At 71.4% G+C, this 113,153-nt stretch carries 106 protein-coding genes and 1 tRNA gene (1 of these 107 running past the window's edge); 70 read left to right on the top strand and 37 right to left on the bottom strand.

What is annotated here, in order from left to right; translation table 11 throughout:
• From EFK50_RS08685 to EFK50_RS08660, 6 genes are all read right to left on the bottom strand, one after another.
• Positions 1 to 3,955, bottom strand: a 3,955-nt coding sequence (locus EFK50_RS08685) for a beta strand repeat-containing protein (RefSeq protein WP_123227177.1), incomplete at its 3' end; no start/stop codon positions are given.
• Positions 3,956 to 4,243: 288 nt separating this feature from the next.
• Positions 4,244 to 4,606 carry a DsrE family protein gene (locus EFK50_RS08680; protein ID WP_221177327.1) on the bottom strand — a complete coding sequence of 121 codons (363 nt, stop codon included), beginning with the start codon at positions 4,604 to 4,606 and terminating at the stop codon, positions 4,244 to 4,246.
• The gene (locus tag EFK50_RS08675; protein ID WP_123227175.1) at positions 4,603 to 5,040 is read right to left on the bottom strand and encodes a nuclear transport factor 2 family protein; all 438 of its coding nucleotides are present in this window, start codon (positions 5,038 to 5,040) and stop codon (positions 4,603 to 4,605) included. The genes EFK50_RS08680 and EFK50_RS08675 overlap by 4 nt, the downstream gene beginning before the upstream one ends.
• A 66-nt stretch (positions 5,041 to 5,106) precedes the next feature.
• Positions 5,107 to 6,672 carry an HD domain-containing phosphohydrolase gene (locus tag EFK50_RS08670; protein ID WP_123227174.1) on the bottom strand — a complete coding sequence of 522 codons (1,566 nt, stop codon included), beginning with the start codon at positions 6,670 to 6,672 and terminating at the stop codon, positions 5,107 to 5,109.
• Positions 6,673 to 6,700: 28 nt separating this feature from the next.
• Positions 6,701 to 8,860: an RNA polymerase recycling motor ATPase HelR gene (gene helR, locus EFK50_RS08665; RefSeq protein WP_123227173.1), complete on the bottom strand. Its 2,160-nt coding sequence runs from the start codon at positions 8,858 to 8,860 to the stop codon at positions 6,701 to 6,703.
• Between the two features lie 84 nt (positions 8,861 to 8,944).
• Positions 8,945 to 10,177, bottom strand: coding sequence for a CynX/NimT family MFS transporter (locus EFK50_RS08660; protein WP_246004100.1), 1,233 nt, complete (start codon positions 10,175 to 10,177; stop codon positions 8,945 to 8,947).
• A 105-nt stretch (positions 10,178 to 10,282) separates the two neighbouring features.
• On the opposite strand from EFK50_RS08660, the gene EFK50_RS08655 reads away from it, so the two are divergent.
• From EFK50_RS08655 to EFK50_RS08645, 3 genes are all read left to right on the top strand, one after another.
• Complete coding sequence (locus EFK50_RS08655) at positions 10,283 to 11,446, top strand: winged helix DNA-binding domain-containing protein (RefSeq protein ID WP_123227171.1); 1,164 nt, start codon at positions 10,283 to 10,285, stop codon at positions 11,444 to 11,446.
• A 98-nt stretch (positions 11,447 to 11,544) separates the two neighbouring features.
• Positions 11,545 to 12,297, top strand: a complete 753-nt coding sequence (locus EFK50_RS08650) for a TIGR03936 family radical SAM-associated protein (RefSeq protein ID WP_123227170.1) — start codon at positions 11,545 to 11,547, stop codon at positions 12,295 to 12,297.
• A gap of 204 nt (positions 12,298 to 12,501) precedes the next feature.
• Positions 12,502 to 15,555: an Rne/Rng family ribonuclease gene (locus EFK50_RS08645; protein ID WP_123227169.1), complete on the top strand. Its 3,054-nt coding sequence runs from the start codon at positions 12,502 to 12,504 to the stop codon at positions 15,553 to 15,555.
• Here the strand turns inward: EFK50_RS08645 and EFK50_RS08640 are convergent, their stop codons facing one another.
• Positions 15,556 to 15,984: a MarR family winged helix-turn-helix transcriptional regulator gene (locus EFK50_RS08640; RefSeq protein WP_123227168.1), complete on the bottom strand. Its 429-nt coding sequence runs from the start codon at positions 15,982 to 15,984 to the stop codon at positions 15,556 to 15,558. It lies immediately after the preceding gene.
• Positions 15,981 to 17,711, bottom strand: a complete 1,731-nt coding sequence (locus EFK50_RS08635) for an MFS transporter (RefSeq protein WP_246004099.1) — start codon at positions 17,709 to 17,711, stop codon at positions 15,981 to 15,983. Before EFK50_RS08635 ends, EFK50_RS08640 begins: the two co-directional genes overlap by 4 nt.
• A 222-nt stretch (positions 17,712 to 17,933) precedes the next feature.
• Here EFK50_RS08635 and rplU point away from each other — a divergent pair, with 222 nt between their 5' ends.
• From rplU to EFK50_RS08560, 16 genes are all read left to right on the top strand, one after another.
• Positions 17,934 to 18,236, top strand: a complete 303-nt coding sequence (rplU, locus tag EFK50_RS08630) for a 50S ribosomal protein L21 (protein WP_123227167.1) — start codon at positions 17,934 to 17,936, stop codon at positions 18,234 to 18,236.
• A 47-nt stretch (positions 18,237 to 18,283) separates the two neighbouring features.
• Positions 18,284 to 18,538: a 50S ribosomal protein L27 gene (gene rpmA / locus EFK50_RS08625; protein ID WP_123227166.1), complete on the top strand. Its 255-nt coding sequence runs from the start codon at positions 18,284 to 18,286 to the stop codon at positions 18,536 to 18,538.
• Between the two features lie 91 nt (positions 18,539 to 18,629).
• The gene (gene obgE / locus EFK50_RS08620; protein ID WP_123227165.1) at positions 18,630 to 20,225 is read left to right on the top strand and encodes a GTPase ObgE; all 1,596 of its coding nucleotides are present in this window, start codon (positions 18,630 to 18,632) and stop codon (positions 20,223 to 20,225) included.
• On the top strand, positions 20,222 to 21,343 hold the full coding sequence (gene proB / locus EFK50_RS08615; protein WP_123227164.1) for a glutamate 5-kinase: 1,122 nt from the start codon (positions 20,222 to 20,224) through the stop codon (positions 21,341 to 21,343). The genes obgE and proB overlap by 4 nt, the downstream gene beginning before the upstream one ends.
• 123 nt (positions 21,344 to 21,466) lie before the next feature.
• Positions 21,467 to 21,820 carry a hypothetical protein gene (locus tag EFK50_RS08610; RefSeq protein WP_123227192.1) on the top strand — a complete coding sequence of 118 codons (354 nt, stop codon included), beginning with the start codon at positions 21,467 to 21,469 and terminating at the stop codon, positions 21,818 to 21,820.
• 44 nt (positions 21,821 to 21,864) lie between these two features.
• On the top strand, positions 21,865 to 23,109 hold the full coding sequence (locus EFK50_RS08605) for a glutamate-5-semialdehyde dehydrogenase (RefSeq protein WP_123227163.1): 1,245 nt from the start codon (positions 21,865 to 21,867) through the stop codon (positions 23,107 to 23,109).
• The gene (locus tag EFK50_RS08600; RefSeq protein WP_221177326.1) at positions 23,106 to 23,801 is read left to right on the top strand and encodes a CDP-alcohol phosphatidyltransferase family protein; all 696 of its coding nucleotides are present in this window, start codon (positions 23,106 to 23,108) and stop codon (positions 23,799 to 23,801) included. Before EFK50_RS08605 ends, EFK50_RS08600 begins: the two co-directional genes overlap by 4 nt.
• Positions 23,798 to 24,271 (top strand): YqaA family protein, encoded by a 474-nt coding sequence (locus EFK50_RS08595; protein WP_123227162.1) that lies wholly within the window; start codon positions 23,798 to 23,800, stop codon positions 24,269 to 24,271. Before EFK50_RS08600 ends, EFK50_RS08595 begins: the two co-directional genes overlap by 4 nt.
• Positions 24,272 to 24,347: 76 nt before the next feature.
• Positions 24,348 to 26,045 carry an FkbM family methyltransferase gene (locus EFK50_RS08590; protein WP_123227161.1) on the top strand — a complete coding sequence of 566 codons (1,698 nt, stop codon included), beginning with the start codon at positions 24,348 to 24,350 and terminating at the stop codon, positions 26,043 to 26,045.
• Positions 26,046 to 26,052: 7 nt separating this feature from the next.
• A complete protein-coding gene (locus tag EFK50_RS08585; RefSeq protein ID WP_123227160.1) occupies positions 26,053 to 27,252 on the top strand; it encodes a glycosyltransferase family 61 protein in 1,200 nt (399 codons plus the stop codon).
• 28 nt (positions 27,253 to 27,280) lie between these two features.
• Positions 27,281 to 27,442: a hypothetical protein gene (locus tag EFK50_RS22155; protein ID WP_183407735.1), complete on the top strand. Its 162-nt coding sequence runs from the start codon at positions 27,281 to 27,283 to the stop codon at positions 27,440 to 27,442.
• Entirely contained in the window at positions 27,439 to 28,062 is a 624-nt protein-coding gene (gene nadD, locus EFK50_RS08580) for a nicotinate-nucleotide adenylyltransferase (protein ID WP_281274009.1), read from the top strand. Before EFK50_RS22155 ends, nadD begins: the two co-directional genes overlap by 4 nt.
• A gap of 7 nt (positions 28,063 to 28,069) precedes the next feature.
• A complete protein-coding gene (gene rsfS, locus EFK50_RS08575) occupies positions 28,070 to 28,465 on the top strand; it encodes a ribosome silencing factor (protein WP_123227158.1) in 396 nt (131 codons plus the stop codon).
• Complete coding sequence (locus tag EFK50_RS08570; RefSeq protein WP_123227157.1) at positions 28,462 to 29,118, top strand: histidine phosphatase family protein; 657 nt, start codon at positions 28,462 to 28,464, stop codon at positions 29,116 to 29,118. The genes rsfS and EFK50_RS08570 overlap by 4 nt, the downstream gene beginning before the upstream one ends.
• Positions 29,119 to 29,161: 43 nt before the next feature.
• Positions 29,162 to 29,237, top strand: a tRNA-Ala gene (locus EFK50_RS08565).
• A gap of 118 nt (positions 29,238 to 29,355) precedes the next feature.
• Positions 29,356 to 31,308: a M23 family metallopeptidase gene (locus tag EFK50_RS08560; protein WP_123227156.1), complete on the top strand. Its 1,953-nt coding sequence runs from the start codon at positions 29,356 to 29,358 to the stop codon at positions 31,306 to 31,308.
• Between the two features lie 61 nt (positions 31,309 to 31,369).
• On the opposite strand, the gene EFK50_RS08555 is transcribed toward EFK50_RS08560, so the two are convergent.
• Genes EFK50_RS08555 through EFK50_RS08545 form a run of 3 tightly spaced genes read right to left on the bottom strand, consistent with a single transcriptional unit; the run spans position 31,370 to position 34,243 of the window.
• The gene (locus EFK50_RS08555) at positions 31,370 to 32,179 is read right to left on the bottom strand and encodes an ABC transporter ATP-binding protein (RefSeq protein WP_123227155.1); all 810 of its coding nucleotides are present in this window, start codon (positions 32,177 to 32,179) and stop codon (positions 31,370 to 31,372) included.
• 1 nt (position 32,180) lies between these two features.
• Positions 32,181 to 33,215 (bottom strand): FecCD family ABC transporter permease, encoded by a 1,035-nt coding sequence (locus tag EFK50_RS08550; RefSeq protein ID WP_123227154.1) that lies wholly within the window; start codon positions 33,213 to 33,215, stop codon positions 32,181 to 32,183.
• Positions 33,212 to 34,243, bottom strand: coding sequence for a FecCD family ABC transporter permease (locus EFK50_RS08545; protein WP_123227153.1), 1,032 nt, complete (start codon positions 34,241 to 34,243; stop codon positions 33,212 to 33,214). The genes EFK50_RS08550 and EFK50_RS08545 overlap by 4 nt, the downstream gene beginning before the upstream one ends.
• Positions 34,244 to 34,320: 77 nt before the next feature.
• Between EFK50_RS08545 and EFK50_RS08540 the strand changes: the two genes are divergently transcribed.
• Positions 34,321 to 35,343 (top strand): iron-siderophore ABC transporter substrate-binding protein, encoded by a 1,023-nt coding sequence (locus tag EFK50_RS08540; protein WP_123227152.1) that lies wholly within the window; start codon positions 34,321 to 34,323, stop codon positions 35,341 to 35,343.
• A 47-nt stretch (positions 35,344 to 35,390) separates the two neighbouring features.
• On the opposite strand, the gene EFK50_RS08535 is transcribed toward EFK50_RS08540, so the two are convergent.
• Positions 35,391 to 36,329: a DMT family transporter gene (locus EFK50_RS08535; protein WP_221177325.1), complete on the bottom strand. Its 939-nt coding sequence runs from the start codon at positions 36,327 to 36,329 to the stop codon at positions 35,391 to 35,393.
• On the opposite strand from EFK50_RS08535, the gene EFK50_RS08530 reads away from it, so the two are divergent.
• Positions 36,328 to 37,737 (top strand): aminotransferase-like domain-containing protein, encoded by a 1,410-nt coding sequence (locus tag EFK50_RS08530; protein ID WP_123227151.1) that lies wholly within the window; start codon positions 36,328 to 36,330, stop codon positions 37,735 to 37,737. The genes EFK50_RS08535 and EFK50_RS08530 overlap by 2 nt on opposite strands.
• Before the next feature lie 69 nt (positions 37,738 to 37,806).
• Here EFK50_RS08530 and EFK50_RS08525 read toward each other — a convergent pair whose 3' ends face one another.
• The gene (locus EFK50_RS08525; protein WP_123227150.1) at positions 37,807 to 38,835 is read right to left on the bottom strand and encodes an iron-siderophore ABC transporter substrate-binding protein; all 1,029 of its coding nucleotides are present in this window, start codon (positions 38,833 to 38,835) and stop codon (positions 37,807 to 37,809) included.
• 62 nt (positions 38,836 to 38,897) lie between these two features.
• On the opposite strand from EFK50_RS08525, the gene EFK50_RS08520 reads away from it, so the two are divergent.
• From EFK50_RS08520 to EFK50_RS08510, 3 genes are read left to right on the top strand one after another with little or no spacing between them, the layout of a single operon-like run.
• A complete protein-coding gene (locus tag EFK50_RS08520; protein ID WP_123227149.1) occupies positions 38,898 to 39,959 on the top strand; it encodes a FecCD family ABC transporter permease in 1,062 nt (353 codons plus the stop codon).
• On the top strand, positions 39,956 to 41,050 hold the full coding sequence (locus EFK50_RS08515) for a FecCD family ABC transporter permease (protein WP_123227148.1): 1,095 nt from the start codon (positions 39,956 to 39,958) through the stop codon (positions 41,048 to 41,050). The genes EFK50_RS08520 and EFK50_RS08515 overlap by 4 nt, the downstream gene beginning before the upstream one ends.
• A complete protein-coding gene (locus tag EFK50_RS08510; protein ID WP_123227147.1) occupies positions 41,047 to 41,880 on the top strand; it encodes an ABC transporter ATP-binding protein in 834 nt (277 codons plus the stop codon). Before EFK50_RS08515 ends, EFK50_RS08510 begins: the two co-directional genes overlap by 4 nt.
• Positions 41,881 to 41,883: 3 nt before the next feature.
• On the opposite strand, the gene EFK50_RS08505 is transcribed toward EFK50_RS08510, so the two are convergent.
• The 3 genes from EFK50_RS08505 to EFK50_RS08495 all read right to left on the bottom strand — a co-directional run bounded on the left by EFK50_RS08505 (position 41,884) and on the right by EFK50_RS08495 (position 44,920).
• Positions 41,884 to 42,087: a hypothetical protein gene (locus EFK50_RS08505; protein WP_123227146.1), complete on the bottom strand. Its 204-nt coding sequence runs from the start codon at positions 42,085 to 42,087 to the stop codon at positions 41,884 to 41,886.
• A 140-nt stretch (positions 42,088 to 42,227) separates the two neighbouring features.
• Entirely contained in the window at positions 42,228 to 44,027 is a 1,800-nt protein-coding gene (locus tag EFK50_RS08500; RefSeq protein ID WP_123227145.1) for an ABC transporter ATP-binding protein, read from the bottom strand.
• Positions 44,024 to 44,920 carry a siderophore-interacting protein gene (locus EFK50_RS08495; RefSeq protein ID WP_221177324.1) on the bottom strand — a complete coding sequence of 299 codons (897 nt, stop codon included), beginning with the start codon at positions 44,918 to 44,920 and terminating at the stop codon, positions 44,024 to 44,026. The genes EFK50_RS08500 and EFK50_RS08495 overlap by 4 nt, the downstream gene beginning before the upstream one ends.
• Before the next feature lie 139 nt (positions 44,921 to 45,059).
• Between EFK50_RS08495 and EFK50_RS08490 the strand changes: the two genes are divergently transcribed.
• The 5 genes from EFK50_RS08490 to EFK50_RS08470 all read left to right on the top strand — a co-directional run bounded on the left by EFK50_RS08490 (position 45,060) and on the right by EFK50_RS08470 (position 49,585).
• Complete coding sequence (locus EFK50_RS08490; protein ID WP_123227144.1) at positions 45,060 to 46,586, top strand: FAD-dependent monooxygenase family protein; 1,527 nt, start codon at positions 45,060 to 45,062, stop codon at positions 46,584 to 46,586.
• Positions 46,583 to 47,710, top strand: coding sequence for a hypothetical protein (locus tag EFK50_RS08485; RefSeq protein WP_123227143.1), 1,128 nt, complete (start codon positions 46,583 to 46,585; stop codon positions 47,708 to 47,710). Before EFK50_RS08490 ends, EFK50_RS08485 begins: the two co-directional genes overlap by 4 nt.
• Before the next feature lie 6 nt (positions 47,711 to 47,716).
• On the top strand, positions 47,717 to 48,307 hold the full coding sequence (locus EFK50_RS08480) for a TetR/AcrR family transcriptional regulator (protein ID WP_123227142.1): 591 nt from the start codon (positions 47,717 to 47,719) through the stop codon (positions 48,305 to 48,307).
• A gap of 61 nt (positions 48,308 to 48,368) precedes the next feature.
• A complete protein-coding gene (locus EFK50_RS08475; RefSeq protein WP_123227141.1) occupies positions 48,369 to 49,244 on the top strand; it encodes a TIGR03619 family F420-dependent LLM class oxidoreductase in 876 nt (291 codons plus the stop codon).
• The gene (locus tag EFK50_RS08470; RefSeq protein ID WP_123227140.1) at positions 49,241 to 49,585 is read left to right on the top strand and encodes a DUF2834 domain-containing protein; all 345 of its coding nucleotides are present in this window, start codon (positions 49,241 to 49,243) and stop codon (positions 49,583 to 49,585) included. Before EFK50_RS08475 ends, EFK50_RS08470 begins: the two co-directional genes overlap by 4 nt.
• On the opposite strand, the gene EFK50_RS08465 is transcribed toward EFK50_RS08470, so the two are convergent.
• Together EFK50_RS08465 and EFK50_RS08460 are read right to left on the bottom strand one after the other, a co-directional pair.
• Positions 49,582 to 50,148 (bottom strand): sugar O-acetyltransferase, encoded by a 567-nt coding sequence (locus EFK50_RS08465; protein WP_123227139.1) that lies wholly within the window; start codon positions 50,146 to 50,148, stop codon positions 49,582 to 49,584. The two genes, EFK50_RS08470 and EFK50_RS08465, sit on opposite strands and share 4 nt — an antisense overlap.
• Before the next feature lie 43 nt (positions 50,149 to 50,191).
• Positions 50,192 to 51,649: a flavin-containing monooxygenase gene (locus tag EFK50_RS08460; protein WP_123227138.1), complete on the bottom strand. Its 1,458-nt coding sequence runs from the start codon at positions 51,647 to 51,649 to the stop codon at positions 50,192 to 50,194.
• 291 nt (positions 51,650 to 51,940) lie between these two features.
• Here EFK50_RS08460 and EFK50_RS08455 point away from each other — a divergent pair, with 291 nt between their 5' ends.
• The 6 genes from EFK50_RS08455 to EFK50_RS08435 are packed head-to-tail and all read left to right on the top strand — an operon-like array spanning position 51,941 to position 58,925.
• Positions 51,941 to 52,864, top strand: coding sequence for a glycosyltransferase family 2 protein (locus EFK50_RS08455; RefSeq protein ID WP_123227137.1), 924 nt, complete (start codon positions 51,941 to 51,943; stop codon positions 52,862 to 52,864).
• Between the two features lie 4 nt (positions 52,865 to 52,868).
• Positions 52,869 to 53,939, top strand: coding sequence for a glycosyltransferase family 2 protein (locus tag EFK50_RS08450; RefSeq protein ID WP_246004098.1), 1,071 nt, complete (start codon positions 52,869 to 52,871; stop codon positions 53,937 to 53,939).
• Between the two features lie 13 nt (positions 53,940 to 53,952).
• Complete coding sequence (locus EFK50_RS08445) at positions 53,953 to 55,728, top strand: polysaccharide pyruvyl transferase family protein (RefSeq protein WP_123227136.1); 1,776 nt, start codon at positions 53,953 to 53,955, stop codon at positions 55,726 to 55,728.
• Between the two features lies 1 nt (position 55,729).
• A complete protein-coding gene (locus tag EFK50_RS22150; RefSeq protein ID WP_183407734.1) occupies positions 55,730 to 57,571 on the top strand; it encodes a hypothetical protein in 1,842 nt (613 codons plus the stop codon).
• Between the two features lie 4 nt (positions 57,572 to 57,575).
• Positions 57,576 to 58,535 carry an AraC family transcriptional regulator gene (locus tag EFK50_RS08440; protein WP_183407733.1) on the top strand — a complete coding sequence of 320 codons (960 nt, stop codon included), beginning with the start codon at positions 57,576 to 57,578 and terminating at the stop codon, positions 58,533 to 58,535.
• A 9-nt stretch (positions 58,536 to 58,544) separates the two neighbouring features.
• Positions 58,545 to 58,925 carry a DUF1304 domain-containing protein gene (locus tag EFK50_RS08435; RefSeq protein WP_123227134.1) on the top strand — a complete coding sequence of 127 codons (381 nt, stop codon included), beginning with the start codon at positions 58,545 to 58,547 and terminating at the stop codon, positions 58,923 to 58,925.
• A 143-nt stretch (positions 58,926 to 59,068) separates the two neighbouring features.
• On the opposite strand, the gene EFK50_RS08430 is transcribed toward EFK50_RS08435, so the two are convergent.
• The 4 genes from EFK50_RS08430 to EFK50_RS08415 all read right to left on the bottom strand — a co-directional run bounded on the left by EFK50_RS08430 (position 59,069) and on the right by EFK50_RS08415 (position 63,238).
• Complete coding sequence (locus EFK50_RS08430) at positions 59,069 to 59,842, bottom strand: SDR family NAD(P)-dependent oxidoreductase (RefSeq protein ID WP_123227187.1); 774 nt, start codon at positions 59,840 to 59,842, stop codon at positions 59,069 to 59,071.
• Positions 59,843 to 59,986: 144 nt separating this feature from the next.
• Positions 59,987 to 60,961 carry a UDP-glucose 4-epimerase GalE gene (gene galE, locus EFK50_RS08425; RefSeq protein ID WP_123227133.1) on the bottom strand — a complete coding sequence of 325 codons (975 nt, stop codon included), beginning with the start codon at positions 60,959 to 60,961 and terminating at the stop codon, positions 59,987 to 59,989.
• A 46-nt stretch (positions 60,962 to 61,007) separates the two neighbouring features.
• Positions 61,008 to 62,069: an alanine/ornithine racemase family PLP-dependent enzyme gene (locus EFK50_RS08420; RefSeq protein WP_123227132.1), complete on the bottom strand. Its 1,062-nt coding sequence runs from the start codon at positions 62,067 to 62,069 to the stop codon at positions 61,008 to 61,010.
• Entirely contained in the window at positions 62,066 to 63,238 is a 1,173-nt protein-coding gene (locus tag EFK50_RS08415; RefSeq protein WP_123227131.1) for an N-acetyltransferase DgcN family protein, read from the bottom strand. The genes EFK50_RS08420 and EFK50_RS08415 overlap by 4 nt, the downstream gene beginning before the upstream one ends.
• A gap of 183 nt (positions 63,239 to 63,421) precedes the next feature.
• Here EFK50_RS08415 and leuS point away from each other — a divergent pair, with 183 nt between their 5' ends.
• The 5 genes from leuS (at position 63,422) to holA (ending at position 71,133) form a co-directional block, all read left to right on the top strand.
• Positions 63,422 to 65,911: a leucine--tRNA ligase gene (gene leuS, locus EFK50_RS08410; protein WP_123227130.1), complete on the top strand. Its 2,490-nt coding sequence runs from the start codon at positions 63,422 to 63,424 to the stop codon at positions 65,909 to 65,911.
• Between the two features lie 64 nt (positions 65,912 to 65,975).
• Positions 65,976 to 66,857, top strand: coding sequence for a DegV family protein (locus EFK50_RS08405; protein ID WP_123227129.1), 882 nt, complete (start codon positions 65,976 to 65,978; stop codon positions 66,855 to 66,857).
• Between the two features lie 59 nt (positions 66,858 to 66,916).
• Positions 66,917 to 67,798 carry a ComEA family DNA-binding protein gene (locus EFK50_RS08400; protein ID WP_246004097.1) on the top strand — a complete coding sequence of 294 codons (882 nt, stop codon included), beginning with the start codon at positions 66,917 to 66,919 and terminating at the stop codon, positions 67,796 to 67,798.
• Positions 67,795 to 70,086, top strand: a complete 2,292-nt coding sequence (locus EFK50_RS08395) for a ComEC/Rec2 family competence protein (RefSeq protein ID WP_123227128.1) — start codon at positions 67,795 to 67,797, stop codon at positions 70,084 to 70,086. Before EFK50_RS08400 ends, EFK50_RS08395 begins: the two co-directional genes overlap by 4 nt.
• A gap of 42 nt (positions 70,087 to 70,128) precedes the next feature.
• Entirely contained in the window at positions 70,129 to 71,133 is a 1,005-nt protein-coding gene (holA, locus tag EFK50_RS08390) for a DNA polymerase III subunit delta (RefSeq protein WP_123227127.1), read from the top strand.
• Positions 71,134 to 71,196: 63 nt separating this feature from the next.
• On the opposite strand, the gene rpsT is transcribed toward holA, so the two are convergent.
• From rpsT to EFK50_RS08365, 5 genes are all read right to left on the bottom strand, one after another.
• Positions 71,197 to 71,457, bottom strand: coding sequence for a 30S ribosomal protein S20 (gene rpsT, locus EFK50_RS08385; protein WP_123227126.1), 261 nt, complete (start codon positions 71,455 to 71,457; stop codon positions 71,197 to 71,199).
• A 132-nt stretch (positions 71,458 to 71,589) separates the two neighbouring features.
• The gene (locus tag EFK50_RS08380; protein WP_221177323.1) at positions 71,590 to 72,225 is read right to left on the bottom strand and encodes an NAD-dependent epimerase/dehydratase family protein; all 636 of its coding nucleotides are present in this window, start codon (positions 72,223 to 72,225) and stop codon (positions 71,590 to 71,592) included.
• Entirely contained in the window at positions 72,225 to 73,187 is a 963-nt protein-coding gene (locus EFK50_RS08375) for a phosphotransferase (protein WP_123227124.1), read from the bottom strand. The genes EFK50_RS08380 and EFK50_RS08375 overlap by 1 nt, the downstream gene beginning before the upstream one ends.
• A 9-nt stretch (positions 73,188 to 73,196) precedes the next feature.
• A complete protein-coding gene (locus EFK50_RS08370) occupies positions 73,197 to 74,591 on the bottom strand; it encodes a WS/DGAT/MGAT family O-acyltransferase (RefSeq protein WP_123227123.1) in 1,395 nt (464 codons plus the stop codon).
• A gap of 64 nt (positions 74,592 to 74,655) precedes the next feature.
• On the bottom strand, positions 74,656 to 76,008 hold the full coding sequence (locus tag EFK50_RS08365) for a hypothetical protein (RefSeq protein ID WP_123227122.1): 1,353 nt from the start codon (positions 76,006 to 76,008) through the stop codon (positions 74,656 to 74,658).
• A 215-nt stretch (positions 76,009 to 76,223) separates the two neighbouring features.
• Here EFK50_RS08365 and lepA point away from each other — a divergent pair, with 215 nt between their 5' ends.
• Positions 76,224 to 78,092 (top strand): translation elongation factor 4, encoded by a 1,869-nt coding sequence (gene lepA / locus EFK50_RS08360; RefSeq protein ID WP_281274008.1) that lies wholly within the window; start codon positions 76,224 to 76,226, stop codon positions 78,090 to 78,092.
• A gap of 1 nt (position 78,093) precedes the next feature.
• On the opposite strand, the gene EFK50_RS08355 is transcribed toward lepA, so the two are convergent.
• Entirely contained in the window at positions 78,094 to 78,999 is a 906-nt protein-coding gene (locus tag EFK50_RS08355; protein WP_123227121.1) for an NAD(P)/FAD-dependent oxidoreductase, read from the bottom strand.
• Between the two features lie 60 nt (positions 79,000 to 79,059).
• Between EFK50_RS08355 and EFK50_RS08350 the strand changes: the two genes are divergently transcribed.
• The 3 genes from EFK50_RS08350 to EFK50_RS08340 all read left to right on the top strand — a co-directional run bounded on the left by EFK50_RS08350 (position 79,060) and on the right by EFK50_RS08340 (position 81,113).
• Complete coding sequence (locus EFK50_RS08350; RefSeq protein ID WP_123227120.1) at positions 79,060 to 79,458, top strand: MerR family transcriptional regulator; 399 nt, start codon at positions 79,060 to 79,062, stop codon at positions 79,456 to 79,458.
• Positions 79,455 to 80,282 (top strand): aminoglycoside phosphotransferase family protein, encoded by an 828-nt coding sequence (locus EFK50_RS08345; protein WP_246004096.1) that lies wholly within the window; start codon positions 79,455 to 79,457, stop codon positions 80,280 to 80,282. Before EFK50_RS08350 ends, EFK50_RS08345 begins: the two co-directional genes overlap by 4 nt.
• 72 nt (positions 80,283 to 80,354) lie before the next feature.
• Positions 80,355 to 81,113: a DUF4328 domain-containing protein gene (locus EFK50_RS08340; RefSeq protein WP_123227119.1), complete on the top strand. Its 759-nt coding sequence runs from the start codon at positions 80,355 to 80,357 to the stop codon at positions 81,111 to 81,113.
• Here the strand turns inward: EFK50_RS08340 and EFK50_RS08335 are convergent.
• The gene (locus EFK50_RS08335) at positions 81,085 to 82,329 is read right to left on the bottom strand and encodes an RNA polymerase sigma factor (protein WP_123227118.1); all 1,245 of its coding nucleotides are present in this window, start codon (positions 82,327 to 82,329) and stop codon (positions 81,085 to 81,087) included. The genes EFK50_RS08340 and EFK50_RS08335 overlap by 29 nt on opposite strands.
• A complete protein-coding gene (locus EFK50_RS08330) occupies positions 82,326 to 82,694 on the bottom strand; it encodes a YciI family protein (protein ID WP_123227117.1) in 369 nt (122 codons plus the stop codon). Before EFK50_RS08330 ends, EFK50_RS08335 begins: the two co-directional genes overlap by 4 nt.
• Positions 82,695 to 82,829: 135 nt before the next feature.
• On the opposite strand from EFK50_RS08330, the gene EFK50_RS08325 reads away from it, so the two are divergent.
• The 4 genes from EFK50_RS08325 (at position 82,830) to hemW (ending at position 87,628) form a co-directional block, all read left to right on the top strand.
• Entirely contained in the window at positions 82,830 to 83,489 is a 660-nt protein-coding gene (locus EFK50_RS08325; protein ID WP_123227116.1) for an MOSC domain-containing protein, read from the top strand.
• A gap of 93 nt (positions 83,490 to 83,582) precedes the next feature.
• On the top strand, positions 83,583 to 85,391 hold the full coding sequence (locus EFK50_RS08320) for an AMP-dependent synthetase/ligase (protein WP_246004095.1): 1,809 nt from the start codon (positions 83,583 to 83,585) through the stop codon (positions 85,389 to 85,391).
• Positions 85,392 to 85,505: 114 nt separating this feature from the next.
• Positions 85,506 to 86,348 carry an intradiol ring-cleavage dioxygenase gene (locus EFK50_RS08315; RefSeq protein WP_123227114.1) on the top strand — a complete coding sequence of 281 codons (843 nt, stop codon included), beginning with the start codon at positions 85,506 to 85,508 and terminating at the stop codon, positions 86,346 to 86,348.
• Positions 86,349 to 86,419: 71 nt separating this feature from the next.
• A complete protein-coding gene (gene hemW, locus EFK50_RS08310; protein ID WP_123227113.1) occupies positions 86,420 to 87,628 on the top strand; it encodes a radical SAM family heme chaperone HemW in 1,209 nt (402 codons plus the stop codon).
• Between the two features lies 1 nt (position 87,629).
• Here the strand turns inward: hemW and EFK50_RS08305 are convergent, their stop codons facing one another.
• Both EFK50_RS08305 and EFK50_RS08300 read right to left on the bottom strand, forming a co-directional pair.
• Positions 87,630 to 87,992, bottom strand: a complete 363-nt coding sequence (locus tag EFK50_RS08305) for a VOC family protein (protein WP_123227112.1) — start codon at positions 87,990 to 87,992, stop codon at positions 87,630 to 87,632.
• Between the two features lie 91 nt (positions 87,993 to 88,083).
• Positions 88,084 to 88,926, bottom strand: coding sequence for a DUF3097 domain-containing protein (locus EFK50_RS08300; protein WP_123227111.1), 843 nt, complete (start codon positions 88,924 to 88,926; stop codon positions 88,084 to 88,086).
• Positions 88,927 to 88,985: 59 nt separating this feature from the next.
• Between EFK50_RS08300 and EFK50_RS08295 the strand changes: the two genes are divergently transcribed.
• The 3 genes from EFK50_RS08295 to EFK50_RS08285 all read left to right on the top strand — a co-directional run bounded on the left by EFK50_RS08295 (position 88,986) and on the right by EFK50_RS08285 (position 91,430).
• Positions 88,986 to 90,113 (top strand): DUF3152 domain-containing protein, encoded by a 1,128-nt coding sequence (locus EFK50_RS08295; protein ID WP_123227110.1) that lies wholly within the window; start codon positions 88,986 to 88,988, stop codon positions 90,111 to 90,113.
• A 163-nt stretch (positions 90,114 to 90,276) separates the two neighbouring features.
• Positions 90,277 to 91,029: a PadR family transcriptional regulator gene (locus tag EFK50_RS08290; RefSeq protein WP_123227109.1), complete on the top strand. Its 753-nt coding sequence runs from the start codon at positions 90,277 to 90,279 to the stop codon at positions 91,027 to 91,029.
• A 2-nt stretch (positions 91,030 to 91,031) separates the two neighbouring features.
• Positions 91,032 to 91,430 (top strand): DUF1707 SHOCT-like domain-containing protein, encoded by a 399-nt coding sequence (locus EFK50_RS08285; protein WP_123227108.1) that lies wholly within the window; start codon positions 91,032 to 91,034, stop codon positions 91,428 to 91,430.
• Between the two features lie 25 nt (positions 91,431 to 91,455).
• Here the strand turns inward: EFK50_RS08285 and EFK50_RS08280 are convergent, their stop codons facing one another.
• A complete protein-coding gene (locus tag EFK50_RS08280; RefSeq protein ID WP_123227107.1) occupies positions 91,456 to 92,304 on the bottom strand; it encodes an MBL fold metallo-hydrolase in 849 nt (282 codons plus the stop codon).
• A 68-nt stretch (positions 92,305 to 92,372) separates the two neighbouring features.
• Between EFK50_RS08280 and hrcA the strand changes: the two genes are divergently transcribed.
• The 3 genes from hrcA to EFK50_RS08265 are packed head-to-tail and all read left to right on the top strand — an operon-like array spanning position 92,373 to position 95,294.
• Positions 92,373 to 93,392 carry a heat-inducible transcriptional repressor HrcA gene (gene hrcA, locus EFK50_RS08275; RefSeq protein WP_123227106.1) on the top strand — a complete coding sequence of 340 codons (1,020 nt, stop codon included), beginning with the start codon at positions 92,373 to 92,375 and terminating at the stop codon, positions 93,390 to 93,392.
• A gap of 10 nt (positions 93,393 to 93,402) precedes the next feature.
• Positions 93,403 to 94,563 carry a molecular chaperone DnaJ gene (gene dnaJ, locus EFK50_RS08270; RefSeq protein WP_123227105.1) on the top strand — a complete coding sequence of 387 codons (1,161 nt, stop codon included), beginning with the start codon at positions 93,403 to 93,405 and terminating at the stop codon, positions 94,561 to 94,563.
• Positions 94,560 to 95,294, top strand: coding sequence for a 16S rRNA (uracil(1498)-N(3))-methyltransferase (locus EFK50_RS08265; protein ID WP_123227104.1), 735 nt, complete (start codon positions 94,560 to 94,562; stop codon positions 95,292 to 95,294). Before dnaJ ends, EFK50_RS08265 begins: the two co-directional genes overlap by 4 nt.
• Positions 95,295 to 95,305: 11 nt before the next feature.
• On the opposite strand, the gene EFK50_RS08260 is transcribed toward EFK50_RS08265, so the two are convergent.
• The 3 genes from EFK50_RS08260 to EFK50_RS08250 are packed head-to-tail and all read right to left on the bottom strand — an operon-like array spanning position 95,306 to position 97,920.
• A complete protein-coding gene (locus EFK50_RS08260; protein WP_123227103.1) occupies positions 95,306 to 96,370 on the bottom strand; it encodes a winged helix DNA-binding domain-containing protein in 1,065 nt (354 codons plus the stop codon).
• Positions 96,371 to 96,385: 15 nt separating this feature from the next.
• Positions 96,386 to 97,393, bottom strand: coding sequence for a Gmad2 immunoglobulin-like domain-containing protein (locus tag EFK50_RS08255; RefSeq protein ID WP_123227102.1), 1,008 nt, complete (start codon positions 97,391 to 97,393; stop codon positions 96,386 to 96,388).
• Positions 97,390 to 97,920, bottom strand: coding sequence for a SigE family RNA polymerase sigma factor (locus EFK50_RS08250; protein WP_246004094.1), 531 nt, complete (start codon positions 97,918 to 97,920; stop codon positions 97,390 to 97,392). Before EFK50_RS08250 ends, EFK50_RS08255 begins: the two co-directional genes overlap by 4 nt.
• 89 nt (positions 97,921 to 98,009) lie before the next feature.
• Between EFK50_RS08250 and EFK50_RS08245 the strand changes: the two genes are divergently transcribed.
• From EFK50_RS08245 to era, 12 genes are all read left to right on the top strand, one after another.
• Positions 98,010 to 98,363, top strand: coding sequence for a histidine triad nucleotide-binding protein (locus EFK50_RS08245; RefSeq protein ID WP_123227101.1), 354 nt, complete (start codon positions 98,010 to 98,012; stop codon positions 98,361 to 98,363).
• Positions 98,360 to 98,599: a hypothetical protein gene (locus EFK50_RS22145; protein WP_183407732.1), complete on the top strand. Its 240-nt coding sequence runs from the start codon at positions 98,360 to 98,362 to the stop codon at positions 98,597 to 98,599. Before EFK50_RS08245 ends, EFK50_RS22145 begins: the two co-directional genes overlap by 4 nt.
• 51 nt (positions 98,600 to 98,650) lie before the next feature.
• The gene (locus tag EFK50_RS08240; RefSeq protein WP_123227100.1) at positions 98,651 to 99,511 is read left to right on the top strand and encodes a hypothetical protein; all 861 of its coding nucleotides are present in this window, start codon (positions 98,651 to 98,653) and stop codon (positions 99,509 to 99,511) included.
• Positions 99,512 to 99,591: 80 nt separating this feature from the next.
• Positions 99,592 to 100,623 carry a PhoH family protein gene (locus tag EFK50_RS08235; RefSeq protein WP_123227099.1) on the top strand — a complete coding sequence of 344 codons (1,032 nt, stop codon included), beginning with the start codon at positions 99,592 to 99,594 and terminating at the stop codon, positions 100,621 to 100,623.
• Positions 100,620 to 101,114, top strand: coding sequence for an rRNA maturation RNase YbeY (gene ybeY, locus EFK50_RS08230; protein WP_123227098.1), 495 nt, complete (start codon positions 100,620 to 100,622; stop codon positions 101,112 to 101,114). The genes EFK50_RS08235 and ybeY overlap by 4 nt, the downstream gene beginning before the upstream one ends.
• Before the next feature lie 7 nt (positions 101,115 to 101,121).
• Positions 101,122 to 102,432, top strand: coding sequence for a hemolysin family protein (locus EFK50_RS08225; protein ID WP_123227097.1), 1,311 nt, complete (start codon positions 101,122 to 101,124; stop codon positions 102,430 to 102,432).
• Positions 102,433 to 102,441: 9 nt separating this feature from the next.
• Complete coding sequence (locus tag EFK50_RS08220) at positions 102,442 to 102,786, top strand: cytidine deaminase (RefSeq protein WP_123227096.1); 345 nt, start codon at positions 102,442 to 102,444, stop codon at positions 102,784 to 102,786.
• A 91-nt stretch (positions 102,787 to 102,877) separates the two neighbouring features.
• Positions 102,878 to 104,212 carry an FAD-binding oxidoreductase gene (locus EFK50_RS08215; RefSeq protein ID WP_123227095.1) on the top strand — a complete coding sequence of 445 codons (1,335 nt, stop codon included), beginning with the start codon at positions 102,878 to 102,880 and terminating at the stop codon, positions 104,210 to 104,212.
• A 2-nt stretch (positions 104,213 to 104,214) separates the two neighbouring features.
• A complete protein-coding gene (locus EFK50_RS08210; RefSeq protein WP_123227094.1) occupies positions 104,215 to 105,510 on the top strand; it encodes an SAM-dependent methyltransferase in 1,296 nt (431 codons plus the stop codon).
• Between the two features lie 124 nt (positions 105,511 to 105,634).
• Positions 105,635 to 106,720, top strand: coding sequence for a glycoside hydrolase family 43 protein (locus EFK50_RS08205; RefSeq protein WP_123227093.1), 1,086 nt, complete (start codon positions 105,635 to 105,637; stop codon positions 106,718 to 106,720).
• A 19-nt stretch (positions 106,721 to 106,739) separates the two neighbouring features.
• Positions 106,740 to 107,507 carry a siderophore-interacting protein gene (locus EFK50_RS08200; protein ID WP_123227092.1) on the top strand — a complete coding sequence of 256 codons (768 nt, stop codon included), beginning with the start codon at positions 106,740 to 106,742 and terminating at the stop codon, positions 107,505 to 107,507.
• Positions 107,507 to 108,430 (top strand): GTPase Era, encoded by a 924-nt coding sequence (gene era / locus EFK50_RS08195; protein WP_123227091.1) that lies wholly within the window; start codon positions 107,507 to 107,509, stop codon positions 108,428 to 108,430. The genes EFK50_RS08200 and era overlap by 1 nt, the downstream gene beginning before the upstream one ends.
• Here era and EFK50_RS08190 read toward each other — a convergent pair.
• A complete protein-coding gene (locus EFK50_RS08190) occupies positions 108,427 to 108,795 on the bottom strand; it encodes an MmcQ/YjbR family DNA-binding protein (protein WP_123227090.1) in 369 nt (122 codons plus the stop codon). The genes era and EFK50_RS08190 overlap by 4 nt on opposite strands.
• Before the next feature lie 46 nt (positions 108,796 to 108,841).
• Between EFK50_RS08190 and EFK50_RS08185 the strand changes: the two genes are divergently transcribed.
• The 4 genes from EFK50_RS08185 to EFK50_RS08170 form a co-directional block, all read left to right on the top strand.
• Positions 108,842 to 109,405, top strand: a complete 564-nt coding sequence (locus EFK50_RS08185) for a DNA-3-methyladenine glycosylase (RefSeq protein ID WP_123227182.1) — start codon at positions 108,842 to 108,844, stop codon at positions 109,403 to 109,405.
• A 19-nt stretch (positions 109,406 to 109,424) separates the two neighbouring features.
• A complete protein-coding gene (locus tag EFK50_RS08180) occupies positions 109,425 to 110,978 on the top strand; it encodes a succinic semialdehyde dehydrogenase (RefSeq protein ID WP_123227089.1) in 1,554 nt (517 codons plus the stop codon).
• A 73-nt stretch (positions 110,979 to 111,051) separates the two neighbouring features.
• On the top strand, positions 111,052 to 112,314 hold the full coding sequence (gene tyrS / locus EFK50_RS08175) for a tyrosine--tRNA ligase (RefSeq protein ID WP_123227088.1): 1,263 nt from the start codon (positions 111,052 to 111,054) through the stop codon (positions 112,312 to 112,314).
• 3 nt (positions 112,315 to 112,317) lie between these two features.
• Positions 112,318 to 113,153, top strand: the 5' portion of a protein-coding gene (locus EFK50_RS08170) for an alpha-hydroxy acid oxidase (protein ID WP_123227087.1). 193 nt of this gene lie beyond the right edge of the window; 836 of the gene's 1,029 nt are visible here — the first part of the coding sequence; its start codon is at positions 112,318 to 112,320; its stop codon lies beyond the right edge, outside the window.

Below are 113,153 nucleotides of genomic sequence, written 5' to 3'. Positions count from 1 at the left end.
CGCCGGTGAAGGTGCCGATGGTGGTGCCGGCGTAGGTGATGTTGGCGGCGGAGACGCCGATCTGGCCGGCGCCGGTGCCTTGGTTGCGGATCTCGAGGCGGTCCTCGGCTTGGCCGCCGGCGGAGTAGTCGATGGTGAGGGTGCCGGTGGAGAAGTTGGCCGAGTCGACGTCGGTGACGGTGCCGGTCGCGGTGATCGGGGTGGCCGGGTCGCCCTCGGCGTAGGCCAGGGCGGCGGCTTCGAGGGCCGCGATCACCGGAGCATCGTTGGCGGCAGTGAGGGAGACGTTCCGGGTGGCGGGTGCGCTGGTACCGCCGTCACCGTCGGTGAGCACGAAGCGCGCGGTCCGGGTGGTGACCACCGGGTTGTCGGACGCGTTGCGGTAGGTGAGGTTCCGGACCAGCGCCTGGGTCGCCGCGGGAGTGGCGCTGGCGTTGAAGGTGATGACGAGAGCGGTGGTGCCGGTGCCGCCGGTGAAGGTGCCGATGGCGGTACCGGCGTAGCTGACGGTCGCTCCGGAGACGCCGATCTGGCCGGCACCGGTGCCCTGGTTGCGGATCTCGAGCCGGTCCTCGGCCTGGCCGCCGGCGGAGTAGTTCACGGTGAGGGTGCCGGTCGAGAAGTCGGCCGAGTCGACGTCGGCGACGGTGCCGGTCGCGGTGATCGGGGTCGCGGCGGCGTTCTCGGTGTAGGCCAGGGCGCCGCCTTCGAGCCCCGCGATCACCGGGGCGTCGTTGGAGCCGGTGATGGTCATGGTGACCGTGGCGGTGTCGGTGCCGCCGTGGCCGTCGGAGACGGTGTAGTCGAAGGTGTCGGTGGCGGTCTCGCCGGCGGCGAGGGACTCGAAGGCGCCGTTGGGGCTGTAGGTGACGTCGGTGCCGTTGTTGGTGACGATCCCGGTGGTGCCCGTGGTGTCGACCGCGGTCACGGAGAGCGTGTCGCCGTCGACATCGAGGTCGTCGGCGAGCACGTTGACGCTGACGCCGCCGCTGTTCTCGGCGACCGAGCCGGCATCGTCGCTCGCGACCGGCGGATCGTTGGCCCCCGTGATCGTGATGGTGACCGTGGCGGTGTCGGTGCCGCCGTGGCCGTCGGAGACGGTGTAGCCGAAGGTGTCGGTGGCGGTCTCGCCGACCGCGAGGGACTCGAAGGCGTGGTTCGGGTTGTAGCTGACGTTGGTGCCGTTGTTGGTGACGCTCCCCAGGGTGCCGGTGCTGTCCACCGCGGTCACGGCGAGCGGGTCTGTGTCCGCATCGGTGTCGTTGCCGAGCACGTTGACGGTGCTCGCGCCGGCGTCCTCGGACACGGTGGTGCTGTCGGCCACCGCGACCGGAGGGATGTTGGCACCGGCGACTCCGGTGATCGTCATCGTCACCGTGGCCGACGCGGTGCCGCCGTGGCCGTCGGAGACCGTGTAGCCGAAGGTGTCGGTGGCGGTGTCGCCGGCTCCCAGGCTGTCGAACGCGCCGTTCGGGTCGTAGGTCACGTTGGTGCTGTTGTTGGTGACGGTTCCGAGCGTCGTGGTCGTGTTCACCGCCGTCACGGCGAGCGCGTCGGTGTCGGCATCGGTGTCGTTGGCCAGCACCGTGACCACCTTGGTGGCGTTCTCCGCCACGGTGGCGGCGTCGTTGGCCGCGTTCGGGGCGTCGTTAACACGGGAGACGGTGATGGTCCGGGTGGCGGCTCCGCTGGTGCCTCCGTCCCCGTCGGTGAGCACGAACCGCGCCGTCCTGGTGACCGTGGACGGGTTCTCGGAGACGTTGCGGTAGGTCACGTTGCGGACCAGGGCCTGGGTGGCGGCGGGGGTGGCGCTGGCGTTGAGGGTGATCACCAGGGCGGTGGTGCCGGTGCCGCCGGTGAAGGTGCCGATCGTCGTACCGGCGTAGCTGACGTTGGCTCCGGAGACGCCGATCTGGCCCGCGCCGGTGCCCTGGTTGCGGACGGCGAGGCGGTCCTCGGCCTGGCCGCCGGCGGAGTAGCTGACGGTGAGGGTGCCGGTGGCGAAGTTGGCCGAGTCGACGTCGGCCACGGTGCCGGTCGCGGTGATCGGGGTGGCGGCGGCGTTCTCGGCATAGGCCAGGGCGCCGCCCTCGAGTGCCGCGATCGCCGGGGCGTCGTTGGTACCGGTGATCGTCATCGTGACGGTCGCGGTGTCGGTGCCGCCGTGGCCGTCGGAGACCGTGTAGTCGAAGGTGTCGGTGGCGGTCTGGCCGGCACCGAGGGACTCGAAGGCGCCGTCGGGGTCGTAGGTGACGTCGGTGCCGTTGTTGGTGACGTTGCCCTGGGTGCCGGTCGTGTCGACCGCACTGACGGTGAGGGTGTCGCCGTCGACATCGGTGTCGTTGCCGACGACCGCCACGACCTTGGTTGCGTTCTCCCCGACACCCGAGGCGTCGTCCGTCGCCTGCGGTGCGTCGTTGACGCCGGTGACGGTGACCGTGACGGTCGCGGTGTCGGTGCCGCCGTGTCCGTCGGAGACGGTGTAGTCGAAGGTATCGGCCGCGGTCTCGCCGACGGCGAGGGACTCGAAGGCGCCGTCGGGGTCGTAGCTGACGTCGGTGCCGTTGTTGGTGACGGTCCCGAGGGTGCCGGTCGCGTCGACCGCCGTCACGGCGAGCGTGTTGCCGTCCGCATCGGTGTCGTTGCCGAGCACGTTGACGACGCCCGCGCCGGCGTCCTCGGAAACAGTCTTGCTGTCGGCCACCGCGACCGGAGGCGTGTTGGCCCCGGCGACACCGATGATCGTGATCGCGACGGTGGCGCTGTCGGAGCCGCCGTTCCCGTCGGAGGCCGTGTAGCTGAACGTGTCGGTCGCGGTGTCTCCCGCGCCGAGGCTGTTGAACGCGCCGTTCGGGTCGTAGGTGACCGTCGTGCCGTTGTTGGTGACGGTCCCGAGGGTGCCGGTGGTGTCCACCGCGCTGACGGTGAGGGCGTTGCCGTCGGGGTCGGTGTCGTTGGCCAGCACGGTGACGTTCTTCGTCGCGTTCTCGGCGACCGAGGCGGTGTCGTTGACGGCGTTAGGGGGACGGTTCGCCGTCGTGGTCGCGGTGTAGCCGGACAGCGTGGTCAGCGGTGAGGATCGTCGGTTCGGTGCGCCGATCAGGGCTTGCACGGTCCTGCCGGAGCCGGCGGCGCCGATCTTCACGTTCGACCAGGAGCCGAGGATCCGGCTGGTCCGGCTCGGCGCGATCCGGCCCGAGGAGAACCGGGCACCGCCCCCGGAGACGAAGGTGCCGCCCAGGCGTGACCGAGCAGCGGTCGGGACCAGCGTGCGGTTCGTGCGGTTGCGACCGCAGATCACGAAGGTGTGCCCCGAGGAGGCCGCCGGCGCCGTCCTCCGGCGCGCGGGGCAGCGAGCTCCGGGCGTGCGGGTGCCCGGGTCCACCACGACGTCGAGCACCTGGAACGCGAAGGCGACCACGCGCAGGCCCGGGCGCATCGCCCTGGCCGCGACCAGCTTGTTCCGGCGGTCGAAGACGTTGCCGCGTCCGGCCTTCACCTTCCAGTACCCGGCCTTGTTCACGGTCGCCGGCTTCGAGGTGGCCGCGACCCGGAAGGCCGAGCTCGAGGCCCCGGCCTTGATGGCCGTCCTGGCTGGGACGAGGCTGCGGAACTGGCACATCGCCCGGGTCCGTCGCACGGCCCAGCCACGCGGCGCCTTCGGGCACCGCGTGATCGTCCAGGACCGGCCCGGACGGTCGACCTCGACGGTGGCGAGGGGGCGGGTGCCGGTGTTCGTGACCGTGACGGTGAAGACCGACCCCGGGCGGCCGAGGTAGGCGGCGGACGGCGTGACGGCAGCGCGTGCGGCGAGCACCGGCGCAGCGGCGACGGTCGTCGCGCCGACCCGCGCGTCGCTGCCGCTGCTCGGAAGCACCCCGACCGAGAGGACCGATGCGGAGGCGAGGCCGAGCGAGAGGGCTACTCGGCTGATCCGTCGACGCAGTACCTGCATGACCCTGCCCCCGGGACTCGAGGTGTGGAGGGTACGGCGCACCGGCCATCGGGGAGGTCAAGGATTTCCGAGAACCGCCGTACCCCAAGGGATGCGACGCTAGAACCATTTCCCGGTACTGCGCCAGGGTTCGCCTGCCCGGAGAGGGGAAGTGTCGGATATCGGCGTTTCGTCGCTCCAGGTGTCTAGACCTCTGGTGCTGACCCGGTGACACTGCCGGCGCTGCCGATCAGCCCCGATCGACAGCGCCGGCGTGCTGCACCGCGGACGACGGGCCCGCCGTACGACTCAGTAGCTGAACGTCACCGCGTTGTCCTCGCCGATCCACTCCCAGAGCTGGACGGTCCCGCCGAGGGCGGCGTTGTCGGCGATCCGGTCGGCGTCGAGCTGCTTGGCGTTGAAGCAGAGCGGGCAGACCAGGAACCGGCCACCGGCTGCCTGGAACCTGCTCATCAGGTCCTGCAACGGCGGGCAGCCGTCGCAGCTGACCCCGATCGCGTGGCCCGGCAGGACCAGCCGAACGGCTTCCTTGGTGAGGAAGACCAGGGTCTCGCGCCCCTGCTCCGCCGCTCCGACGGCGACCAGCAGGGCGACCGTGACGCGCTCGGCGTCCTCGAGTCCGGTGGTGAGGCTGATGGCGGCCTTGTTCATGATGCTGCTCCGTTCTCGTGGTGGAATCCGGAGCAGAGCAGGTCGAGCGACTCGATCCTGTCCTGCCCGCGGGTGTAGACGTGCTGCTCGGCGATGCGCGCCGCCCCGGGATCGCCCGGCGGGGTCAACCGCACCGTCCAGCGGGCGTAGAGCCGGCTGCCGACCTGCCCGACCGAGGCGTCCAGCACCTCGAAGGCGTCGTCGCCGCCGAACCAGGTGGTGAAGCGGGCGATCACGTCGTCGGCCGTGTCGAGCTCGACTAGGCCCGGCGGGGTCAGCGCCCGGAAGCGGACCCGGTCATCGAGGCAGACCCGCATCCCGGCGAAGTCCCGCCGGGTCAGCGCGTCCAGGAGCAGGCCGGCCACCGGCCAGCTCGATCGTGCGTCCGGTACGGCGCAGGTGGCGCCGTCCGCGAGGGTGCTGGAAGTGGTCATGCACCAGTTCTACGGTCGTCGGTACCGGTGCGGCATCGGCAGAAATACCGATCTTCCGACGGGCGATCAGGGTGCCGCGGAGGCGTCGACCAGCCCGTGCCGGAGCGCGAACATCGCCGCCGCGCCCCGGGTCGCCGACCCGGTCTTGGTGAAGATGTGCTCGATGTGGCTCGCCGCGGTGCGCGGGGTGATGGTGAGCTGCTCGGCGATCTGCTTGTTGGAGTACCCGCGGACCAGGAGCGTGAGCACCTCCGCCTCGCGCCGGGTGAGTCCGGCGACCAGGGTCGCGCGTCGTCGTACGGCGTGGCCGGCGGCGGTGAGCACGGCTCGGACGCAGTCGCCGTCCAGCCGCCCGGCATCGACCTCGGCCAGCAGTGCCCGCTCGCGCTCCGAGCCGGTGAGCGCGGGTCGGTCCGGTCGGTCCTCGGCCCAGGTCTGGTAGAGGTCGGCCGCCGCGAGCAGCTTGCCGGTCGCCGGGAGCGAGGCGCCGCCCAGCGCCCGGGGGTAGCCGGAACCGTCGGTGCGCTCGTGAGCCATCGCGGCCACGGCCCCGATCGCGGCGAGCCGGGGTTGCCGGCTCAGGATCCGCTCGGTCAGGTAGGGGACCGTGCGGATCCGTTCGGTCTCGATCGCCGAGAGCGGCGTCGTCTTGTTCCAGGTGCCCGTCGAGACGCCGATCGCTCCGAGTCGGTGGGCGAGTGCTGCGCGCCGTACCAGGACGACGTCGTCGGCCGAGAGTCCGAGGCCGGTCGCCGCGGTCGCGACCAGGTCGGCGACCGCCCGCGAGTGGCCCAGGTACCAGGGGGACTTGAGGTCGGCGTAGTCCGCGAAGATCTCCAGCACCCGGTCGAGCTCGTCGTCCGAGACCCGCCGGTCGAGCCCGGCGGCCCCGTCCAGGACGGCCTCCCAGGCGTCGCCCTCGTCCAGCCCGGCGAAGACCTCCTCGGCGTGCGCGATCGCCAGGTCGACCAGCTCCGGGTCGAACTCGGTGCCGCGTCGCGACCGGAGCATGTCGAGGACGGCGTCGATGCCGGAGGTGCGCAGGAAGACCTCGGCGTCGTCGGCGAGCTGGACGACCCGCATCACCGGCTGGATGTCCGTGCCGGCCGCGGTCCCGGGGAAGCCCTTGCCGTCCCAGCGCTCGAACGCCTGCGCCAGCGCCAGCCCCACCTGCGCGTCTAGGGCGAGCCGGTCGGCGATGTCGCCGGTGGTCTGGCAGTGCGTGATGTAGGTTCCCATCGCCTCGCGGAACCCGCCGGTGAGGAAGCGGCCGACCATGGTGATCCGGCGCAGCGGCCGCGAGTCGGCGGCGACGTGGCCGAGCATCATCCGCATCATCGGCATGCCGACCTTGTCGACCTCGTAGCTGTCCGCGCGGATCTGCCGGTCGTCGTCGAACCAGTGCGCGAGCTCGTGCGAGTCCGCGACGCAGCCGACCCAGGCCAGCAGCGAGACGTAGAACACCGAGGCCTGCTCGTCCTCGGTGAGCCCGGCCAGGCGGGCGAGGCGACCGGCGATCACGGTCTGCCGCAGCACGTGCTCCTGCGGCAGGCCGAGGCCCAGGTCTGTGGCGAGCGACAGCGATGCGACCAGCTCGGCAAGCCGCACGCCTGGAGCACCGGGTGATGTCATCGAGCCCGATCCTAGGGCGAGCGCCGCCTCAGGTCAGGACGACGAGCTGCTGGGTCGCCCGGGTCATCGCCACGTAGTGGTCCACCGCGCCTTCGATGCCGTCGCCGAACGAGCCGGGGTCCACCAGGACGACCAGGTCGAACTCGAGCCCCTTCGAGAGCGTCGGGGTGAGCGACCGGACCCGTGGCGTCGCCTCGAAGGACGGGTCTCCGATGACGCAGGCGATCCCCTCGGCGTTCCCGGCGAGCCAGGTGCGCAGGATCGGGTTGAGGTCGGCGACGGCGCCGTGGACGACCGGGATGCCGGTACTGCGGACCGAGGTCGGGACGTTGGCGTCCGGGAGCGCTGCCCGGATCACCGGCTCGGCCTCGGTCATGATCTCCGACGGCGTCCGGTAGTTGATGCTCAGTGAGGCGAGCTCGACCCGTTCCAGGCCGATCCGGCCGAGCCGTTCGGCCCACGACTCGGCGAACCCTTGCCGGGCCTGGGCGCGGTCGCCGACGATGGTGAAGCTGCGCGACGGGCACCGCACCAGCAGCATCTGCCACTCGGCATCGGTGAGCTCCTGGGCCTCATCCACCACGATGTGCGCGAACGGGCCGGCGAGCAGGTCGGTGTCCGCGTCCGGCAGCGCGGCCTCGTCCACGAGCGCGTCCCGGATCCCTTCCTGGCGGAGCTGGGCCATCATGCCCTCCTCGTCGTCGAGCTGGAGGATCTCGTCGACCACCCGGTCCATCCGGGCGCGTTCCGCCGCGACGGCGGCCTCGTGGCGACGCCGGCGACGCGACGTCTCCGGGTCGCCGAGGCGCTGCCGCGCCGCGTCCAGGAGCGGGAGGTCGGCGTCGGTCCAGGCGTAGGGGTCCTCCCGCTGGAGCAGCCGGACCTCGTCGGGGGTCAGCCACGGCGCGCAGAGCCGCAGGTATGCCGGCACGTCCCACAGGTCCGCGACCAGGTCGGTCGGCTCCAGCAGCGGCCAGGCCCTGTCGAACGCCTCGGCCAGGTCCCGGTTGCGGGCCAGCGCGGTGCGGAGCTGGTCGGCGGCGCCGCCGTCCTCGGTGTCGTCGTCGAGGTCGGCCTTGTCCACCAGGATCGTGAGCAGCTCCTCCCAGACCTGGTCGCGTCCCTCGTTGTGCGGGGTGCCCGGCGCGGGCGCGTCGAACGCCTCGGCCCACTCGTCGGCGCTGAGCCAGAGGTCGCCCCACGGGGTCTCGACCTCGGCGCCCGAGGTGGGCGCCTCCTCGTAGAACCGGACCGCCTTCTCGATCCCGCGCACCAGGTCGGCCGAGGACTTCAGCGCGGCGACCGCGGGGTCGTCCTCGGTCGGAGCGGCGGCCCCTTCGGGGACGAGGTCGCGCAAGGTGCAGGTCCGGACGCCCTCCTCGCCGAGGCTGGGGAGGACGTCGGCCACGTAGGCCAGGTACGGCTGGTGCGGGCCGACGAAGAGCACCCCGCCGCGCTGGTGGCCGAGGCGCGGATCGGCGTACAGGAGGTAGGCGGTGCGGTGCAGCGCGACCACGGTCTTGCCGGTGCCCGGGCCGCCGTCGACGACGAGCGCGCCCCGCGACCCGGCGCGGATGATGGCGTCCTGGTCGGCCTGGATGGTGCCGAGCACGTCCCGCATCCGTGCGGAGCGGTTGCTGCCGAGGCTGGCGATGAAGGCGGACTGGTCGTCGAGTGCGGCGGCGTGCCCCTCGAGGCCCTCGGCGGTGAACACCTCGTCCCAGTAGTCGCTGATCCGGCCGCGGGTCCAGCGGTACCGGCGGCGACTGGTCAGGCCCATCGGGTCGGCATGGGTGGCACCGAAGAACGGCTCGGCGGCCGGCGAGCGCCAGTCGAGCAGCAGGCGGCGCCCGTCGCTGTCGGTCAGGCCCAGGCGACCGATGTACGTCGGCTCCGCATCCGTCTCGCCGACGATGCGGCCCAGGCAGAGGTCCAGGCCGAACCGCCGCAGGGTGCGCAACCGGCTGGTCAGCCGGTGCACCTCCAGGTCCCTGTCCATCGCCTCCTGGCCGATCCCGCCGGGAGCTCGGCGGGCCTCGTCGAGGCGCTCGGTGAGATCGGCGACGGACTGCTCGAGGCTCTGCTGGATCGCGGCGAAGTGCTGCTCGTCGGCGCTGATCAGCGTCGGATCGGCTTTCGCCCGGAGGTGCTCGGCGAGGTCGAAGGCGCTGTCGTTCCTGGTGGTCACGTGGTCGGATCCCGATCTCTGGTGGCGGCGTCGACCGGTGATTCTCCGGGGTTGACGGGGGCTTGCCGCAAGCCCCCTCCTCGGCTATACCTTGGAAGTGGAGGAGCCCGCGAGCTGGTCCTCGACGTACACCGGCCGCGCGGCCGCGAGCCCGGCCAGGTACTGCGGCACGCAGAGCGCGAGCAGGATCCCGAGCGGGATGCCCCAGCCGTCGGTGGCGGCGTGCAGCGCACCCACGCCGAACGGCCCGACGACCGCGATCAGGTAGCCGACCGACTGGGTGAAGCCGGAGAGCGCCGCGGTGCCGCCGGGGGTGCGGGCGCGCAGCCCGATCAGGGTCAGGATGAACGGGAAGGTGCAGGTCCCGATGCCGAGCGTGGTCGCCCAGATCCAGGCGCCGGCGTCCGGGGCGAAGATCAGGCCGAGGTAGCCGATCGGGTACGCCACCATGATGGCGCTCAGCAGCACCCGCTGGTCCTTCACCTTGACCGTCAGCCGCGGGATGACGAAGGAGAGCGGGATGCTGATCCCGGTGGTCACGCCGAGCAGCAGGCCGGCGTCGTGCGCGCTGTAGCCGGCGTCCCGGAACACCTGGGCCACCCAGCCGAAGATCGAGTACGCCTGCAACGACTGGAGCCCGAAGAAGAGCGCCATCAGCCACCCGATCCGAGTCCGCGCAACGCCCGCGGTCCCGAACGCCGCCGGCTCGCCGACCTCGCGCCGGTCGTGCCGCACCAGCGCGATCCACGGCAGTGCCGCGATCACCGCGGTGAAGCCCCAGACCACCAGGCCGTGGCGCCAGTCCAGTGCGGATCCGGCCGGCGTGGAGGCGTCCGAGATCGGCACGGTGAGCACCGAGGCGGACGTCAGCCCGATCGCCATCGAGGTGGAGTAGAGCGCGGTCAGCAGCCCGACCCGGTCCGGGAAGTGCAGCTTCACCAGCGACGGCAGCAGCACGTTCGCGACCGCCATCCCGGCGAGCGAGGCGAAGGAGAGCACCAGGAACAGGGCCTCGTCGTCGACCCGGGCCCGCGCGAACAGGCCGACCGCGACCAGCACCAGCGAGATCAGCGTGGTGGTGTGCACCCCGAGGAGGCGAGCGAACCGGGGAGCGAGTGCGCCGATGGTGGCGAAGCTCAGCACCGGCAGCGAGGTCAGCAGGCTGGTGCCGGCGGTGCCCATCCGCAGCGAGTCCGAGATCTCGTCGAGCACGGGACCGACGCTGACCGCGGCCGGCCGGAGGTTGAACGCGAGCACCACGATCCCGAGCAGGACCAGCGCCCGCTGCCAGCGGGACTCATGGACGACGACAGACACTTGATGATTCAACCACTCTGGTCGGAGGGTTCCGGACCGCCCCCGCTCAGGGGGTGACCGGTGCCACTCCTCCGGGTTGTCGGCGGCCTCCGGTTGGATGGGCGCATGCGGCAGATCAGTGACGACGAACGTCGGACCAGGCTCGGGCGGCGGCACGCACTCGCCGAGCCGGTCGCTTCGGTCGTGGCGGCGACCGAGGCGATGACCTGCCTGCACGCGACCGAGCCGGCGTCGGTGCACCTGGCCGCGTTCGCCCGCAGCGGTGCGACGCGGGCCGCGGTCGACGCGGCCCTGTACGACGACCGCAGCGTGGTCAAGCAGCTCGCGATGCGCCGGACCGTGTTCGCGTTCCCGGCCGGGCTGCTGCCGGCGGTCTGGGGGAGTGCTGCCGCCCGGACCGCCCACCTGCAGCGCGGACAGCTCGCCCGGGACGTGGTGAAGGTCGGGATCGCCGACGACGGCGACGCCTGGGTGGCCGAGCAGACCGCGGCCGTGCACGACCTGCTCCGCGCCGACGGCCCGCGGACGACGATGCAGCTGCGCGCCGCGCTGCCCGCCCTGGACGCGCGGATGACCTATGCCGAGGGCAAGAGCTACGGGGGCGAGATGCCGATCGCGCCTCGGGTGCTCACCACCCTGGCCGCCTCGGGCGTGATCGTCCGCGGCGAGAACGAGGGCGGCTGGAAGTCCTCGCGGCCGCGCTGGACCGCCGTGGAGGACTGGCTGCCCGACGCGCCGGACCGGTTGCCGGAGCGCGAGGCGTACGCCGCGCTGGTGCTCAGCTGGCTGCGGACCTTCGGGCCCGGCACCGAGGACGACATCGTCTGGTGGCTCGGCGCGACCAAGGCCGCGGTCCGGCACGCGCTGCAGGACGTCGGGGCGGTCGAGGTCGGCGTCGCCGGCGGGATCGGCTACCTGGCGCCCGACGACACCGGCGCCGACGAGGAGACCGCGCCCTGGGCCGCACTGCTGCCGGCGCTGGACCCGACCACGATGGGCTGGAAGGGCCGGGACTGGTACCTCGGGCCGCACGCGGCGGCGATCTTCGACCGCAACGGCAACGGCGGACCCACGGCCTGGTGGTGCGGCCGGATCGTCGGCGGGTGGCGGCAGGAGCTGGACGGATCGGTGGTCGTCGTACCGGCTGAGCCGCTGGAGCGGGCCGCGACCCGGGCGCTGGCCGAGCAGGCCGACCGGTTGACCGCCTGGTTGGACGGTGACGTCGTGAAGTCGATCTACCAGTCACCGCTGGTGCGGGCCGGCGGCTGACCGGCGGCTAACCTTCACCCGTGATCCTCGCTTCACTCGTCAACGGGTTCTCCGCCACCCGACCTCGAGCAAGCTCGGGCACTCGGTAGCCTCGACCCGTGCGTGAACAGCCCGAGCAGCAAGCCCCGCCCGTCCAGCGTCTCCGGATCCGGTACGCCAAGCGCGGCCGGCTCCGGTTCACCAGCCACCGCGACTTCAGCCGGGCGTTCGAGCGCGCGATCTTCCGGGCCCGGGTGCCGATGGCGTACTCGTCCGGGTTCAACCCGCACCCGCGGATCTCGTACGCCGGCGCCAGCCCGACCGGTGCCGCCAGCGAGGCCGAGTACCTGGAGATCGCGCTGGCCGAGGTGACCGACCCGGCGGACGTCGCCCGCGCCCTCGACGAGTCCCTCCCCGACGGCCTCGACGTGCTCGAGGTGGTGGTCAGCGCGGGCGGGTCGCTCGCCGACCGGCTGGAGGCCTCGCAGTGGGAGATCACCCTCAACGGGGTAGACCCGGACGCCCTCGCCGCCGGTGTCGAGCAGCTGCTCGCGACCGAGGAGGTCGTGGTCGAGCGGATGACCAAGAAGGGCCTGCGGACCTTCGACGCCCGGGCGTCGATCGCGCAGCTGGAGGCGCGAAGCAGCGGCGAGTCGGCGGCGGATGACGAATCGTGTGCGATACTGCGGGTGGTCTTGCGACACGGAACCCCGTCCGTGAGACCCGACGACGTTCTCGCCGCGCTTCGGGAGATCTCGGGTGTCAGTACCAGTTCCGCCGCGCTTGCGCAGCGACTGGCACAGGGACCCTTGGACTCCCGGACCGGCACGGTGGGGGACCCGTTGGCACCCGACCGCGACGCGGCCGGCTGAGGAGCAGGTGACAGCTCTCCTCAGCTCTTATGGCGGCCACGCGACCGCGGTCGGTGACCAGTGAGTTCCTCGTTCGACGTAAATGACACGGAGGGTGTCGTCGCCGACTGACAGGCTTTTGCTGCTCGGTGTCCGACACCGAGCAGCTGTGACCCGCAGGGCAGTGACGGCGTACGCCGGTGCTCCCTGCATGAGGAGAGCTCCATGCTCGACGTAGAAACCCCCGATGAGAACACCAGCACCACCGCGGAATCCGCTCCGGTGAGCGCCCCGGAGAACAGCCCGGAGAACAGTGCCGAGAGCACCACCGAGGCGCCGGTCGCGAAGAAGGCCGCCAAGAAGGCCACCGCGAAGAAGGCTGCGAAGAAGACCACCGCCAAGAAGGCCGCGAAGAAGGCCGCCGCGCCGGCCGAGTCCGCGGATGCCGAGGCTGGCCCGGAGGCTGGTCCTGAGGCTGGCTCCGGGGCCGACGAGGCCCCCAAGGCGCCCGCCCGCAAGCGCGCCGCCAAGAAGGCGGCGGCGAAGCCGGCCGCCGCGACCGAGGTCGCTGCGGAGAGTACGTCCGAGACGGCCGAGGAGCCGGCCGCGACGGCAGCCGCCCCGATGGTGCTCTTCCAGGTGCCGGAGAAGGCACCGGCCCGCAAGCGCGCCGCCAAGAAGGCGGCGGCGAAGCCGGCCGCCGAGGCGACCGACGCGAACGAGTCCGCCGATGCGCCGGTCACGGACGCACCGGCCGCGGACGCGGAGACCACGGACGGCGAGGCCCCCAAGGCGCCGGCACGCAAGCGCGCGGCCAAGAAGGCTCCGGCGAAGAAGGCCGCGGCCGCGAAGGGCGCCGACGACTCCGAGGAGCCGGCCGAGGACGCCGCCGAGGAGCCGACCGAGACCACCCCGGACGCCGAGGGTGACGAGACCGAGAGCGGGGAGGGCGGGCCGCGCCGTCGCCGTCGTCGCGGTGGACGTCGCCGTCGTCGTGGCGCCGACGCCGAAGGTTCCGACGGCGACGAGCAGGACGACGACGCCAAGGACGGTTCCGGCAAGGACGACTCCGGCGACGCCCCGACCCGCAGGACGCGCACCCGGGAGCGCAAGCCGCGCAACCCCGAGGACGAGATCACCAGCATCGGTGGTTCGACGCGTCTCGAGGCGAAGAAGCAGCGCCGCCGCGAGGGCCGCGAGGCCGGTCGTCGCCGGGCGCCGATCGTCAGCGAGGCCGAGTTCCTGGCCCGCCGCGAGGCGGTCGAGCGGGTGATGGTGATCCGCCAGCGCAAGGACCTGACCCAGATCGCCGTGATCGAGGACAAGGTCCTCGTCGAGCACTACGTCGCCCGGGAGTCGCAGACCTCGCTGATCGGCAACATCTACCTCGGCCGGGTGCAGAACGTGCTCCCGTCGATGGAGGCTGCGTTCATCGACATCGGCAAGGGTCGCAACGCGGTCCTGTACGCCGGTGAGGTGAACTGGGGCGCGCTCGGCCACAAGGACGGCCAGCCGCGCAAGGTCGAGTCGGTGCTCAAGTCCGGCCAGACGATCCTGGTGCAGGTCACCAAGGACCCGGTCGGCCACAAGGGCGCCCGGCTGACCGGCCAGATCAGCCTGCCGGGCCGCTTCCTGGTCTACGTCCCGGACGGCAACACCTCCGGCATCTCCCGCAAGCTGCCGGACACCGAGCGGAACCGGCTCAAGACGCTGCTCAAGGAGATCGTCCCGGACACCGCCGGCGTGATCGTGCGGACCGCCGCCGAGGGCGCCTCCGAGGAGGAGCTGACCCAGGACGTCGAGCGGCTGACCGCTCGCTGGGCCGACATCGAGAAGAAGGTCGCCGCCGGCAAGTCGCCGGACCTGCTGTACGGCGAGCCGGACCTGACCCTCAAGGTCGTCCGGGACCTCTTCACCGAGGACTTCGCCAAGCTGGTCGTCCAGGGCGACGACGCCTGGAAGCTGGTCGAGGGGTACGTCAAGGACGTCGCCCCGGACCTGGCCGAGCGCCTGGAGAAGTACGAGGCGGCGGACGGGAAGGACGTCTTCGCGTCGTACCGGATCGACGAGCAGATCAACAAGGGACTCGACCGCAAGGTCTGGCTGCCCTCGGGCGGCTCGCTGGTGATCGACCGGACCGAGGCGATGACCGTCGTCGACGTCAACACCGGCAAGTTCACCGGCTCCGGGGGCAACCTCGAGGAGACGGTCACCAAGAACAACCTCGAGGCCGCCGAGGAGATGGTCCGCCAGCTCCGGCTGCGCGACATCGGCGGCATCATCGTCATCGACTTCATCGACATGGTGCTCGAGTCCAACCGCGACCTGGTGCTGCGTCGCCTGGTCGAGTGCCTGGGCCGCGATCGCACCCGTCACCAGGTCGCCGAGGTCACCTCGCTCGGCCTGGTGCAGATGACCCGCAAGCGGATCGGTACCGGCCTGATCGAGGCCTTCAGCGAGGACTGCGACCACTGCAAGGGCCGCGGCATCATCGTGCACGAGGAGCCGATCGAGCCGAGCAACCGCAGCGTCGGGATGGGCGGCGGCATGGGCGGCGGGGGTGACGAGCCGCGCGGCGGTCGTCGCAACCGCGGCGGGCGCGGTCGCAACCGCGGTGCCGAGGAAGCGGCTCCGCCGGCGGAGCCGTCGGTTCCGTCGCCGATGGCGCTGGCCGGCAGCAAGCCGCACACCGAGGACGAGCTGGCCCAGGTCGCCGGAGTGGTCGAGGACGCCGTCGTCGAGAGCACCGAAGCCACCGAGAGCACCGAAGGCACCGAGACGGTCGCGGAGACGGCTCCGGCCACCACCCGCCGCCGTTCGTCGCGGCGTGCTGGTGCGCCCAAGGCCGAGGCGGCACCTGCGGACGAAGCGCCTGCGGAGGCGGCAGCCGCGGACGAGACGCCTGCCGACGAGACGCCGGCTGCGGACGCTACGCCCAAAGGAGCCGCCGACGAGCCCGAGGTCGAGGCTGAGCCGGCTGCGGAGCCGGTTGTCGAGGCGCCCGCGCCCGTAGTCGTCACGACCACCCGTCGTCGTCGCGCCGCCGGACGTCCGGCCGGACCGGCGGTCACCGACACCGCGGTCCCCGAGGTCGAGGTCCCCGAGGTCGAGGCGCCTGCCGCCGAGCAGGAGGTTCCCGTCGAGGAGACCCCGGAGGTCGCGTCCGAGGAGACCCCGGACGACGCCGAGGGCGACGCGATCGAGGACGACGCTGCCGACGGTGACGCCGCCCCGGTCTTCCACGTCCCGGTCAAGAAGAAGGGCTCGCGCAAGCGCTGACTATCCCTCGCGGGTGAGCTCCTCCAGGGCACCCAGCGCCGCCACCAGGGCGTGACGCGAGCTCTCGTCGAGCTGGTCGAGGCGCTCCTGGAGGGCCTGGAGGCGGGCGGCCCGGCCGTGCAGCACCAGCGCCTCGCCCGCAGGGGTGGCGGCGACCACGGAGGCACGCCGGTCGGCGGGGTCCGGGGTGCGGACGACGTACCCGAGGGACTCGAGCGAGTTCAGGATCCGGGTCATCGCCGGCGCGGTGACGCCTTCGACGACCGCCAGGGCTCCGGCCCGTTGCGGCCCGTCGGCGATCAGGCTGGCCAGCGCGCTCAGCCCGCCGTGCCCCACCAGCGCCTCCCGCGCGTCGCGGCGCAGGGCGCGGTTGAGGCGCCCGATCGCCAGGTACAGCCGGGCGGTGTCGTCGTTCGCCGGGGTGCTCACGCGCGCCCCAGCGCTTCGCCGGCGGAGTCGTCGTGGACGTACTTGCCGCCCGCGGACCAGGAGGCGATCGCGGCGATCAGCATCATCGCGGCGGCGGTCAGGAACACGATCACCAGGCCGTCGTGGAACGGCCCGGACATCAGGTTCGGGAAGAACTCCTTGCCGGTCAGGGTGTCGGCGTTCGCCGCGGGCAGGTGCTCGAGCGTCCCGGTCGGGGCGAGCAGCGACTCGATCGGGTTGTAGCCCAGGAAGGACGCGAACAACGAGCCGACCGGCGGCAGGTTCCCGACGTCGGCCGCCACCTGGTGCGGGACGCCCTGCCCGGTCAGACCGTCGGTCAGGGTGCGGGGGAGCACGTTGGCGAGCCCGACGACCATCAGCGAGAAGAAGACACCGATCGAGAGCGACGAGCCCGAGTTGAAGACCGTGCCCCGGACGCCCGAGGCAGCGCCGCGCTCGTGCGCCGGGACCGAGTTCATCACCGCGGTCGTGTTCGGGGCGGTGAAGAGTCCGGAGCCGATCCCGTTCAGCAGCAGGATCACCGCGAACATCCAGTAGTCGAAGTCCACCGGGATCGCCAGCAGCAGCACGAAGGTCGCCGCGACCAGCAACGAGCCGCCGGTCGAGAAGTAGCGGGCGCCGTACCGGTCCGAGAGCCAGCCGGAGACCGGCCCCGCGACCAGGAAGCCGATCGTCAGCGGGAGCAGGTAGATGCCGGCCCACAGGGGAGTGGATTCGTAGGAGTACCCGTGCAGCGGCAGCCAGATGCCCTGCAGCCAGATGATCAGCATGAACTGCAGCCCGCCCCGGCCGATCGAGGCCATCAGCCCGGCGACGTTGGCGAGGCTGAACGCCCGGATCCGGAAGAGGTCGATCGAGACCATCGGGTGCTCGACCCGCTTCTCGATCGCCACGAAGGCGACCAGCAGCACCACGCCGAGGGCGATGCCGCCGAGGACCCACGGGCTCGACCAGCCGGTGGCGTGGTCGCCGTACGGCTGGATCCCGTAGGTGATCGCGACCAGCAGCGAGGTCAGGCCGACGGCGAAGGCGAGGTTCCCGGGGATGTCCAGCTTGGCCTTCCGCCGCTCGCCGAGCTCGACCAGCGAGCGGTAGCCCCAGAGGGTGCCCAGGATGCCGATCGGGACGCTCACCCAGAACACCGCGCGCCAGTGCCACTCGGAGAGCACGCCGCCGATGATCAGGCCCAGGAACGAGCCGGCGATCGCGGAGACCTGGTTGATGCCCAGCGCCATCCCGCGCTGGTGGGCCGGGAAGGCGTCGGTGAGGATCGCGGTCGAGTTCGCGAACAGCATCGCGCCGCCGACGCCCTGGCCGACCCGCATCAGGATCAGCCACCAGGCACCGGCGCCGCCGTGGAACGGGTCGACGGAGAGCAGCACCGAGAACACCGTGAAGACCGCGAAGCCGAGGTTGTACATCTTGACCCGGCCGTAGATGTCGCCGAGCCGGCCCAGCGTGACCACGAGGACCGCGGAGACCACCAGGAAGCCCATGATGATCCAGAGCAGGTAGCTGACGTTGCCCGGCTCCAGCGGGTTGAGCTCGATGCCGCGGAAGATCGCCGGCAGCGAGATGATCACGATCGAGGAGTTGATCGTCGCCATCAGCATGCCGATGGTGGTGTTCGACAGCGCGATCCAGCGGTAGTGCGGGTGGTCGCGGTCGAACCGGCGGGGACGGGTGGCGGTGGGGCTCTGGGTCACCTCTCCAAGGTAGTTCACATCGGTTAAGTTAATTCGTCGCCGAGGTGTGACGTACGTCGCCCCGGAGGCCTCGTTTTGACCCTGCGGGCGGCGTACCCGTAAAGTTGACCCTCGGTGTGCTGAGCGCACCCTTTCCGTGTGACACGACTCCTCTCCAGTACGACGGAGACCGCTGTGCCACCGGACCCCCAGATGTGATCCGACGAAGAGAGTGAGTCCGCCGTGTACGCGATCGTGCGTAGTGGCAGCAAGCAGCAGAAGGTTGCTGTTGGCGATGTCATCGAGATCGACAAAACCGAAGAGGCTGTGGGCGCGTCCCTGAAGCTGCCGGTCGTCATGCTTGTCGACGGCGAGAAGGTCACCGCTTCCGGCCTCGACAAGGCCGCCGTGACCGTCGAGGTCCTCGGCGCCACCAAGGGCCCGAAGATCGTCATCCAGAAGTACAAGAACAAGACCGGCTACAAGAAGCGCCAGGGTCACCGTCAGAAGTACACCCAGGTCAAGGTCACCGACATCAAGGCCTGACGGCCCCCCAGCTCCAGCACCGGCTCCGATAACCAAGGACTGAACTCATGGCACACAAAAAGGGCGCAGCGTCCACCAAGAACGGTCGCGACTCCAACTCCCAGCGTCTCGGCGTGAAGCGTTTCGGCGGCCAGCTGGTCAACGCCGGCGAGATCATCGTTCGCCAGCGGGGCACGCACTTCCACCCCGGCGCCGGTGTCGGCCGCGGCGGTGACGACACCCTGTTCGCGCTGGTCGCGGGCAACGTCGAGTTCGGCACCCGTCGTGGTCGCCGCGTGATCAACATCGTCCCGTCGGCCTGAGGGCGGACGCTTCGTAGCAAACCCAAGTTCCACCGTTGGGCGTCCCTGATCTGCCAGGGGCGCCCTTCGTAATTGTTCGGAAGGAGTACCGATGGCAGTCCCCACGTTCGTGGACCAGGTCACGCTGTACGTCAGCGCGGGCCGTGGTGGCAACGGCGTCGCCTCGGTGCACCGCGAGAAGTTCAAGCCGCTCGGCGGGCCCGACGGCGGCAACGGCGGCCCGGGCGGCTCGATCATCCTGCGCGTCGACCCCGACGTCACCACCCTGATCGACTACCACCACAAGGCCAAGCGCCAGGCGACCCACGGCGGCCACGGCGCCGGCGACCACAAGAACGGCGGCCACGGCGAGGACCTGGTCCTCCCGGTCCCGGACGGCACCGTGGTGACTGAGGGTGGCGAGGTCATCGCCGACCTGGTCGGCGCCGGCACCGAGATGGTGATCGCCCAGGGCGGTCGCGGGGGTCTCGGCAACGCCGCGCTCGCCTCGGCCAAGCGCAAGGCCCCCGGCTTCGCCCTGCTCGGCGAGCCCGGCGAGGAGCGCACGATCGGCCTCGAGCTCAAGGTCGTCGCCGACATCGGTCTGGTCGGCTTCCCGTCGGCCGGCAAGTCCAGCCTGATCGCCGCGATCAGCCGCGCCCGGCCGAAGATCGCCGACTACCCGTTCACCACCCTGGTCCCGAACCTCGGCGTGGTGAAGGCCGGCGACACCGTGTTCACCGTCGCGGACGTGCCCGGCCTGATCGAGGGCGCCAGCGAGGGCCGCGGTCTGGGCCACGACTTCCTGCGCCACATCGAGCGCTGCGCGGCCCTGCTGCACGTGATCGACCTGGCCACCCTCGAGCCCGGCCGGAACCCGGTCGAGGACCTGGACATCATGGAGAGCGAGCTCGCCAAGTACGGCGGGCTGGAGGACCGTCCGCGGCTGGTCGCCCTGAACAAGGCCGACCTGCCCGACGGGCGCGACATGGCCGAGATCGTCCGCGAGGAGATCGCCCAGCGCGGCTGGCCGGTCTTCGCGATCAGCGCGATGAGCCACGAGGGCCTCAAGGAGCTGACCTTCGCGATGGCCGCGCTGGTGACGAAGGCGCGCAGCGAGCGCGTGGTCGAGCAGGCCGAGCGGATCATCATCCGGCCGACCCCGAAGGGCTCCGGCGAGGAGTTCACCATCACGGAGACCGGCGAGGGCTGGCGGGTGCGCGGCGTCAAGCCCGAGCGCTGGATCAAGCAGACCGACTTCAGCAACGAGGAGGCCGTCGGCTTCCTGGCGGACCGGCTCAACCGGCTCGGCGTCGAGACCAAGCTGATCGAGCTCGGCGCCCGGGAGGGCGACCCGGTCCTGATCGGGCACCCCGACAACGCCGTGGTCTTCGACTTCAAGCCCGGCCTCGACGCCGGCGGTGCCGAGATGCTCGGCCGCCGTGGTGAGGACGAGCGGTTCCGCGAGGAGCGCCCCGCCGCCGGCCGTCGCCGGGCGATCGACGAGCGGATGCCCGAGCGCGGCGAGACCGAGACCCGCGCCGACGTGGCGCGTCGCTTCGACCAGGAGTCCCGTTTCGACGAGGATTGGACCGACGCCCAGCCGGAGCACTCGGACGGACCGGTCGTCTACACGATCGGCGACCCAGGGAACGAACCGGAAGACGGCCCGGAGAACGAATCAGGGAACGAGGACGACGAGTCATGACCAGGCAGGCGGTCCTCGACGCACGTCGGATCGTCGTCAAGGTCGGATCGTCCTCCTTGACCACAGCAGCCGGCGGGATCGACCCCGAGCGCGTTCGCGCGCTGGTCAACACGCTGGCGACGGCGCACGGCTCCGGGGTCGAGGTCGTCCTGGTCTCCTCCGGAGCGATCGCGGCCGGGCTGGCACCGCTGAACCTGAAGCGCCGTCCCCGCGACCTGGCCCGCCAGCAGGCGGCGGCCTCGGTCGGCCAGGGCATCCTGGTGCACCGCTACACCGAGGAGTTCGCCCGGCACGACCAGGTGACCGGCCAGGTGCTGCTCACCCTCGACGACGTCACCCGGCGCGGGCACCACCGCAACGCGCAGCGCACCTTCGCCACCCTGCTCGAGATGGGGGTGGTGCCGATCGTCAACGAGAACGACACCGTGGCCACCAGCGAGATCCGGTTCGGCGACAACGACCGGCTGGCCGCTCTGGTCGCGCACCTGGTCCGCGCCGACCTGCTGGTGCTGCTCTCCGACGTCGACGGCCTGTACGACGGACCGCCGACGGCACCCGGCAGCAGCCTCGTCACCGACGTGCGCGGCGACGCCGACCTCGACCGGGTCACGGTCGGCAAGGCCGGCGCGGCGGGCGTCGGCACTGGCGGGATGACCACCAAGCTCGAGGCCGCTCGGATCGCCACCGGCGCTGGCATCCCGGTGGTACTGACCGGGGCGCCCCAGGCCGCCGCTGCACTGGCCGGCGAGCAGGTCGGCACCTTCTTCCACGCGACCGGCAAGCGCCGCTCGGCGCGGATGCTCTGGCTGGCGCACGCCACCTCGGGGAAGGGATCGATCGTGGTCGACGCCGGCGCCGTGAAGGCGCTCACCGAGCGGAAGGCCTCGCTGCTCCCGGCCGGGATCACCGGCGTGACCGGAAGCTTCGTGGACGGCGACCCGGTGGACCTGGTCGGTCCGGACGGCCGGGTGATCGCCCGCGGGCTGGTCAACTACGACGCTGCCGAGCTGCCCGCGCTGATGGGCCGCTCGACCCGCGCCCTGGCCGCGGAGCTGGGGGCGTCGTACGAGCGCGAGGTCGTGCACCGCGACGACCTCACGTTGCTCAGCGGCAACTAGGTCCGCAACGTCACACCTCCGGGACAACTGGTCCAGTTCGGACTCCCCAGTTCGTCGATTCGCGTCTCCTGCCCGTTCACGGTCCAGCAGACTGGTGGTCCACAGGGGAAGGGAGGCGTGTCGGTGTCGGAGCAGGACAGGCGGTTGTGGCACGTCACGCTGACGGTCGCCGGTGACACGGTCGAGCCGATGCTGCTGCGCGGCGCGCTGTCCCGTCTCCGCGAGGAGCGCCCGTTCATCGACACCGTCGAGTTCACCCAGAACAGCGCCGAGCTCCAGTTCTGGGACGAGGGCGCGGCGATGCTCGACGTGGCCTCCCTCGCGCTCCGGCTCTGGAGCGAGCACCGCGAGTCGGCCGGGCTGCCGAACTGGGAGACGGTCGGCCTCGAGGTCGTCGAGAAGTCGGTGCGCGACACGCGCGGCGGGGTCCGGTCGGACCAGCTGACGGCACCGGCGCCGCATCCGTTCCACCTCTGAGGTCCGCCCGCTGACCCGTGGGTGAATGGCCTACGCTGGGCGGCATGTCCGAGACGATCACGCAGGTCGCTTCCCGTGCTCGTCAGGCGGCGAACGTCCTCGCCCTGGCGACCCGGGCGACCAAGGACGCCGCTCTCGAGGCGATGGCCACTGCTCTGCTGGACCAGCAGGAGGCGATCCTGGCGGCGAACGCCGCGGACGTCGCCAAGGCCGAGGGAGCAGGTACGCCGGCCCACATGATCGACCGACTCCGGCTGGACGCCGCCCGGGTGGCCGGGATGGCCCAGGGGCTCCGCGACGTAGCCGGGCTGCCCGACCCGGTCGGCGAGGTGCTGCGCGGGTCCACCCTCGCCAACGGCCTGGAGCTGCGCCAGATCACGGTCCCGTTCGGTGTGGTCGGCGTGATCTACGAGGCCCGGCCCAACGTCACCGCGGATGCCGCCGGGATCTGCCTCAAGAGCGGCAACGCGGTGCTGCTGCGCGGTTCGTCGAGCGCGCTCTCGTCGAACACCGCCATCGTCGCCGTCCTCCGCGCCGCCGCCGAGTCGGCCGGGCTGCCTGCTGACATCGTCGCGCTGGTGCCGGGCGAAGGCCACGACGCGGTCAAGGAGCTGATGCGGGCGCGCGGGCTCGTCGACGTGCTGATCCCGCGCGGCGGCGCCGGCCTGATCCGCTCGGTCGTCGAGGAGTCGACGGTGCCGGTGATCGAGACCGGGGTCGGCAACTGCCACGTGTACGTCGACGCCGACGCCGACCTGGAGATGGCGCTGGCGATCGTGCTCAACTCGAAGACCCACCGCACCTCGGTCTGCAACTCCGCGGAGTCGCTGCTCGTTCACCAGGAGGTCGCCGAGTCCTTCCTGCCCCTGGTGGTCGCCGCCCTGCAGGATGCCGGGGTGACCATCCACGGCGACGCGCCCTTCGCGGCCTTCGACGGCGTCGTCCCGGCCGGCCCGGAGGACTGGGACGCCGAGTACCTGTCGCTGGACATCTCCGCTGCCGTCGTCCCGGACATCGCCGCGGCGATCGAGCACATCCGGGCGCACTCCTCGGGCCACACCGAGGCGATCGTCACCGGGTCGCAGGCGGCAGCCCGCCGGTTCACCGCCGAGGTCGACTCCGCCGCGGTGATGGTCAACGCCTCCACCCGGTTCACCGACGGCGGCGAGTTCGGGTTCGGCGCCGAGATCGGCATCTCCACCCAGAAGCTGCACGCTCGCGGCCCGCTGGGCCTTCCGGAGATGACCACCAGCAAGTACGTGGTCACCGGCGACGGCCACGTCCGGTGAAGGGCTTCACCGCAGGGACCGACGCGTCGACCCTGGACGTCTGGGCCGACCCGGCGACCGAGCGGGTGCTCACGCCGGCCACGATCATCACGTTCATCCGGACGATCGCCTGCATCGTGCTGGTCGGTCTCGCGATCAACGAGGGCGTCCCCGAGGACGGCGAGTTCTGGAGCCCGGCGCTCAAGCTGCTCACGATCGCCCTGGTCGTCTACTGGGCGGGGGACAGCCTCGACGGTCAGGTGGCCCGCCGGATGCACCACGAGACCCGGATCGGTGCCGTCCTGGACATCATGAGCGACCGGATGTGCTCGGCCGCCTTCTACTTCGGCCTGGCCTGGCTGCACCCGGAGTTCACCGTCGCCGTGCTGCTCTACCTGGCCGAGTTCATGGTGATCGACTGCTTCCTGTCGATCGCCTTCCTGGCCTGGAAGATCCGCAGCCCCAACTACTTCTGGGTGGTCGACCCGACGATCTACAAGCTCAACTGGTCACACCCCGCCAAGGCGGTCAACTCGGCCCTCTTCGCGGTGATGCTGCTCGTCACCCAGGCGTGGTGGCTCGGGGTGATCGTCGCCGGCGCGCTGCTGATCTTCAAGATCGCGATGCTGATCCGGCTCTTCGCCACCGTCGGGCTCCCGATCCCCGGGGGCACCGGGCTGGCGACCACGAGCGAGCAGGCCTCCGGAGCGTGAGCCTGATCCTGGGGACGTTCCTGTTCTCGGTGGCGTCGGCGCTCATCCCTGTCCTCAACGCCGAGGTCTACCTGGCCGCGATCCCGCACTCCCAGGACCGCGCGCTCTGGCTGGCCGTCGTGGCGGGCACGGGCCAGACCCTCGGCAAGATCATCTGGTACTACGCCGGCATCCACTCGATGAAGATCAGCTGGCTGGCGCGCAAGATGGAGACCGAGAAGTGGCAGGCGTCGTACCAGAAGTGGCACCAGCGGATCGTCGGCCGCCCGGTGCTGGCCGGCGCGATCTGCTTCGCCTCGGCGTTCTCCGGGTTCCCGCCGCTGGCGATCATCGCGGTGCTGGCCGGCTCGCTCCGGATGAACTTCGCGGTCTTCGTGGTGACCTGCCTGATCGGCCGGATCCTGCGCTTCTGGCTGGTCCTCGAAGGGGCCGACTGGGTCAAGGACGTGGTCCCGCACCTGTTCGGTTGAGCCCGTCCCCGCGGGCGCGCCGACGAACTTCCGGACTCACCGGAATGCGCAGCCGCAGGCCGGTAGGGTACGCCGCGTGATCGTTGAATCGGACAACTCCCGGGCCTGGGTCCTGCGCTACGAGCTCCGCCGTCTCCTGCAGACGCCGCGGGCTTTCTCCAACTGGCCGGGCCTGCTCGCCGGTGTCGCGCGGGAGAAGGTGGCCGAGGGCCCGGAGGTGCTGACCTTCCACGCCCGCAGCGGGCAGACGATCTCGATCCCGAACGCTCCCGGTGCCCGGGTCCCCGTCTACGAGGTCTTCGCGGAGGACTGCTACGACCTGCGCTGGTTCCTCGGCGACCTGATCGACCGACCGATCCACGTCCTCGACGTGGGCGCCCACGTGGGCACCTTCGCGACCCAGCTGGCCGCGACGCACCCGTCGGCGACCATCGACTGCTTCGAGCCGGCGCCGGACACCTACCAGTACCTGAAGTCGAACGTCGAGGTGAACGGCAACGGGGAGCGGATCCACACCTACCAGAAGGCGCTGACCGGCGAGCACGGCTTCGCCATCCTCGACCTGCAGGGGGCGGGCTCCGGCCACAACCACCTGGCCTTCGAGGACCACCTCGACGGCTCCGGCGTCCGGGTCGAGACGGTCCCGTTCGACGACGTGGTTGCCAACGCGCGCGGACCCGTCGAGCTGATCAAGATGGACTGCGAGGGCGGTGAGTACGAGCTCGTCTACAAGTCCTCGAAGGAGAGCTGGGCGAACGTGCAGCGCCTGGTCCTCGAGTACCACACCATGCCGGACGAGTCCTGGGAGGAGCTGCGCGCCTGGTTCGCCTCGGTCGGCCTGCACGTGCTCCGCGACCTGCGCTCGCCGATCGCCGGCACCGCCTGGCTCTCCCGGACGCCGCTGCGCGACCACGACGGCTCCGGGCCGCGCGGGCTCGCCAGCAAGGTCGCGCACAACGTGCGCCGGGTGCGGCAGACCCGCAAGACCTTCTCGAACTGGCCCTCGCTGCTCTCCGGCCTGGTCCGGGAGAAGGTCGGCGTCGGTCCGAGCGAGCTGACCTTCGAGACCCGGTCGGGCCAGAAGATCACCGTTCCGAACGTGCCGGGCGCCCGGGTGCCGACCTACGAGCAGTACGCCGAGGAGGAGTACAAGCTCGACTGGTTCACCGAGGCCTACCAGGGTCGCGAGATCAACGCCTTCGACGTCGGCGCGCACGTGGGGACCTTCGCCTGCAGCCTGGTCGAGGTGCTCCCGACCGTCTCGGTCACCTGCTTCGAGCCGTCCGCCGGCACCGCGTCGTACCTGCGCCGCAACATCGAGCAGAACGGCCTGGGTTCGCGGATCACCGTCGTCGACGCCGCGCTGGCCGGGGAGACCGGGTTCGCGCTCTTCGACGACCACGGCGGGGCCAGCGGGCTCAACAACCTGGTCGACCACAAGCCGGTCGACGACGCGCCGTACGAGGGTGCCGGCGTCAAGGTGCCCACGATCAGCTTCGACGAGGCGATCGCCGCGGCCCCCGGCCCGATCACGCTGGTCAAGATGGACTGCGAGGGCGGCGAGTACGGCCTGGTCTACAACTCCTCGCCGGAGAGCTGGGCGAACGTCGAGCGGGTCGTCCTGGAGTACCACGACGTCCCCGGCGAGTCCTGGGCCGAGCTGCGGGCCTGGTTCGCGGGTGTCGGCCTGCACCTGGTCGGCAACGCGTCGTACAAGGCGGACCTGGGTCTGGCTTGGCTTGCCCGCGGTCCCGTCGGCTTCCCGAAGCACTGATCCTCGGATGGTTCGTCTCTCCGAGGGCCTGCGTCCGTTCTTCGGCCCGCTCAAGCGCGGCTACACCGCCGGGACCCGGGCGGTCTCGCCGGCCACGGTCCGGCTGAGCAAGCTCCGCGGCGGCTGGCTGCCGACCGGGGTCGCGATGACGATGGAGGACGCCGCCCTCGACGGCGGGCGGTTCACCCTGGCCCGGCCGGAGGAGGTCCTGCGCCGGGACCGCCCGATCGGCGACCCGACGCCCTACTGGTGCTTCGAGGAGGCGCTGACCGAGACGGCCGAGCGGATCGGGGTGCTCGAGCTCACCCGCGGGCGGGTGCTGCACCCGCACGCCGTGGTCGTCACCGAGCGGAACCGCTGGCTCTGGGAGCAGTGCCGGTACTTCGGCACCACCCGGCCGCGGGAGCACCCGATGTTCCTGCACCCGTTCCCGCCCGACCCGGTCGACGTGCCCGGTCGGCTCGGGGTGCTGACCAGCCGGGGCGACGCCAACTACTACCACTTCCTGCACGACGTCCTGCCCCGCCTGTCGGTGCTGGAGCAGGCCGGCGTCGAGCGCCCGGACCGTTGGTACGTGCCCTACTCGAAGGGCTGGCAGCGCGACCTGCTCGCGGTCTGGGGGATCGGGCCGGACGACGTCGTCAACAGCTCCGAGGTCCCGCACGTCCGGGCGGAGACGCTGGTGGTGCCCAGCCTCGCCTCGATCGACGAGCGGAACCCGCCCTGGGTCTCCGAGGTGATCCGTGAGCGGATGGTCCCCGCCGGTCTCCAGCGGGTCCCGGGCAAGCACCTGTACCTAACCCGGGGCGCTGCCCGGAACAACCGCTCGGTGCTCAACGAGACCGAGGTGATGGCACTGCTCGCACCGCTCGGCTTCGAGCTCGTCGACACCGGCGTGCTCTCCATCGACGAGCAGATCAGCGCGTTCGCCGAGGCCGACGTGATCGTCGCTCCGCACGGGGCCTCGCTCGCCAACCTGCCGTTCTGCAGCCCCGGATCGGCGCTGGTGGAGCTGTTCCCGAGCCAGTGCATGTTCCCGGACTTCTGGAAGGTGGCCTGCGGCGTCGCCGGCCTGGACTACCGGTACCTCTCCGGAGCGGGACCGGCGGTGCCGGCCACCCGGGCCGCGTTCGTGGTCGCCGACATCACCGTCGACCTGCCGAAATTGGAGGCGATGGTGTCCGACCTGCTGGCGGCGCGCCAGTAGGGAAGCACGGCCCGGTAGGGTACGGGGCATGACGATCTTGTTCGCCCTGCTCTCGTCCGGCGGCGGCGCCGCAGCTGCCGAGGAGGGCCACTTCATGGCCCCGTACTACATCGGCGGCGGCATCCTGCTGCTCCTGCTCGCGCTGCTGGGCGCGCTGCTGGCCTTCGGCAACGGACGCGAGCACTCCTGACCGGCAACACAGCGACGGGCACGCGTCGCCGCGTCGGCGTGATGGGCGGGACCTTCGATCCCATCCACCACGGTCACTTGGTCGCGGCCAGCGAGGCCCAGGCCTGGTTCGACCTCGACGAGGTCGTCTTCGTCCCGACCGGCCAGCCGTGGCAGAAGGCGGCCCGCGAGGTCACCTCGGCCGAGCACCGGTACCTGATGACCGTGATCGCGACCGCGTCGAACCCGCGGTTCCAGGTCTCCCGCGTGGACGTCGACCGGGACGGGCCGACGTACACGATCGACACCCTGCGCGAGCTCTCGGCCTCGCTGCCGGACGCCGATCTGTACTTCATCACCGGGGCGGACGCGCTCACCGAGATCTTCACCTGGCGGGACGCCGCCGACCTGTTCGACCTCGCGCACTTCGTCGGCTGCACCCGGCCGGGGTACGAGATGAACGCCGCGTCGCTGGAGGGCATCCCCGCCGACCGGGTCACCATCCTGGAGATCCCGGCCCTGGCGATCTCGTCCACCGACTGCCGGCAGCGGACGTCGGCCGGGCAACCCGTCTGGTACCTCGTCCCCGACGGCGTCGTGCAGTACATCTCGAAGCACCACCTCTACGGAACCCAGGAATGAGCAAGCCATGACCGCCACCCCCCGCGCCATCGAGCTGATCCGGGCCGCGGCCGCGGCCGCGGCGGAGAAGAAGGCCACCGACATCGTCGCCTTCGACGTCTCCGAGCAGCTGGTGATCACCGACGCGTTCCTGGTGGCGACCGCCGCCAACGACCGCCAGGTGAAGTCGGTCGTCGACGAGATCGAGGACGTGCTCCGCGAGCTCGGCGCCAAGCCGGTACGGCGGGAGGGCGTCCGCGACGGCCGCTGGGCGCTGATCGACTACGCCGACATCGTCGTGCACGTCCAGCACACCGAGGAGCGCGCCTTCTACGCGCTGGAGCGGCTGTGGCGGGACTGCCCGGAGATCGACGTGAGCGACGTCGTCGGACCGGTCGAGCCGGCGGCGGCTCAGGACCAGTGACCCGGCTGGTCCTGGTCCGGCACGGGCGCACCGGCTGGAACCTCGAAGGGCGTGCCCAGGGGCACACCGACGTCGGCCTGGACGAGGTCGGCCGGGCCCAGGCGGAGGCGGTCGCCCCGTGCCTCGCGGAGATGGGGCCGACGGCGCTGTGGAGCAGCGACCTCGCACGAGCCCGCCAGACGGCGGCACGGATCGCCGCGGCGACCGGCCTCGAGGTCGCGTACGACGCCCGGCTGCGGGAGTTCGACGTGGGGGAGCGGGCCGGACTGACGGTGCCCGAGTTCGCCGAGAAGTACCCCGAGTCCTACGCAGCCTGGAAGGCCGGGCACATCACCGGCGACGTCCCCGGCGCCGAGACGATCACCCAGGTCGTCGACCGGATGGTGCCGGCGCTGCGCGAGATCTGGTCGGCCACGCCGGCCGAGGAGACCTCCGTAGTCGTCTCCCACGGCGCCTGCCTGAAGATCTCGCTGGTCGCGTTCCTCGGCTGGCCGGACGAGGTCGCGAACACGCTCCGTGGCCTGGACAACTGCGGATGGGTGGTTCTGGAGGACGATCCGAGCGGGCGCGGGGTCCGGCTGGCGTCGTACAACGAGACCGTCCACCCGGCAATTCATGGACCCGATTTCGCATCCGAGGCACCCGTTGGCTAACATTCTCCGAGTTGCCCGAACGGATCACTCCAGCAGGGCAGATGGGGGTGTGGCGCAGCTGGTAGCGCACCTGCATGGCATGCAGGGGGTCAGGGGTTCGAGTCCCCTCACCTCCACCATCCGGAAGCCGCCTTCGGGCGGCTTCCGTCGTTTTGCGGATGTATCAACCTTCCGCCCGCCGCCCTCCTGAGCAGTGCCGTCGACCCTCGCCGGCACCTGCCCCAGGAGGTTCCTCCCATGCCCATCGAGATCACCGTGTCCGAGCCCCAGGAGGGCTCGAAGTTCACCTACCAGCGCAGCGGCCCCTCGGAGGTCGGCAAACCCCAGGCCCGGCTCTCCTTCCGGTACAAGATCACCAACAAGAGCACCACCGAGGACGTGTCGATCACCTCGATCAAGCTCGGCGGCGTCGCGATCGACGGCTTCTTCAAGGACCCGGCCTCCTCCCGGAAGATCGCCAAAAACTCGAGCCGGACGTTCCAGAACGCCGCCGGCGGCACCAAGGACTCCGCCGGCAAGGACATCTGGTGGAACGACGTCGTCCGACTGGACAAGAACACCGCGACCTCGGTGGACCTGAGCGTGACGGTCAAGGGCTCCGGGGCCGAGGAGACGAAGACGATCACGATCCAGCTGGCCGAGCACACCAACGACAAGGGCCCGTTCGCCTTCCCCGGACGCGTCGACTTCCTGGGCCCGAACGAGTCCTTCTGGACGACGAACAACCACGGCTCGGGCCACCAGGTGTTCGCGCTCGACGTCTGCGCCACCGGGTGGAGCGGGTCGTCGTGGAACGAGCTGCACCCGGCGCAGGCGAGCCTGCCCGAGGCGAAGCAGCGTCGTGAGGACTACCGGATCTACGGGATGCCGCTGTTCGCGATGGCGGACGGGACCGTGGGCTTCGCGGTCAACGACCAGCCGGAGTGGAAGACCTTCGACCGGGTCACCGAGCCGCAGGTCGACCCGGTGACGAAGGCGCTGACCGTGGTCAGCCCGACCTTCGGGATCGGGTACGGCAGCGGCAACCACCTCTGGGTGATCTCCGGCAACGAGACGCTCCAGTACGCGCACCTGCAGAAGGGCTCGATCCCGAAGGAGCTGCTCACCGTGGGGGCCCAGGTCAAGCGCGGCCAGTACCTCGGCAAGGTGGGCTGGTCGGGGACGACGAGCCGGCCGCACTTCCACATCGCGGTGAAGACGAAGAAGCCGACCACGCCGACCAATGACGCGGCGAACTCCAACGAGTGCGACAGCGGCACCTTCCGGCCGATGAGCTTCTCGGGCACGTGGACGCTGCCGATCAAGGACGCCGCCGATCCGGACGGCGCGCCCGCGGCCGAGTGGACGAAGCTGGCCAACCAGTCCGCGCCGTACGAGGGCAGCTTCATGGCCCACGGCGACAAGCCGCCGGCGTTCGCCAAGTCGCTCACCGACAAGACGCCCCACGTCGGGATCTGGCACGCGAGCAACGAGATCGACCTGAAGGTCGTGCGCCGCGGCTTCGCCGCGTTCGTCAAGGCCTACGAGCAGATGCACGCGGACAAGTTCACCCTGATCGCCCTGGAGTCCTTCGTCGAGAACGGCGGGCCGACATTTCTCGGGGTCTTCCGTCGCAAGCAGAGCGCCCAGTTCCTCTCCCAGGTCGCGCCCTGGGAGCAGTTCGTGGCCGATGCCGCGACGCGGGTCAAGGCCGGCATGGAGCTGCGCGACGTGACCTCGTTCCTGGACGGCAAGACCCGGTGGTTCGTCGGCGTCTACGTCGCCGGACCGAACGGCGGCGTGCCGGTCAGGGTGGATAGCGTCGACCTGCTCAACGGCGCGATCACGACGCAGCGGAAGTCCGGACGCGAGCTGATCGCGATGCACACCTACGCCCCGGCCGCAGGCAAGAGCGGTCCGGCGATCGGGGTGTTCGCGACGTCGGCGGACCAGACCCGTCTCGTGGTCGAGAACAACTGGGACGCCTTCTTCAAGGCGGCGATGGCGTTGTGCACCGACAACAAGCGGCGGCTGACCGACATCGTCAGCTGGGCGTCGTCCCCGTCGCGCCAGTTCGCCGGGATCGTGCGCCCCGACGCGACGAAGACCGGGCAGCTCATCGGCGGCCACGGCACCTACTCCGACTTCCAGCGGTGGTCGGAGATCCACGCCGCCGGCGGGTGGCGGCTGGCTCAGGTGCACACCCAGTGACAGCGGCTCGGCGCTGACCGCGCGCGGGGGTCGTCGTACGGCGGCTCCCGCGTGCCGGGTGTCAGGGGCGCCGGTGGTGCCGCCCCATCGGGAAGACGTGCGGGCTGCCGGTGACCTCGTCGAGGACCACCCGGCAGGTCAGGCCGAAGACCTCGTGGACGAGCTCCTCGGTGATCACCTCGGCAGGTGCTCCCGAGGCGACGATCCGGCCGTCGCGCATCGCCACCAGGTGGTCGCTGTACAGGGCGGCCTGGTTGAGGTCGTGCAGCACCATCACCACGGTCCGGTCCTGGTCGCGGTTGAGGTCGACCATCAGGTCCAGCACCTCGACCTGGTGGGCGATGTCGAGGAACGTCGTCGGCTCGTCGAGCAGCATCAGGTCGGTGCCCTGGGCCAGCGTCATCGCGATCCAGACCCGTTGCCGCTGCCCGCCGGAGAGCTGGTCGACGGCGCGGTCGGCCAGCTCGAGGGTGCCGGTGGCGCGCATCGCGTCCACGATCACCTGCTCGTCGGTCGCGGACCAGCGTCGCAGCCACTGCTGGTGCGGGCTGCGGCCCTGCGCGACGAGGTCGGCGACGGTGATGCCGTCGGGCGCGATCGGACCCTGCGGCAGGATGCCGAGCCGGGTGGCGACGGTGCGGGTCGACATCGTCTGGATGCTCTCGCCGTCGAGCAGCACCGTCCCGGTGCTCGGCTTCATCAACCGGGCCAGGCCGCGGAGCAGCGTCGACTTGCCGCAGGCGTTGGCGCCGACGATGCAGGTGATCTTCCCGGTCGGGACCTGCACGCTGAGGTCGCGGACGATCGGGTCCCGGTCGTAGGCGAGGGTCAGGTCCTCGGCCGCCAGGGTGTGGTGCGTGGATGCGGTCATCTCAGCCTCCTCGGCCGACGCGGTTGGCTCGGGCCAACAGCAGGATCAGGTACGGCGCGCCGACGAGCGCGGTGATGATCCCGACGGGGATCTCGGTGGGTTCGAAGAGCCGGCGTCCGACCACGTCGGAGGCCAGCACCAGGGCGGCGCCGACCAGTGCCGCAGGCAGGACGGCCAGCGGGCCGTTGACCAGCCGCCGGGCGATCGGGCCGGCGACGAAGGCGACGAAGGCCACCGGCCCGGCGGTCGCGGTCGCGACCGAGGCGAGTGCCGCGGCGACGAGGATCAACCCGCTGCGGGACAGGTTCACCCGCACCCCGAGGCCGCGGGCGGTGTCCTCGCTGAGCTGGAGGGTGCGCAGCTTCGGGATCAGCGCGATCGCGATCGGGATCAGCACCGCCATCGCGACCAGCAGCGGCCCCGCCTGCTCCCAGCCGCGGCCGTTGAGCGAGCCGGTCAGCCAGAGGTTCGCCTCGCGGGCCTCGTACAGCTCGGCGCGACTCAGCAGGTACGACGTCAGCGCCATCGCCATCGCCGCGATCCCGATGCCGACCAGCACCAGCCGGTACGCCGACATCCCGCGCCGCCAGGCCAGGGCGTAGATCAGCATCGAGGTGGTCAGACCGCCCAGGACGGCCGCGAGGGCGATGCTGGTGCCGCCGAGGTCGAGCACGATGAAACCGAAGACCGCGGTCGCGGACGCTCCGGCGGTGATGCCGATGATGTCGGGGGAGGCGAGCGGGTTCCGGGTGAGCGCCTGGAAGATCGCCCCCGAGATCCCGAACGCGGCGCCGACCAGGAGCGCCACCACCGCCCGGGGGAGGCGGAGCTCGTTGACGATGAAGTCGTCCTTCGGGCTGCCCTGGCCGAGCAGGACCCCGGGGACGTCCAGCACCGGGATCGGGAAGTCGCCGACCGCGATCGACCAGCAGAACGCGGCGAACGCCACCACGGCCAGGGCGATCGAGACGCCGAGGGTGCGCAGCCGGCGTACCCGGCGACCGTGGAGGAGGGCGAGGTAGGCGTCGTCGCTCACAGCTCCACCAGCCTGCGCCGTCGTACCAGCGCGATGAAGAACGGACCGCCGATCACGGCGACCACGATGCCGACCTGGATCTCGCCGGGCCGGGCCGCGATCCGGCCGAGCACGTCGCAGCCCAGCAGGAGGATCGGCCCGATCAGTGCCGCGAACGCCAGGATCCAGCGGTAGTCGGTACCGGCGATCATCCGGGCGAGGTGCGGCACGACCAGCCCGAGGAAGCTGATCGGCCCGGCGGCGGCGACCGCGGCACCGACGAGGAGCACCGCGACCAGGCCGGAGTAGACCCGGATCAGCCCGACCCGCTGCCCGAGCCCCTGGGCGACGTCGTCACCGAGGGCCAGGGTGTTCAGCATCCGCCCGGTGACCAGCGCCAGGACGGCGCCGACCACGACGAACGGGGCCACCTGGGCGGCGATGGTGCCGTCGCGGCCCGCGACCGAGCCGACCGCCCAGAACCGGTACTGGTTGAGGGTGGCGGCGTCGATGACCAGGATCGCCGAGCTGAGGGCGGAGAGGAAGGCGGCGACGGCGGAGCCGGCCAGCGCCAGCTTGATCGGGGTCGCGCCGCCGCGCCCCAGCGCGCCGAGCAGGTAGACGGCGACCGAGGCGACGGCGGCGCCGAGGAAGCCGAACCAGACGTAGCCGAGCAGGCTGCCGACGCCGAGGAGGTAGATCGCCATCACCACGGCCAGCGAGGCGCCGGCGTTGACCCCGAGGATCCCGGGGTCGGCCAGCGGGTTCCGGGTGACGCCCTGGAACAGCGTCCCGGCCATCCCCAGCGCAAGTCCGACCAGCAGCCCGACGAGGGTGCGGGGGACCCGGAGGGTGCGGACGATCAGGTGCTCGTCGAGGGTCCGGTCGTAGTGCGTGAACGCGTCCAGCACCGTGCCCGGCGAGATCGCGCGGGCACCGATCGCGATCGACGCGAGCGCGACCAGCAGCAGGACGGCGAAGGTCAGGGCGAGGGCGAGCACGCGGGTACGGCGGGAGCGGACCAGACCTCGGGGGAGGTCAGCACTCATGGAGTGCTGTGCTCGCTCGGAAATCCATAAGGGTAGGCTAACCTACGTTCTTTCCCCCGATCGAAGGTGCACCCCACATGTTCAGGTCCCTGGCCGTAGCCGGCCTCGCCACCGTCTCCCTCGTGCTCAGCGCGTGCGGTTCCGACTCCGGTTCGAGCAACAACGACGCGAAGGGCGACACCGCCTCCGTCTTCCCGGTCACCGTCGAGCACCGCCTCGGCAAGACCGTGGTCCCCGCGAAGCCCGAGCGGGTCGTCGTCGTCGGTCTCACCGAGCAGGACATCCTGCTCGAGCTCGGCATCGTCCCGGTCGCCACCACCGAGTGGTACGGCGAGCAGCCCAGCGCCGTCTGGCCGTGGGCGCAGGAGCTCCTCAAGGGCGAGAAGCCGACCGTGCTGTCGAACTCCGACGGCATCCAGTTCGAGAAGATCGCCGCGCTCGACCCGGACCTGATCATCGGGACCAACTCGGGCGTCACCAAGGACGACTACGCCAAGCTCTCCAAGCTGGCGCCGACGATCACCAACGTCAAGGGCGGCACCGACTACTTCTCGGCGTGGCAGGACCAGACCCGGATCATCGCCGAGGCCGTCGGCCTGAAGGAGAAGGGCGAGGAGCTGATCAGCCGCGTCGAGACGGCGTACGCCGACGCCAAGAAGGCGCACCCGGAGTTCGCCGAGCTGACCGCGACGTTCTCGCAGGGCGCGCCGTACGACGGCATCCTCTACGTCTACCCGAAGGGCCTCGGCACCGACTTCCTCAGCGAGCTCGGATTCCAGATGACCCCGGGCCTGGAGAAGTACGCGCCGGAGGCCGGCTCGCAGGCTGAGATCTCCGCGGAGAACGTCAACCTGATCGACGCCGACGTGATGGTCTTCGCGACCGAGAGCGCCGACATGTTCGGCGAGCTGCAGCGCTGGTCCACGATCGGCAACCTGGGCGCGGTCAAGGGCAACAAGGCGATCTACACCGACGAGACCCTCGCCGGCGCGATCTACTTCCTGACTCCGCTCAGCCAGATGTACGTGCTGGAGAAGCTGCTGCCGCAGCTGGAGAAGGCCGCCGCCGGGGAAGCCCCCCGGGAGTTCCCGAAGGCGTGACGCATCGCTGAACCAGCCAAGGGCCGTCCTGCGGGGCGGCCCTTGGTCTAGGCCGCCGACTGAACCCGGGGACGCGCCGTACGGGTCCGGACGGCGCCCGCGGCGCAGGCGATCACCACGATCCCGCCGGCGAACGTATGCCAGCCGAGGCGCTCGCCGAGCAGCAGGGCGGCCCAGCCGATGGTGAGGATCGGCTGGACCAGCTGCACCTGGCTGACCCTGGCCATCGGCCCGATCGCGAGCCCGCGGTACCAGGCGAAGAAGCCGAGGTACATGCTGACCGCGGCGAGGTAGGCGAAGCAGGCCCACTCGGTCGCCGACGCGGCGGGAGGCTGCCGGGCGGCGGCGATCACGGCGAGCGTCAGCATCAGCGGCGAGGCCAGGACGAGCGCCCAGGAGATCGTCTGCCAGGAGCCGAGCTCGCGGGCCAGCAGCCCGCCCTCCGCGTAGCCGATCGCGGCCGCCAGGACCGCGCCGAAGAGCAGCAGGTCGGCTCCGTGCACCCCACCGAAGCCGCCGCCCTGCACCAGCGCGAATCCGACCGCAGCGACGGCGCCGGCCAGCGACATCAACCAGAACGTCGACGACGGGCGCTCGCCGGTGCGCAGGACGGCCATCACCGCGGTCGCGGCGGGCAGCAGCGCGATCACGACGGCGCCGTGGCTGGCCGGGCTGACGGTGAGCGCGTACGAGGTCAGCACCGGGAACCCGATCACGACGCCTGCCGCGACGACGGCGATCCGCGGCCACTGGGTGCCGACGGGGACCGCCTGCCGGGTCGCCGTGAGGGCCGCACCGGCCAGGACGGCTGCGGCGACGGCGCGGCCGGAGCCGATGAACAGGGGAGAGAGGCCGCCGACGGCGACCTTGGTCAGCGGCAGCGTGAACGAGAACGCCAGCACCCCCAGCAGTCCCCAGAGGAGTCCGGCGGGGCTCGCCGAAAGCGGAACCCGAACCGGGGCGATAGCGCTACCCTGTACTGACATGGCTAACGATAGCAGTGACCGCATCCTCGCCGGCCTCCGTACCTGGATCGCCGCGGCAGCACCCGGTGCCCAGCTCCCGTCCACCCGGCAGCTGGTCACCCAGTACGGCGCCAGCCCGGTCACCGTGCAGAAGTCGGTGCGCTCGCTGGTCGCCGACGGGCTCGTCGAGAGCCGGCCCGGGGTCGGCAACTTCGTCCGGGCAGCCCGGTCCTCGCGGCCGCAGGACTACCGGTGGCAGACCGCCGCCCTGGGCTCGTCCCGCACCAGCCTGCCGAGCATCGGCGGAGCCTTGCGGACGGCCCCGGCCGACGTCCAGCAGCTGCACTCCGGCTATCCCGAGCCCGGACTGCTCCCGGAGCGGTTGGTGCGCTCGGCGCTGGTCCGGGCCGCGCGCGGGGAGGCGGCGACCTCGCGATCACCCTCGGCGGGCCTCGACGGGCTCCGGTCCTGGTTCGCGGCCGAGCTCGCCGCGACGACGCCCGCCGGAGCAGCGGCGCCGACTGCCCAGGACGTGCTGATCGTCCCGGGGAGCCAGAGCGCGCTCACCTCGACCTTCCGCGCGCTGGTCGCTCCGGGTCAGCCGCTGCTGGTCGAGTCGCCCACCTACTGGGGTGCGATCCTCGCGGCCCACCAGGCCGGGGTCCGGCTGGTCCCGGTCCCGAGCAGTGCCGTCGGGCCCGACCCCGACGAGCTGGCCCGGTCGTTCCGGGAGACCGGCGCCCGGGCGTTCTACGCGCAGCCGAGCTTCGCGAACCCGACCGGCACGCAGTGGTCGGCCGAACGCTCCGAGGCGGTCCTGGACGTCGTCGCCGCCCACGGTGCGTTCCTGGTCGAGGACGACTGGGCGCACGACTTCGGCATCGACGCCGAGCCCCGGCCGGTCGCCACCCGCGACGAGGCCGGCCACGTCATCTACGTGCGTTCGCTGACCAAGAGCATGTCGCCGACGGTCCGGATCGGCGCGGTGATCGCCCGCGGCCCTGCGCGGGAGCGGATCCTGGCCGATCGCTCCGCGGAGTCGATGTACGTCAGCGGGCTGCTCCAGCAGGCCGCCCTCGAGGTGGTCTCCGATCCCGGCTGGCGCACGCACCTGCGCCGCCTCCAAGGCCAGCTGCGCGAACGCCGGGACCTGCTGGTCGAGAGCGTGCGGGAACACGCCCCGCGGCTCCAGGTCGACCAGGTCCCGCGTGGGGGCCTGCACCTGTGGGCGCGGCTGCCCGAGAACACCGACACCGCGAGACTGGTCCGCGACTGCGAGGTCGAAGGGGTCTACGTCGCGTCGGGGGACGAGTGGTTCCCGACCGAGCCGGCCGGCCCGTACCTCCGGCTGAACTTCACCGGTCCGAACCCGAGCGGGTTCCCGGCCGCCGCCCGGGTGATCGACCGGGCGCTCGCCGCCCAGCACTGAGAACGGCAGGCCCGACCCCGAGAGGTCGAGCCTGCCGTTGAGCTCTGATCGTGATCAGTCGGCCAGCACCTAGTTCGTCAGCGTCGACGGGTCGCCGTCGACGGCCGCGACCAGGCGCGGCACCTCCTTCTCGATCAGGTACGGGATGCTGAGCACGGTCACGAACGAGCTCGGGATGTAGAGGTCGTCGTCCTCGGCGATGAAGACGTCGCGACCCTCCTTGCTCACCCGCAGGTTCTTGTACGTCGGCACCATGTCGTAGGTCGCCTTGGCGGCGTTGACCCAGACCAGGGTGTCGACGTCGACCTCCTCGGCGTTCTCGGCGCTGATCGACTCACCGAAGTTCTCCTTCGAGAACTTCTTCAGGTTCTCCGGGTAGGTGAACCCGATGTCGGTCAGGAAGCGCCCGCGCGGGTCCTCCGGGCCGTAGATGAAGATGCCCTCGTACGCCGAGACGGTGACCGCGGTCTTGCCGGCGAACTCCGGGTGGTCGGCCTTCGTCTTGGCCAGCTGGCCCTCGACGTCGGCGACCATCTTCTCGGCCTTCTCCTTCTCGCCCATGGCGGTGCCGATCATCGTGGTCGCCTCCTGCCACGGAGTGCCGTAGTCGACGTACCCCTTCGGTGCGGCGACGACGGGAGCGATCTTGGAGAGCAGGTCGTAGTCCTTCTGGGTGAGACCGGCGTAGATCGCGGTGATCAGGTCCGGCTTCAGCGCGGCGACCTTCTCGAACTCCTTCTCGGAGTTGAGCACCTCGGGCAGCTTGCCCTCTCCGAGCGGGTTCTCGGCGGCCTTCGCGGCGGCGTCGGCCCACGGGAAGATCCGGCCGGGCGCGTCGCCGAACCAGTTGGTCGTCGCGACCGGGACGACGCCCATCGCGAGGACGGCGTCCTGGTCGGTCAGGCCGACGGTGACGATCCGCTTCGGCTGGGACTTGATCTCGGTCGAGCCGAACTTGTGCTCGATCGTGATCGGGAAACCGGCCGCAGCGCTGTCGCCCTTCGAGCCGGTGTCGCCGTCGTCGGAGCTGCCGCAGGCGGCCATCGACAGGGTCAGGGCCACCGCTCCGGCAACGGCTGCCAGTCGGGATGTCTTCATGGTTCTCCTTCAGTAAGGGTAGGCTTACCTACTACCCGATGGAGTTAGGTTAGCCTAAGCAGATGTCCGCTTCGCCGCTCGCCCCCGAACGCCCACCCGGCGAGATCGCCTCGGCCGCTCCGCGCACCACCCGCTCCCGGCTCGTCCTGGGCCTGCTGGGCCTCGTCGCCGGCGTGGTCGTCCTCGCCCTGGCCAGCCTGGCGATCGGGAGCAAGCCGATCGCGCTCGACACCGTCTGGCGGGTGCTGTTCTCCCCGGACGGCAGCAACGCGTCGGTGATCGTCCACGAGCTGCGGATCCCGCGGACCCTGCTCGGCATCCTGGTCGGCTGCGCGCTGGGGATGGCGGGAGCGCTGATGCAGGGGCACACCCGCAACCCGCTCGCCGACCCCGGCCTGCTCGGCGTCACCGCGGGCGCGTCGTTCGCGGTGGTGGCCGCGATCAAGTTCCTCGACATCAGCAGCCCGATCGGCTACATCTGGTTCGCGATGCTCGGGGCGTTCGTCGCCTCGGTGGTGGTCTTCGCGATCGGCTCCGGCGCGACCGGTTCGCCGAGCCCGCTGTCGCTGGTCCTGGCGGGCTCCGCGGTGACCGCGCTGCTGGTCTCGTTCACGACCTCGCTGCTGGTCAACGACACCCAGACCATCAACAACTACCGGTTCTGGATCGTCGGGTCGCTGGCCGGGCGGGATCTGTCGGTGGTCGCCCAGGTGGCGCCGTTCCTGATCCTCGGCGCGGTGATCGCGCTGGCGCACTCGTCCGCCCTCAACCTGCTCTCGCTCGGCGACGACGTCGCCCGCGGACTCGGCCAGCACGTCGGCCGGGCGCGGGTCGTCGGCCTCGCCGCGACGATGCTGCTGGCCGGTGCGGCCACCGCTGCCTGCGGGCCGATCGCCTTCCTCGGGCTGGTGGTCCCGCACCTGGCGCGGCTGATCACCGGGCCCGACTACCGGTTCCTGATGCCGTACTCGGCGCTGTTCGGCGCGATCCTGCTGCTCTCCGCGGACATCCTCGGCCGGGTGCTCGCCCGGCCCGGCGAGCTGCAGGTCGGCATCGTCCTCGCCGTGATCGGCGGCCCCTGCTTCATCGCGCTCGTGCGCCGCCGGAGGTTGAGCAGCCTGTGACCGTCCTCGACCCTCCCCGTCCTGCTACCCGGCCCGTCGCCCGGCAGGTCACCATCCGGACCCGTCGCGTCTCCGGCCGGATCCCGCTGCGCGCCGTCGTGGTCGCCGCCCTCGGGCTTGCGCTGCTGGCGCTCGCCTTCGCCTGGAGCATCGGCTCCGGCGACTTCGCGATCTCGATCCCCGACGTCGTCGCCGTGCTGACCGGGGGCGGCGACCCGGCGAACGCCTTCATCATCGAGGAGCTGCGGCTGCCGCGCGCCGTCGTCGGCGCCGTCGTCGGTGCCTCGCTCGGCATGTCGGGCGCGCTCTTCCAGACCTTCGCCCGGAACCCGCTGGCCAGCCCGGACCTGCTCGGGATCACCGGCGGCGCGGCAGTCGGCGCGGTCTTCGTGATCGTGCTCGGCAGCACCGGGGGAGTGCTGGCCACCGGGGTGAGCTCGCTGGGCGTCACCCTGGCGGCACTCGTCGGAGCGCTCGCGGCGGCGGCCGGGTTGTACCTGTTCGCCTGGCGGCGCGGCATCGACGGCACCCGGCTCGTGCTGGTCGGCATCGGCATGGCCGCGGTGCTCGACGCCCTGGTCAGCTGGATGCTCACCAAGGCGTCCATCTTCGACCTGCCGGCCGCCCTGGTCTGGCTCAGCGGATCGCTGGTCGGCCGCGGCTGGCACGAGGCGATGCCGGCGCTCTGGGCGTTCGCGATCCTCGGCCCGCTGGCGATCCTGCTGACCACGACGCTGCGGGCGATGCAGCTCGGCGACGACAGCGCCCGCAGCCTCGGCATCCGCCTCCAGCTCGCCCAGGGCAGCGTGCTGGTCGTCGCGGTCGGCCTGGCCGCGTTCGCCGTCACCGCCGCCGGCCCGATCGACTTCGTCGCGTTCGTCGTCCCGCAGATCGCGCTCCGGCTGGTGGGCGGTTCGCGTCCGCCGCTGGTCACCTCGGCGATCCTCGGAGCACTGCTGGTCCTGCTCGCCGACACCGTGACCCGGGTGCTCTTCCCCTACGAGCCCCCGGTCGGCGTGGTCACGGCGATCCTCGGGGCGCCGTACCTGCTCTGGCTCCTGCTCCGCACCAACCGGAAGGCCTCCGCATGACCCACGACATCCTCGACCCCGTGTCCGTCGCCACCGCGGTGCCGCCCGCCCGGCTGCGGGCCGTCGGCCTCAGCGTCGGGTACGGCGACCAGCCGGTCGTCAAGGACCTCGACCTGGATCTCGTCGACCACGCGATCACCACTGTGATCGGCCCCAACGGGTGCGGCAAGTCGACGCTGCTGCGCTCGCTCGGACGCCTGCTGCGACCGGCCGCGGGCCAGGTACTGCTCGACGGCAAGCGGATCGACAAGCTGCCGACCAAGCAGGTCGCGACCGAGCTGGCGCTGCTCCCGCAGTCGCCGATCGCGCCTGAGGGCCTGGTCGTCCGCGACCTGGTGGCGCGGGGGCGGCACCCGCAGCAGTCGTGGCTGCGGCAGTGGTCGGCCGACGACGAGCGGGTCGTCGACGAGACCCTCGCCTGGACCTCGATGACCGAGCTCGCGGACCGGCCGATCGACCAGCTCTCCGGCGGGCAGCGGCAGCGGGCCTGGATCGCGATGGCACTGGCCCAGCAGACCGACCTGGTCCTGCTCGACGAGCCGACCACCTACCTGGACCTGAGCCACCAGATCGATGTCCTGGACCTGGCCCGCACCCTCAACCGCGACCACGGTCGCACCGTCGTGATGGTCCTGCACGACCTCAACCTGGCGGCCCGCTACAGCGACTGCATGGTCGCGATGCGGGACGGCGAGATCGTCGCCTCGGGAGAGCCGGCCGCGGTGATCACCCCGGCGCTGCTCCGCGAGGTGTTCAGCCTGGACGCGCAGGTGATCGAGGACCCGGTCACCGGCAAGCCGATGGTGGTGCCGATCGGCTGCGTGCGCTGACCCTCAGGGGTCGTCCTGCTTGCGGGCGGGGCGGCGGCGGGTCGACCGGGAACCCCAGCGCTCGTGCTGCTCCTGCTCGCTGAAGTCGGCGAGCGCGAAGCTGAGGCCGGCCCGGCGCAGCGCCCGCCGTCGTTCCGGCCCGGGCGGGAGCCCGTCGACGATGCGACCACGCTGGTCGGCACCCTCGTCGGGCATGGTGTCGGGCATTGCGTCGGCACTCCGCTGGCTGGGTCGCAGGTCGGATCGGGCGGCCCGCGCCGGCCGTCGTGCAGCAGACGCGGATCTGGGAGCGTCGCACCTGGGCCGTTGCACCCGGTAGTGGGGTTTCCACGCGAACCGCCGGTTCGCTACCCGACGCTCTCACCGGTCTGCACCCGCCACAGCGCCGCATAGGCGCCGTCCAGGGCGATCAGCTCGTCGTGGGTCCCGGACTCGGAGATGCTGCCGGCGTCGAGCACCCAGATCCGGTCGGCCCGGCGGACGGTGGAGAGCCGGTGGGCCACCACCAGCGTCGTGCGCTGGGCGGTCGCCCGGGTGAGCGAGCGCTGGATGGCCGCCTCGGTCTCGTTGTCGACGGCACTGGTGGCCTCGTCGAGCACTACGACCGCGGGCTCGCGGAGGAGCGCCCGGGCCAGCGCGAGCCGCTGCCGCTGGCCGCCCGACAACGTGACGCCGCGCTCGCCGACCCAGCTGTCGTAGCCGTCCGGGAGCGCCTCGATGAAGTCGGTCGCGGCGGCCGCCTCGGCTGCGGCGGCCACCTCGGCGCGGGTCGCCTCGGGCCGGCCGTAGGCGATGTTGTCGGCGATGCTCCCGGCGAACATGTAGACGTCCTGGGCGACGTACCCCATCGAGCCGCGCAGCGAATCCCAGTCGAGGTCGCGGACGTCCTGCCCGTCGAGCAGCACCTGGCCCGAGCGGGGATCGTCGAAGCGGAGCACCAGGCGGAGCAGGGTGGACTTGCCGGCGCCGGTCGACCCGACGATGGCGTGCGTCTCGCCGGCCGGGATGTCCAGGCTGATGCCGTGCAGGATCTCCGGGCCGTCGGCGTACCCGGCCCGGATGTCGCGCAGCTCCAGGTGGCCGCGGACCGGGCGGGCCAGCGAGGAGGTCCCGGCGGGCACGGTGATCGGGACGGCGAGCAGGGTCAGGATCCGCTCCGCGGAGGCCCGGCCGCGCTGGTAGAGGTCGAGCACGGTGGCCACGTCGGTGAGCGGCCAGAGCAGGCGCTGGGTCATGAAGACCAGCACCGAGTACAGCCCGACCTCGAGGTCGCCGCGGAGGACCGCCCAGCCGCCGAGGAGCAGGGTGCAGGTGAAGCCGGCGAGGATCGCCATCCGGACCAGCGGCACGAACGCGGCCGAGGAGCGGATCGCGTCGGTGTTGGCCTTCCGGTACGCCGACGACACCGTCGCGATCCGGTCGCGCTCGCGGTCCTCGGCGGTGAACGCCTTGATGGTGGCGATCCCGGCGAGGTTGGCGCTCAGGGCGCTGGAGAGGTCCGCGACCGCGACCCGGACCCGGTCGTAGAGGGGCTCCAGGCGGCGCTGGAAGACCAGCGACCCGACGATGATCACCGGGATCGGGGTGAACGCGAAGAGCAGCAGCGTCCACGAGGAGATCGCGAACACGGCGCCGACCAGGACGACGTTGAGGAAGGTCTGCAGGATGGCCGGGGCGCCGACGTCGAGGAAGCGCTCGAGCTGGTTGACGTCGTCGTTGAGGGTGGCCAGCGTCGACCCGCTCGGGCGGGACTCGTGCCAGGACATGTCCAGGTGCTGGGCGTGGTCGTAGGCCTCCACCCGGAGGTCGTGCTCGACGCCCTGGGCCAGGCCGCGCCAGAGCACGTCGGCGACGTACTCGCTGGCCGACTCGATAATCCAGATCAGCACGTTGATCGCGGCCAGCCAGCCCAGCTGCGCGTAGCGGGACTCGACGCCGAGGATCTCGCCGACGAACGAGGCGTCGCCGCGGACGACGACGTCCACGGCGGCACCGATCAGCAGTTCCGGGACGACGTCGGCGACCTTGTTGATCGTCGAGGCGGTGACGGCCGCGACGAAGCGCTTGCGGTAGGCGCGGTGCCGGCGCCAGAGGGCGCGCAGCGGCTGGTCGGGGCCCGGCTGACCGACGGCCTGGACGGCGCTCACAGGCCGAGAGCCGTCAGGCGCTCGTCGTACTCGGCCTCGATCTCGTCCTCGGGTCGGTCGGTCGCCCAGAGCGCCTCCAGCTCGCCCCGGGTGGTCTCGTCGAGGGCGGCGTACTGGGCGGACCAGTCCTCGCCGTTCTCGATCCAGTAGCCGACCGCCTTGTAGCGCGTGGCCGGCAGCCCGAGCTCGCGGCGCAGGTACTTCCGGACCCCGCGCAGGGCCCGGGACTCACCGGCCACCCAGAGGTAGCCGCCCGGCTCGGTCGGCGCCGGGAGCGCGCGCACCGCCTGCTCCAGGCGGCTGGGCCCGTCGGCGGCGTCGATCCAGGTGACCTCGGTCCTCGGGTGCGCGGGCAGCTCGATCCGGTGCCCGGCGTCGGGAACCTCGACGACGACCCGGTTGCGGACCTCCGGCGGGGTCTGCTCCAGGATCCGGCTGAGGGCGGGCAGCCCGGCGGTGTCGGCGACCAGCACCTGCCAGGAGGTGTCGGCCGGGGCGTCGTACATGGCGGTGGGGGAGTTGAGGCCGACGACGTCGCCCGGGCTCGCGGTCCGCGCCCAGGTGGTGGCGACGCCCTGCTCGTGCAGCACGAAGTCGAGGGTCACCTCGCCGGCCGCGGCGTCGTACCGGCGCACGGTGTAGGTGCGCAGCAGGTCGAGGTTCACGCTGCCGTAGTCCAGGACGCCGTCGGTGATCGTCGGCAGGATCGGCTCGGTGCTGCCGGGCGGCGGCAGGATCACCCGGAGGTACTCGTCGCCGCAGCCGGTGGTCTCGAACCCGGCGAGTCCCGGGCCGCCGAGGACGATCCGGCGCAGGGTGGGCGACAGGTCGGAGGTGCGGACCACGACGGCCCGGAACACCTTCATCTCGAGCTCGGGGAAGAGCGAGGCCATGGAATCCAACTCTCGGATCGGAACGAACAGTTAGGTAACCCTAACTTGTCCTGGCTGGTGGCCGGCGAGGGGCCTTGACAGGCGAGATCCTCATTCATACATTCATCCAATCAGTGTATGAATGAGCGAGGGGTTCCCGATGAGTCTGGGCAGCACGGCAGTCGTCCTCGGCGGGAGCATGGCGGGCCTGTGCGCCGCCGGCGCGCTCGCACCGCACTTCGACCGGGTGGTGGTGCTGGAGCGCGACGAGCTGCCCGCCGACGCCGAGCACCGGCGCGGGGTGCCGCAGAGCAAGCACCCGCACTTCCTGCTGAACTCGGGACGGCGCGCGATCAGCGACCTCTTCCCGGGCTTCGAGCAGGACCTGATCGCGGCCGGCGGACTGCACCTGATCGCGTCGATGGACACCGCCTACCTGGAGGACCCGGGCTGGGCGCCGCGCAAGCAGGGGACCATGACGATGGTCTACAGCTCCCGGATCCTGATCGAGCGGGTGCTGCGCGACAAGGTCCGGGAGCTGGACAACGTGAGCACCCGCGAGGGCGTCTCGGTGACCGGGATCGCCACGACGGCCGGCGGCACGGCGCAGGGCCGGGTCACCGGGGTGACCTTCACGGGCGCGGCCGGCGAGGAGCGGATCGACGCCGACCTGGTCGTCGACGCGCTGGGCCGCGGCTCGTCCGTCTCGGACTGGCTGGCCGCCGCCGGCTGGTCGGCGCCGCCGGTGCAGACCCTCGACGCCAAGGTGACCTACACGTCGCGCTGGTACGACCTGCCGTCACCGCAGGACCGCCCGAAGGCGTGGTGGTGGCAGCACATGGTGATCATGCCGACGCAGGACAAGGGGCCGCACCCGGACGAGCACGACTTCCTGGTCAACTTCTTCCCGATCGAGGGCAACCGCGCGATCGCCTGCATGGGCTCGTGGGGGATCGACATGCCGCGCACGACGAGCGACTTCGTGGCCTCGGCCGAACGCGTCCGGACGCCGAAGTTCGCGGCGGCGATGGCGGCGTGCGAGCCGACCTCCGAGGTGCACCTGACCCGATCCACCGGCAACAAGTGGCGACGCTACGACCGGCTGGCGACGCCGCCGCTCGGCCTCGTCTTCGTCGGCGACTCGATCTGCGCCTTCAATCCGTTCTACGCCCAGGGGATCAGCTCGGCCGCGGCGTCGGCGCTGCTGCTGCGCGACAAGCTGGGTGCCGCGGCGGCGTCGGGGCAGGACCTGGACCAGCGCTTCTTCAAGCGGTTCCTCGCCGAGCAGCGCCGAGGGCTCAAGGTGCCGTGGGGGATGGCGATGGCCCGGGACAAGGGCTACGAGTGCGCCACCGGCACCGAGACGCTGCCGGAGTGGCAGCGGCGGATCCTGGCGTCGATGACCTGGCCGATGTTCAACCTGATCACCGGGGCGGCCCGGGAGGACGCGGTCGTGGACGACCACTTCGCGCGGGTCTTCAACCTCGACGAGTCCCTGGCCGAGATGATGAGGAGCCCGCGCGTGCTCTGGGGCCTGCTGCGCTACCGGGTGAGCTCGCTGTTCGGCCGGTACCGGGTGCCGTTCGGCTTCGACGCCCGGCAGGATCCGCCGGGCACCGACTGGACGCCCGGCGGTGCGGCGTACGAGAAGGAGCTCGCGGGCTCCGGGAAGGGGAGCGGACGATGAGCGCGACCTGCGAGAAGGCGGCCGAGGAGGTCACCCGCAACCTGGGCTTCGACTGCCACGACGTGAGTCCGGTGGTGTCGTTCCACAACCCGTTCGACCTCGCCAGCTGGACGATGCCGATCCTCGAGCTGGCCGTCATCGGCGGCGCGATCTTCGCGCTCGTCCACGCCGTACGGCGGTTCCGCGCCGGCGACCCGATCAACCTCGCGCTCTGGTTCGCCTCGCTGGTCTACCTCTTCGTCACCGAGCCGCCGCTGTACTTCCCGGAGTGGTTCGGGCTCGACAAGCAGTACGGGTTCATCTTCGCCCACAACGTCTTCAGCGTGCAGTTCATGTGGGACCGGCTGCCGCTCTACATCATCGCGTTCTACCCGGCGATCAGCGCTCTCGCCTACGAGGTCGTCCGGGTGACCGGGATCTTCAAGCACCGCGGCGCGCTGGCCGGCGCGGTGGCGGTGGCATTCGTGTGCCAGGTGTTCTACGAGATCTTCGACATGGTCGGGCCGCAGCTGAAGTGGTGGGCCTGGTACGACGGCAACCTCAAGGTCAACCACCCGGCGCTGGCGTCCGTCCCGATGAACAGCATGCTGCTCTTCGCCTCGGCGTCGATGGGTGCGATGGCGTTCCTGGTGGTCCGGATCGCCGGCTCGCGCGGCGCCGACGGCGGGCCGCGACGGGGCTGGTCGCTGACCTGGCGGATCCTCGTGGCCGGGGTGCTGACGCCGCTGACCATGGTCGTCTTCGGGGTCCCGTCGGCGATCTTCGGCGGCGACACCCCGAACCTGACCGCCCAGGCCTGGGTGCTCGGCATCGAGCTCGGCCTGGTCTGGGTGGCCGGCCTCTGGATCCTGCTGGGCCACCGCCGGCGCCAGGGGGACGATCCCGAACCGATGACGCCGTTCGCCCGGATCTACCCGCTCGTCTACCTGGCCGCGATGGTGATCGCCTGGATCGGCGCGCTGCCGGCGTTCCTCGACGCCGAGAACGGCATCACCAGCGACGGTACCCCGATCGGCAGCGGCTGGTACACGCTCGCCTGCTTCCTCGGGGCCGCGGTGATCCTGGTCGTCCTGCACGCCGGCCGACGCCGGGCGCCGACGGCCGAGACGGTCTCGGTACGCTGAGCGGCGATGGGTCATCACGGGTGGAACGGCAACCCGCCGCGGACCGAGGACGAGGCGCGCCGGCGGATCATCGCGGCTGCTGAGTCGTGCGTCGAGCAGTTCGGTCCGGCGAAGACGACGCTCTCCGACGTGGCGACCGAGCTCGGCGTGACCCGGCAGACGGTCTACCGGTACTACGCCAACCTGGGGGAGCTGCTCAGCGCGGTCGCCCAGGCCGGGCTCGCGGACTTCGTCGGCCGGATGGAGCGGCACCTCGCCGGCTTCTCCACGCCGACCGAGGTGGCGATCGAGTCGATCGTCTTCGCCGTCCGGTCGATCCCGCAGGAGCGGCACATCGGCGCCCTCTTCCAGGCCGGCGAGACCGACGTGTTCAGCCGGGGTGTGACCTCGTCGATGGCGGTGGAGCTCGGAGCGACGATCCTGCGCGGCGTCCCGGTCGACTGGTCCGAGATCGGCGTCGCCGACGACGAGCTCGAGGGCCTCGCCGAGATCCTGATGCGGCTCTTCGTCTCGTTCCTGCAGTACCCCGCGGACCCGCCGCGTTCCGAGGACGAGCTGCGCGCGCTGGTACGCCGCTGGCTGGGGCCCGCGCTGTAGCCGGCCGAACCAGCACGCCGAAGTGCTACCCGAAAACGAGAACACGTTCTAGTCTCAGGGCATGCGCTTCTCCATCACGGTCGCCTTCCAGCCCGTCGACGAGCTCCTCGCGATCGCCCGTGCCGCCGACGAGTGCGGGTACGACGCGATCTCGATCCCGGACCACGTCGTCGACCTCGAGACCCTGGCGACGCCGTACCCGTACACGCCGGACGGCAAGCGCCGGTGGGAGCACAGTGCGGACTGGCCGGACCCGTGGGTGCTCGCCGGGGCGATGGCCGCGGTCACCACGAACGTGCACTTCTACACCTCGGTCTACGTCGCCGCGCTGCGGTCGCCGTACCAGGTCGCGAAGTCGGTCGGCACCGCCGCCGTCCTCTCCGGCAACCGGGTCGCGCTCGGCGTCGGGGTCGGCTGGTGCCGTGAGGAGTTCGAGCTGATGGGCCAGGACTTCGGCACCCGCGGCAAGCGCACCGACGAGGCGCTCGACCTGCTCGCCGAGCTGTGGTCGCCGGGGTGGAACGAGCACGACGGTGCGTTCTACCCGACGCCGCGGCTGGTGATGGAGCCGACGCCGACCGCACGGATCCCGATCTACGTCGGCGGCCTCTCCGAGGTCGGCATGCGGCGGGCCGCCCGGCACGACGGCTGGATCGGCGACCTGTACACGACCGAGGAGGCCGGCAGGCATGCTCGCCGGCTTGCCGAGATCCGCGACGAGATCGGTGCCGAGGGCGACTTCCGGATGATCACCGCGCTCACCGACGCGTTCCTCCCCGAGCAGTTCGCGGCCGCCGAGGACGCCGGGGTGACCGACGTCTGGACGATGCCGTGGGCCTACTACCACGGCTTGGAGTGCACCCTGGACCAGAAGCTGGACGGCATCCACCGGTTCGCCGAGGATGTCCTGCGACCGCTGGAAGGAGGATCGGCATGACCCGTTCCGAGAAGATCCGCTGCTGGGTCTACGCCCTGATCGCGCTGGCCGCCCTCGTCGGCACCCAGTGGGTGCTCGCCGACTACCTCGGCGGCAGCGGCACCCTGAAGGAGTTCCTGGACGCCACTGTCGACGGCAACGCGGCCACCTTCGTCAGCATCGACCTGCTGGCCGTCGCGTTCGCCGCGGTGATCTTCATGATCGCCGACGGTCGTCAGCTCGGGGTGCGCTGGCTGTGGGCGTACGTCGCCCTGGTCTTCCTGGTCGCGGTGAGCGTGGCCTTCCCGCTGTACCTGATCGCCCGCACCCGCACGGTCGCGATCGCACGCGCCGGGACCTAGAGCTTCCGGATCACCCGGGCCGGGTTGCCGACCGCGACCGTGTTCGCCGGGATGTCGCCGGTGACGACCGAGCCCGCCCCGACCACCGCGTTGTCGCCGATCGTCACGCCGGCCAGCACGATCACACCGCCGCCGAGCCAGACGTTGGCGCCGATCGTGATCGGACCCGCCGCCTCGACCTTGGTCCGGCGCTGATCGGCGTCGAGCGGGTGCGTCGGGGTCAGCAGCTGCACGTGCGGGCCGATCTGGGTGTCGTCGCCGATGGTGATCCGGGCGCAGTCCAGGGCGGTGAGCCCGTAGTTCGCGAAGACCCGGTCGCCGACCGTGACCTGGCTGCCGTAGTCGACGTACAGCGGCGGGCGGATCGAGACCTCGTCGCCGACCGAGCCGAGGAGCTCGACGAGGACCTCGCGCGCCCGTTCCCTGTCGCCGGGGGCCACGGCGTCGTACTCGGCCGTCAAGCGCCGGGCCCGGAGCGAGGCGGCGATCAGCTCGGGGTCGTCGGCGAAGTACGGCTCGCCGGCGAGCATCTTCTGACGGGCGGTGCGGTCCTCGGTGGTCATGGCGTCCACCGTAGGGGCACGGCCAAGGCGGCCCCCGGGCGGCTCAGCCTGCGGGGCGGGTGACCACGAAGTCGTCGAGGTCGACCTGCGCGGTCCGGGTCTTGTACTCGGTGACCGTGCCCGGCCAGTTGGTGGTCACCCGACCGGCCTCGTCGCGGTACCAGCTGGTGCAGCCGCCCCAGACGCTCGCCGCCAGACGCTCCTGGATCTCGGCGTCGAAGCGCTCCTCGGTCTCCGGGCGCACGTCGATGCTGCCGCCGCTGACGTGCACGGCCTGCACGAGCTGGCGGACGAAGCCGGCCTGGGACTCCATCATGTTGATGATCGAGCTGCCGCCGAGGTTGGTGTTCGGGCCGTAGACGATGCCGAGGTTGGGGAACCCCGGCACGGAGATCCCGAAGTACGCGCGAGCGCCGTCCGCCCAGGCCTTGGCGAGGTCGAGCCCGCCGACGCCGGTGATCGTCATCGGCGCCAGGAACTCGGTGGCGGCGAACCCGGTCCCGTAGATGATCACGTCGGCCTCGTGGACGGTCCCGTCCGCGTCCCGGACCCCGTCCGGCAGGATCTCGACGGCGTCGCTGGTGACGACCTCGACGTTGTCGGCAGCCAGCGCCGGGTACCAGTCGTTGGAGAACAGCAGCCGCTTGCAGCCGATCGGGTAGTCCGGGCGCAGCTTCGCGCGCAGCTCGGGGTCGCGGACCTGGCGGCGCAGGTGCAGCCGCCACGCCTTCTCCAGCACGGACTTCATCGGGTTGGTCCCGGTCAGCGACTTGTTCAGCTGCTCGGAGGCGAACCAGGTCAGGGTGCGACCCCACGCCTGGGTGCGGGGGAGCCGGGCGAAGGCGCGGTGGTGGGCCCGGGTGTAGCCGCGGTCCGGCTTCGGGACGACGTACGGCGCCGAGCGCTGGAAGACGGTGACCCGGCCGGCGACCGGCTGGATCCCGGGCACGAACTGGATCGCGCTGGCGCCGGTGCCGAGCACGACCACGCGCTTGCCGGCGAGGTCGACGGAGTGGTCCCACTCGGCGGAGTGGAAGGCGGGTCCCGCGAAGGTCTCGGCGCCGGGGATCCGCGGCACCACCGGCCGGGAGAGCTGGCCGACCGCGGAGATCAGGAAGTCCGCCTCCAGGGTCTCGCCGGTGCCGAGGTCCAGCTGCCAGGTCGCGCGCGCCTCGTCGTACGTCGCCGCGGTCACCTCGACCCCGGTGCGGATCCGCTCGCGCAGCCCGAATCGGCCGGCGACCTGGTCGATGTAGGCCAGGATGTCGGCCTGCCCGGAGTAGCGGCGGGCCCAGCCGGGGTTCGGCGCGAACGACCAGGAGTACAGCGAGGACGGGACGTCGCAGGCGGCGTTCGGGTAGGTGTTGTCCCGCCAGACGCCGCCGAGGTCGGCCGCCTTCTCCAGGACGGTCACGTCGGTGAACCCGTGCTGGAGCAGCTCGATCGCTGCGCCGAGTCCGCCGAAGCCGGCGCCGATGATCACGATCCGGGGAGAGGTCATGGGACGACCCTAGGCAACCCGCGGACATCCGGACAGGGCCGAAGAGCGCAATGAATTCGGAATTCCGGCCAGCCCGGAGCGGTGCTGTGGTGCACGACTCACCGCCCCGGTTCTCGCAATAGTGCAGTAATCAAGTAGACTTAGTCCTATGGCTCGATCGTCCTCCGGACTTTGTCCCGCGTTCACCTGCCGGCTGCCGAACGCAGGTCCGGGTCTGCTGGCCTGAACCTGTTCATCGCCCAGGGCCGGCGCAGTCACCATCCGCCTCGACCGACGAAGGACCAGATCACGATGCCCACCCAGCTCAGCCCCAGGCCGGCGGACAGCCGCCGGACGTCCGGCGCGACGCCGCGCGTCAGCGTCGTGGTGCTGACCCAGGGCACCCGTCCCGCGGACCTCGCGGCCGGACTCGACGCCGTGCTGGCGCAGCGAGACGTCGCCTTCGACGTAGTCGTGGTGGGCAACGGCACCGAGCCGAGCGGCCTCCCGGAAGGGGTCCGGTCGATCGCGCTGCCGGAGAACCTCGGCATCCCGGCCGGGCGCAACGCCGGGGTGCCGGCCACCACCGGCGACGTGCTCTTCTTCCTCGACGACGACGCCAGGCCGGCCACCGACGACTACCTGGCCCGCGCGGTCGCGCTCTTCGACGCCGACCCGGCGCTCGGCGTGATCCACCCGCGGGTCGACCCCACCCACGGGGTCGCGCCGCGGCGCTGGATCCCGCGGGTCCGCAAGGGCGACCCGCGGCGCTCCTCGGCGGCGTTCGTGCTCTGGGAGGGCGGTTCGGTGATCCGCCGGGACGCGTTCGACGCCGTCGGCGGCTGGCCCGAGCTGTACCGCTACGCCCACGAGGGGATCGAGTTCACCTGGCGGATCTGGGACGCGGGCTACCGGGTCCGCTACACCGGCGACCTCGCCGTGCTGCACCCGCCGATCGACCCGGCCCGGCACGCGACGTACTACCGCTACAACGCCCGGCACCGGGTCTGGACCGCCCGCCGCAACCTGCGCTGGCCCTTCACCGGCCTGTACGTCGGCACCTGGACCCTGGTCCAGCTCGTCCGGTCGGCGCGGACCGCCGAGGCCCGCGCCACCCTCAAGCCCTGGTTCGCCGGCTGGCGCGAGGGCTGGCGGGTCGACCCCGGCGGTCGCAAGCCGCTGCGCTGGTCGACGATCTGGCTGATGACCCGGCACGGCCGGCCCCCGGTGGTGTGACGCGATGACCACGATGATCACGCCGCCGCTGGTGCTCGCTCCCCAGCAGAGGGCTCCCCGGCCGGCTCCCGTCCTGACCCTGGTCCCGGACCTGACGCCGGCGTCCCTGCCCCCGGTCTCGGTCTTCATGGCGGTTCGCGACGAGGCCGGCGAGCTGGTCGCCAGCGTCTCCCGGATCCTGGCCCAGGACTACCCCGGCGAGGTCCAGGTGGTCGTGGCCGTCGCGCCGTCCCGGGACGACACCTGGCGGGTGGCCACCGCGCTCGCCGAGCGCGAGCCGCGGGTCAAGGTGGTCAGCAACCCGGCCGGGACCACGCCGCACGGGCTCAACGCGGCCCTGGCGGCGGCCCGGCACGACTACCTGGTGCGGGTCGACGGGCACGCCTTCCTGCCGGCCGACTACCTGCGCGACGTGGTGACGCTCCTGGAGCGCACCGAGGCCGCCAACGTCGGCGGCCGGATGCTGCCCGAGGGCGACGGCCCGGTCTCCCGGGCGATCGCGCTGACGATGAGCTCGCGGATCGGGATCGGCGGCGGGGCGTTCCACGTCGGCGGCGCCGCCGGCCCGCAGCCCACGGTCTACCTCGGCGCGTTCCGGCGGGATGCGGTCACGGCGGTCGGCGGGTACGACGAGTACTTCCTGCGCGCCCAGGACTGGGAGCTCAACCACCGGCTCCGGCTGGCCGGCCACACCGTCTGGTTCGACCCGTCTCTCGGCGTCGCCTACCGGCCGCGGGCACGCTGGCGGGACTTCGCCCGGCAGCAGTTCCGGACCGGGGGCTGGCGGCGCCGGGTGATCGAGCGCCACCAGGACACCGCGAGCGTGCGCTACCTGGCACCCCCGGTGGCCGTTCTGGCCGTGGTCCTCGGGCTGCTCGCCGGGCTGCACGCTCCGCTGCTGGGGGACTGGCTGGTGCTCGGCCTGCTGGCGCCCGCGGGCTACCTGGCCGGCGTCCTCGGCTTCGGGCTCGCCGAGGCGCGGCGACTGCCCTGGCGGGTGCGCTGGCGGGTGCCGATCGCGCTGGCCCTGATGCATCTCTCCTGGGGAACCGGCTTCCTGCTGCGTTCCCGCTGACCGAAGGAGTCCCATGAACTACGACGACATCGTGGTCTGCTCGTTCTACACCGCCGACGAGTACTACCGCGACCACGCCGACCGGCTGCGCAAGAACCTGGCCGACATCGGCGTCCGCGGCGAGCTGGAGGAGATCGTCAAGGCTCCCGGCGAGGACTGGGCCGACATCTGCCGCAAGAAGATCGCCTTCCTCGGCCGGATCTGCGCCGAGCACCCGGACAAGAAGGTCTTCTGGGTCGACGTCGACTGCCAGCTGCTCGGGCTGCCGGACTACATCGGCGACTCCACCGCAGACCTGATCGGCTTCCAGCGCGGCTTCGGGTCCCCGGTGAGCATCGGCTACGCCAACCGGACCCGGTTCTGGGAGCCGTGCTTCTTCGGGATCAACACCACCCCGGCCGCCCGGAAGTTCATCGCCGACGCGGTCGCCCTGGAGTCGACCCTGGAGATCAAGGCCACCGACGACTACTTCTTCGAGGAGTCCTGGCGCGCGAACGCCGCGGCGATGACCTTCCAGGTGATCCCGTCCGGCGCCGTGGTCGGCCGCTCGGGTGCGGGAGTCACCGCGTTCTTCGCATTCGGCGCCAGCGGCAACGTCGCCGAGTTCAAGTCCAAGGTCGTCCAGCACGAGCAGGTCGCCGGGGTCGCCCGCCGTACCGGGTCGTTCCGCAAGCGCGCGTTGCGCTGGGCCAAGGCCGTCGAGCGTCGGTCGGGCTCGCTCGCCGGGCGGCTCCGCCGGATCGCCGACCGCACCGGCATCACGCACCTGCTCACCCAGGGAGCGCACGACGTCGGCGGTACGTCGCGGCACCGGCAGTCGCTGATCAACCACATGGTCGCGTCCGGGCAGCGCGGCGAGCTGGAGAAGGTCCGGGAGATCGCCGCCCGGCTCAACGCCGGCAGCATCCCCTCGGCGAACGAGGCCGGTGCGCAGCGGGCCGCGGAGTCGTTCGCGCACTACGCGCTGGACGGGACCGAGGACGAGGCGTTGCGGCTGGCCTGGTGGGCGCGGCCCTTCCCGGGCAACTTCGGCGACTGGCTCAGCCCGCTGATCCTGCAGTCGGCCTCCAGCCGCCCGATCACCTACGCGTCCCCGACGGCGCCCGGCTCGGCGCCGAGCCTGATCGCGGTCGGGTCGATCGGACGCTTCATCCGGCCGAGCTCGATCGTGGTCGGCACCGGGATCTCCTCGGCGGACGTCGAGCTCGACGCGCACGCCGACTACGTCTCGGTGCGCGGCCCGCTCACCGCGGACCTGCTCCGCCGGCAGAGCGGCCGCGCGGTGGCGAGCCTGGGCGACCCCGGCGTCCTGATCTCCCGGGTGCTGCCGGTCGAGCGCGGTGCCACCAACGGCCGGATCGCGCTGGTCCGGCACTTCACCCACGCCAGCCTCCCGGTCACCCTCGGCGAGGACGTCGACGAGCTCAGCGTGCTGATGTCGCACCCCGACGACCTGCGCACGTTCGTCACGCGGCTCGCCCGGTACGACGCCGTGATCACCAGCGCGATGCACGTGATGATCGCCTGCCACAGCTACGGCATCCCGTGCGCGCTGATCGGCTTCCAGGGTTTCGAGGACGCGGTGCACGGCACCGGCATCAAGTACCGGGACTACGCGGCGGGTGCGGGCCTGACCGGCTCCTGGGACCCGGTCGCGGTCGACCTCAACCTGCGTCGTACCAACTGGGACGACCTGATCCGCACCGAACGGGTGTCGGAGACCAAGCTGGACGAGGTCGAGGCCGCGATCGCGGCGGGCATCGCCCGCTACCTGGACAGGACGTCCTGAGGTGTTCGGCGACTTCCTCCGGGCCTTCGGGCAGCTCTTCAGCCACGGACGCAGCCGGTGGGAGATCTCCGGGCTGCTCCTCACGCTGGCGATGCTCCCGGTCTCCGAGCTCGTCGTCACCCGGATGTTCTCGCACCTGATCATCAACGGGCCGCACCGCTACGAGGTCGACCCCGAGGGCGTGATCCGGTCCGCGCTGGTCTTCTTCGTCGCCTTCGCCCTGGCCCGGGCGCTGCACCACGTCGTCCGGCTGAGCCGGGTCCGGGTCTTCCGGCGCGGCTTCGACAACTCCGGCGAGAAGCGCGCCGCCAGCCAGGAGGCCTGGAGCTGGGCGGCCGCGTTCGAGCTCTCGACCGCGCTGGTCGCGCTGATCCAGCTGGCCGCGTTCTGCATCCTCTTCGCGGTCGTCGACCTGGGGTCCGGGCTGGCCAACGTGGTGATCGTCGGTGCGGTGCTGTCGGTGATCGCGGCGATCTACCGGCGCCAGCTCGACCACCAGGTCCGCTACCTCACCGAGGGACACGCGAGCGGCGGCACCGCGATCGGCGACCGGGTCGGCAAGCGGATCCGGGACGCCGAGCTCGGCGCGGTGGTGGCGAGCCTGGCGATGGCGCTCTCGCTCGGGGTGGTGCTGTACCGGGCACTGCGCGGGCAGATCGCCGGGGCCGACGCGATCGTGCTCTTCATCGGGCTGCGGATGATGTACAGCCAGGTCGGCAACCTCTCGGCCAGCGCGATGCGGTTCGCCCGCGTCAAGGCCCGGCTGACGGCCGGACCGCGGGGGAGCGCGGTGGTCGACGTCGACGACGAGCTGGACGAGCTCGCGGACCTCACCGAGGACGAGGAGCTGCCGCCGGCCCTGCCCTCCGCGCACCGGACCCAGCTGGTGAACCAGATGCTGCTCGCCGGGCAGCGCGGCGCCCTCGACGAGGTCCAGCGGTACGGCGCCCGGCTGAGCGTCACCCGGGTCCCGATGGAGTCCGAGATCAATGCCCAGCGCGCCGCGGAGGCGTTCGCCGAGCTCGCCACCTCCGGCGACGGGCGGCTGCCGCTCTCGCTGATGTGGTGGCCGCGGCCGTTCCCCGGCGCCTCCGGCAACTGGTTGAGCCCGCTGGTGCTGCGGCAGGAGTCCGGCCGCCCGGTGATCCACCAGCGGCCGACCGCGCTCGCTGCCGAGCCGCACCTGGTGATGATCGGCTCGATCCTGGGGTCGGTCCAGCAGCACTCGATCGTGGTCGGGACCGGAGCGCTGACCGCCGAGGCGACCCCGGACCCGCGGGCGACGTACCTCTCGGTCCGCGGCCCGCTCAGCGCGGCCGTGATCCGGGACCTGGGCGGACCGGCGGTCGACGCGTTCGGCGACCCGACCGTGCTGGCCTCCCGGTTGTTCCCGGTCTGGCGCACCGGCAGCAACCCGCGGCTGGCCTTCGTGCGGCACCTCTCGCACGCCGGGGTCCCGATCCGGCTCGCCGAGGAGATGGACGAGCTGAGCGCGCTGGTCTCCCGGCCCCAGGAGGTCGAGGGCTTCGTCCGCACGCTGGCGACGTACGCCGGCGTGGTGACCAGCGATCCCGGGGTCGCGGCGCTCTGCGACAGCTACCGGATCCCGCATGCCACGATCGCCTTCGCCGGGAAGGACGATCTCGGCTTCGTCTTCCGCGACTACGCCCTCGGGGTCGGCCTGCCGGTGCTGGCGCCGACGGTCGTCGACCCGGACCTGGGCACGGTGCGCTGGTCCGACGTACTCGTCTCCCGGACCATCGAGGAGTCCCGCCTCGACGAGATCCAGGCGTCCGTGCACCAGGGCATCGCGAGCTGCCTGGACCTGGTCACGGCAGACTGATCGGGTGACGCTGCTGCTCGAGCCGGAGATCCGGGACTGGGACTTCCCGCGCCGGGCCACCGGGATCGCGGTCCTGGTCGAGCACGCGGAGGCGACCGGGATGCCCGCCCGGACCGCGCTCGCGGGCACCGGCCTCAGCGTGCGCTACCTGGCCGAAGCCGGTCGCGAGGTGACGGCCGAGCAGGAGCTGCGGGTGGTGCGCAACCTGATCCGGTCCGACCGGCCGGCGACGCGGTCCGCGGTGGCGCTCGGGCGCCGCTACCGGGTGGCGTCGTTCGGGATCGCCGGGTACGCCCTGGTCTCCAGCCGGACCCTGGCGGACGCGATGGACTTCGCGCTCCGCTACCTCGACCTGACCTTCACGTTCTCGATCCCGCACGCCCGGGTGGACGGCGACGACGTGGTGATCGCCGCGTACTCCGACACCCTCCCGCGCGACGTCCGCGCGTTCCTGGTCGAGCGCGACCTGGCCGCCATCGAGGCGGTGCTGCGCGAGCTCTTCCTCGGCGACCTGCCGACCCGGTACGACCGGGAGGCGGCGACGGTGACCTTTCCGGCGTCGTTCCTGGAGGCGGAGCTGCCGCGGGCGAGCCCGGCCGGGATGGCGCTGGCCGAGGAGCTCTGCGCGGAGCTGGCCGGCCGGCAGCGGGACACCGGCCCGTTGGTGCGGCAGGTCCGGATCCTGATCGCCCAGCGGCTGTCGTACGACCCGTCCCTCGCCGGCGTCGCCGCGGCCCTGTCGGTGGGGGAGCGGACCCTGCGCCGCCGGCTGGCCGTGGACGGGACCTCGTACCAGGGGCTGCTCGACGAGGTCCGCGCCGAGCTGGCCGCGCAGCTGCTGGCGACCGGGTCGCTGACCGTCGCCCAGATCGCGCGGAGACTGGGATACGCGCACGCCGGGAGCTTCGTCGACGCGCACCGGCGCTGGCACGGTCGCACGCCCACCGGGCGCGGATCGGCGTAGTCTCGCCGCATGCTGACCACCGCGTACGTGTTCGCGGCCCTCGCCGCGTTGGTGCACGTCTACATCTTCTGGCTCGAGGCGCTCGCGTTCGAGACCGCCGGGCGCAAGGCCTTCGGCATCGGTGCCGAGGATGCCGCGATCATGAAGCCTTGGGCCTACAACCAGGGCTTCTACAACCTGTTCCTGGCGATCGGCACCGTGGCCGGACTCGGTCTGGCCGGCCCCAACCGCGACGCCGCGATCGCGATCATCGTCTTCGCGACCGGATCGATGGTGACCGCCGCCCTGGTTCTGATCGGCTCGGACCCGAGCAAGGCCCGCGGCGGGATCGTCCAAGGACTCTTCCCGGCGATCAGCCTGATCGCGCTGGGCGTCTGGGCACTCGGGTAGACCCGTCGCCCGGACGTCGAGCCTGTCGAGACGCCCGCGCCACCCGCGCCGCCCGCGCCACCCGCGCCGCCCGGACGTCGAGCCCCCGCGCCACCCGCGCCGCCCGGACGTCGAGCCTGTCGAGACGCCCCCGCGCGCCCGCCTCAGGCGATCGTCATCCCGCCGTCGACGGGGAGCGTCTGACCGGTGATGTAGCCGGCCGCGTCGGAGGCCAGGAAGACCGCCGTCGCGGCGAGCTCACGCGGGTCGCCCTTGCGCCCCATCGGGTTGCGGTGCATCTGCGACTCCAGGTATCCCTCCGGGTACTGGTCGGTCATCTCGGAGGTGAAGAACCCCGGTGCGATCGCGTTCACGCGGATGCCCTTGCGGCCGGTCCACTGCTGGGCCAGGTCGCGGGTCAGGCCGATCAGCCCGGCCTTCGAGGCGGCGTACGCGGCCTGGGGGAGCCCGGCGGTGGTGATGCCGAGGACCGAGGAGATGTTGATGATCGAGGAACCGGCGCCCATCGCCCGGCCGCAGGACTGCGCCATCCAGTAGCAGCCGTTGAGGTTGACGTCGATCACGTCGCGGAACTGCTCGGGGGTCTCCCGCGTCGCCGGTACGGCGGTCCCGATGCCGGCGTTGTTGATCAGCACGTCGACCCGGCCGAAGGTGCTCATCGCGGCGTCGACGAGGGCCTGGCAGGAATCCGGGTCCGCCACGTCGGTGGCGACGGCGAGTGCCTTCCGGCCGGCCGCCTCGACGAGGGCCGCGGTGTCGGCGAGCTTCTCGACCCGGCGCGCGCCGAGCACGACGTCGGCGCCGGCCTCGGCGAAGGCCTGGGCGAACGCGACCCCGAGACCGGACGAGGCCCCGGTGACGATCGCCACCTTGCCGTCGAGCCGGAACAGGTCGTTGATAGCAGCAGTGGTTGTCATGGTCCCGATCATGCCCGACCCCCCGTTGAGTCGGCCGTTGTGGTCCGTCGAACGGGCCCGTCCTGTCGGTTGAACAGGCCCGTCGTGTCGGTCGAGCAGGCCGGTCTTGTCGGTCGAGTACTGCGTTCTGGTGGCCGAGCCGGGTCAGTCCGGGTGCGCGGCCGCGTACTGGCGGGACGTCCAGGCAGTCGCGACCATGTCGCGGAGGTCGTGGCGCATCTTCCAGTCCAGGTCCCGGGCGGCGAGCTTGCCGTCGGCGACGATCCGCGGCGGGTCGCCGGGACGGCGCGGGATGACCTCCGGCTCGAAGTCGATCCCGCTGACCTCGCGGACGGTGTCCATGATCTCCTGCACCGACGAGCCGGCCCCGCTGCCGAGGTTGTAGACCGCCTCCAGCGGCTCGCCGTTCTCCAGGTGCCGCGCGGCCACCGCGTGCGCCGCGGCGAGGTCGGCCACGTGCACGTAGTCGCGGACGCAGGTGCCGTCCTGCGTCGGGTAGTCGTTGCCGTAGATCTTCGGGGTCTTCCCGTCGAGCAGCGCGTTGAAGATCAGCGGGAACAAGTTGTGCTGGCTGTCGTCGAAGAGGTCCTCGGAGCCCGAGCCGACCACGTTGAAGTACCGGAGCGAGGTGTGCTTGAGCCCCGTCGCCACGGCCTGGTCGCGGATCAGCCACTCGCCGATGAGCTTGGTCTCGCCGTACGGCGACTCCGGTGCCGGTGCCAGCGCCTCGGTGACCAGGTCGACGTCGGTGGTGCCGTAGCAGGCGGCACTCGAGGAGAACACCATCGACCCGACGTTCGCGCGGGTCATCGCCTCCAGGACGCTGATCGTGCCGGTGACGTTCTGGGTGTACGCGACCAGCGGGACGTCGACGGAGACTCCGGCGGCCTTGAAGCCGGCCAGGTGGATCACGCCGTGCACGTCGTGGTCGAGCATCGTGCGCACCAGCAGGTCGGTGTCCAGGATGTCGCCCTCGACGAAGGGCACGTCGTCCCGGACGAAGCGGCGGTGGCCGGTGTCCAGGTTGTCGACGACGACCGCGTCGATGTCGACGTCCCGGAGCGCACGGACCACGTGCGATCCGATGTAGCCGGCTCCGCCGGTGACCAGCCAGGACATGCGGGCTCCTTCGTCACGATTTCGCCGAACGGCAAGGCTCCTCAGCCTAGGGGGTCGGCCAAGGGGTCACGAACGGCGAGGTCATCGCCCGGACCAGGGCGCCGTACCCGAGGCCGAACGCGAGCTCCTCGCCGATCGCCGTCCTGCGGTCGCCGAGGTCCAGCACCAGGTGGTCGCTACTCATGCCGAGGATGGCGATTCCCTCGGGCGCGACCAGGCCGTCGAGGTCGACGTCCTGGCGACCGAGGGCGACGATCGCCTGCCGGACGGTGCCGGTCCCGGTGCGGGCCACCGCCTCCCCGAACGCGGTCTGGGCTCGGTCGCCCCAGGGGCGGGCCGGCTTCTCGGCCACCTCGATCACCTCGGCGTGGAGCACGAAGGCATCGGTGTGCAGCCCGGCGATCGGGGTCCGCCGGGACGGCTCGGTCCCGAGCAGGATGGCCTCGCCGATCCGCAGGTCGTTGACCCGGCCCACGTCCGCCGTGCCCAGCGCCCACTCCAGGTTGGCGGAGTTGCCGCCGGAGACAGTGCCCAGCACCAGGCCGTGGAGCGACTCGAGGTTCTCGACCAGCCCGGAGAGCACCGCCATGTTCCGGTCGTCGGGGACCACCCCGTTCTGGCAGGCGAGGTTGGTGCCGAGACCGATGAGCCGGAGCGAGTCGCAGCGCAGCACGTGCCGGACCGCGGCCGAGACGTCGTCGAGCGGGATCCCTTCGCGCAGGTCGCCGAGCTCGACCATCAGCAGCACGTCGTGCACCCGCCGGTCCCGGGCGGCCGCCTGGTCGAGCGCGGTGAGGACGACAGCCTCGGTGTTCAGGCTGGTGGTGGCGGTGCGGACCACCTGTCCCGCCTGGCTGAGCATCGGAGACCGGATCAACGTGCGTGACGGTGACCCGTCCAGCCCAGCCAGGCGCTCGAGGTTCGGGACCCGGGCGTCGCCCAGTCCCTGTACGCCGCCGCGCAGCATCGCCGCCCCGATCCCGGGGGAGCCGAGGGCGGCCTTGGTGACCCCGGTGACGCCGATGCCCACCGGGGCAAGCCGGTCCACCAGGACCCGGGCGTTCTGCTCGACCTTGGCGAGATCGATCTCCAGCCGCGGTGCGGTCACCCGGCGGCGACGGGGGAGAGCTTCGCCGCGAGCTCGGGGTACGCGATCAGCACCATCTCGACCAGCTCGTCGCCCGGCCGGGTCAGCGGGTCGGTCACCGGGAGGCCGAGCTGCAGCCGGTGGTCGGCGATGGCGTCGCCGATCTCGGCCGGCGTCATCAGCTCGTGGTTGATCGTGACGCCGATCACCCGGGTGTCCGCGAACGCCTCGATCAGCTTGATCTCGCTGGCCGCGGACGGCATCGGCATCATCGGGAAGTCGCCGAGGACCTGGCGCTTCGGCGCGTGCTGAACGATCACCCCGGACGGCCGGCTGCCGCGGAGGATGTGGCCCGAGGAGAGGTACGCCGGGTGGCTGAGCGCGCCCTGGCCCTCGACGACGATCACGTCCGGGTCCTCGTTCTCGAAGGCCAGCACGACCTGGTGCTCGACCTCGCCCGAGATGAACTGGGGGACCAGGGCGTCCAGTGCCGCGCCGTACCGGCCGCCCTGGATCAGGGTGGTCTGGCCGGTGCCGACCATCACCGCCTTGATGCCGCGCGCGTTCAGGGCCTGGACCAGCAAGGTGGCGGTGGTGCGCTTGCCGATCGCGCCGTCGGTGCCGAGGACGGCGACCCTCGGGCAGGTCACGTCGAAGATCCGGCCCGTGAACAGGTGCAGGTCGCGGGTGTCCTTGGGGCGTCGTACATCGGTGATGGTGACGCCGGCGATCAGCGCGGCGGCCACGAACTCGGCGTCGTCGTTGAGGAACTCGTGCAGCCCGTTGATCACGTGCATCCCGCGGGCGATGCCGTCGAGCAGGACGACCCGCTGGGCGTCGGAGAGGAGGCCGTCGGCCGGGGCGACGCCGCAGATCAGGTAGTCCGGGACGCGGCCGGCGTGCGCGATCGCCTCGGTCAGGGTGGCGAGCACCGGGATGCCGTTCGGAGTCCCGTCGAGGAACCGGCCGGCGTCGGCGCCTGCCTGGCGGCTGTCGAGCACGCTCAGGATCTCGTACTTCTCCGAGTGCCGGACCAGGCCGTTGGCGGTCTTGCCGTCCTGCTCGCCGAACTGGCCCTCGCAGTACACGATCGCGGTGCAGCCGGCCGGGAGGTCGAACGGGGCTGCAGACGTGGCGTCGCTGCTGGGGGCGGGCTCGACGAAGGACGGGTTGCTGGAAAGGCTGGGCATGCGGATCCTCTGAGAAGTCTCAGAGGAGGCGACGGGATCGTGGCCGGGCGGTGAGCCCAACGGTCAACGAGTGGTCTGCCCTGAGTGCCGGCGAGATTGCCGACCTACCCAGGGTAACGGGTGCACCCTGATTCCTCGGTATCCTGACTCGCCCCCCTACGAAGACTGCACGGCCCTAAGGACATGATGAGCGAGCGCGAAGAGCAGGTCGGGTACGACGTCCACGCCACCGAGGCCCGGTGGCAACCGGTGTGGGAGTCGCTCGACCAGTTCCGGGCGGACGACGACTCCGCCAAGGAGAAGCGCTACGCGCTGACGATGTTCCCGTACCCCAGCGGCGACCTGCACATGGGCCACGCCGAGGTGACCGCGCTGCACGACGTGCTCGCCCGGTACTGGTGGCTGCGCGGCTACGAGGTGATGAACCCGATGGGCTGGGACTCGTTCGGCCTGCCCGCGGAGAACGCCGCGATCCGCAACGACGAGCACCCCGCGACGTACACCTACGCCAACATCGAGACCCAGGCCGCGTCGTTCAAGAAGTACGCCGTCTCGTTCGACTGGTCGCGCCGGCTGCACACCTCGGACCCGGAGTACTACCGCTGGACCCAGTGGCTGTTCCTGAAGTTCCGCGAGCGCGGGCTGGCGTACCAGAAGTTCTCGCCGGTCAACTGGTGCCCCAACGACCAGACGGTGCTGGCCAACGAGCAGGTCGTCGACGGCAAGTGCGAGCGCTGCGGCGCCGAGGTGACCAAGCGCGAGCTCAACCAGTGGTACTTCAAGATCACCGAGTACGCCCAGGAGCTGCTCGACGACCTCGACGTGCTCGCGCCGACCTGGCCGGACCGGGTCGTCACCGCGCAGCGAAACTGGATCGGCCGCTCCGAGGGCGCGCACGTCGACTTCGAGGTCGAGGGCCGCGACGAGCCGCTGACCGTCTACACGACCCGGCCCGACACCATCTTCGGCACCACCTTCATGGTGGTCGCGGTGGACGCCGCCCTGGCCGCCGAGCTGGTCACCGAGGAGCGGCGCCCGGCCCTGGAGGCGTACCGCGAGGAGATCCGGGCGGCCTCCGACATCGAGCGGCTCGCGACCGACCGCCCGAAGACCGGCGTCGACCTGGGCATCACTGCGACCAACCCGGTCACCGGCGAGCAGATCCCGGTCTGGGCCACCGACTACGTGCTGGCTGACTACGGCACCGGCATCGTGATGGGCGTCCCCGGCGGCGACCAGCGCGACTGGGAGTTCGCGACGAAGTTCGGGCTTCCGATCGTCCGGACCACGCAGACGCCCGCCGACTGGGAGGGCGAGGCGTACAACGGCGAAGGTGCCGCGATCAACTCGCCGGCGGCCGGCGTCGACGTCGGGCTGGACATCAACGGGCTCGCGGTCGCCGAGGCCAAGCACGCCACCATCGCGTTCCTGGAGCAGGCCGGCACCGGCCGGGGCACGGTCAACTTCCGGCTGCGCGACTGGCTGCTGAGCCGGCAGCGCTACTGGGGTGTCCCGATCCCGATCATCCACTGCGACTCCTGCGGCGAGGTCCCGGTTCCCTACGACCAGCTGCCGCTGGAGCTGCCGGAGCTCAAGGGCGCCGACCTCAAGCCGAAGGGCACCTCGCCGCTCGCGGCGGCGACCGACTGGGTCAACGTGGACTGCCCCGAATGCGGTGCCCCCGCGAAGCGGGACAGCGACACGATGGACACCTTCGTCGACTCGTCCTGGTACTTCCTGCGCTACTGCTCGCCGAACGACGACACCCGGGCTTTCGACCCGGCGGTCGCCAACGCCTGGATGCCCGCCGACATCTACGTGGGCGGCGTCGAGCACGCGGTGCTCCACCTGCTCTACGCCCGCTTCTTCACCAAGGTCCTCGCCGACATGGGTCTGCTGGAGTTCCGCGAGCCGTTCTCGGCGCAGCTCAACCAGGGCTTCGTGATCAACCGCGGCAAGAAGATGAGCAAGTCGCTGGGCAACGGCGTCAACCTCGGGGAGCAGCTGGCCGAGTTCGGCGTCGACGCCGTCCGGCTGACCCTGGTCTTCGCGGGTCCGCCCGAGGACGACATCGACTGGGCGGAGATGTCACCGGGCGGATCGCTGCGCTTCCTGCAGCGCGCCTGGCGGCTCAGCGGCGACGTCACCTCGCCGGCCGGTACGCCGTTCGCTCCCGGCGGCGGCGACCTCGCGCTGCGCAAGCACACCGCGCGGACCCTGCACGACGCGGCCGAGCTGGTCGAGTCCTTCCGCTACAACGTGATGGTCGCCCGGGTGATGGAGCTGGTGAACGCCACCCGCAAGGCGATCGACTCGGGTGCCGGTCCCGCCGACCCTGCCGTGCGCGGGGCCACCGAGGTGGTGGCGATGCTGCTGTCGCTGGTGGCGCCGTACACGGCCGAGGAGATGTGGGAGCGGCTCGGCCACCAGCCGACCGTGGCCCGGGCCACCTGGCCGGACGTCGACCCCGCCCTGCTGGTCGAGGACTCGGTCACCGCCGTGGTCCAGGTCCAGGGCAAGGTCCGGGCGCGCCTGGAGGTCTCCCCGGACATCTCGGAGGCGGACCTGGAAGCGGCCGCGCTCGCCGACGAGTCGGTACGGCGGGCACTGGACGGTGCCGAGGTGCGCAAGGTGATCGTGCGGGCGCCGAAGCTCGTCAACATCGTCGTCTGACGCACGCCGGACGTCGAGCCCGTCGAGACGCCTGGACGTTCGAGCCACCTATTAGGCTGCGCCCATGCCCATCGCGCTCGTCACCGACTCGACCGCGTCGCTGACCCCGGAGGTCGCCGCGGCGCGCTGCGTGACAGTCGTCCCGCTCCAGGTCGTGATCGGTGCGGAGTCGTACGACGAGGGCACCGAGGACGGGGTGACGCCGGAGCTGCTGGCCGAGGCGCTCCGGGAGTGGACGCCGGTGAGCACCTCGCGCCCGAACCCGGACGAGATGCTCGAGGTCTACGAGCGCCTGGTCGCCGAGGGCGCCACCGAGATCGTCTCCATCCACCTCTCCGCCGACCTCAGCGGCACCTTCGAGTCGGCACAGCTGGCGGCCCGGCAGTGCTCGGTGCCGGTCCGGGCCGTGGACAGCCGGCAGGTCGGGATGGGGACCGGTTTCGCGGTCCTGGCGGCAGCGGAGATCCGTGACGCCGGCGGGACCGCCGAGGAGATGGCCGCGGCCGCTCGGGACCGGTCGGCCGGGACCACCTCGCTGTTCTACGTGGACACCCTCGAGTACCTGCGCCGGGGCGGCCGGATGGGTGCCGCCGCCGCTCTGGTCGGGTCCGCGCTGGCGGTGAAGCCGATCCTGAAGGTCGAGTCCGGCCGGATCGGCCCCTTCGAACGGGTGCGCACCTCGAGCAAGGCGCTGAGCCGGCTGGAGGAGCTGGCGGTCGAGGCCGCCGGCGACCTCGAGGTGGATGTCGCGGTCGCCCACCTGGCCAGCCCGGACCGGGCCGCCACGCTGGCGACGAAGCTCGCCGTCCGCCTGGCCGAGGGTCTTGCGGGGCGCGAGGTCGGGGTCGGTGAGATCGGTGCGGTGCTCGGCGCGCACGTGGGTCCGGGGATGGTGGCGGTGTGCGTCGCGCCCCGCGCCGTCCACAACCCCGCCGACGGGGCCTGATCTCCACAGGCCTGCCCGTGCCCGCCGCAGGAGGCGCCGGTCCCTCCTAGCGTCCGGGGATGCGCAAGGAATCCTCAGAGGCAGTGACCGCGGCAACCCGCCGACAGCTGGCAGAGCTCGGTCGTGAGCTCGCCGCTGCGGGCATCCGGCCGATGCCGGAAACCGTCGACCACGAGACCGGTTCCGGGGGCGACCCGCCGCCCCCGGTGGTGGTGCCGGATCCCGGACGGCACTCCCGGGCCCGCCGCGAGGGCCTGCGCGTGGTCGAGCGGGTCGAGGCGCGGCTCCCGGGTCCGCTGCGGGGCCGGCTGGCCCTGCGCGCCACCCACCTGGTCGTGGTCTCGGCGCTGGTGACCCTGGGCGTGGCGGTCGCGCTCTGGACGGCGTTGCGGGCCGCCCCGGAGGAAGTGCCGGTACCGATGGCGCACACCTCCCCGGCAGCGACGAGCGGACCGCCCGGCCCGGCGACGGGCGCCCCGTCGGCGCTGGCTCCCAGCGGGTCGGCGTCCCCGAGCGCAGCGGTGCAGGTGGTGGTGGACATCGTCGGGAAGGTACGCCGCCCCGGCGTCGCGACGTTGCCGGCGGGGTCCCGGGTGGTCGACGCGCTGCGACGTGCCGGCGGTGCCCGCACCGGCGTCGACCTGAGCACGTTGAACCTGGCCCGGGTCCTGGTCGACGGCGAGCAGATCGTGGTCGGGCGCCAGGCGGGCCCGGCCCAGCAAGCGCCGGCGCCCGGTTCCGCACCCGGCACGCCGGTCAGCCTGAACACGGCCGGGCTGGAGCAGCTGGAGTCGCTGCCCGGGGTGGGTCCGGTGACGGCGCAGAAGATCCTCGACTGGCGGACCGAGCACGGCGCGTTCGGCTCGGTCGACGAGCTGCTCGAGGTCGACGGCATCGGTGCCAAGACGCTGGCGAACCTCAGTCCTCATGTCGTCCTGTGACCATCGCGGAGCGCCCGGACCTGCGTGCCCTGGCGCTCGGGGCGGCAGGCTGGGCCGCGGCGATCCTGGTCGGCGCGCGGGTCTGGCCGGTGGTGGGAGCGATCCTCGGCGTGCTGGTGCTCGTGGCGCTGCGGAGCGGCGGCGATGCGGCGACGCCGCTCGGCTGGGCGTTGGCGTTCGCGGCGGTCGGCTGCTCGGCGGCACTGCACGCGGGCGCGATCGCGTCCTCCCCGGTCGTCCGGCTTGCCGAGGAGGGAGCGTCGGTCCACGGCGTCCTCACCGTCCGCTCGGAGCCGGTGCCGAGCAGGGGACGGTTCGGAACCCGGGTCTGGTTCGAGGCCGGGTTGCACCGGATGGAGGCCGGTGGCCGGGTCCACCGGGTTCGGGCGCCGGTGCTGGTCCTCCTCGACGATCCGGGGCGCGGGCTCCGCCGTGGCTCCCGGATCGAGGTGCGCGGCGTGCTCCGGCCCTCGGACCGGGCCGAGCGCGCGGCGGTCCTGGCGGTGCGCGGGAGCGTGCGGGTCCTGGCGGGTCCGGCGCCACCGGAGCGAGCGGCGGCTCGGGTCCGCTCGGCAATCCGGGAGGCGGTCGAGGACCGGCCGGCGGGCCCACGGGCGCTGGTGCCGGCGCTCGTCGACGGCGAGGACGGCGAGCTCCCCGAACGGATCACGGCGGACTTCACCACCACCGGACTGACCCACCTGCTGGCGGTCAGCGGCACGAACCTCACCTTGATCCTGGGGTGCGTGCTGCTGGTGGCTCGCCGCTGCCGGGTGCGGAGCTACGGCCTGATCCTGGTCGGTGCCCTAGGAGTGGCGGGGTTCGTCCTGCTCGCCGGCCCGGAGCCCAGCGTGCTGCGGGCGGCCGCGATGGGCACGATCGCGCTCGTCGGCCTCGGCTCCGGCGGCCGTCGCAACGGGCTGCGCACCCTCGGGCTCGGGGTGCTGGCGCTGCTGGTCCTGGACCCGTGGCTGGCGCGATCGGCGGGGTTCGCGCTCTCGGTCTGCGCCACGGCCGGGATCCTCCTGCTCGGACCTCCCTGGCGGGACGCGCTGGCCCGGTGGCTCCCGCGCTGGCTGGCCGAGGTCTGCGCGGTGCCGCTGGCCGCGCAGGTCGCCTGCACGCCGTTGGTGGCCGCCCTGTCGGGATCGGTCAGCCTGGTGGCGGTCGCGGCCAACGTCGTGGCGGCTCCACTGGTCGGACCGGCGACGGTGCTGGGGCTCGCAGGCGGGCTGGTCACGCTGGTCGTCCCGGCTCTCGGGGAGCTGATAGCGGTGCCGGCAGCGTGGAGCGCCTCCGGGATCATCGCGGTCGCGACCCATGGCGCGAGCCTGCACCTGCCCGCCGTCGCGTGGTCGACCGCGGTGCTGCCGTTGGTCCTGCTCACCGGACTGACGGTGGCCGCCGCGCTCACCCTGCACCGTCTCCTGGCGCGCCGCGGGTGCTCGCTCGCGTGCGTCGCGATCGTGACCGGCGTGGTCCTGGTGCCGCTGCCCACCCCCGGCTGGCCGCCGCCCGGATGGGTCCTGGTCGCCTGCTCGGTCGGCCAGGGCGACGGCCTGGTGCTCGCGATCGGTCGGGGGAGTGCGGTGGTGGTCGACGTCGGCCCCGATCCCCGGCTCATCGACCGCTGCCTGCGCCGGCTCCGGGTCCGCGCGGTGCCGATGATCGTGCTGACGCACTTCCACGCCGACCACATCGACGGACTCGCCGGTGTCCTCCGGGGACGCCGGGTCCGGGAGATCGTCACCTCGCCGCTCCAGGAGCCCGCCGCGGGAGCAGCGACGGTCCACCGCGAAGCTGCGCGTGCCGGAGCTTCCGTCCGCGCCGCCGCGGCGGGGGAGCTGACCAGTATCGGGGCGGCGCGCTGGCAGGTGCTCGGACCGCCGGCCTCGGCCTTCCCGGACTCCGAGTCGCCCCCGAACGACGCCAGCCTGGTCCTCCTCGTCGAGGTCCGCGGCATCCGGCTGCTGCTGATGGGGGACCAGGAACGCCCTTCGCAGGCGGCCCTGCGCCGGAGCCACCCCGGCCTGCGCGCCGACGTCCTCAAGGTCGCGCACCACGGCAGCAGCAAGCAGGACGCCGACCTGATCGACGGCCTCGGCGCCCGGTTGGCGATGATCTCGGTGGGAGCCGGGAACGACTACGGGCACCCGGCCGGATCGGCGCTCGCGCTGCTGGAACGGGCCGGGATGCCGGTCCGTCGTACCGACCTCGACGGGGACGTCGCGGTCGTCGTGGATGCCGGCGGCCGGCTCTCGACGGTGAGCCGGGGCGGACCACCCTGACCGGCCGGTGCGGCTGTCGGCAGCGCGTGAGAGGCTGCGCTCATGGCACCTCCTTCCGGGTCACCGTCCGGGCCCGACCCGTCCCAGGTGCTCGGCCGGGTCACCCTGGTGACCGGGCCCGAGGAGTTCATGGCCGAGCGCACCGTGCAGTCGGTGCGGGCCGCGGTCCGCAAGGCTGATCCCGAGGCCGAGTTCAGCGAGACCGCTGCCGGGGACCTCACGATGGCCACCCTCGGTGAGCTCGCCGCCCCCTCGTTGTTCTCCTCGACCCGGTGCGTCGTGGTCCGCTCGTTCGAGGACCTGCCCGAGGAGTCCGTGGACGGGCTGCTCGACTACGCGGCCGGCCCTGCCGAGGACGTCGCCCTGGTTCTGGTCCACGGCGGCGGCCAGAAGGGCAGCGGGGTGCTGACCAAGCTCCGCAAGGTGAACGCGGTCACCGAGGTCAAGTCGGTGGCGCTGAAATCCAGCGAGTTCCCCGGGTTCGTGGTCTCCGAGCTGCGGTCGCTGAAGGTCAGGATCGACGGCGAGGCGGCCTCGTTCCTGGTCCAGGCCGTCGGCCAGGACCTGCGCTCGCTCTCCGCGGCGTGCAGCCAGCTGGCGGGAGACTTCGCCGGCCAGCCGATCACGATCGCGATGGTGAAGACGTACTTCGGCGGCCGGGCCGAGGCCAAGTCGTTCGCCGTGGCGGACCACGCCATCTCCGGACAAGCCGCCAAGGCGCTCGAGGAGCTCCGCTGGGCGCTGGAGCGGGGCACCGCGCCGGTGCTGATCACCAGTGCGGTGGCGGGCGGTCTGCGGAGCCTGGCTCGTTACAAGGCCGCTCCGCGCGGGATGCGTGAGACGGACCTGATGCGCGAGATCGGCGTCCCGCAGTGGAAGCTGCGGACCCTCCGGGACCAGTCGAAGGGGTGGGACGACGGCGGACTGGCCCGGGCGATCCGGCTGGTGGCGGCCGCCGATGCCGAGATCAAGGGCAAGGCCCACGACGCGGCGTACGCGCTGGAGAAGCTGGTGCTGGAGATCGTGCGCGCCCGTCCCGCTCGGTAGCGGAAAGCGGAGAAGGCGCCCATCCCCCAGGGGACGAGCGCCTTCGCGGCGATCAGCGGGGCGTCAGAGCGACGCGGCCTGCTTCTGGATCGAGGACTTGCGGTTCGCGGCCTGGTTCTTGTGGATGACACCCTTGGACGCAGCCTTGTCGAGCGCGCGGCCGGCGTCGGCGGCGAGAGCCTTGGCGTCAGCGGCGTTGCCACCCTCCGCGGCCTCGCGGAACTTGCGCACGGCCGTCTTCAGGGCGGAGCGGACAGCCTTGTTGCGCTCGTGGGCACGCTCGTTCTGCTTGTTGCGCTTGATCTGGGACTTGATGTTGGCCACGGAGGCTCACCTGTCTGTTGATGCGGTTTCGGAAAAAGTCAGGGTGCGGGCCGGTAGCCCAGACACGAGGGGAAACGATACCAGCGGCGAGCCGATGCGCCCAAATCGGCGGACCGACCCGATTTCGGGGTCTCAGGCCCGGCCGAGAGCACCCGCGTCGACCACCCGGTGCCCCGGCCGGGACGCCTTGGCCTCGCGGATCATCGCGGCGGCGATGTCGGACGCCCGGTTCGGGCGGAATCTCCCGAGGAGCGGACCGACCGCACGCATCGCCACCAGCCCGACGCTCTCGCCCGGCCGACTGACGTCCGGGCGGGTCCCGTCGATCATCGAGGGCCGGAACGCGACCGTGGCCGGGACGCCGGCCGCGCTGACGTCGCGCTCCGTCTCGCCCTTGACCCGGTTGTAGAAGATCCGCGACCGGGCCGAGGCGCCGAGCGCGGTGACGTGCAGGAACTGGGTCGCGCCGGCCCGGTGCGCCGCCTCGGCGAGTGCGACCACCGCGTCGTGGTCGACGGCCCGGAAGGCGTCCTGGCTGCCGGCCACCTTGATCGTGGTGCCCAGGCAGCTGAACACGTCGTCGGCGGCCGGCAGGTCGCCGATCCCGGGGAACGGCACGATCAGCTGGGTCAGCTTCGGGTCGGACCGGTCGACCTCGCGCCGGCCGACGCTGACGACGCGGTCCCAGTGGTCGTCGGCGAGGAGCTGGTCGAGCAGGTGCGAGCCGACCAGGCCGGTGGCGCCGGCGATCAGAGCGGTACGGGTCATCAGAGCCATCCTCGTCGTCGGGCGAGCCAGGACCAGGCAGCCTCGGCGTACCAGGTCGAGTGCGTCTGCAGGTGCGGTGAGTTCATCGGGGAGGGTCGTCGCCGCGCGGAGAGCATGAAGCCGCAGAGCGCGGCCAGCCAGGAATCGATGTGGTCCGGATCGACATCGCGGGTCAGCGGCCGGGCCGCGAGCACCTCGTCCACGTCCACCCCGTCCCCGTGAGCCGAGATCATCAGGTCCACGGAGTCCTGCCAGACCGGCCCGAGCGCCGGCCAGTTCCAATCGCACGCCAGGGTGCGGCCGTCGTCGGCGAACAGGATGTTGTCGTCACGCAGATCGGCATGCACGAACCGCTGGTTGCCCGGTACGTCGGGCAGGCCGGCGGCGAGCGCGGCCGCCTCCGCGCGGTGCGGCCACGCGGCAGGAGCGTCCTTCCACCCGGTGAGCAGCAGCGGCAGGTCCGCGTACAGCGGTTTCAGGTCGAGACCGGCCGGGACCTGCTCGGTGGCGGCCGCGATCGTCTCGGCCAGGTCGAGGGCGCGGGTGAGGTCGGCGGCGCGCCACGGTCGACGCGGCGGTCGCGCGGTGACGGCCTCGAAGCCGAGCACCACCCAGGACTCGTCCTTGCTGAACCACTCCAGAGCGGGGGACGGGACCTGCTCACCGATCAGGACGAGCTTGCGGGCCTCCTCGGCGTACGAGGCGGCGATCTCCGGCTGGGCGACCCTGCTGGCCGCCTTCACGAAGCTCCGGGCACCGTTCTCGGCGGTCAGCAGCGAGGCGAACCCGGGCGTGAAGCCGGCCGTCTGGGACCGTGCGTCGACCACCGGCGAACCGAGCTCGTCCTCGACCAGCGCGCGGACCTCCTGGGGCAGGAACCGCCATTCCAGCCGGGACGCGGTCTTCCCGTGCGGGACCGACGGCACGGCAGCCGTGCCGACCGGTGCGGCGGAATCATCCATGGGCGTGAGTCAAGCAGACGCGGTGATGCCGATCGCTTCCTCGAGCTCGACCAGCGCGTCCTTGATGGCGTCCGCGAGCTTGTCCAGGTCGGGAGCCACCTCGGGCGTGCTGACGAATCCGAAGTCGATCGAGTCCAGGTAGCTGAACACGGTGATGTTCAGCGCCACGTCCAGGACCAGCGGCCCGATCGGCAGCAGCGAACGCAGCGGGGCGGTCGCCATGTACAGCGGGAAGGACGGCCCGGGCACGTTGGAGACGACCAGGTTGATCGGCGCCAGGGTGTTCGCCAGCCCGCTGGCGGTGTACGCCCGGGACGCGATCCCGAGCAGGCCCGGGGGAGTGATGTCCGGCAGCTGCATGATCTGGTGGGCGGTCAGGGCCTTGGCCATCTCCTTGGCGCCCTGCGAGCTGGCGTAGATCGCCCGGATCCGTTCGCCGGCGTCGTCGATGTCGGTCGCCATGTTCACCGTCATCGAGCTGACCTGGTTGCCGACCTCGCCGGCCGTGTCCTCGGTCCTGGTCGAGACCGGGATCTGGGCGATCAGCGGCTTGGCGGGGATCCCCTCGCGCTCGGCGAAGTAGATCCGCAGCGCGCCGGAGACCAGCGCCAGGACGACGTCGTTGAGCTTGACGTCGTACGCGGACTTCAGGGCCTTGACCCGGTCGAGCTCGATCTTCACCCCGGTGATCCGGCGGTGCGGGGTCAGGGTCGCGTTGAACCGGGTGGTCGGCGCCGAGAAGAACCGCGGCGGCTTGTTCTTCTGGTTCCGTACGGCGATCTGCTGGCGCGCGGTCTGGTTGAGGATGCCGAAGACCCGCGCGGGGGTGCGGACGGCGACGTTGACCCAGCCCTCGGCCAGCGACTTCAGCTGGTTCGGGGTCTTGGTGCCGATCCCGTGCACGACCTCGGTGGAGGCATCCCGGGGCTCCGGGGTGATGTCCAGCAGGATCTCGCCGAGGCCGGCACCGGAGACGCCGTCGACGATCGCGTGGTGCATCTTGGTCAGGGTCGCGACCCGGCCCTTCTGGAGGCCCTCGATCACCCACAGCTCCCAGAGCGGCCGGTTGCGGTCGAGCTTGTAGGACATCAGCCGGCTGATCAGCTCGTCGAGCTCCTTGCGGGTGCCCGGCTGCGGTACGCCGATCCGCCGGATGTGGAAGTCCGGGTCGAGGGTCTCGTCCTCGACGAAGTGCGGCCGCTCCAGCCCGAACGGCGACTCGACGACCTTCCAGCGCAGCTGCGGCATCTGCGGCAGCCGCTCGATGACGATCCGGCGGACCTCCTCGAAGCTGAAGTTCGGGGCGTCCGCGGTCTCGTGGATCGCGACGGCGCCGATATGCATGTGCCACGCCGGCGTCTCGCCGTACCAGAATGCCGCGTCGACCCCACTCATCCGCTTCATGGCCGCACTCTAGGGCCGCGGACGAGCCCCGGTCCCTGGAACTCGTCCCTGGACCCGGTCGATCTCAGGAGACCGGGCAGCGCGCCTTGTAGAGCGTGAGCTCGGGGAGCGGGTGGTGCGCCAGGATCCGGCAGCCGCTCGCGCGGAGCCGGGCGACAGCAGCGGTGCCGGGCTGGGTGGCTCCCACCGCGACCAGCCACGTCGTCCGCTTGAGCCCGGGCTCGGCGACGCTCGCGCCCGGCCCGGTGATCCGGCGCTCGTACACCAGCGGCTCGCTCTCGGGCAGGCCGCGGAGCACGTCGGCCAGGAACGCGTCGTCGCCGGTGTAGTACGCCACCCCGGCCGGCATCCCTCCCTGGCTGCGCCGGATCACGACTTGGAGGCCGTCCCCGGGGTCGGCCCGGTGGGCCAGCATCCGGGCCAACGTGGTGAAGTCGGCGCCGGCGAAGCGCGGCGCGTGCAGAGCCCGTACGGCGGGCGCCACGGCCACCAGGATCGCGACGGCCAGCACTCCGGGCAGCAGGGTGCGCGACCAGGCGGGCCAGGCTCCGGGCAACCGGACGAGCCCGGCGACCGCCCCGACGGCCAGCGCCACCCCGAGCGGCGCCGTGATCAGGTAGCGCGGGTTCAGCACCGGCGCGAGCAGGTGCGAGGCGACGTACAGCAGCACCAGCGGGACCAGGACCAGCGCCGCGCAGCTCCCCAGCGCACCGAGGGCCGGACCGGTCGGGCCGCGGAGCGCCGTCGCCGCGAGGACGAGCACGGCGGCCAGCACCAGCCACTGCAGGTCGCCGGGCGCCGCCATCTGGCGCAGCACGTCCAGGGCGCTGGAGACCGTCGGTACCGGGATGTAGATCACCTGGATCCGCTGCGCGTGCGCGGCCAGGGCGAGCGGCAGCGCGAGGACGGCGAGCACCGCGACCGGCAGCAGGAACGAGCGGCGCCGGACGATCACCAGGTGCGCCACCACGACCGCGATCGCGAACAGGTGCAGCGCGATCCCGACGGCCATCACGACGACGTACCGGTGCCGCCGCAGCGGGCCGTCGGCGAGGACCAGGGCGGTACCGAGCGTGCAGCACAGCAGAGCGGCGGCGTACGGGCGCGCCTGGACCGCCTCGGCCACGACGGTCGGGTGCAGGGCGAGTGCGGTGCCGGTGACAGCACCGGCCCAGGGACCCCAGGCCCGGTCGGCGATCCGGGCGGCGACGGCGACCGCCGCGGCTGCCGCGATCGCCGAGGGCAGCCGCAACCAGACGGCGCCGTCGTCCACGGACGTCCAGAGGTGGGCGAACAGGTAGTACGGCGCCAGCACGGCGTCGACGTGGCCGAGCGCCTTGACCAGGTTCGGGAGGGAGAGCTGCGCGAACTCCCAGGTCGCCATCTCGTCGCGCCCCAGCGTCGTGCGGCCGATCATGGTCGCGGACAGGACGAGGGACGCCAGGGCAGGCGTGACCCAGCCGAGGTGGCGGACGAGCGGAGGCCCGGCCGACTCGGTCCCGGGGGCCTCGGTGAGCTCTTCGACGGCGATACCCGACCTGCCTGACTGGATCGATTCGCGCCGTGGTGAGGCAGCGGCTCCGGACGTGGAAGAATGCCAGTTCGACGTACGCCGAACCTTAAGAGTGCTCCTTGTCTCCCAAAGCGACCCTGCCCCAGCCGGGCAAGACCGACCCCGCGATCATCAGGAACTTCTGCATCATCGCGCATATCGACCATGGCAAGTCGACCCTGGCGGACCGGATGCTCCAGCTGACCGGCGTCGTGGACGCCCGGGCAGCGCGGGCGCAGTACCTGGACCGGATGGACATCGAGCGTGAGCGCGGCATCACGATCAAGAGCCAGGCCGTCCGGATGCCGTGGACGGTCGACCCGGGCAACGAGGCCGGCGCCGAGCCGGACGACTACGTGCTGAACATGATCGACACCCCGGGGCACGTCGACTTCACCTACGAGGTCTCGCGGTCCCTGGAGGCCTGCGAGACCGCGGTGCTGCTGGTCGACGCCGCCCAGGGGATCGAGGCGCAGACGCTCGCGAACCTGTACCTGGCGCTGGCCGCGGACCTGCACGTGATCCCGGTGCTGAACAAGATCGACCTGCCCTCGGCCAACGTCGAGAAGTACGCCGCCGAGCTGGCCCACATCATCGGCTGCGAGCCCGAGGACGTGCTCCAGGTCAGCGCCAAGACCGGGTTCGGCGTCGAGCACCTGCTCGACGAGATCGTCAAGCAGACCCCGGCTCCCGTGGGTGACCCGGACGCTCCGCCGCGCGCGCTGATCTTCGACTCGGTGTACGACACCTACCGCGGCGTGGTCACCTACGTCCGGGTGGTCGACGGCAAGCTCAGCCACCGCGACCGGATCAAGATGATGTCGACCGGTGCGGTGCACGAGATGCTCGAGGTCGGCGTGATCAGCCCGGAGCCGATGAAGGCCGGCGACCTCGGCGTCGGCGAGGTCGGCTACCTGATCACCGGGGTGAAGGACGTCCGCCAGTCCCGCGTCGGTGACACCGTGACCAGCCAGTACAACGGCGCCAGCGAGGCGCTCGGCGGCTACGAGCACCCGAACCCGATGGTCTACTCGGGGCTGTACCCGATCGACGGCGACGACTACCCGACCCTGCGCGACGCGCTGGAGAAGCTGCAGCTCAACGACGCCGCGCTGGCCTACGAGCCGGAGACGTCCGGCGCGCTCGGCTTCGGCTTCCGCTGCGGGTTCCTGGGCCTGCTGCACATGGAGATCACCCGGGAGCGGCTCGAGCGCGAGTTCAACCTGGACCTGATCTCCACCACGCCGAACGTGGTCTACCACGTGACGATGGACGACGGCACCCGGATCGAGGTGACCAACCCCAGCGAGTACCCCGACGGCAAGATCAAGGAGGTGCTGGAGCCGGTGGTGAAGGCCACCGTGCTGGCGCCGAGCGAGTACATCGGCGTGATCATGGAGCTCTGCCAGACCAAGCGCGGCACCCTGCTCGGGATGGACTACCTCTCCGAGGACCGGGTCGAGATGCGGTACACGCTGCCGATGGGCGAGATCGCCTTCGACTTCTTCGACCAGCTCAAGTCCCGCACCAAGGGGTACGCGTCGCTGAACTACGAGTTCGACGGCGAGCAGCCCGGCGACCTGGTCAAGGTCGACATCCTGCTGCAGGGCGAGGCGGTGGACGCGTTCAGCGCGATCGTGCACAAGGACGCTGCCTACTCGTACGGCGTGATGCTCGCCGGCAAGCTCCGCGAGCTGATCCCGCGCCAGCAGTTCGAGGTGCCGATCCAGGCCGCGATCGGGGCCCGGGTGATCGCCCGGGAGACCATCCGCGCGATCCGCAAGGACGTCCTCGCCAAGTGCTACGGCGGCGACATCAGCCGCAAGCGCAAGCTGCTGGAGAAGCAGAAGGAGGGCAAGAAGCGGATGAAGATGGTCGGCCGGGTCGAGGTCCCGCAGGAGGCCTTCATCGCGGCGCTCTCCACCACCGGCGAGAAGCCCAAGAAGTAGCTCAGCCCAGCGCCTCCATCACGTCGTCGCGGATCATGCTCGCGGCGGCGACCAGCCCGGCGGACGCCGCGGTCAGCACCGACGCCATCGGCATCGGCAGCTCCGGGGTGTGCGCCAGGTCCCCGGCCGCGTAGACGCCGGGCAGGCTGGTCCGGCCGAAGGCGTCGACCTGGATGCAGCCGCTCGGCAGCAGCTCCAGGCCCAGGTCGGCGGCGAACGGCGCCGACTGCTCGAAGGCCGACCGGACGAAGAACCCGTCGGCGAGGATCTCGGCGCCGTCGCTCAGGGTGACCACGGCGCGGTCGCCGTCGGCCCGGAGGGAGACGATCTCGCCGTCGCGCCAGGTCCCGCCGACGCTCTTGAGCGCGGCCAGGGCGGCCGGCTCCGGGTCGTGGCCGTCCCCGACGACGACCAGCTCGCCGGCGATCGGCGCCATCATCAGGGCCACCCCGGCGCTGTGCGGACCGCCCTGGAGGACGACGGTGCCGCCGGCGTACTCGTGACCGTGGCAGAACGGGCAGTGCGCGGCGACGGTGCCGAACAACCCCTCCAGACCCGGTACGGCGGGCAGCAGGTCGCGGACGCCGGTGGCCAGGAGCACCCGGGCGGCGCGGTGCGCGACCCGGTCGGAGGTGGTCACGGTGAACGCGCCGGCGGATCCCTCGACGGCCGTCGCGGTGAGCTGGCGGATCTCGACGTCGTCGTAGGCGGCGATGTCGCGCCGGGCCGCCGCGCGGACCTCCGCCGGGGGAGTCCCGTCGAGGGCGAGGAAGTTGTGCATCTCGGCGGCCGGCTCGTTGCGGTACTCCTGGGAGTCCAGGACGAGGGTCTTCCGGTGCATCCGGCCCAGGGTGAGGGCCGCCTGCAGTCCGGCCGGTCCGCCGCCGATCACGATGACGTCGTACATGAGGTGCTCCTTCGCAGAGGTCGACTTGAGTTGTCACCCACTCTGTGACTTCATGTTGGGATGAAGTCAAATGCGTGGTCGGTGGGCCAGGTCGCCGAACGTTTCGGGATGCCGACGAACGTGCTCCGGCACTGGGAGGCCGTCGGGTTGCTGACGCCCGAGCGCGACTCCGCGGACCGGCGCCGCTACCACCGCCCCGACCTGGTCCGGGTGGCGGTGATCCAGCGCAGCAAGGCCGCCGGGATGAGCCTGGACCAGATCCGCACGCTGCTCGACGCCGAGGCGTTCGGGCGCCACCAGGTCCTCGAGGCGCACATCGCCGACCTCGACCGTCGGATGGAGGAGATGCGCCTCTCCCGGGAGATGGCGATGCACGCCTTCGAGTGCAAGGCCCACGACGTCTCGGCCTGCCCGAACTTCCGGGCGCACGTGGACGACCTGCTCGCGGCGTTCGAGTGACCGGCTCGGCACCGCTGGACGAGCTGCTCGCCGACTGGGAGCTGGTGCTCGACGGTCCGCCGCTGGACAGCCGGACGGCGACCGTCGTCCCGGTGCGCAGCCGGGACGGGGCGAGCGCGGTCCTCAAGGTCGGCGGCGACGACGCCGAGTCCGAGCACGAGCACCTGGCGCTCACCCGCTGGGACGGCGACGGTGCGGTGCGGTTGCTGCGGGCGGATCCGCGCCGCCGGGCCCTGCTGCTCGAACGGCTGGGGCCGGCCAGCCTGGAGGACGTCTGGGACGTGCAGGCGTGCGAGATCGTCGCCGGGCTGTACGCCCGGTTGCACCGCCCGACCGGGGCGCCTTTCGTGCGGCTCACCGACTACTTCGCCGAGCCGCTGGCGGGCCTCGCGGCACTGCCGCGGAACGCGCCGCTTCCCCGTCGGCTGGTCGAGCAGGCGATCGGTCTCGGCCGGGACCTGGCCGGCGACGAGGCGAGCAACGGGATCCTGATCCACACCGACCTGCACTACGAGAACGTGCTGCTCGACGCGGACGGCACCTGGCGGGCGATCGACCCGAAGCCGCTCTCCGGGGACCCGCACTACGAGGTCGCCCCGCTGCTCTGGAATCGGTTCGACGAGCTGGCCGGGGACGTCCGGGACGGGATCCGCCGTCGCTTCCACACCGTCGTCGACGCCGCGGGTCTGGACGAGCGCCGCGCCCGGGACTGGGTCGTCGTCCGGATGATGGTGAACGCGTGGTGGCAGCTCTCCGGAGAGGACCCGGGGCCGGACGAGTGGTTGACCACCTGCGTCGCGGTGGCCAAGGCGGTGCAGGACTAGCGGTCGATTCCGCTCGGTCGCGGGTTTCGCAATCCCGCCCGCCGGACGGTCAGGTTCGGGCATGATCGCGCGATGACCGACGTCCCCGCAGCACCCCCGCCGGGCTGGTACCCGCACCCGGAACGGGTCGGTGCACTGCTCTACTGGGACGGCGCCGCCTGGGTGCAGCCGCCGCCGGTGCTCGTCCCGCAGGGCACGCCGGTGACGGTCCGGTCCTTCGTCCGGCTCAGCAAGGTCGTCGGCGCGGGCCTGAGGCTGAGCGGTCTGGTCCTCGTCGGACAGATGGCTCTGTTCGTCTGGGGCATCGGGATGTTCGACGAGGCCGTGGCGTCCGGTGACGTGGAGACGCTGACCCGGTTCGACGACCTCAACCTCGCTCTCGTGATCGCCTTCGTGGTGGTGTTCCTCCTCACCGGCATCACCTGGACCGTCTGGCAGTACCAGGTGGCCGGCACCGTCGCGCCTGGCGAGCTGCGTCACGGGCCCGGGATGCACGCCGGTTCCTGGTACATCCCGCTCGCGAACCTGGTGATCCCGTGCCAGAACGTCCGCGACCTGTGGGGCAACCTCCTCGGCACCGCGGACAAGACCCGGGTCAACTGGTGGTGGGCGACGCTCCTGATCGGCGGCCTCGTCTCCCGGATCGGCGACTCCTCCTTCGAGGACGCCACCACCGTCGACGACTTCAACGAGTCGATGGTCTTCTACCTCGTGGCGAACCTGTTCCAGCTCGTCGGCGCCGTGCTCGCGATCTCGATCGTCCGCCGGCTCACCCTCGCCGGCCTGGAGCGCTCGGCGACGCTCACGACCCCAGCGATTCCCGGCGCCTGACCAGGTGCGCCCGCTCGGCCTCGTTGGCGCTCAGGGCCAGCGCCGCGTCGTACGCCGCCCGAGCCTCGGTACGCCGGTCCAGCCGGCGCAGCAGCTCGGCCCGCGCCACGAGGGCGGGGTGGTAGTCGGGCAGGTCGAGTCGCTCGACCAGTGCCAGCGCCACGTCGGGCCCGTCGAGCTCGGCCACCGCGACGGCCCGGTTGAGCTCGGCGATCGGGGACGGCTGGATCACGAGCAGCTGGTCGTAGAGCTGCACGATCTGCCGCCAGTCGGTCAGCGAGGCGTCCAGGGCATCCGTGTGCACGGCGTTGATCGCGGCCTGGAGCTGGTACGGGCCCGGGCGGCCCGCGGCCAGGCAGCGGCGTACCAGTGCATGTCCTTCGTCGACCAGGTCGGCGTCCCACCGCGACCGGTCCTGGCGGTCCAGCGTGACCAGGACGCCGTCCGCGATCCGGGCGTCCCGGCGGGCCTCGGTCAGCAGCATCAGCGCCAGCAGCCCGTCGATCTCGGGTGACCTGATCAGCGAGCCGACCTGCCGGGTCAGCCGGATCGCCTCGGCGGAGAGATCCTCGCGCAAACCCTCGCCGGCGGAGGCCAGGTAGCCCTCGTTGAAGATCAGGTACAGCACCGCCAGCACGCCGGCGAGCCGTTCGACCAGGTCGGCCTCGCGGGGCACCTGGTAGGGGATGTTGGCGGCCTTGATCTTCTGCTTGGACCGGGTGATCCGCTGAGCCATCGTGGTCTCCGGCACCAGGAACGCGCGTGCGATCTCGGCGACGGTGAGGCCGCCGAGCAGCCGCAGCGTGAGCGCGATCCTGTTCTCCGGCGCCAGCGCCGGGTGGCAGCAGATGAAGATCAGTCGCAACCGGTCGTCCGCGACCGGCCCGGTCGGCTCGGGGAGCGAGTCGTCGATCATGTCGAGCGCCTCCTTGTGCTTGAGGTCGCGCTTGCCCTCCCGCCGGATCCGGTCGATCGCCTTGTTCCCGGCGGTAGTCGTCAGCCACGCTCCGGGGTTCGGCGGGATGCCGTCGGCGGGCCACCGCTCGAGGGCGGTGACCAGCGCCTCGGCGACGGCGTCCTCGGCGAGGTCGATGTCGCCGAGACGACGGATCAGGGTGGCGACCACCCGACCGTGCTCGGCCCGCACGATTCCGGAGATCTGCTCGGCGAACTGCGGGTCGAGCGCGGCCCGGTCGGATCCGGTCCCGGGGCTCACGCGCCGGCGGGCCCGTCCTCGCCCTGGAACGGTCGGACCTCGACCGCACCGCCGCAGGCCATCGACCCGCGCCGACCGATCTCCAGCGCCTCGTCGAGGTCGGCCGCCTCGATCACCCAGAACCCGCCCAGGTGCTCCTTGGCCTCCAGGTAGGGCCCGTCGGTGACGATGTTCGCGCCCTTGACGCCGTTGACCACGGTCGCGGTGCTCGGGTGCTCCAGGCCGCCGGCGAAGACCCAGTGCCCCGACGCCTGGATCTCGTCGTTGAACCGACCGGTGGCCGCGAACATCTCCTGGACCTCCTCGTCCGAGACGTCGCCGAGGTCGTTCCAGTCGTGGATGACGGACAACAGGTACTGCGTCATGGTGTGCTCCTTCGTCGTGGACGGCCGCGCCGCTCCATCTTGTCGTGTCACCCCTGCTACGAACGCGATCACGCCGGTACGACAGGTCCGCGGAAAAGAACTCCGGAGGATCGCACCGGCTGCAAGACTCGACCCATGGCCCAGGTCGTCTCCGTGAACGTCGGCATGCCCCGGAAGGTCGCCTACGAAACGAGCTCGCTCCCGGAGACCGGGATCGAGAAGCGCCCGGTCGAGGGGCCGGTGCGGATCACCGAGGCGGGCGTCGAGGGCAACGCCGTCGCGGACACCCGCAACCACGGCGACGAGTACATGCGGGTATACGCGTACTCGGTCGAGGACTACGCCTGGTGGCAGGCCGAGCTCAGCCGCCCCCTCGCCCCCGGCCAGTACGGCGAGCAGCTCACCACCGCGGGGCTCGACCTCAACGAGGCGCTGCTGGGGGAGACCTGGCGGGTCGGGACGGCGCTGCTCCAGGTGTCGCACGTGCGGATCCCGTGCCTGACGTTCAAGGGCTGGATGGACCACTCCGGCTACGACGCCGCCTCCTGGGTCAAGCGGTTCGTCCTCGCCGGGCGGCCCGGCCCCTACCTGCGGGTGCTGGAGGAGGGCGAGGTCGCGGCCGGCGATCCGCTCGAGGTCGTGGACCGGCCGGACCACGGCGTGACGGTCGCGCACCTGTTCCGCGCGGTCACGATCCAGCCCGGTCTGCTGCCGCCGCTGCTCGACGTACCGGGCCTGAAACCGTGGATCTACGAACGAGCGGCCACGGTGGGCCGGGGGCCCCGGCCGGGCTAACTAGCCGCGTTCACCAGGCGTGATCTAGGTTACGTGCAAGCCCTAGCCGTCGGACCAGAAGCGAGAGCCCCTATGTCACGCGTCGCCCCAGACATGTCGTTCATCGAGAACCGGCCGCAGAACATGGCGTTGCAGTTCCGCGAGCGGGTGGCGAAGAGCCCCGCGCTGGAGGCGTTCCGCTACCCGGCCGCCGACGGCCAGCCGTGGACCTCGCTCACCTGGAAGCAGGCGGGGGACCGGGTCGAGAAGCTCGCCGCGGGCCTGCTCGCCCTCGGCATCGAGTCCGAGCAGCGGGTCGGCATCGCCGCCGGCACCCGGGTCGAGTGGATCGAGGCGGACCTGGCGATCCTGTCCGCCGGTGCGGCGACCACCACCGTCTACCCCTCGACGATGGCCGCCGACGTGGCCTACATCCTGGCCGACTCGGCGTCCCGGATCGTCTTCGCCGAGGACGACGAGCAGGTGCAGAAGCTGCGCGACCACCGTGCCGACCTGCCCGAGCTGTTCAAGGTGGTCGTCTTCGACGGCACCACCGACGGCGACTGGGTGATCGGGCTCGACGACCTCGCCGCGCTCGGCGAGCAGCACCTGGCCACGACTCCGGACGCGGTCGACACCTCGGTCGCGGCGATCACGGGCAACCAGCTCGCCACCTTGATCTACACCTCCGGGACCACCGGCAAGCCCAAGGGCGTCCGGCTGACCCACTCCTCGTGGACCTACGAGGGCGCAGTCATCCAGTCGCAGAAGATCCTCGACGAGTCCGACCTGCAGTTCCTGTGGCTGCCGATGGCGCACTCGTTCGGCAAGGTGCTGCTCTCCGCGCAGCTGGCCTGCGGCTTCGCGACCGCGGTCGACGGCCGGGTCGACCGGATCATCGACAACCTCGCGATCGTCCAGCCGACCTTCATGGGCGCGGCACCGCGGATCTTCGAGAAGGCCTACGCTCGGATCATCACCATGCAGGAGGCCGAGGGCGGCGCCAAGGAGAAGATCTTCAACGCCGCGTTCGAGGTCGGCCGGAAGGTCGACGCCCTGAAGCTCGCCGGCAAGCCGGTGCCGTTCACCCTCAAGCTCCAGCACGGCCTCTTCGACAAGCTGGTGTTCTCCAAGATCCGCGCCCGCTTCGGCGGCCGGGTCCGGTTCTTCATCTCCGGCTCCGCCGCGCTGAACCGGGAGATCGCGGAGTGGTTCCACGCCGCCGGGATCCTGATCCTGGAGGGTTACGGGCTGACCGAGACGGCTGCCGGTGCGTTCGTGAACCACCCGGACGACTACAAGATCGGCACCGTGGGTCCGGTCTTCCCCGGCGGGCAGGTGCGGCTCGGGGAGGGCGACGAGATCCAGATCAAGGGCCCGAACATCATGGACGGGTACCACAACCTGCCCGAGGAGACCGCGAAGACGCTGACCGAGGACGGCTGGCTGCACACCGGTGACAAGGGCTCCCTGGACGCCGACGGGTTCCTGACGATCACCGGCCGGATCAAGGAGCTCTTCAAGACCTCCGGAGGCAAGTACGTCGCCCCGCCGGCGATCGAGGCCAAGTTCAAGGCGATCTGCCCGTACGCCAGCCAGTTCATGGTCTTCGGCAACGAGCGCAACTACGTGATCGCGCTGGTGACGCTCGACCCGGATGCGATGGCGGGGTGGGCCGCGGAGAACGGGAAGGCCGGCGCCTCCTACACCGACGTGGTCTCCTCGCCCGAGGTCAGGGCGATGATCGCCGAGTACGTCGAGCAGCTCAACGCCCAGCTGAACCGCTGGGAGTCGGTGAAGAAGTTCGAGATCCTCGACCACGACCTGACCATCGAGTCCGGCGAGCTGACCCCGTCGATGAAGGTCAAGCGCAACGTCGTCGAGGTCAACAACAAGGACCGGATCGACGCGCTCTACGCCTAGGAGCGAGGCCGAGCCTAGCGACCCGGACGTCGAGCTTGTCGAGACGCGGTGACGCGCAGGAACCGCACAACCGACCCACAGGAACCTCACAAGGTTGCTCGGCATGCTCGTCCCATGAACGAAGAACTCGAGGACCACGACCGCGGCCTCTCCCACGACCTGCCCCGACTGATCGAGCAGGGGATGGAGCGGCGCCGCCTGTTCGGGATCCTCGGTGGCGTCGCGGCGGCCGGCACCCTGGCGGCCTGCGGGGCGTCGGACGACTCGCCGAGCGCGGCGGGGCCGAGCAACCCCGGCGGTGGTCCGGCCGCGTCCGGAGCCAGCACCGCCGCCGGTGAGATCCCCGAGGAGACGGCCGGGCCGTACCCGGGAGACGGCTCCAACGGCGTCAACGTGCTCAACCAGAGCGGGGTCGTCCGCTCCGACCTGCGGCCCAGCTTCGGCGGCGCTACCGGGGTCGCCGAGGGCATCCCGCTCACGCTGCGGTTCAAGGTCTACGACCTGACCGGCGACACGTCCGAGGTCCTGGCCGGAGCAGCGGTCTACGCCTGGCACTGCGACCGCGACGGTGAGTACTCGATGTACTCCGCGAGCATCGTCGACGAGAACTACCTGCGCGGCGTCCAGGAGACCGACGCGGACGGAGGGGTCGAGTTCACCTCGATCTTCCCCGGGGCGTACGACGGCCGCTGGCCGCACGTGCACTTCGAGGTCTACCCGACGCTGGCGGACGCGACCGCGGCGACCAACAAGCTGCGCACCTCCCAGCTGGCATTCCCGAAGGACGTCTGCGAGCAGGTCTACGCCACCTCCGGTTACGAGGCGAGCGTGGCGAACCTGTCCCGGACCAGTCTGGAGACCGACAACGTCTTCTCCGACGGGTACTCGCTGCAGCTGGCGAAGGTGAGCGGATCGGTCGCGGAGGGCTACACCGCGACGCTGAACGTCCCCGTCTGAGGACCACCCTCGACCCGTGCTCCTCGACCACTCGGCCTCGAGCAAGCTCGGGCGCTCGATAGCCTCGACCCGTGCCCTCGACCCTTCCTGACGGAGATCCCGCCCCGAGCGACGGATCCCTCCCGGCAGCCGCCCTGGCCGAGCTGCCGGACGTCCCGCTCGGGGCCTACCTGCACGTGCCGTACTGCTCGGTGCGCTGCGGCTACTGCGACTTCAACACCTACACCGCGACCGAGCTGGGCGGCGGTGCCTCCCAGGCGACCTATGCGTCGTCGGCGATCGCCGAGGTGGACCTGCTCGCGCGGGTGCTCCCCGGAGCCCCCGAGGTGTCGACCGTCTTCTTCGGGGGCGGCACGCCGACGCTGCTGCCGAGCGCCGACCTGGTGGCGATGCTGGCCGCCGTCCGGGATCGCTTCGGCCTGGCGGCCGACGCCGAGGTGACTACCGAGGCCAACCCGGACAGCGTGACTCCCGAGTCGCTCGCCGAGCTCCGCGCCGGCGGCTTCACCCGGATCTCCTTCGGGATGCAGTCCGCGGTGCCGTCGGTGCTCGCGGTCCTGGACCGGACCCACGACCCGGACCGGGTGCCGCAGGCGGTCGCCTGGGCCCGGGAGGCGGGCTTCGAGCAGGTCAGCCTGGACCTGATCTACGGCACGCCGGGGGAGACCCTGGCCGACTGGCAGCGGTCGGTCGAAGCAGCGCTGGCCTGCTCGCCGGACCACGTCTCGGCGTACTCGCTGATCGTCGAGGACGGCACCGCGCTGGCCCGGCAGGTCCGGTCCGGGGTGCTGCCGATGCCCGACGAGGACGACCTGGCCGACAAGTACGAGCTCGTCGACGACCTGCTCGGCGCGGCCGGACTCGGCTGGTACGAGGTCTCCAACTGGGCGCGCGACGACGAGTCCCGGTGCCGCCACAACGAGCTGTACTGGCGCTCGCAGCACTGGCTCGGCATCGGTCCCGGCGCGCACGCGCACGTGGGCGGGGTCCGCTGGTGGAACGCCAAGCACCCGACCGCGTACGCCGCCCGGCTGGCCGCGGGGGAGTCCCCGACCCTGGCCCGCGAGGTGCTCGACGCCGAGACCCGGCGCGTCGAACGGGTGCTGCTGGAGGTCCGGCTGCGCGAGGGCCTGCCGCTCGACCTGGTCCCTGCTGCTGCTGTCGCTCCGGTGGTCGCCGACGGGCTCGCGGACGTCGTCGGAGACCGGCTGGTGCTCACCCGCCGCGGCCGGCTGCTCGCCGACGCAGTGGTGCGCGACCTGCTCGACGAGGGCGACTGAATCAGGAGGACGTCAGGCAGAAGGGGTGGCCGGCAGGATCCAGGAGCACCCGCCAGCGTCCGTCGCCCGGCTGATGGTCCGGTCGGGTCGCGCCGAGCTCCAACGCCAGAGCCTCTGTCGCGGTGAGGTCGTCGGACCGGAAGTCCAGGTGGAGCTGTTGGGGCACGTCCTGGCCGGGCCACTCCGGAGCCCGATACCCGTCAACCCGCTGGAATCCCAGATCGCAGCCGGCGTCGTTCGTCAGAGCGACGAACCCGGCCGAGCTGAAGAGCTCGCGCATCCCGGTCAGGGCGCCGTAGAAGCCCGCCAGCGCCTGCGGGTCGGCACAGTCCAGGGTGACCCCTCGTAGCTCGGCGCCTGGCACTCGTCGCTCCTTCACGGTTCGTCGTACGTGTCGTCAGCCGCACCGTACTCGCCGTCTCCGCGACTTCAGACGTGGTTTTCGTCCTCGACGACTAGCCGGTCACGAAGTCGATCAGCTCCTCGACACGGCCCAGCAGCGACGGCTCCAGGTCGGCGTACGAGTTCACCTTCGAGAGGATGTGCTTCCAGGCGCGGGCGATGTCGGTCTGGTCCCGGTGCGGCCAGCCGAACTGCTGGCAGACGCCCTTCTTCCACTCGATGTTCCGCGGGATCGTCGGCCAGGCCTCCTTGCCGAGGCGCTCGGGCTTCACCGCTGCCCAGACGTCGATGTAGGGGTGGCCGACGATCAGCACGTGCTTGCCGATCGGCGACTTCGCCACCGACTGCGCGATCCGGCTCTCCTTGGAGCCGTGCACCAGGTGGTCGACCAGCACGCCGACACGTCGCTCCGGCCCGGGCCCGAAGTCGCGCAGGTGCGCGGAGAGGTCGTCGATGCCTTCGAGGTACTCCACGACCACGCCCTCGATCCGCAGGTCCGCGCCCCAGACCTTCTCGACCAGCTCGGCGTCGTGGCGGCCCTCGACGAAGATCCGGCTCGCCCGCGCCACCCGGGCCTTGGCGCCGGCGACCGCGATCGAACCCGATGCCGTCCGGCTCGGCGCGACCGGACCCTTCTTCACCGGCGCGACCAGGATCACCGGGACGCCGTCGGCCAGGAACCCCGGCCCCAGCGGGAAGGTACGGCGCTTGTTGCGGCGGTCCTCCAGGATCAGGGTGCCGAGGTCGCGCTCGACCTTGACGATCTCGCCACAGAAGTCGGTCTGGACCTCTTCGACGACCAGCCCCAGCTCGGCGACCAGCTCGACCGAGCGGCCCTTCTTCGGCGCGCGCCAGTCGGTGTTCAGGACGTCGGAGCCATAACGATCGAAGGTCACCGGGTAACGCTAGGCACTGCGCCCGGCCGAGCGTCGAAGGCTCGCCTACGCTCGACCGCATGACACGGAAATCTTGGGTCGTGCTGGCCACCGTCCTGATCGTCGGCCTCTCCGGGCTGATGACCGCTGCCGGTGCGGCGGAGCCGGTGCCGCCGGTCAACCAGTCGCTCCCGACGATCAGCGGGACGGCGAAGGTCGGCCAGGCCCTGGCTGCGGCGCCCGGTTCCTGGCTCCCGGCCGCCGAGTCCTACGCCTACTCCTGGTGGCGCGACGGTACGGCGATCGCCGGTGCAGCCGGGTCGTCGTACCGGCTGGTGGAGGGGGACCTCGCCCGGCGGATCTCGGTCCGGGTGGTGGCGACCGGCACCGACGGCGGTGTCAGCGCGCCGGCGACCTCGCTCCCGACCGCCGCCGTCCAGGCCGGCGTGCTCGTGGCCAAGGCAGCACCGACGATCTCCGGTGTCCGGCGCTGGGGCCGCACCTTGACGGCTGCTCCCGGCACCTGGAGCCCGAGACCGACGGCGCTGGCGTACCGGTGGCTGCGCGACGGCCGGCCGATCAAGGGAGCGGTGCACCCGACGTACCGGCTCGTCGTCGCCGACTTCGGCGCCCGGATCAAGGTGCGGGTGGTCGCCCGGCGGGCGGCGTACGCGAACGGGACGGCGACCTCGCCCGCGACCGGGTTGATCGACCACCGGGTCGGGGTGAAGCGGCGCTACACCTACAGCATCGCCACCCGCGGGCGGATCACCGCGAACCTGGAGACGTTCACCCGGCTGGCCGCCGCGTCGTACGCCGACCCGCGCGGCTGGCGTTCGGCCGGCTACCAGTTCCGGCAGGTGGCACGCGGCGGTGACTTCACCCTGGTGCTGAGCAGCGCTGCGAAGGTGCCGAGCTTCGGCGCCCCGTGCAGCAGCACCTGGAGCTGCCGGGTCGGCCGCTACGTGATCATCAACCAGACCCGCTGGCAGCATGCGTCGCCGGCCTGGAACGCCGCCGGCCGGCCACTGCGGGACTACCGGCACATGGTGCTCAACCACGAGACGGGGCACTGGCTCGGCCACTGGCACAGCAGCTGCCCGGGGAAGGGCCGCCTCGCCCCGATCATGATGCAGCAGTCCAAGGGTCTCAACGGCTGCCGCTTCAACCCGTTCCCCCTCCCGTCGGAGCGCTGGACCTCTCGTTGAGGAGGACTGGCAACAAGGGCCCAGTCGAACGACACAACGGGCCCACTCAACGTCGCTTGGAATATCTTCTTGCATCGTGAGTGTTCACGATATATCGTAAACGTATCGAGAAGAACGGCGCAGACAAGAACCGCCGCCTCGATCAGATGCAAGGAGAAAGCACATGCGTACCAACAACAACCAGTTCGACAGCAATGCCTGGGGTGCCGGCTACGGCGGGTCCCCGTTCGAAGGGGTACGGCGCCAGCGGCGCGGTCCCGACGGAGACCCGGAGGGCGGTCGCGAAGGCGGCCGGCGTCGCGGGCGCGGTCACGGACCGCACGGTCGCGGCGAGTGGGGCGGACGCCCCGGCGACCAGAGCTTCGGCCCGCCGCCGTGGGTCACCCAGATGTTCGGCCCGCAGTGGGGCGGAGGTCCCGGCGGTGGCCGGGGCGGTCGCCGCACCCGGGTCCGCCGGGGTGACGTCCGGCCGGCGATCCTCGACGTCCTCGGCGCGGCCGGGGAGCCGCTGAACGGCTACCAGGTCATCCAGCAGATCGCGGAGCGCACCCAGGGCGTCTGGAAGCCCAGCCCCGGGTCGGTCTACCCGACGATCGCCCAGCTCGTCGACGAAGGATTCGTCGAGGACGCTCCCGCGGGTCGGAAGACCCTGCAGCTCACCGACGCCGGCCGGAGCTACCTGGCCGACAACGCCGACCAGGTCGCCGCGGTCTGGAGCCCGTTCGACGAGGACGGTTCCGAGGAGGGTCACGCCGACCTCCGCCAGGTGATCAAGCAGACCGTGGGTGCGATCGTCCAGGTCGCGTCCGCCGGTACGCCGGCCCAGCAGGCGAAGGCCGTCGAGATCCTCGCCGACACCCGCCGCAAGCTGTACGGCCTCCTCGCCGAGGGGCCGGAATCCGCCGAGGAGGAGTAACGATGTACGGGAACGACGACCTCCGGGTCAGTGATCGCGACCGCAAGCGAGCGCTCGCCAGCCTGAACCGGCAGCACGCTCGCGGGCGGATCGATGCCGACGAGCTCGACGAGCGCAGGGACGCCGCCGCGACGGCGCGCACCTGGGGCGATCTCGCCCCGGTGTTCGCCGACCTCCGGCCCGGCTACCTCGGGCCCGGGGATCCCGGCTACGGCCGGGCCTGGCGCCGGGGGCCGTTCCCGTTCCCGTTCCCGCTGCTGCCCCTGCTGGTGCTCGCGATCATCCTCGCGGCCACCGGGCACGTGCCGTGGATCCCGCTGCTCGTCGTCGGCGTCCTGCTGCTGGCCTTCGCCCCGTGGCGTCGCCGGCGCTGGCACGGCCGGGCCCACTGGGCCTGCTGAGCAGGCGGCCGACCAGCCGATGGCCTCAGATCAACGGCAGCTGGCGCCGTACGGCGGGAAGCTGCTCGTAGCCCCGGCGTACGGCGTCAGCCATCTCCTCCCGCGGGTACGGCCAGTCGCCGACCTCGATCGCCTGCTCCACCGGGACCCCGCGACCCGCGAGGTCGCGGATGGTCTCGGCGACGACTCCGATCGCTGAGCGCTGCTCGTGGACGAAGTCCTGGTCGACCACGGCACCGTGGCCCGGGACGATCCGGGTGCCGGTGCCGGTCAGGCTGAGCACCAGGTCCAGGCTCGACGGCCAGTCCATCGGGTAGCAGTCGGCGCCGTAGCCGGGCACCCCTGCGCGGGCGACCGACTCCTCGACCAGGTCGCCGGCGAAGACCACGTCCGCATCCGGGACCTTGACGATCAGGTCGCCGGCAGTGTGGCCGCGGCCCGGGTGGATCAGCTCGACGGCCCGGTCCCCGAGGTCGAGGGCGAGCGCTGAGGAGAAGGTCCTGGTCGGCACCGCGATCTCGCCGACCAGCAGGTCCTGCTCGTCGGCGTTGCCGGCTGCCTCGGCGCGGATCTCGGCCGCGTGTGCCGGCAGTGCTGCCGCGGCGTCCTCGTGGGCGACCAGCTCGGCACCGGCTGCGGCCAGGGCCGCGTTGCCGAAGGTGTGGTCGAAGTGCACGTGCGTGTTCACCGCCGCCAGGATCGGCGCCGCCGAGATCCGGCGTACCGCCGCGACCACCTCTGCGCCCAGCGCCGCCGAGGCGTTCGTGTCGACGACCACCAGGCCCTCGGAGCCGCCGATCAGCCCGACGTTGACGTCGAACCAGGGGTACCGCGCCACCCAGATCCGGTCGGCGATCTCGGTGAAGTCGGTCATCCGGACACCCTAGTAGACTTGGCACTCGCACGACTGGAGTGCCAAGCCGCCGCCCGAGAGGAGCCGAGATGATCGAGGACCGCAAGCTCGCCGTCCTGCGCGCCATCGTCGAGGACTACGTGGCCACCCAGGAGCCGGTCGGCAGCAAGACCCTGGTCGAGCGGCACCGGCTCGGCGTCTCGCCTGCGACCGTCCGCAACGACATGGCCGCCCTGGAGGACGAGGGCCTGATCGCGCAGCCGCACACCAGCGCCGGCCGGATCCCGACCGACAAGGGCTACCGGTTCTTCGTCGACCGGCTGACCACGGTGAAGGCGATGTCCGCGGCCGAGAAGCGCGCGATCGCCGGCTTCCTCGAAGGAGCCCACGACCTCGACGACGTCGTCCAGCGCAGCGTCCGGCTGCTCGCGCAGCTGACTCAGCAGGTAGCGATCGTGCAGTACCCGACGCTGGCGAAGTCGACGGTCCGACACGTCGAGCTGGTCGCCTTGAGCACCCACCGCCTGCTCGCGGTGCTGATCCTCTCCACGGGTCGGGTCGAGCAGCGGGTGATCGAGGTGCCGGTCGAGCTCACCGACGACCTGCTCGGCGACCTGCGGCTCCGGGTCAACGCGGCGGCCGCCGGCGAGCGGATCTCCGAGGCCGCCACGGCCCTGGGCGCCCTTCCCGAGCAGGTCGGCCACGACGTCACCCCCACCTTCACCGTGGTCGTCGCGGCCGTCGTCGAGGCGATGTCGAACCACCGCTCCGACGAGCGCGTCGTGGTCGGCGGCACCGCCAACCTGGCCCGGTTCGGCGACAACTTCGACCAGACCGTCAAGCCCATCCTGGAGGCGCTCGAGGAGCACGTCGTGCTGCTCAAGCTGCTGGGGGAGACGTCGTCGGACCTCGTCACCGTCCGGATCGGTGCCGAGGGCCCGATCGACCAGCTCTCCGCCACCTCCGTGGTCGCGACCGGGTACGGCGCCAGCGACGACGCGCTCTCCGCGCTCGGTGTCGTCGGGCCGACCCGGATGGACTACCCAGGCTCCATGGCCGCCGTCCGCGCGGTCGCCCGCTACGTCTCCACGATCCTCGACGAATCCTGAAAGAAATCACGTGCCCCAGGACCCTTACGCAACGCTCGGTGTAGACCGGGACGCTGACGCCGACGCCTTGAAGAAGGCGTACCGGAAGCTCGCCCGGCAGTACCACCCGGACGTCAACTCCGACCCGGGCGCGCAGGAGAAGTTCAAGGAGGTCTCGGCCGCCTACGAGATCCTCTCCGACCCCGAGAAGCGCCGGGTCTACGACCTCGGCGGCGACCCGTTCGGTCAGGCCGGCGGCTTCGGCCAGGGCCAGGGATTCTCCTTCACCGACATCATGGACGCCTTCTTCGGTGGCCAGCAGGGCGGCGCGTCCCGCGGCCCGCGCTCGCGTCAGCGTCGCGGCCAGGACGCCCTGGTCCGCCTCGACCTCGAGCTGGCGGAGGCGGCGTTCGGTGCCACCCGGGAGCTGAAGGTCGACACCGCCGTCCTCTGCACGACCTGCCTCGGCTCGGGGGCCGCCGAGGGTTCGCACCCGGTGACCTGCGAGACCTGCCACGGCCGCGGCGAGGTGCAGCACGTGCAGCGCTCGTTCCTCGGCGAGATCCGGACCCTGCGACCGTGCGCGGCCTGCCGCGGCTACGGCGAGATCATCCCGGACCCGTGCCGTGACTGCGCCGGCGACGGGCGGCTGCGGTCGCGCCGGGCGATCACCGTGAAGATCCCGCCGGGCGTGGACACCGGCACCCGGGTCCAGCTCTCCGGCGAGGGCGAGGTCGGCCCGGGCGGCGGACCCGCCGGCGACCTGTACGTCGAGATCCAGGTCTCCCCGCACCGCACCTTCACCCGCGAAGGCCTCAACCTGCACTGCCGGATCGCGATCCCGATGACCGCCGGAGCGCTGGGCACCTCGATCGAGCTCCCGCTCCTCGAGGGCGACCTGGAGACCGAGGAGATCGAGGTCGAGCGGTCGGTGACCATCGACGTCAAGCCCGGCACCCAGTCCGGGACCGAGCACGTGCTGCGCGGCCGCGGCGTGCCGAGCCTGCGCAGCCAGGCCCGCGGCGACGTGGTCGTGACCATCGAGGTGGAGACGCCCAGCAAGCTCGACGATCGCCAGGAGGCGCTGCTCCGCGAGCTCGCCGCCCTGCGTGACGAGGAGTCGCCGGACGGCCGGGTGCAGCCTGCGCACAAGGGACTCTTCGGCCGGGTGCGGGACGCCTTCAAGCAATGACCCTTCCGGTCTTCCTCGCCGATGCCGTGGCCGGTGCCCGCCCGGGTGACCGGGTGACCCTGGACGGCGACGAGGGCCGCCACGCGGCGACGGTGAAGCGGATCCGGGTCGGCGAGCAGCTCGCGCTGACCGACGGCGCCGGCACCACGGCCGTCGGCAACGTGGTCGAGACCGCGAAGGCGAGCCTGGTCGTCGAGGTCGTGGAGACCGCTTTCGCCGAGCGGGCGACCCCGCTGGTCACCGTGGTCCAGGCGATCCCGAAGGGGGACCGCGGCGAGCTCGCGGTCGAGGTCCTCACCGAGATCGACGTCGACCGGATCGTGCCCTGGGCCGCGACCCGCTCGGTAGCCGTCTGGCGCGGGGACCGGGCCGCCAAGGGTCTCGCCAAGTGGCAGGCCACCGCACGCACGGCGGCCAAGCAGGCGCGGCGGTCCTGGCTCCCGGAGATCACCCCCGTCGCCTCCACCCAGGACGTGGTCGACCTGATCGCCGAGGCCGACCTGGCCGTGGTGCTGCACGAGGATGCCGACCTCCCGCTTGCCGACCTGTCGCTCGACGGGGTCGGCTCGATCCTGGTGGTCGTCGGCCCCGAGGGCGGGATCAGCGCCGACGAGCTGGTCGCCTTCTCGGCTGCCCGCGCGGTCCGGCTGGGCAGCTCGGTGCTGCGGACCTCGACCGCCGGCGTCGCCGCGGTCGCAGCGCTGCTGGCCCGCACCGAGCGCTGGCGCTAGCCGGCCCGCACTCAGCCCGGGATCGCGAGGAGCTCCTCGACCCGGGCGACCTCGGCGTCGATCCCGCGCTGCTGCTGCTTCGTCGGGGTGCTGAACGGCTCGACCACGGCACGCCCGTCCTCGACCCTCCAGAGGCCGGCCAGCAACCCGTCGACGAACATCGCGGATGCGACGCCGCCGTTGACGCCCATCCAGCGTCGGCGGGCCTCGTCCGGAGCGATCCGGTCCCGGTCGGCGTGCGAGAGGAAGAGGTTGTCGTACTTGCCGAGCAGGGTCACCGGCAGGTCGAGGGACTCGTCGGCCAGCGGGGCGCCGGGGACGTCGTACAGGGTGCGGCCGTGGTCGTCGGTGTAGGTGACCAGCCGGTCCGCGCGCTGCAGCGCGGTGAGCACCGGTCCGAGCCGGGTGACCGTCGACCACTTCGTCATGTCCGCCGCGGTCGCCGGTCCGTACGCCGCCAGGTAGCGCAGCGCCAGCTCCTCGACGTCGGCCTCGACGAACGGCCGGCCCAGCTGGCGATCGGTGAACGCGTAGACGACTCCGCCACTGCGCTTCCACTGCCCGCGCGGAGGTGCCTGGAGCAGCGGCAGCCGTTCGCGGACGACGTGCTTCAGCGACGCCTCCGGCACGTCCGGGAAGGCCTCCGCCAGCCGTGCGCCGATCGCCGCCAGCGGGCGCGGGACGTCCAGGAAGGCGCGGAGCACGTCCTCCAGCTCCGTCGTGCCCAGGTGTTCGGCCGGACGGCTGGTCGGGTTGGTGGCACCCTGCCGGTCGAGCGCCGGCTGCACCCAGCCGCGCAGCTGGAGCGCGTCGTCCGGGGTCAGCACGTGCACGGTGCCGCGCATGGTCAGCAGCCGGACGAGCTCACCGGCCCCGAGGCGGTCGGAGAGGTCGGCGGGGGCGAACCCGTCGATCCGCGCCGCCAGCGACAGGTACGGTGGCAGGTTGTCCTGGGCCTGCAACCCGAGCAGGTGCTCGACCATCGACGGGACCGTCCGGACGGAACGCTGACCGGGCACCAGCTGCTGGCGTAGCCAGAGGGTCCCGGTCAGCGTCCGTAGCGAGAGCGTCGTCACGCTCCCATCATGGCGTCACTGGACGACAATTTCCTTGCTGTCCTGGTTGACCGCCAGGCCCTCGCCGGACTCGTCGGTGTCGTGGACGAGCAGGGTGTAGGTCCCCGGTTCGAGGTCCTTGAGCTCGAAGCTGTACGGCGCCAGCACGCAGCACTCGGCCGCGGTCGCGAACCCGCTCTGGACGACGGCGTCACCGCCGACGTACAGGGCCCAGCCCACGTTCGCCTCGAACGCCGCCGCGACGCCCTTGACGGTCAGGGTCCCCGGCGGCACCGTCTGGCCGTCGGTCAGGTTGGTGATCTGCACGGGCGCCCGGGTGGCGAGGTCGTCGTCGCCCTGCCCGAAGTAGGTGATCCCGAGGGTGTCCTCGCCGAGGACGGTCTCGCCGTTGCCGACGGCGTTCTCGAACCGGACGCCCGTGTCCGGCTCGCCGGCCGCGACCGCGACGGTGCGGACGAGGGCGTTGATCGCAAGCATCTGGTCGCGGTCGGACATCGAGGCGGGCCGCTCCTGGAACGGACCGGAGAGCCGGACGACGATCGCACGGTCCTCGCCGGTGCCGCTGGCCTCGGCACTGGTGACGCTGACGCCGGCCGGCCACAACGACGCGTAGTCGGCGTCGTCGGGGGTGCCGCTGATCGCGAGGTTCGCGGCGGCGACCGGGTCCGCCTTGCCGGCCTCGAGCGCGGGAACCTCGTGCTTCTCGACGAACAGCGAGTGGTTCTCGGGGCCGCCGGCCTTGGCGCCCGCGGTCACGCCGGCGTACAGGATCTCGGTGCTGACCGGGTCGGGGGTCACCGCCGGCCCGGACTTCGAGCCCTCGTCGAGGGCGAGGTAGAACGCCCCGCCGACGACCAGGGCCATCACCGCGGCGGCGGCCATCGCCGGGAGGAACCAGCGTCGTGCCATCGGGTCCACCTTCCTCGTCCGGGAGCGGATCTCCTCGTAGCTGCCTTCCGGGCGGATGCCGGCGGCGGTCTCGTGGAACAACTGACGGAGGTCGTCGTTCGTGGGGTCGGTCATGACAGCTCCTGGGAGAGGGTCTGGCGCAGCGATGCGGCGCCGCGGGAGGCGTGGCTCTTGACGGCGCCCTGGCTGATGCCGAGCGTGGTCGCGATCTCGCGCTCGGACTGGTCGAGGTAGTACCGCAGCACGAGGACCTCGCGCTGCCGGGTCGGTAGGTCGGCGAGGGCGTTCAGCACCTCGCCGCGGCGCTCGGCGGCGATCACCGGAGCGTCGGCCGGGGCGACGTCGGGGGCCGGCTCGGGACGGTTCCGGGCGACCACCGAACGGTGCCGGAGCGCGCTCCGGGACCGGTTGACGACCGTCCGGGCCAGGTACGCCGGCGCCGAGCCCTGATCGATCCGGCGCCACCGCTGGTGGACGGCGACGAACGAGTCCTGGACGACGTCCTCGGCCAGGGCCTGGTCGCGGAGGAGGAGGACGGCGAGCCTGACCAGCCGGGCGTAGTGCCCGGCGTACAGGTCCTCGAGGGCGGCGTCTGCGTCGATGACCGACTCCTCTGCGCTGATGACTGCGATTGAGTTCACGCTACTTCTACGCGCCGGGCGGTCAGGTGGTTTACCTGCGGCGCGCCCGAACCGCGAGAAGTTCCGATTCGTCCACCTATGCTCGACCCATGAGCGCAGCCGACCCCGCATGCATCTTCTGCCGGATCGTCGCCGGGGAGATCCCCGCCGAGAAGGTGCACGAGAGCGAGACCACCTTCGCGTTCCGGGACCTGACCCCGCAGGCGCCCACCCACGTCCTGGTGATCCCGCGGAGCCACTACCCGAACGCGGCGGAGCTGGCGGCGGGCGAGCCGGCGACGGCAGCGCACCTGTTCGACGCGGCCCGCGAGATCGCCGCCGCCGAGGGCCTCGGCAACGGCTACCGGCTCGTCTTCAACACCGGTGCCGACGCGCACCAGACGGTTTTCCACGTGCACATGCACCTGCTCGGCGGCCGCCCGATGGGCTGGCCCCCGGGATGAGCCAGCGGATCCTGGCGGCGCTCGCCGTCCTCGCCCTGACCGCGGGTTGCGGGACCTCCGCGAAGCCGGCGGCCGAGCCGTCGCCTCCCGCGACGGAGCACGCCGGCCACGAGACCCCGCAGGCCGCCCCGGCCGCCCGGAAGCTGCGCGCCGGTGAGCACCGGGTCGACCTCCGGATGCCGAAGGCGTACACGCCGTCGGCTCCCACCGGCGTCGGCACCGACGACTACCGCTGATTCCTGCTCGACCCGAAGGTCGCGAAGGACTCGTTCGTCACCGGCTTCAACGTGCTGCCCGGCAACCCGGACGTGGTGCACCACGTGATCCTGTTCCGGGTGCCGCCGGACCGGGTGGCCGAGGCCGAGGAGAAGGACGCCGAGACCCCGGGGCAGGGCTGGACCTGCTTCGGCACGTCGGGTCTGGGCAACGACGCCACCATCGACGACGCTCCCTGGTTGGGCGCCTGGGCGCCGGGAGGTGCCGAGCAGCTGTACGGCAAGGGCCTCGGCGAGGAGTTCGACGCCGGCTCCCGGATCGTGATGCAGGTGCACTACAACCTGCTCGACGGCGCCGAGCCGGACACCAGCGCCGCCCAGCTCCGGCTGACCGAGGACCCGGCGACGACGCCCTTGCTGACCCAGCTGCTCCCGGTCCAGGTCGAGCTGCCGTGCCGGCCCGGTCATTCCGGCAACAAGCTCTGCGACCGGGCCGAGGCGATGAAGGACGTCCACGCCCGGTTCGGCCCGGTCGCCAAGATCGCCGACTACCTGCACCTGCTCTGCGGCAGCGACGCGCCGGGCCCGGTGCAGAGCTGCACCCGGACGGTGCAGCAGGCCGAGACCGTCCGCGGCGTGGCCGGGCACATGCACCTGCTCGGCAAGTCGATCCGGATCGAGACCAACCCGGGGACGGCGCGGGCCCGGACCGTCCTCGACATCCCGGTCTGGAACTTCGACGACCAGGCCAGCGTGCCGACGCCGCCGATCAAGCTCGCCAAGGGCGACACCATCAAGGTGACCTGCCGTCACAGCCAGGAGCTCCGGGACCGGCTGCCCGCCTTCGAGGGGCAGCCCGACCGGTACGTCGTCTGGGGCGAGGGCACCACCGACGAGATGTGCCTGGGCATCCTGCTGGTCACCCGTCCCTAACCAGGTGCCGAGCAGGGGCCGCTCCCGTACGATGGAGAGCACCATCATCGAGACCGAAGGGCCGCCCGACCAGGGCATTCATGAGTGAGACGAGCAAGGCGAACGGCGATCCCGCCGACCGTCCCAACACGGTGCACACCGTGGTCGTGCCCCAGAGCCTCAACATGGTTTCGCTGCTCGGTCCCGGCGACGAGTACCTCAGCCTGATCGAGCGCGCACTCGAGGCCGACGTCCACGTGCGCGGCAACCAGGTCACGCTGCGCGGCGAGCCGGGCGAGGTCGCGCTTGCCGAACGGATGCTGGACGAGCTGGTCACGATCATCCGCACCGGCCAGAGCCTGAACGCCGAGCTGGTCGAGCGCACCATCGGCATGCTCCGGGCGGAGACCAACGAGCGCCCGGCCGACGTGCTCTCGCTGAACATCCTCTCCAACCGCGGCCGGACGATCCGGCCGAAGACCCTGAACCAGAAGCGGTACGTCGACGCGATCGACCGGAACACGATCGTCTTCGGGATCGGGCCCGCCGGCACCGGCAAGACCTACCTGGCGATGGCCAAGGCGGTCCAGGCGCTGCAGGCGAAGAAGGTCAACCGGATCATCCTGAGCCGGCCCGCGGTCGAGGCGGGGGAGCGGCTCGGGTACCTGCCCGGCACGCTGAGCGAGAAGATCGACCCCTACCTGCGACCCCTGTACGACGCCCTGCACGACATGGTCGACCCGGAGACGATCCCCAAGCTGCTCGCCTCCGGCACCATCGAGGTCGCCCCGCTGGCCTTCCTGCGCGGGCGCTCGCTGAACGACTCCTTCATCATCCTGGACGAGGCGCAGAACACCACGCCCGAGCAGATGAAGATGTTCCTGACCCGGCTCGGGTTCGGTTCCAAGATCGTGGTCACCGGTGACGTCACCCAGACCGACCTGCCGTCCGGCCAGAAGTCCGGGCTCCGGGTGATCGAGGGCATCCTCGACGACATCGACGACATCTCCTTCAACCGGCTGACCGCCTCGGACGTCGTCCGGCACCGCCTGGTCGGCAAGATCGTCGAGGCGTACGACGAGTTCGACGCGCACAGCGAGAGCCGTCGTCAGAACCTGCGGGGGCACGAGTGACGATCGAGGTGCTCAACGAGTCCGGGTTCGACGTCCCGGACGTCCGCCGTACCCAGCAGCTGGCGGCCTTCGTGCTCGCCGAGATGCGGGTGCACCCGCTGGCCGAGCTCTGCGTGACGGCCGTGGACGAGGACACCATCGCCGAGCTGAACGGCACCTGGATGGAGAAGGACGGCCCGACCGATGTCCTGGCCTTCCCGATGGACGAGCTGCGACCGGGCAAGGTCAACGAGGAGCCCGAGGAGGGCGTCCTCGGCGACCTGGTGCTCTGCCCGGCGGTGGCCCAGCGCCAGGCCGAGGAGGCCGCCGCGAAGGGGCAGACGGGCTACACGGTGACCGACGAGCTGGACCTGCTGACGGTGCACGGCATCCTGCACCTGCTCGGCTACGACCACGCGGAGCCGGAGGAGCACGCCGAGATGTTCGGCCTGCAGGCGCGGCTGCTGGCGGCCTGGCACGGGCATGCCTCCGCCGCGACCACGGGGCCGTGATCTCCTGATGAGGGCCGACAGTCCGGGCTTGCTGCTGACCGTGATCGGTCTGGTGCTGGCCGCCGGACTCCTGAGTGCTGCCGAGGCCGCGCTGGCCGGGTTCTCCCGGGCCCGGGCCGAGGCGCTGGCGGCCGAGGCACGTCCCGGCGCCAAGCGGGTGCTGCGGATCCTCGACGACCCGCCGCGCTACCTGAACACCGCCCTGTTCCTGCGGTTGCTGGCCGAGACCGCCGCGATCGTGCTCGCCACCCTGATGGTGGTGGACGCCCTCGACTCCGACGGCTGGAACGCGGTCGCGATCACGGTCGGCATCATGCTGCTGGTCTCGTTCGTGGTGATCGGCGTCGGGCCGCGCACCCTCGGCCGGCAGCACGCCGAGCCGATCGCGCTGGGCTCGGCGGCGGTGATCATCACGCTGACCCGGGTCCTCGGCCCGATCCCGCAGCTGTTGATCATGATCGGCAACGCACTGACGCCGGGCAAGGGATTCTCCGAGGGTCCGTTCGGCTCGGAGGCCGAGCTCCGCGAGATGGTCGACCTAGCCGAGGCCAGCAGCCTGATCGAGTCCGACGAGCGCGCGATGATCCACTCGGTCTTCGAGCTCGGCGACACCATCGTCCGCGAGGTGATGGTGCCGCGCACCGACGTGGTCTTCATCGAGCGGCACAAGACCCTGCGGCAGGCGATGTCGCTCTTCCTGCGCAGCGGGTTCTCCCGGATCCCGGTCACCGGCGAGGACCTCGACGACGTGGTCGGCTTCCTCTACCTCAAGGACGTCTCCCGCCGGGTCTTCGACCGCAAGGACGCCGAGTCGACCGAGCAGGTCGAGTCGCTGATGCGCTCGGTGCTCTGGGTGCCGGACTCCAAGCCCGCCGACGACCTGCTCCGGGAGATGCAGTCCTGGCGCAAGCACGTCGCGATCGTCGTCGACGAGTACGGCGGCACCGCCGGCCTGATCACCATCGAGGACATCCTGGAGGAGATCGTCGGCGAGATCACCGACGAGTTCGACCCGGACGAGATCCCGGTCGAGACCTTGGCCGACGGGTCGGTCCGGGTCTCCTCGCGCTACCCGGTCGACGACCTCGACGAGGTGGTCGGCGTCGAGATCGAGGACGACGAGATCGACTCGGTCGGCGGCCTGATGGCCAAGCACCTCGGCAAGGTCCCGATCCCGGGATCGACGGTCGAGTTCGCCGGGCTGGTGTTCCGGGCCGAGGAGGCCAAGGGGCGGCGCAACAAGATCGGCACCGTGCTGATCACCCGGGCGGAGCCGGTCGCCGAGGAGGCCGACGCCGCCTCCGCCGCGAACGTCTAAAATCCTGCCGTGGCTGTCGACATCACCGATCCCGAGGACAAGAAGCTCGTCGTACTGGCGCGCGCGACGCGGGCCCGCACCGGTGCCGCCGCGGGAGCCGCGCTGCGGGACCTGGACGGGCGCACCTACGCCGGGGCGACCGTCGACCTGCCGTCGCTGCGGGTCTCGGCGCTGGGCGTCTGCATCGCGATGGCGGTGGCCAGCGGAGCCAAGGGCGCCGAGGCCGTGGTCGTCCTGGGGGACGGGCAGCCGGGGCCCGAGGACCTGGCCGCGCTGCTCGAGTTCGCCGGCCCCGGGGTCCCGGCCCACGTCGGCACCCCGAATGGTGCGATCGCGGCGACGCTGACCAGCTGATCCCCGGTAATGCACTTGCGGAGGCACCCTCCGGTAGTACTAAGGTGCAGAGGTGGGCTTGATCGGGACCTCGCGTCACACAACAGCTGTCATGAGGCTGCAGGCCTCCTACGCCCGGATCGCACCGACCGACGTCGTGCGCCTGGCCAAGAAGACCTCGAACCTCTTCCGGCAACGGGCGGCGACGACTGCTCCCGGCCTGGACGTCGAGGGCCTCGCCGGGGTCATCTCGATCGATACGAAGGCGCTGACCGCCGACGTGCAGGGGATGTGCACCTATGAGGACCTGGTCGCCGAGACCCTCAAGTTCGGCCTGATCCCGTACGTCGTCCCGCAGCTGAAGACGATCACGCTCGGCGGCGCCGTCACCGGCCTCGGCATCGAGTCGACGTCGTTCCGCAACGGGCTGCCGCACGAGTCGGTGCTCGAGCTGGACATCTTCACCGGCACCGGCGAGGTGGTCACCTGCACGCCCGAGGGCGAGCACGCCGATCTCTACCGGACCTTCCCGAACTCCTACGGCTCCCTCGGCTACGCGACCCGGTTGCGGATCAAGCTCGAGAAGGTGCCGCCGTACGTCGCCCTGCGGCACGTCCGCTTCCACGAGGCCGACAAGCTCGCCGCGGCGATCGCCGACATCGCCGAGTCCGGCGAGTGGGAGGGCACCCGGGTCGACGGGCTGGACGGCGTCGCGTTCGAGCCGGGGGAGTACTACCTCACCCTGGCCACCTGGACCGAGGAGGCGTCGGCCGAGCCGAGCGACTACACCGGCCAGGACATCTACTTCCGGTCGGTCCAGAACCGCGAGACGGACCTGCTCACCATCCACGACTACCTCTGGCGCTGGGACACCGACTGGTTCTGGTGCTCGGGCGCGTTCGGCGCGCAGAACCCGCGGATCCGGCGGTTCTGGCCGCGGCGCTGGCGGCGCTCGGACGCCTACATGAAGCTGCTCGCCCTCGACCTGCGGTTCGGGATCGCCGACCGGCTCGACCGCCGTGCCGGCCGGGCCGAGCGCGAGCGGGTCGTCCAGGACATCGAGGTCCCGGTGGACCGGCTGGCCGAGTTCCTGGAGTGGTTCGACGCCGAGATCGGGATGCGCCCGGTCTGGCTCTGCCCGTTGCGCTCCAGCCAGGTCTGGCCGTCGTACCCGCTGGTGCCGGAGCGGACCTACGTGAACGCCGGGTTCTGGGGCACCGTGCACGTCGGACCGGACCGGGTGAACGCGCCGATGAACCGCGCGATCGAGGCCGAGGTGCACCGGCTCGACGGGCACAAGTCCCTGTACTCCGAGTCGTTCTACGACCGCGAGACCTTCGACCGCCTGTACGACGGCCGGAATCTCGAGGCGGTCAAGCGACGTTATGACCCTGCGGGCCGGTTGACGAGCCTGTACGAGAAAGCAGTCAAGAAGGTGGAGGCCTGACGATGAGCATCCTGACCCCGACGACCACGATCGCCGACGCGTTCAGCGCGCTGCTGATCGGCGAGATCCCGTTCCGCTTCACGGCGTACGACGGCAGCAGTGCCGGTCCCGAGGACTCGGTGTTCGGGCTGCACCTGAAGAACGAGCGCGGGATGTCGTACCTGGTGACCGCCCCCGGCGACCTCGGTCTGGCGCGGGCCTACGTGATGGGCGACCTGGAGCTGGTCGGCGCCCACCCGGGCGACCCGTTCGCGGCGCTGTCGCACATCAAGGGCAGCAAGACCGGGCTCAAGTTCCGGGCGCCGTCGCCGTCCGAGGCGCTGGCCCTGATCCGCACCGTCGGGGTGGCGAACCTGAAGCCGCCGCCGATCCCGGCCACCGAGCACGCCCCCCGCTGGCGCCGGCTGATGGAGGGCTTCCTGCACTCCCCGGAGCGTGACGCCGAGGTGATCCACCACCACTACGACGTCTCCAACCGCTTCTACGAGCTGGTCCTCGGGCCGTCGATGACCTACACCTGCGCGTGCTTCCCGGCCGAGGACAGCACCCTGGAGGAGGCCCAGTTCCACAAGTACGACCTGGTCGCCCAGAAGCTCGACCTCAAGCCCGGTCAGCGGCTGCTGGACGTCGGCTGCGGTTGGGGCGGGATGGTCCGGCACGCGGTGAAGCACTACGGCGTGACCGCGCTGGGCGTGACGCTCTCGGCCGAGCAGGCCTCCTGGGCGCAGCAGAAGATCAAGGAGGACGGGATCGACGACCGGGCCGAGGTCCGGCACCTCGACTACCGGCACGTGACCGAGAACGACTTCGACGCGGTCTCCTCGATCGGCCTGACCGAGCACATCGGTGTCGCCAACTACCCGGCGTACTTCGGCTTCCTGCGGGACCGCCTCAAGCCCGAGGGCCGGCTGCTGAACCACTCGATCACCCGGGCCGACAACAAGAAGACGGCCACCGGCGCGTTCATCGACCGCTACGTCTTCCCCGACGGCGAGCTCACCGGCTCGGGACGGATGATCACCGAGATCCAGGACGCCGGGCTGGAGGTGCACCACGAGGAGAACCTCCGGATGCACTACGCCAAGACCCTGGCCGGCTGGAACGCGTACCTGGTGGAGAACTGGGACGAGTGCGTGGCCGAGGTCGGCGAGGAGACGGCCCGCGTCTGGGGCCTGTACATCGCCGGCTCGCGGATGGGCTTCGAGACCAACGAGATCCAGCTGCACCAGGTGCTCGCCACCAAGACCACCCCCGACGGCGCCAGCGGCTACCCGCTCCGCCCCACCTGGACCCCCTGAACCGTCGAACAGTCCCTTCCGGTCCGTTGAATGGGCCCTTTGAACCGTTGAACGGGCCCCTTTTGGTCGGGTGAGTGCGGAGGTTCGGCCCGTTCGCCTGGCCGTTGTGGCGCACCATAGGCGGATGCGCGCGCGTTCTCGGATTCCCATCGCCCTGCTCGTCGCCGTCCTCGGTGCCGGTCTGCTACCGGCGGGCTCGGGTGCCCGGCCGGCGCCGATCGGGCAGGACCCGATCGTCCCGGGCGAGGTGTACACCGGCGACTTCCCCGATCCGGCGGTGCTCCGCATCGGGACGACGTACTACGCCTACGCCACCACCAGCTCCGGGCTCAACCTGCCGACGCTGATCTCGAAGGACCTGCGGACCTGGCGCGCCGCCCCGGTCACGACGGCGACGCCCGCCGGCGACTCGTTGCCGCGCACGGCCACCTGGTCGGCCGGGAAGGAGCGCAGCGACGGCAGGTTCCGGGCCACCACCTGGGCGCCGACGGTGACCCGGCTCGGCCCGGGCAGGTTCGTCCTCGCGTACTCCACCCAGGTCGCCGGTGCTCCTGGCAAGAAGATGTGCGTCTCGCTGGCGACCTCGTCACGACCGACCGGACCGTTCGTCGACACCAGCACCCGCCCGCTGATCTGCCCGGCCCAGGGCGCCATCGATCCGCAGGTGTGGGTCGCGCCGACCGGTCGGCCGTGGATCGTCTGGAAGCTCGACCACCACCCGGCCGGGCTCTTCACGACGCCGATGAACGCCGCCGGTACGGCGCTGGCCGGCCGTCGCTACTTCCTCACCGGCATCCGTCAGCCGTGGGAGGGGAACATCATCGAGAACCCGGCGATGATCCGGTACGCCGGCCGCTTCTACCTCTTCTACTCGGCCAACTCCTACGCCTCGACCCGCTACGCGATCAGCTACCTGGTCTGCAAGACCGGGCACGGTCCGTGCAAGCGGCCGCGGAAGAAGCCGCTGATCGCCACCGACAAGTACCGCGCCGGCCCCGGCGGCCCGATGCCGTTCGTCGACACCGCCGGCCGGCTCCGGGTGGCGTACCACGCCTGGCGGGCCGGGGCGGTCGGCTACCCGGACACGGCGGAGTGCCGCGGGACCGCGCTGGGGTGCCCGCAGCGCCGGCTCTTCGTCGCGCACCTCCGCCCGGACCGGAAGGGGTTGCTGAAGGTCGTCACCCGGCGGGCGGTCAGGACTGCCCGCTAACCCCGATAACCTTGACCTCGTGAATGCCCGCCCCGAAGCCCGTTCCTTCTCCGGCACGGTGACCCGCCGCGAGGTCCTCGGCGACCACCTGATCCGGGTGGCGATCGAGGGCCTGGACGGCTTCGTGAGCACCGGCATCCCGGACGAGTGGGTGGCCCTCACCGTGCCCGGCCAGTTCCAGACCCGCTACTACACGGTCCGCTCGTACGACGGCTCCGAGCTGGTCCTCGACATCGTGGTCCACGACGAGGGCCTGGTGACGCAGTGGGCGCAGACCGAGTGCGTCGGCGACGTCGTCGGCATCTCGATGCCGAAGGGATCGTTCGAGCTGCCGGCCGACGCCGCCTGGGTGGTCCTGGTCGGTGACCTCACCGGGCTGCCCGCGATCGCGCGGATCGGCGAGAGCGTCACGCTGCCGGTGACCGCGTACGTCGAAACCCCGGACCACCCGCTGGCCGACTACACCGACCTGCCGATCACCTGGGTCGACGCGCCGGGGCCGGAGCAGAGCGGCGTCGCCGACCTGGTCCGCGGCCTCGACTGGCCCGAGGGCCCCGGCTACTTCTGGATGGCCGGCGAGTCCGCGCAGATGCGCGACATCCGCCGGCACGTCCGCCAGGACCTCGGCCGGGCCTCCACCGAGTACGACGTGATGGGCTACTGGAGCGTGAGCCGCGGACGGCAGCGCCGGGCGGTCGATCCGGGCCCGATCTACGCGGCCGGCAAGGCAGCGGGCAAGAGCGACGACCAGATCTGGCAGGACTACGACGAGGCACGGGGCGGCTGATGACGGACGAGACCTACAAGAGCGGTTTCGCCTGCTTCGTGGGCAGGCCGAACGCGGGCAAGTCGACGCTGACCAATGCGCTGGTCGGGTCCAAGGTGGTGATCACCTCGTCCAAGCCGCAGACCACCCGGACCGTCGTCCGGGGGATCGTGCACCGCGACGACGCCCAGCTCGTCCTCGTCGACACCCCGGGTCTGCACAAGCCGCGGACCCTGCTGGGGGAGCGGCTCAACGACCTGGTGAAGACCACCTGGGCCGAGGTCGACGTGGTCGCGGTCTGCTTCCCGGCGAACGAGAAGCCCGGACCCGGTGACCGGTTCATCGTCAACGAGCTCGCGAAGGTGCGGAAGTCGGTCAAGTTCGCGATCGCCACCAAGACCGACCTGGTGACCTCCGAGCAGCTCGGCGAGCACCTGCTGGCGATCGCCGAGCTCGGCCGCGAGACCGGGACCGAGTGGGCGCAGATCGTGCCGGTCTCGGCGCACTCCGGCGACCAGGTGCAGCTGCTGGCCGACCTCTTCGTCGACCAGCTCCCGGAGGGCCCGCAGCTCTACCCCGACGGCGAGCTCTCCGACGCACCCGAGGAGGCGATCGTCGCCGAGCTGATCCGGGAGGCCTCGCTCGAGGGCGTCCGCGACGAGCTGCCGCACTCGATCGCGGTCGTGGTCGAGGAAATGGGCCTCAAGGAGGACCGTCCGGCCGACAAGCCGCTGCTCTACATCTACGCGAACCTGTTCGTGGAGCGGGACAGCCAGAAGGGCATCATCATCGGCCACAAGGGCGCCCGGCTGAAGGAGGTCGGGATGGCGGCCCGCAAGCAGATCGAGGCGATCCTGGGCACCCCTGTCTACCTCGACCTGCGGGTGAAGATCGCCAAGGACTGGCAGCGCGACCCGCGGCAGCTCCGCAAGCTCGGCTTCTAGGCGCCCGGCTCCGGGAGGCCGAGCGACTCCAGGTACGCCGCCGCCACCGACTTCGGCACGCACATCGTCCAGGCGTCGATGATCAACTCGCGGAGCTCGTCGACCTCCAGGGCCTCCATCCGCGCGGCGACCCATTGGTAACGCATGTCCGAGGGACGCGGAAGCATGAACTTCTCCGGCTCGCCGGCGACCAGACCCTCGCGCTCCTCGCGCGGGAACCCGAACCCGAGTCGGGTCTCGTCGGGGGAGACGGCCGCGAACACGATCTGCTTGACCCGGAACTTGGTGGCCTCCCGGACCTGCGCCTCGTAGGCGCGGGGCAGCGACAACGCGATGTCGCGGACATCCTGGAGGGTCACGGGCATGGGGACCACCCTGGCACCGGACACCGACATCGACCAGAATCGGCGCATGCTGCTCGCCGACGCCCTCGCCGGCCCGGTCCTCGAGGTGGCGCCGCGGCTGCTCGGCGCCACGCTGCGCCACGGCGACGTCGCCGTCCGGATCACCGAGGTCGAGGCGTACGACGGCCCGAACGATCCGGGCTCGCACGCCTTCCGCGGCCCGACGCCGCGCAACCGGGTGATGTTCGGGCCGCCGGGCTTCCTGTACGTCTACTTCGTCTACGGCATGCACCACTGCGCCAACGTGGTCTGCGGCCCGGAGGGCACCGCGTCGGCGGTGCTGCTGCGAGCCGGTGAGATCGCCGGCGCTGAGCCGAGCACGGCGCGCGGCCCGGCGAAGCTCTGCCGGGCGCTCGGCCTGGACCGGGAGCAGTCCGGTGCCGACCTGGTCGCCGGTCCGGTGACGCTGACCCTCGGCGAGCCGGTCGAGCCGGCCAGGATCGCGACCGGACCCCGGGTCGGGCTCCGGCTGGCGGCGGAGAATCCGTGGCGGTTCTGGATCGAGGGCGATCCGACGGTGAGTCGGTACGTCCCGGCGAAACCGGCTCGGGACCATCGACGCAGCAACTAGAACGCGTTACAGTTTGCCCATGAGTCTGCCGTCCTCCATCACGCCCGAACTGCTCAAGAAGCTCACCGACATGGTGGTCTCCACCAGCGGTCGCACGTACCCGCTCACCGAGGTCTACACCGGTGACAAGGTCGTCGACCTGCCGCAGTCGAGCCCCGAGGACGTCGAGACGGCGTACGCCGAGGCGCGCAAGGCCCAGGCGGTCTGGGCCTCCTGGCCGCTGAAGCGCCGCATCGACGTGATGAAGCGCTTCCACGAGCTGCTGCTCCAGAACGGCCTGAACATCGCCGACCTGATGCAGGTCGAGACCGGCAAGGCCCGCCGGATGGCGTTCGAGGAGACCTGCGACGTCCTGATGGTGACCAGCCACTACATCAAGGCGGCGCCGCGGATCCTCAAGGAGAAGAAGCACGGGGGAGTCGTCCCGATCGTCTCCACCTCGACCGAGGTCCGCCTGCCCAAGGGCGTTGTCGGCCTGATCTCGCCGTGGAACTTCCCGTTCGCCACCAGCCTCTCCGACGCGATGCCGGCCCTGATCGCGGGCAACGGCATCGTGCTCAAGCCGGACAACAAGTCCACCCTGAACGTGGCCTTCGGCGTCGGCCTGCTCTACGAAGCCGGGATGCCCGCCGGCCTGCTCCAGATCGTCTGCGGCGAGGGCCCGGACATCGGACCGACCATCGTGGACAACGCCGACTACGTGATGTTCACCGGCTCCACCGCGACCGGTCGGACGATCGGCGCGCAGGCGGGCCAGAACCTGACGGCGTGCACGCTGGAGCTCGGCGGCAAGAACCCGCTGATCGTCCTCGACGACGCGAACCTGGACGAGGTCATCCCCGGCACGATCATGGGCGCGTTCCTCAACACCGGCCAGGCGTGCATGCACATCGAGCGGATCTACGTCTCCGAGAAGCGCAAGGACGAGTTCACCCAGCGGTTCGTCCAGGCGGCCCAGGCGATCGGTGTCGGGGCGTCGTACGACTTCGCCCCGGACATGGGTTCGCTGGTCTCGGTGCCGCAGCGCGAGCGGGTCGAGTCGCACGTCGAGGACGCCGTCGCGAAGGGCGCCACCGTGCTCACCGGGGGCAAAGCCCGCCCCGACCTCGGGCCGGCGTTCTTCGAGCCGACGGTGCTGACCGACATCACCGACGACATGATCCTGGCCAAGATGGAGACCTTCGGTCCCGTCACCTCGATCTACACCTACAAGACCGTCGACGAGGCCGTCGCCCTGGCCAACGACACCGACTACGGCCTGAACGCCAGCGTCTGGGGCTCGGACCTCAAGGCTGCCGAGGCGGTGGGCCGTCGGATCGAGGCCGGCAACATCAACATCAACGACGGGCTCGCCGCGTCGTACGCCAGCAAGAAGAGCACCTCGGGCGGCTTCAAGACCTCGGGCGTCGGCAGCCGTCACGGCGATGCCGGGATGCTCAAGTACACAGACGTCCAGAACGTCGCCGTGCTGAAGAAGCAGGTCCTGAGCAACCCGCCGGACACCGACTGGGACAAGAACGTCGACAAGACGGTGAAGGGCCTGCGGTTCATGCGGAAGCTCGGCATCCGCTGAGCCCGGTTCGCCCCTGATGGGCCGGATGCGGCAGGCTTAGCCCTGCTCATCCGGTTCTCCTGAGAGGTTCATCGTGACCGTCGACCCGACCCTGCTCGACGATCTGGAGTGGCGCGGCCTGATCGCCCACTCCACCGATCGTGAGGCTCTGCGCGACGCGCTGACGCAGGGAAGCGTGCGGTTCTATGTGGGCTTCGACCCGACCGCGCCCAGCCTGCACATGGGCAACCTGGTGCAGATCCTGACGGCACGTCGGCTGCAGCAGGCCGGGCACACGCCGTTCGCGCTGGTCGGCGGCGCCACCGGGATGATCGGCGATCCGCGGGACTCGGGGGAGCGCACCCTGAACTCGCTGGACACCGTCAAGGAGTGGGTCGGGCGGGTCCGCGGGCAGATCGAGCCGTACCTCGACTTCGAGGGCGCGAACGGCGCCACCATGGTCAACAACTACGACTGGACGGCATCGCTCTCGACCATCGACTTCCTCCGCGACGTCGGCAAGCACTTCCCGGTGAACCGGATGCTCGCCCGCGACGTGGTGAAGAGCCGGCTCGAGGCGGGGATCTCCTACACGGAGTTCAGCTACATCCTGCTGCAGTCGATGGACTTCCTCGAGCTCTACCGCCAATACGGAGTCACGCTCCAGTTCGGCGGCTCCGACCAGTGGGGCAACCTGACCGGCGGCGCCGAGCTGATCCGGCGGGCCGAGGCCGGCAAGGCGCACGCCTTCGCGACGCCGCTGATCACGAAGTCCGACGGCACCAAGTACGGCAAGACCGAGGGCGGTGCGCTGTGGCTCGACCCGGAGATGATGTCGCCGTACGCCTTCCACCAGTTCTGGCTGAACGTCGAGGACGCCAAGGTCGGCGAGCTGCTGCGGGTGTTCACGTTCTTCTCGCGCGCGGAGATCGAGGAGCTCGAGGCGGTGACCGCCGCCGAACCGTTCCGCCGGGCCGGCCAGAAGGCACTGGCCGACGCGGTCACGACGCTGGTGCACGGCGAGGCGGAGACCGAGCACGCCAAGGCGGCAGCGGCGGCGCTCTTCGGTACCGGCGACCTCGCCGGGCTGAACGCGGCCACCCTGGCGGCGGCGCTGCGCGAAGCCGGCACCATCCAGGCGGCTCCCGGGACGTCGTACGTCGACCTGCTGGTGGAGACCGGGCTCGTCAAGAGCAAGGGCGACGCGCGCCGAACGATTGCCGAGGGCGGCGCCTACCTCAACAACGAGCGGATCACCGACGTCGACCTGGTGCCGGACGCCTCGCACCTGGTCGCCGGCAGCTGGCTGGTGCTGCGCCGCGGCAAGCGGAACTTCGCCGGCGTGGAGATCGGCTGACCGATGCCCAGCAGCTGGCTCGCCGCACTCGAGGACGAGGCGAGCAAGGTGCTGCCTGCGGTCTTCTTCGAGTACTTCCGGCAGGGATCGGGCGACTCGGTCGCGTCCACGGATGCCGCGGCGGCGTGGGACCGGTACCGACTGGTTCCCCGGGTCCTCAACGACGTGCGGGACGTGGATCTGACGGGCTCGTTCCTGGGGACGCCGGCATCGCTTCCGATCGGCGTCGCTCCGACCACCTTGCAACGCGCCGCCGACCCGGCCGGCGAGGCGGCGATGGCCCGGGCCTGCGCCGGCTCCGGCGTGCCGATGGTGCTCTCCAGCAACGCCTCGACACCGTTCGCCGAGGTCGCCGCGACGGGAGTGCGCTGGTGGCTGCAGGCCTACCTGCCCGAGGAGCGCCTGCTCGCCGTCCCGATGCTCGAGGCTGCCGTCGCGTCCGGAGCGGGCGCGATCGTGCTCACCGTGGACACCCCGGTGGTCGCGGCCAAGCGCGACGGCGACGGCCCGAGCGCGCTGACCCAGGTTCCTCCGGAGTGGCTGCGCGTCAACCTCGGTGACGCCGCGGACGCACCGAAGGCACGGGACCTGGGGGTGCGCGACATCGCGTGGTTGCGGGAGCTGACCGGCCTGCCGGTCGTGGTGAAGGGAGTGCTGCACCCCGAGGACGCGCTTCGGGCCGCCGATGCGGGTGCCGCCGCGGTCTGGGTCTCGAACCACGGCGGCCGCCAGCTGGCACGTGCGGCCAGTACGGCGGGGTGCCTGCCGGGCGTGGTGGAGGCGCTCGGCGGCGCCGTCGAGGTGTACGTCGACGGGGGAGTGCGCGACCCGATGTCCGC

Source organism: Nocardioides marmoriginsengisoli, assembly GCF_003725695.1.
Taxonomy (GTDB): domain Bacteria; phylum Actinomycetota; class Actinomycetes; order Propionibacteriales; family Nocardioidaceae; genus Marmoricola; species Marmoricola marmoriginsengisoli.
The sequence above is the reverse complement of the archived record's forward strand: the minus strand, read 5'-3'. Positions and strand labels throughout refer to the sequence as shown.

Bases quoted from the DNA above. Each gene is read 5' to 3' on its own strand.
- EFK50_RS08680 (WP_221177327.1), bottom strand. From the start codon at position 4,606: ATGAACAAGGCCGCCATCAGCCTCACCACCGGACTCGAGGACGCCGAG.
- EFK50_RS08675 (WP_123227175.1), bottom strand. From the start codon at position 5,040: ATGACCACTTCCAGCACCCTCGCGGACGGCGCCACCTGCGCCGTACCG.
- EFK50_RS08670 (WP_123227174.1), bottom strand. From the start codon at position 6,672: ATGACATCACCCGGTGCTCCAGGCGTGCGGCTTGCCGAGCTGGTCGCA.
- EFK50_RS08655 (WP_123227171.1), top strand. From the start codon at position 10,283: ATGCGGCAGATCAGTGACGACGAACGTCGGACCAGGCTCGGGCGGCGG.
- EFK50_RS08645 (WP_123227169.1), top strand. From the start codon at position 12,502: ATGCTCGACGTAGAAACCCCCGATGAGAACACCAGCACCACCGCGGAA.
- rpmA (WP_123227166.1), top strand. From the start codon at position 18,284: ATGGCACACAAAAAGGGCGCAGCGTCCACCAAGAACGGTCGCGACTCC.
- obgE (WP_123227165.1), top strand. From the start codon at position 18,630: ATGGCAGTCCCCACGTTCGTGGACCAGGTCACGCTGTACGTCAGCGCG.
- proB (WP_123227164.1), top strand. From the start codon at position 20,222: ATGACCAGGCAGGCGGTCCTCGACGCACGTCGGATCGTCGTCAAGGTC.
- EFK50_RS08605 (WP_123227163.1), top strand. From the start codon at position 21,865: ATGTCCGAGACGATCACGCAGGTCGCTTCCCGTGCTCGTCAGGCGGCG.
- EFK50_RS08585 (WP_123227160.1), top strand. From the start codon at position 26,053: ATGGTTCGTCTCTCCGAGGGCCTGCGTCCGTTCTTCGGCCCGCTCAAG.
- EFK50_RS22155 (WP_183407735.1), top strand. From the start codon at position 27,281: ATGACGATCTTGTTCGCCCTGCTCTCGTCCGGCGGCGGCGCCGCAGCT.
- rsfS (WP_123227158.1), top strand. From the start codon at position 28,070: ATGACCGCCACCCCCCGCGCCATCGAGCTGATCCGGGCCGCGGCCGCG.
- EFK50_RS08560 (WP_123227156.1), top strand. From the start codon at position 29,356: ATGCCCATCGAGATCACCGTGTCCGAGCCCCAGGAGGGCTCGAAGTTC.
- EFK50_RS08555 (WP_123227155.1), bottom strand. From the start codon at position 32,179: ATGACCGCATCCACGCACCACACCCTGGCGGCCGAGGACCTGACCCTC.
- EFK50_RS08545 (WP_123227153.1), bottom strand. From the start codon at position 34,243: ATGAGTGCTGACCTCCCCCGAGGTCTGGTCCGCTCCCGCCGTACCCGC.
- EFK50_RS08540 (WP_123227152.1), top strand. From the start codon at position 34,321: ATGTTCAGGTCCCTGGCCGTAGCCGGCCTCGCCACCGTCTCCCTCGTG.
- EFK50_RS08530 (WP_123227151.1), top strand. From the start codon at position 36,328: ATGGCTAACGATAGCAGTGACCGCATCCTCGCCGGCCTCCGTACCTGG.
- EFK50_RS08535 (WP_221177325.1), bottom strand. From the start codon at position 36,329: ATGTCAGTACAGGGTAGCGCTATCGCCCCGGTTCGGGTTCCGCTTTCG.
- EFK50_RS08525 (WP_123227150.1), bottom strand. From the start codon at position 38,835: ATGAAGACATCCCGACTGGCAGCCGTTGCCGGAGCGGTGGCCCTGACC.
- EFK50_RS08520 (WP_123227149.1), top strand. From the start codon at position 38,898: ATGTCCGCTTCGCCGCTCGCCCCCGAACGCCCACCCGGCGAGATCGCC.
- EFK50_RS08510 (WP_123227147.1), top strand. From the start codon at position 41,047: ATGACCCACGACATCCTCGACCCCGTGTCCGTCGCCACCGCGGTGCCG.
- EFK50_RS08505 (WP_123227146.1), bottom strand. From the start codon at position 42,087: ATGCCCGACACCATGCCCGACGAGGGTGCCGACCAGCGTGGTCGCATC.
- EFK50_RS08495 (WP_221177324.1), bottom strand. From the start codon at position 44,920: ATGGCCTCGCTCTTCCCCGAGCTCGAGATGAAGGTGTTCCGGGCCGTC.
- EFK50_RS08490 (WP_123227144.1), top strand. From the start codon at position 45,060: ATGAGTCTGGGCAGCACGGCAGTCGTCCTCGGCGGGAGCATGGCGGGC.
- EFK50_RS08485 (WP_123227143.1), top strand. From the start codon at position 46,583: ATGAGCGCGACCTGCGAGAAGGCGGCCGAGGAGGTCACCCGCAACCTG.
- EFK50_RS08480 (WP_123227142.1), top strand. From the start codon at position 47,717: ATGGGTCATCACGGGTGGAACGGCAACCCGCCGCGGACCGAGGACGAG.
- EFK50_RS08475 (WP_123227141.1), top strand. From the start codon at position 48,369: ATGCGCTTCTCCATCACGGTCGCCTTCCAGCCCGTCGACGAGCTCCTC.
- EFK50_RS08470 (WP_123227140.1), top strand. From the start codon at position 49,241: ATGACCCGTTCCGAGAAGATCCGCTGCTGGGTCTACGCCCTGATCGCG.
- EFK50_RS08465 (WP_123227139.1), bottom strand. From the start codon at position 50,148: ATGACCACCGAGGACCGCACCGCCCGTCAGAAGATGCTCGCCGGCGAG.
- EFK50_RS08460 (WP_123227138.1), bottom strand. From the start codon at position 51,649: ATGACCTCTCCCCGGATCGTGATCATCGGCGCCGGCTTCGGCGGACTC.
- EFK50_RS08455 (WP_123227137.1), top strand. From the start codon at position 51,941: ATGCCCACCCAGCTCAGCCCCAGGCCGGCGGACAGCCGCCGGACGTCC.
- EFK50_RS08450 (WP_246004098.1), top strand. From the start codon at position 52,869: ATGACCACGATGATCACGCCGCCGCTGGTGCTCGCTCCCCAGCAGAGG.
- EFK50_RS08445 (WP_123227136.1), top strand. From the start codon at position 53,953: ATGAACTACGACGACATCGTGGTCTGCTCGTTCTACACCGCCGACGAG.
- EFK50_RS08435 (WP_123227134.1), top strand. From the start codon at position 58,545: ATGCTGACCACCGCGTACGTGTTCGCGGCCCTCGCCGCGTTGGTGCAC.
- EFK50_RS08430 (WP_123227187.1), bottom strand. From the start codon at position 59,842: ATGACAACCACTGCTGCTATCAACGACCTGTTCCGGCTCGACGGCAAG.
- galE (WP_123227133.1), bottom strand. From the start codon at position 60,961: ATGTCCTGGCTGGTCACCGGCGGAGCCGGCTACATCGGATCGCACGTG.
- EFK50_RS08415 (WP_123227131.1), bottom strand. From the start codon at position 63,238: ATGCCCAGCCTTTCCAGCAACCCGTCCTTCGTCGAGCCCGCCCCCAGC.
- leuS (WP_123227130.1), top strand. From the start codon at position 63,422: ATGATGAGCGAGCGCGAAGAGCAGGTCGGGTACGACGTCCACGCCACC.
- EFK50_RS08405 (WP_123227129.1), top strand. From the start codon at position 65,976: ATGCCCATCGCGCTCGTCACCGACTCGACCGCGTCGCTGACCCCGGAG.
- EFK50_RS08400 (WP_246004097.1), top strand. From the start codon at position 66,917: ATGCGCAAGGAATCCTCAGAGGCAGTGACCGCGGCAACCCGCCGACAG.
- holA (WP_123227127.1), top strand. From the start codon at position 70,129: ATGGCACCTCCTTCCGGGTCACCGTCCGGGCCCGACCCGTCCCAGGTG.
- EFK50_RS08380 (WP_221177323.1), bottom strand. From the start codon at position 72,225: ATGACCCGTACCGCTCTGATCGCCGGCGCCACCGGCCTGGTCGGCTCG.
- EFK50_RS08375 (WP_123227124.1), bottom strand. From the start codon at position 73,187: ATGGATGATTCCGCCGCACCGGTCGGCACGGCTGCCGTGCCGTCGGTC.
- EFK50_RS08370 (WP_123227123.1), bottom strand. From the start codon at position 74,591: ATGAAGCGGATGAGTGGGGTCGACGCGGCATTCTGGTACGGCGAGACG.
- EFK50_RS08365 (WP_123227122.1), bottom strand. From the start codon at position 76,008: ATGATCGGCCGCACGACGCTGGGGCGCGACGAGATGGCGACCTGGGAG.
- EFK50_RS08355 (WP_123227121.1), bottom strand. From the start codon at position 78,999: ATGTACGACGTCATCGTGATCGGCGGCGGACCGGCCGGACTGCAGGCG.
- EFK50_RS08350 (WP_123227120.1), top strand. From the start codon at position 79,060: ATGAAGTCAAATGCGTGGTCGGTGGGCCAGGTCGCCGAACGTTTCGGG.
- EFK50_RS08340 (WP_123227119.1), top strand. From the start codon at position 80,355: ATGACCGACGTCCCCGCAGCACCCCCGCCGGGCTGGTACCCGCACCCG.
- EFK50_RS08330 (WP_123227117.1), bottom strand. From the start codon at position 82,694: ATGACGCAGTACCTGTTGTCCGTCATCCACGACTGGAACGACCTCGGC.
- EFK50_RS08325 (WP_123227116.1), top strand. From the start codon at position 82,830: ATGGCCCAGGTCGTCTCCGTGAACGTCGGCATGCCCCGGAAGGTCGCC.
- EFK50_RS08320 (WP_246004095.1), top strand. From the start codon at position 83,583: ATGTCGTTCATCGAGAACCGGCCGCAGAACATGGCGTTGCAGTTCCGC.
- EFK50_RS08315 (WP_123227114.1), top strand. From the start codon at position 85,506: ATGAACGAAGAACTCGAGGACCACGACCGCGGCCTCTCCCACGACCTG.
- EFK50_RS08295 (WP_123227110.1), top strand. From the start codon at position 88,986: ATGACACGGAAATCTTGGGTCGTGCTGGCCACCGTCCTGATCGTCGGC.
- EFK50_RS08290 (WP_123227109.1), top strand. From the start codon at position 90,277: ATGCGTACCAACAACAACCAGTTCGACAGCAATGCCTGGGGTGCCGGC.
- EFK50_RS08285 (WP_123227108.1), top strand. From the start codon at position 91,032: ATGTACGGGAACGACGACCTCCGGGTCAGTGATCGCGACCGCAAGCGA.
- EFK50_RS08280 (WP_123227107.1), bottom strand. From the start codon at position 92,304: ATGACCGACTTCACCGAGATCGCCGACCGGATCTGGGTGGCGCGGTAC.
- hrcA (WP_123227106.1), top strand. From the start codon at position 92,373: ATGATCGAGGACCGCAAGCTCGCCGTCCTGCGCGCCATCGTCGAGGAC.
- EFK50_RS08265 (WP_123227104.1), top strand. From the start codon at position 94,560: ATGACCCTTCCGGTCTTCCTCGCCGATGCCGTGGCCGGTGCCCGCCCG.
- EFK50_RS08255 (WP_123227102.1), bottom strand. From the start codon at position 97,393: ATGACCGACCCCACGAACGACGACCTCCGTCAGTTGTTCCACGAGACC.
- EFK50_RS08245 (WP_123227101.1), top strand. From the start codon at position 98,010: ATGAGCGCAGCCGACCCCGCATGCATCTTCTGCCGGATCGTCGCCGGG.
- EFK50_RS22145 (WP_183407732.1), top strand. From the start codon at position 98,360: ATGAGCCAGCGGATCCTGGCGGCGCTCGCCGTCCTCGCCCTGACCGCG.
- EFK50_RS08235 (WP_123227099.1), top strand. From the start codon at position 99,592: ATGAGTGAGACGAGCAAGGCGAACGGCGATCCCGCCGACCGTCCCAAC.
- EFK50_RS08225 (WP_123227097.1), top strand. From the start codon at position 101,122: ATGAGGGCCGACAGTCCGGGCTTGCTGCTGACCGTGATCGGTCTGGTG.
- EFK50_RS08215 (WP_123227095.1), top strand. From the start codon at position 102,878: ATGAGGCTGCAGGCCTCCTACGCCCGGATCGCACCGACCGACGTCGTG.
- EFK50_RS08210 (WP_123227094.1), top strand. From the start codon at position 104,215: ATGAGCATCCTGACCCCGACGACCACGATCGCCGACGCGTTCAGCGCG.
- EFK50_RS08205 (WP_123227093.1), top strand. From the start codon at position 105,635: ATGCGCGCGCGTTCTCGGATTCCCATCGCCCTGCTCGTCGCCGTCCTC.
- era (WP_123227091.1), top strand. From the start codon at position 107,507: ATGACGGACGAGACCTACAAGAGCGGTTTCGCCTGCTTCGTGGGCAGG.
- EFK50_RS08190 (WP_123227090.1), bottom strand. From the start codon at position 108,795: ATGCCCGTGACCCTCCAGGATGTCCGCGACATCGCGTTGTCGCTGCCC.
- EFK50_RS08185 (WP_123227182.1), top strand. From the start codon at position 108,842: ATGCTGCTCGCCGACGCCCTCGCCGGCCCGGTCCTCGAGGTGGCGCCG.
- EFK50_RS08180 (WP_123227089.1), top strand. From the start codon at position 109,425: ATGAGTCTGCCGTCCTCCATCACGCCCGAACTGCTCAAGAAGCTCACC.